The organism is Salinibacterium sp. NG253, from assembly GCF_015864945.1.
Classification (GTDB): Bacteria; Actinomycetota; Actinomycetes; order Actinomycetales; family Microbacteriaceae; genus Rhodoglobus.
This window is the reverse complement of the sequence record NZ_JADYWF010000003.1, coordinates 1-115,343: the sequence shown is the minus strand read 5'-3', so window position 1 is coordinate 115,343 and position 115,343 is coordinate 1. Positions and strand designations below refer to the sequence as shown.

The following is a 115,343-nucleotide window of genomic DNA, read 5'->3' as shown; positions in this document are numbered from 1 at the left end:
CGCTAGCGGTCAACGCTGGGAGTGAGCGAAACTGTTCCCCATCATGAAGACTGCGGTGCCCACACGCGCTTTGGCGGCGATAACGTAGGAGAGTGAATTCCCCCTCGGCCTCCCCCGCAACCGCTCTCACCGTCAACGACACCGTTCAGCTTGCTGTCCTTGAACGCTCGGGGATGATCGAGTCACGCCACTTGGGTGCCGCGGTAGTGCTCTCCCCCGACGGCACTGAGCTACGCCGCCTCGGCAACCCCGACGCTCTCATCTATCCGCGTTCGACGCTCAAGCCGATGCAGGCGATCACTGTGCTTCGTGCGGGAGTCACTCTCACCGACGAACAGCTCGTGCTCGCGAGCGCCAGCCACACCGGCACCCAACGTCACCAAGATGTCGTGGCTTCGACCCTGGCCGCGTACGGCCTCGCCGAAGACGACCTCCGCTGCCCGCCCGACTGGCCAGCCGACTCCGAAACCCGACGCGCCTCCGACGCTCCTCGTCGCCTCGCCATGAACTGTTCAGGCAAGCACGCGAGCTTCTTGGCGGCCTGCGTCGTGAATGAGTGGCCGCTGGAAAGTTACCTCGAGCACGGGCATCCGCTGCAGGAACGCATCCGACAGACCGTAGTCGAGTTCACGGGCGCACCGCTTGCTCATGAGGGAACGGATGGATGCGGGGCTCCCGTCTTTGCCATGAGCCTTGTCTCACTCGCCACCGCCATTCAGCGCGTGGTTACCGCTACGGAAGAAACCGATCCTCACGCCGCTGCCCTCGTAAACGCTATTCGGGCCAACGCGTGGGGACTCGACATGCCCCAAGTGGCCGAAGCAATGGACACGCTCGGGATTATCGCGAAGCGAGGGGCGGAGGGGGTGCTCATTGCGACAGCCCCCGACGGCACCACGGTGACCCTCAAGATTCTTGACGGATCGATCCGCCCGCTGCTTCCCGTCGGGCTCTCGCTGTTGGCCGAAGCTGGCGCGCTCGATGCGAAGGCCGTCGCTGGTGTACTGGAAGCCACGACCGAGCAGGTGCTGGGCCGTGGACTCCCCGTCGGCGAACTCCGTTTCGAGCTCGCCTAAAGTTCTCCGCGAACTCGCGCGCTAGCCCTTGCCTGTTATGCGGCGGAACTCAGCGTTGAATGACTGATCGTCGGTAGTGCTGAGCGTGCGGAAAGTGCGCGCTCGCGACATTGCCGTCGCGTTCGGGAAAGTGAACTGATTCGACGCAAGCTTGGGGAAGTTCTCAATGGCGAACTCAAGGGTTCCGTCGACGGGACTCACGCAGTGGATCCACTCCACAACTTCGGTCGCCACCGCAGGGTCGTAGTAGAAGTTCATGAGCTTTTCGGCGCTCGCTTTGTGTTGCGCACCGGCAGGAATCACAAGCGAGTCAGTGAAGAATGTTCCGCCTGAGCCTGGGAGCAAGAACTTGAATTTCTCGTAGCCAGCTTGTGCGTTAAGAACGACAACGTCTCCAGCACGAGCGAACCCAGCGATGGCTTCGCCCGACTTGAGCTTGTCTAGGTAATCACTACCGTAAACACCAAGAATGTGCTTCGACGTCAAGTGCTCTTCGAGCACGGCGCTTGCCTTCTTGTATTCCTCGATACCCCAGTCTTCCTCGGCAATATCGATGCCCTGAGCAAGCAGCAGCATGCCCATGGTGTGGCGCATTTCTGCGAGAACGACAACTTTGCCCTTGAGCTCCTCGTTCCAGAGTTGATCGACCGAGAGCACTCCGCGAGGGTATTCTTCAGCGTTCCACGCCAGTCCGATAAAACCACTTTGCCAGGGCAGCGAGTAGCTGCGATCGGGGTCAAAGTCTGGACTCGCAAGCGACTCGGTGAGATTGGCTTTGTTGGGGATGTTGGCGGCATCCATTTCTTGGGCGTACCCGAAACGGATGAGTCGTGCGGCCATCCAGTCGCTGACACAGATAATGTCTACGCCCGTCGGCTCGCCCAACGAGAGCTGATCTTTCATCGTGAGGTAGAAACCAACGTTGTCTTCAATGACAGCCTTGTACTCGACCTCGACCCCGGACTCCTCATAGAACGCTTTGAGCGTGGGAGAGCGTCCGCTGAGGTCTTCGTCGATGTACGACGGCCAGCTTGCCCAGACAAGCTTGTTGTCGCTGTCGGAAATATCATTCGCATCTGAACCATCCGGCGCAGCACATGCTGCGAGAGCGAGCGCGGACGCACCAAGCCCCGCTCCTTGCAGCAGTCGCCTGCGGCTGAGTTGAGATTGCTTCGCCTGCAGCATTAGCTGCTGGATCGCAGGATCCTGCGGAAGTGGTCTCGTCACTGTTTCTCCTTCGCCCCCACCAATTACCCCGATGGTAGTGAGCGCGGTCTTCTTTGTTGTAGCCCCAGTTAGGAGGGGCCTCGTGGGTCCGTTGCAATAATTCCATGTTTCCGCAGTAATTTCGCCCAATAATTGTGCCCAATTCGGGTACCGCCGGGTTTCGTGCACGCCCGCAAGAATTGCTGTTTCCGTTGAGGTCGAGAACCCGTGCCTGCGGCGTCTCAGCAAGTGGCCTAGCACTGTGGGGCCCCACCGTCGCTGTGGGCGCTGTGGGGCAGCCGCACGCGCTGCGCTGGCCCCGTGTCGGTGAGACACCAGTATTCGCCTGAGCCGGCCGTCAGTGGCGGCGGGAGTTCGCGAGTGCGGGCGAGCTGGCGGTAGTCGCTGAGGCTGCAGCCATCGAGCACGATCGTGGCGTGATGCCGCAACGCCGCCAGCGCGCCCCAGCGTGATTGCCACTCATCAACGGATCCGATCAAAGCAATGGGAGAACGTGACCCTGCCGGGCGGGCTAAGAGCTCCCGTTCGCTCCCTGGCGACCCCTCGACATAGCGAGTCTCCCATCCAGCGGCCGCGTATGCAGTCGCGGTGGCCGACGGGCGACTGCTCGCGACGACGATGTGGTCGCTGCGCGAGAGGGTCGTTGACGAGCTTTGTTCTGCAACGGGAAGGTACTGGCCGCTCTGCGCGACTTGGACTCTCTTTCCTCGCCAGAGACCTCCTCCTGCTGGCAAGGTGGGGAGGTATTCATCAGTAGTGCCGCCCGAGAGGATGAACTCTTGCCGACTGCTGAATCGGAGACGAAGAACGCTCGGCATGAGTTGTGACAGTGACTGCAACGGCGATGTGATTCGTTGGGCACTAGCAATAACCCAGATGCCGTTCGCAGGTCCCTCCCGCAGCACACGCGTGAGCCGTTCAACGACGACCGCGCGGTATTCATCATCGAAGCGAGCCAGCACAGCATCGATGTCGTCGATCACGACGTGGGTCGGGGATGACTGATGCGCTGCTTCAGCGCTGTAGTCGAGCCGACCGTATAATCCGGCGAGGGTATCCCAGAAGGCTGCGGGCTCAGCACTCATCACGACCACGGCTGCCGTGCTGACATGGGCAAGGGTGGTGAGCGCCGTTGTCTTTCCGCTACCAGATGCCCCTAACAGGAGCAGGGGTCCGTCTGTTTGGGGAACCCAACCAGCCCGGCCGTGGCGTTGAAGCTCAGGCAGGTCGGTCAGCCCAAAGTGAAGAGAGTCGGAGTCTGCCTCACCCGGCGACTCATGGGGCTCTTTCTCCGCCGACGTCTGCAGAACTGCAGCGAGAGGGATGTGCTCGCTCAGTGGTTCACACCAGGGCCGTCTGGGTGGAGCGGCGATCGGCCAGCGCTCCGCTACCTCGTGAATATCGCGGGGCGAGACGAGCGCAAACTGAACCAGCTCCGCTGAGGACGAGCCATGCGCCACCCACGCGCGACCCTTTGCTTCGGCGGGCAGTTCTGCGGCGCGATCGCTGCCGATGACGGCAGAACTGTCGGCACCGTTGTTGACGCGGAGAGAAATCCGCAAATCCGCATTGGCGAGAAGCGCATCGCGTACGACTCCGGATGGTCGTTGCGTGCACAGGATGAGGTGCACTCCCAGCGAACGTCCGCGCGCCGCAATGTCGCTGAAGAGCACATGAAGTTGGGGGTACTCGGCCATCATGGCCGCAAACTCGTCAACCACGATGACGAGGCGCGGCACGCTCGCAAGTTCTGAAATATCACGCACGCCCGCCTGGGCGAGAGCACGCTCTCGGTACCGTAGCTCGGCGCTCAGGCTAGAGAACGCCCGTGCGGCAGCGGTCTCGTCGAGATCGGTAATTATCCCCACGGTGTGGGGCAGTGCTGTCAGCGCTGTGAAGGCGGAGCCACCCTTGAAATCGACGAGCAAAAAAGTGACGTCTTCTGGAGATACTTCGGCGGCCATCGCAAGAACCCAAGCAATGAGCAATTCGCTCTTTCCACTGCCGGTGGTGCCGCCCACGATGGCGTGGGGGCCGTTGACGACAAGATCGATGGTGAGCTCCCCCGACGCCGCGACAGCGGGGCGAGCGGCTAGCGATCGACGACTGTCGGGGCGCGAGGCGAGCATCGAAACGGGACGTTTTTCGAGTTCGGCAAAGGCAACGGAATCGGGAAGGGCGTCATGCCCCGAAGCCAGTCCATCGCGGGCCGCGATATCGTGCGCCGCTCGCACCCAGACCAACGCTTGCTCTCTGCCGAGGAACGACGGCTCGAAGTCGCGGCGTTGATGGCGGTCAGGATGCCGCACCACGGCCACACTCGCAGCGTTCGTGCGGATCACAATGCGATGCCCGCTCGGCACCTGTTTTTCTTCCGAGACGATCGTGATGGAGACACGGGGGCTGGGATCGCCAAGTGCTCCCCACTGCACGCTCGCGATCTCACCGCTCGCACTGGCCGCATCCACAGCCCGCCCCGGTGCCCCGCTCGATCGCAGCAGGCGGTGGGGCAGGCGTTCTCCCCAAATTTCTGTCGCGAACACGCCTGTGAGCCGCACCCAGCTTGAGGTGGGCGCGAGCGTGCGAGCGAGTTGAATCGCCAGTGAGCGCGCGAGTGACAAAGCCATGAGGTTGTTACCGAATAGTGCGATGCCGAGACGGGCATTAACCGCGATGGGCGCCCGACTCAAATGTTCCGCTTGCTCGGTCAGGCTGCGGTAAGTCTCTTCGACATCCTGCGATACAGAATCGTGCGAGGCTGTGCGATCGATTGAGATGCTGCTGCGGACGCTGCCGTAGCCGAGATGGACAGGAAGAACATTGTCGGGTTCGCGCATCCACTTCGACGCGTCGGTGAGAACGTCATTGACCAACATGATGGACGAGGGAGTTTTCTCCGCCAGTTCAACGAGTTCGCGGCGATGGTAGGCCTGAATCTCCTTCGTCGTTGTCGCGGCATCCGCCGCGAAGCGCGACCGCTCGGCGCGCACCGTTTTGCGCGCGGTTACTCGCGAATCGATGTAGCTTCCGGTCGCGGCCAATGGCCCCAGAGCCGCAAAGATGAGTGCAAACATCGAGCCAGTAATCAACCAGATCGCCACCGAGGCGACCACCGGCACTGTGGCGGCGATAAGCGGAAATCGAAAAGGAGTTGGCGCTTGCGGCGGAGCGGGCAGGAAGATGCGTGCGTCGGGGGTTCGGGATTCGGTCACATCCCTACTCCAGCAGGGCTGGCTCGCGCTGCGTTGAGCGCGCTCACGTCCGTGGAGAGCGCCACTCAACGTGCGCTGTGTAGGGGCGGATGCGGCAATCACAACGCGCTGAACATCGGATGCCGCAGACCACTAGCTCACTATGAAGAACTGTTCCCCAATTTCAACTCGCGTTCCGCGGACGACGCGATACCTCTTCCCAGGCTCGCAGCGCTTGGGCTCGCCGCCTGGTTCGCGCACGATCGATCCGTTGCCGGAATACCGGTCGCTGATCCAGAACACTCCACTCATCTGCCCAAACTCCAAGTGAGTCTTGGACACTGATTTGCTGGGGTCAGTGATCGGTACGACGATGTCGAACTTTTCTGAGGGTTCCGGGATCGGGTTACGACCGACGAGGCCGTTTCCGGTCACGATCACGCTGTCCCCTGTGCTGAATTGGAGCACAAACCGGGTTCCAGTGACGCTGCGCTCCACGATGCGCGTATCTTCGATGTCTTCGTCATCAGCACCAATGGCTGCCAGTGGAACCGGCGGTGAGATGGGAAGTTCGACACGTTGGTGGGACTTCGGCGGCGGCGCAAGCACAGAGAATGGCTTCGAGCCTGTGGAGAGCGCGGCAGCGGCCTCACCAGCGTCGTCATGCTCGGCCTCAGGCTCAAGATCCGGCGCTGCTACCAGATCGCGCGCTGCTGAATACTGCGGCTCTGGTTCGAGCAACGGCTCCGGTTCGGTCATGATTTCGGGAGCGTCAGGCTCGACTGCTTCAGCGGAGAAGTGCTCATCGATAGCGACGACATGCTCAGCAACCGGGTCTTCTATCGACTCTGATGGCGCGGGTGATTCTGATGCGGCCGGTGTTGCTTCTTCGATCGCCGCAGGCATCTCCGACTCCATGTTCACGTCGTTCGGAGCTTCATCGTTCGCGGTGGATTCTGCCGACGATTCGACGGTGGAGATGATTGGAGCTTCATCGATTGCAGGGGCACCGTCGTCGATCGCATCTGACACCGCGGGTGTGCCTTCGTCGGCGGCAGAGGTTTCGTGCACGATGGCGGCGCGTGCGGGGGCTACGACGCGAGCACCCGGTCCTACGCCGTGGCGCACAAAGCCACAGGAACCGCAGAAGATATCGGATTCAGCCAACACTGTGCCGCACTGCTGGCACGTCTCGATGGCTGAGTCAGTTGGTTCGGCTGACTGCCCGGCTTCGTCACCCTTAAGTTGTGTTTCGACGGCCGCTACCACCGCAGCGACTTCACTACGCGGTTGGGTGCCATGATCGCCGGCGGCGTGGGGTTCTGTGCCCGACGCCGTTGCAGCTGATTCTTCCGGCGCCGCCATAACTGCGGGCGCTGGCTGGCCATCGACACGTTCGGAGGCGACTGGGGCGAAGGCGGATGCACGCAAGCGGTCCGCGGTCGTGAAGAGTGGTTCTTCTCCGAGTCGGCGCACGGGCTTCACCCGCAGTGGCGCTGGCTCCTCGTCGACGATATCTGGCCGTCCCAACTTGCTCAGATCGGGCTCGAAAGCCGACCGTGAGAGCGGCGCCGGTTCCACGAGCGGCTCGGGTTCTACAAGCGGCTCAGGCTCAGGCTCAGATTCGGGTTCGGGTTCCGGTTCCGGCTCCGGCTCCGGCTCGGGTTCCGGCTCCGGTTCCGGCTCCGTCTCCGTCTCCGTCTCCGTCTCCGTCTCCTGCTCAGGCTCAACTAGTGCCTCGACGTCTGACTCCGGCGCAGTTTCTGGCTCAGAATCGCCATTCATAACATCGACGTTCTCTACTTCAGAATCTGCGACAGTTTCAGGCTCTTCGAACTCGGGCGCGACATTGGGGGTCTTTGCTGTCGTCACGTCATCAGCATCAGCATCAGCATCAGCATCAGCATCAGCATCAGCATCAGCATCAGGCTGAGACTCCAGGTGGGCCGGGGACTCGTCCGTGGCTTCGGCGAGAGCTTCGTCGGTCTGTTCGGATTCGAGCTCAACTGGTGTCGCAGTCGCAAGCTCGACGGGAGCTTCGGGCTCGTCAACGGCCGCATTAGCATCAGACTCGTGAGCGTCGATGGCGGAGTTAGTATCCCCAGCATCCGCATCTACATTCGGCTCAACGACTTCGCGCACTGCTACCGCTGGCGCGTTCACAATCTCGACCTCATCAACTGCGAGCGAGAAGAACTCCGCACCGTTCGAAAGCGGAATGGATTCTTCTAGGGTCGGTGCTGGCATACCCCGCCAGCTCTCGTTCGTTTCGCCAAGCGACTCTTCGGTCGCGGCATCGGCGCCTGCAACACCTTCACCGTCAGCGCTGAGCGTGACCGCGGGCTCGGGCTCGTCCGCAGCGGCGACGGGCTCAACCTCGTCGGCTACCGCAAGCTCAGGTTCGTCGGCTGCCGCAAGCTCAGGCTCGGGCTCGGGCTCAGGCTCAGGCTCAGGCTCCGTTGCAGGCTCAGCTTCCGCTTCGAAGGCCGGGGCGATCTCCGGCCCAGGGGCCGACACAACCAGAAGGTTCTGGTCGAAAGTGAGAAGCGCGGGATTCGCGACCTCGTCGTAGGGACCATCTTCGTCAAATGGAAGCACCTCGTCGTACGGGCCATCTTCGTCAAACGGAAGAGGGCGATCCTGTTCCCCAGCATCGACAGTCGACGCCGCATCGCTGGGGATCTCAGAAGCAGCGATGTCAGCGACGCCCGATTCCTCCGTCTCCGCCTCGCTCGCAGCCTCAGAATCGGCACGAACTACATCAGCGGCAGCTGACAACACAAGCGGTTCACCCAACCGCAGCGTTCGGGCGCCATCTGCCAGCACATCCGGTGCCGACTCGAGGGCGTCACGAAGTGCTGCAGGAAGCTCCGCATCATCCGTGTGAATCTCAGCAACGGGCGCGGCCTCGAGAAGACTCTCGGCACGCTCAGGATCCCGCCCCGTGGTCGTGGAAGCAGGAGCATCCACAACGTCGGATGTCGCGACCGGGTTCTGCACAGCCGCCACCTCTTCAGCATGCTCGTGAGCGGTTGTCGTTACGGCCGGAGCGGACCCACTCGCAGTCGTAGCCGCGGCAGAGCCACGATTGCGGCGGCGACGCAGATTGTCCGGTGCTTCGTCGTTGACGCGGTCTGAACGCTCAGTGACGACGGCAGCAGCAGGAGCTGCACCATTTACGGCAGCACCCCTGCGGGCGCGACGAGACATCGCAGGCCGTCCACACTCAGCACAGTAGACGGCATCGGCGGGCAGTTGCGTCGCGCAGAAAGAGCAATTCACGGGTAGTCCTCTATCGCTTAAACAGACTTGTGACACTATAACCACCGAGCGATCGCAGCGATATTTTGGTCTTGAACCGCGCCCAGCGCGACAGTCCAGTATTGAGTTGAGTTTCCAGTTCCGTCACGTTCGTCCAGAACGCATCGGCTTCAACAGTTTCCGGTTCAGCACCGGAGAAAATGGCACGGTCAGCGTGCTCAGCGAGTGTGCGAGCATCCGGAGTCGCCATTACAGCAGCAACTTCTGTTCGCGTTCCCGAAAGAGGCGGTGAATAGCCGTGGTCGATCAGCGAATCTTCGAATTCCTGCCATCCACCACTGATCTGTTCCACCGTCGAGTCGGCGCGCTTTCGCAGCTGTCGACGCCGCACCTTGGCAGCAATAATGAGCAGGAATGGCGCCGCGAGTACCACGAGCACCAGCAGCGACCAGCCCGCAACGCGCAACACGGCAAGAACCGCCTGGAGTACGGGGTCGAGGTCAGGCTGCAGCGCTTGCTCACTGTCAGGATTCGACTGACGGTTGGTCGTGTCCGACTCGATTTCGGGCGGCTGAACCACAGTTTGGGGTCGCGCAACCTGCGCGATATCGTCGGGATTCTCTTCCGGGATTTCCCGCAGCGGCGGGTTGGGGTCGATCGTCACCCATCCATACTCTGCGGTGTTTACTTCGATCCACGCAGAGACATCGTCGCCTCGAATTTGAGGATCTGAGGTGATGAATCCGAGAACCACGCGGGTCGGGAAGCCCAGTTCATTCGCCATCATGGACGCCGCAACCGCATACTGCTCGCCATCGCCAATCATGCGGGGCGCTGTGAACAGTTCTGCGATGCGATCAGCAGAGTGGCCGGACCGGCTGGCGGGCTCGTCAACGCCAACCCCGTGGCTGATGTAGCCGTCGGCGGCGAGCCCATCGAGCATCGCCGCGAGGCGCTCCCCCGGCGTCGTGACGCCGCGAACGTATTGGTCGAGTCGCTCAGTGAGCTCCTCTGGGGAGTCTTGAACGGGCGGAACCTCTGCGAGACCGGGAGTGAGAGCACTGAGCTCTTCGGCACTCGGCTGCACAGGAATAACGCCCTCAAAGGTGTAGGTGTCGCCACTTTCGAGACCGCCAACGACGGCGGCTGTCCCGGAGATTTTGTTGTAGTAGAAAGAATCGCGAAGATCCGCCGCGCGCGACCCCGAAAAGTCGACTTGCTCGAACAGTCCGACAGTGGGGAGCCAGACACCCTCATAGCCGGCAATCGTGATGGTCAGGTCGACTTGATCACCGTCAACTTCAGACTGGTCAAAACGAGATGGCACACGAGAGAACGAACCTGATGCGCTCGACACGCGTCCGCTACCGACCGCATACACAACACCGTTGTAGCTATCGAGTGTCGCGAGTCTCACTCGGGTACCCAGTGGAACGCCTGAAACTTCAAATAACACAGAGTTCGCGGTGCTCGGCTGCCAGTAGCGACGGAATCCGGAAAGCGGGCTCACATAGTCGCGGGGATCGAATGGTTCCACAATCGCCGTCCGCAGCACTGCTCGATTGTTGGTCGGTGGCGCGAGGTTCACCGCCACCAGCGCGACTCCCGAGGCAATAGCCAAAATGACCACAGCACTGATCATGGTGCGCACACCCGCGAACCCAAACTCGCGTTTGCGTCGCGCAACTCCGGGCGCGTCCATTGCCGCTTCAAGCGCATTGACGGTGTCTCGACGCCGGCGCCACCGGAACCACACCATGGCGAGCGCAATCACAATCAGAAGGGCGAGAGCGAGAGGAACGGGCTGGTCGGGGTAGGTCGGGCCCAACGCGATCGCCATGACAAAAATGATGATCGACGGCACGACAGACAACTCTGCGACCGCCGTGCGGAATGCGATGCTCAGCGAAATCACAGTGCCGAAGAAGACGAGGACGAGAGCAGGAACGAGAAGAGCTTGATAGTTTCCGACCGGCAGCGAGATGGTCAGCAACTGTTTCCAGCCGAGCGCAACGCCAAGCACAAGGTCGCTCAGACCTTCCAGCGTCGGAACTACTCCCCATTGCGTCTCCGATGGGACAGCCACAGGAACGCCGATGACCACGAACATGATTACTGCGACTATCGACGTTGTCAGGAATGACCAGCGGCGCCAGAGCGAAGCAAGCGCGACTATTGAGCCTGCGAGGACTCCGGCAACGATCAATATGGTGAGATCTGTCGTGCGATAGATCGGCCAGAGCGCTGCCGAAGCCAGCGCGACTGTAAGCCAGAGCAGAGCTCCGGAGACGACAACGAAAGATCGAGTAACGGGGGCGGTCATGCACCCGCCGATCTCGCGAGGGCTCTCTTCAGCTCTTCAAGGTACCCAATGGTGAGCACGCTGAGGCCAGAAACCCGCCGGAGCCCCGGGACCGCTTCTGGGTCGCACACGATCGCTACCACTTCGACATTCGTCGCAAACTTGGTAGACGCCGCCCGCAACTGCTGCGAAGTCACAGTCGACCCACAAATCAAGAACGCAACAGAAACTCCACTGGTCTGTTCGGAGGTGACGCGCGCGACATCGATGAGGCGCAGTGCCGTGTCGGCACGCTGAACGCGCGTGAGGTCATCCAGCAAACGGGTTCCGGTGAGCGTCGATAGCGCCCGCACTGCAAAAATCTTTCGCTTCGCAAACTGGGGTGTTTGCTCACTCGCCACGACTGTTACCGTGCGGGCATCACGGATCGCCTGAGCACCGAGCGAACCGGCAACACTCACCGCCATTTCGAACTCGTAATCATTCGCATAGTCGGTGGTAGCCAAGCTCAACGCAATCACGAGGTGGCTTCGTCGAGTCTCTTCAAACTGGCGCACCATGTAGCGGCCGGTGCGAGCAGTAGTTTTCCAATGGATGTTGCGTCGCTCGTCACCACGCACGTACTCCCGCAGCGCGTGAAACGAAATGTCGTTGTTCGCGAGGTCTTTGGTGGGGTTGCCTTCCAAGTCGCGAATAAGCCCCGTGCTCACACTCGGGATGCTGATGGTGCGCGGGTGTACGAAAACTTCGGCAGATTCAGTCCACACCAACTCGCGGCGCACGAGTCCCACCGGGTCAGCACGCACGGTGCGCACGGGCCCGACTGTGATTACTCCACGTCGATGAGTGGGGATCGGAAATTCGTGTGTCGCCGCAGCGCCAGGACGCAGACTCGGCAACACCGCTTCAGCATAGGTCGCTGCGATAGGAATCTCAGCAACAACACCGAGGCTCCGACGCTTGCCCTCGTTCTCGCCTCGCACCTCACCACTTGCGTTCTCTCCAACGACAACGCGATGGTGCCCGACATGCAGACTGATCGTCAGCTGGCTGCGCCCAAAGAGATAAATCGCGGCCATCAGCGCAATCGCAGCGAGGGCGAACCCCACGACGACTAACTCTTGCCATGCGATCGTGTACCCCACAGTGAGCGTGACCGGCACGAGCAGAAGAACTACCCAGCCGACCGGGGTGACCACGGCCGTGATGCGCTTGGCGTACCGGGAGAAAGTAGCTCGCGCGAGCACCGCAAACCGTACAAGCCCGACAATCAGGTCAGCAAGAAACCCCGTACGGTAGCCAACAATTCGTGTTCGCGCGTTGTCTAGACCGCGAATAGCGGTGGGAAAGTCCGCATCCGAGCGCGACTTTTCACCGCTCGGACTCGATTGTTCCGGCGCGGTGAATTGTGGCTGCCCTTTCGCCGAGCGGTTGAGAATTGAACTCACACGGCTTGCCGTTCTGTGGGCGGAGGGTTCTCGATCAAGATCTGAGCGATCACGCTTGAGGCAGTGACTCCCTCGAATTCGGCCTCGGCATCGATCACGAGACGATGAGCGAGAACTGATTCGGCAAGAGCCTTGACGTCATCCGGCACGACGTAGTGACGACCATTGGATGCTGCGAGCGTCTTAGCTGCCCGGATCAGCGCCAACGCACCGCGCACACTCACACCGAGTCGCACTTCGGCAGCACTTCGGGTCGCTTCGACCAGACGGCTTACGTAGTCGTTGATGGTTGGATCAACGTGCACGGTGCGCGCGAGTTGCGCCATTTCGACAACAAGTTCCGCGCTCACGACGGGCTCGATCGCGGTCGAGTGTGCAGCAACGCCGGCGCCATCCAAGATGCGCAGTGTGGACGCACGGTCGGGGTAGCCGATGGAAGCCTTCATCAAGAAACGGTCAAGCTGAGCTTCGGGCAAGCGGTATGTTCCTGCCTGCTCGATGGGGTTCTGGGTGGCGATCACCATGAACGGGGCGCCTACAGGGTGCGTGACTCCGTCGACGGTGACTTGCCCCTCTTCCATCACTTCGAGAAGGGCTGCTTGAGTTTTGGGGCTCGCCCGGTTGATCTCATCCGCGAGAACGATATTGGAAAAAATGGGTCCAGCATGAAACTCGAACTCGTTATCGCGCTGATCAAAAATGCTGACACCGGTGATGTCACCCGGCAGAAGGTCGGGCGTGAACTGGATGCGGTTTGTCGTTCCCGAAACACTCTGTGCGATGGCGCGAGCAAAGGAGGTCTTTCCCGTTCCCGGGTAGTCCTCAAGGAGTAGGTGTCCTTCGCTCAGTAGGGCGGTGAAGCCGAGTCGCACTACAAACGTCTTTCCGAGGAGAACTTGTTCGACGTTCGTGACGAGTCGGTTGAAGCTTTCCGCGAACCATGCGGCTTCGTCGGGAGTCATGGTCATAGCGCACCTCTAGTCATAGTCATATCCGTTATAAGTTCTCTCGTAGATCTGCCCACCGTTGGCAACCACACGAACGACGAGGGTCGGGTTTGCCAGCAGAAGCACCACGTCAGCGTGACAGCTTCCCCCCGGAACGGTGGTGTCTGCCGTCTGCCATGATCCCAGGGTGAGTCCACCGCAGCGGTAGCGCACGCTCTCGTAGGTTCCGCTTGGCCAGTCGAGCCAAGCGAAGGTCCCACTGTCGTTCAGCACGTCATTGTCTGAGGTAAAGGTCAAGCCTGCTACTGACGGGTTCACCGGAACCCCGAGAGCGAAGGGTGCCGACCACTCGGGCTGGCAGATGGGTCCTGAACCGTAGCTACGGCATGCGCGCACCTCAACGGAGATATCTTGACCGTACTGCTGGCCACCATCCGCGGTGAGGAAGGAGCCGAGAGCTACTGGCCCATAGATGGTTCCAGGAACGCTGCCACCGCTGAGCCGGTAGTACAGGGTGTAGTCGCTGTTGAGCGTGTCAGAGCCCATCGCTCCCCCGTTGACGGTGAAGTCGAAGCGGTTTCCGTTAGCCACCGGACCGGCGGTGCTGAGCGCTGTGACGACTGCCGGCGGGGTATGAGCAACGACGGTGGGCGATGCCGCGCAACCCTGACCGTTGTAGGCGAATACCACCATCGTGTAGGTGCGGTTAGGTGTGAGCCCGTTGAACGTCGCTGACGTGCTCGAGCCAACCGACGCTAGCTTTGCACCGTTGCCAGTGATCGATCCGTTCGCTGAACAGGTTGGCTCGGTGCCGGTGTAGGCAGCTGCTGTGTAGGCGGTTACCGGGCGCCCATTCTCGTTGAACGCACCGGGCCACGTGAGTCCGGCGGTCGTGTCGTTGACAACAGTGGCGACAGGCGCAGCGAGAGCGATAGGCGGGCCAGCGGGAATGGCGCTACGCGGTTCGCTCGTGTTCCACACTGAGAGCGCTGTGTAAGCGGCATTTCGAGGGCTCACGGTGTACGTCACGGCTACGCCGTTATCGAGAACCCACGATGATGGAGTCTCCCAGGTGCAGGTCGTGTCGTCGCACTGAGCTAGGCCGAGCGTGGTTTCGAAGCCACCGACGGCAATGCGATAGCGGTCAACAGCGGAACCACCGGCCGGTGTGGGCACCGCATTCCATGTCAACCGAAGCCCGTGATCACGTGGCGATGCGCTGAGCGATGTTGGCGCTACGGGGATGATGTCCGACCAGACCGAGTCAGCGAGAGTGACGGGCTCCGATTCGCCAATGGCGTTGATCGCCACGACAGTGACCTTGACCGAGTTGGTCGGGCCGTTTCCGGTCGTCGGAATCGCGCACGTAGTTCCGGCACAGTCGGTCGTGTTGACCAGGACACCAGCGGACTTCGTCGTCACCCGATACGAGGTAATGGCGGAGTTGTTCGCTGGCCCGGCGTTCCAACGCATCATGATGGTCTTGTCACCAAAGCCACTCGGCCCGAGGTTGGATACCGGGTCTGGTGTGTCCTGAACCGAGATAACAACGGTGCCCCAGACATACCGCGTCTCATCGTTGGTGGCATCCGCGACGCGATATTGAAGGTTCACGTCACCAGGCGCTGCTTCGCTGGACACGGTGACGGTGAGTGTGCTGTTGTCATTGCTCGGGACGATCGATATACCTGCAGGAATAGCTCCCCCGCCAAGTCCACGGATATCGACCACTCGCAGCGGTGCCCCCGGGAACGGGTTCGTCGACGCATCGTTTGCAAGCACATCAACGACAGTGGTCTCGCCACGTTTCACGATGGCGAGGTCCGCGGCCGGGCTCGCGAGCGGGCGCGTCGACGGCACGACGTTCAGCTCGATCCGGCCAGATTTACCTTCAGAGAGATCATCGCGAACACCGAGGGAAATCGAGGTTCGTGTGCCCTTGAACGCACTGTTGTTGGCCCGAAGCATCAACGTTGTGCCTTCGAGCGAATACGTGAAGCCTTCCGGCAACGGGCTCAACACCGAGTAAGCGAGCTCGTCGAGGTCGTCAGGGTATGGGTAGGTGGTCAGCTTGAGGAGATCGATCTCCTTCTCTTGACCGGGTTCGAAATCGATGACAGCACCACCGAACACGGGAGCCTGGTTGTCGCGTGGGAGCACATCAATAGGCAGCACCAAAATAGCGGTACGGCCCTCAGGATCGGATACCGAACTGCCATCCGTTACTTCGAAAGATATGGATGCGGGCCCAAAATACTTCTCTGCCGACGTGAAGACGAGAGTGTCCTCGTCGCGCACGAGATCTGTGCCATCGCTGTGAGTGGCGAGCACGGTGCTGGAGTCGGTAAGGCGCACAGGCTTATCGCCTACCGCGATGATGTAGTCGTTGAGGTCGATCACGAGCGTGCTCTCGCTATTGATACTGAGCTTTGGAGCTCGACGATCAATTTGCGGGAGAGCATCGTTGTATCCCGGCACTTTGATGAACGCGTAGCTAAAGACGGTGGGGTCGGCCGGGTTCGTGACGCGGAAGGGGATGATTTGCCCCACATCCCCCACAGAAACTTCGATCTGCTTATCTGAGGTCACGCGGGCCGCGTTGCCATAGCCCGGGTAGATTGCCAGCGTGAGAGTTCCGGGGTCGCCGTCGGCGAAGAACACTCCAGAAAGAACATCGACTGTGACACGGTTGCGATCCAGCACATCCGAAAGAGTCAAGACGCTGTCGGTCGCAATCGGATAGGCCGGTTTAGCTTCAGGATCTACCGTGACGCGGATAAAGTTTTGGCTCGAGCCGCCCGTCTCGTTTTCGATGACGTAGATGATGCCATAATCGCCCGGTTCTTCGGGCGGAGTGACCTTCACCACGTCCCCGTCGATCTCCGCGACGGTATTGGGGTCATTGGGCTCAACGGACACCACCGAGAGTGGGCTGCCGTCGGGGTCAGAATCGTTCACGAGCACCTGCACCGAGACAGTGATTCCGGGCTTGACCGTCACTTCGTCGATGATCGCGACCGGGTTGCGGGCGCCATCGAGGCGTGGGCTAATTCCTATGTTGATCTCGCCGTTTGCACGCGCACCAAGCGAGTCGATCAGCGTGTAGCTGAAGGTGTCAGTTCCGGCCGAGTACTCACCGGCTTGGTAGACGAAGGTATTGGATTCCACATCGATGACGGCACCCTTGCTCGGGTTTGTCGCCTGGCCGAGCAACTGCACCGAGTCGCCATCGGGGTCGGCCGATGTCAACGGAATCTGCACCCGCACGGTGTCACCGGCCAGCACTCGGGCCGTCACGGTCGGTGGCACGGGAGGGTTATTGCTGGAGGCGTCGAGTTCACGCACGGCGATACGCACGATTGCGGTTGCGGATTGCCCATCGGGGCCTGCAACTTGATACGCGGCCGTGAAGTTTCCCGTGCGATCAGGGGCGAGGTAGCGCAGCACATCGCCGGAGGCAAAGAGCAGTCCCGAATCGTCGGGGAGATCTTGCGCCAGCTTCGGCACCAGAGACAGTTCAAGCCCGTCAGGGTGTTCATCGTTGTCGAGAACACGGATGTCGACGGCTTGCCCCACGCGAACGGTTACGGAATCGTCGTTAGCGATGGGGGCTTGAAGTCGGGACGGCGCCGCAATTTCGACGACGGTAATAACGCCAATGGCATCCGCGAGCCCGTTGCTAATGCGGTAGTTGAAACTCACGGGCCCATCATCGAGCGGGGCTTCCAAGCTCACACGAACGAGTCGTTGTTCCAATATTTCCGCGCGCACGCCTGAGCTCACGGGGAGGTTCATGATTTCGGTGACGAGGAGCACACCACCGGCCGGATCGACGTCAGTTCCGGCAACATCGATTCGTTCGTTCTGAAGGGTTTGCACGAAGACAGTCTTGGGAACGGTGATCGGCGAGGTGTTGGCATCGGGCGGGGACACCACATCAATTCGCACGATTGCCGTGTAGGTGAGATTGCCATCTGTAACGACGTATTCGAGGTTGTGGCTGCGAATCTCATCGCTTTGGAACCGGAAGGTTCCCGTCTCATAACTGGGCAGGATTTGAGCGCCGGTCTTAGCGGGAACGCTATTAAGGCGGATGTTGCCGTTGCCGCCGCGCACATGGCTCAGCGGCGAAACGGTGATTTCCTTGCCGGCATACGCAAGCACAACGAAGGGGTCTGCCTCAATGGGGACTTCGCCCGCCGGTTTCACTGAGACGGAGACACCGCCCGAACTTTCGCTTGTGCCATCCGACACGACGAGGGTGACAACTTTGAGTTCTCCGCCAGCACCGGAGTCCGAGAAGACGAGGTCTCCCCCCGGCTTGTAGCTGACAGCATCAGGAGCCGCAACGGAGGCACTCGTCAGGTAAAAGGGATCGCCATCGGGGTCAACCCAATCGCCCAAGATCTGGTTAGATACACGGCCGCCAGCTTGCACCGTCAACTTCGTCGACCGCACTTGTTCTGGCGGCGAGTTCTCGGAGTCCGCGCGAATATCAACCGTCACGGTCGCACTGGCGGTACCACCGCGACCATCGCTCACGGTGTAGTTGAAGCTCACTTGACCGCTGGCCCCGGCTTCGAGGGTGATTTGAATCTGTTGGCGCTCGTTGATTCGATCGATTCGCCCGATGCTGGCATTGATGGTCGGCAGCTCCTCGACAACAAGCACATCGCCATTGGGATCGTAGTCGTTGAGCAGAATGGGCAATACGGTCGCACGCCCAGGGCGAGCCCCAAAGCTGTCGTCTACTGCAACCGGGGGCTGCTGCACGCTGTCGACTTCAGGCTCGACATCGAGAAGGTTCTGCTCGACCTCAGGCTCTTCATCTTCTGCGGTGATGAGTTGGTTCCAGTTGTCAATCAACTCGCCGGAGCTTTGCACCGCCCACGTGCGGCCGGTTAGGCGGTCGTTGAGCACGGCACGCGATCCGTTGACCGAGTAGGAGAGCTGAGCGTTCGCTTCCATCTCACTCAGTTGCAGCATGACGCCTTCACCGGCATCACTCGGGCAGCGACGCCAATTCTCACCACTTGTCCACGCTGCGAACTCGCAATCGCCCAAGCGCAGTGGAGCTGCCGCAACACCGGACTGGCCTGTGGCCAGGCCGACTGCTGCAGCGCCGCTGAGCGGAACGCTAATAACGCCTTGGCTGTAACCGATGAGCACGCGCTCACCGCCGACAGACGGAAGCTGCACGACGGTGCCGTTTCCCCCGTCGACGAGACCGGTGAGGTCAACTGTGCGGCCGTCCATGTACAGCAATTCGGCATCCGAATCGAGAACGGCCCACTGGCCAGCCACCGAAGTAATGCTGAGCTCCGCATTGGGGTCAAGTTCAAGACTTACGCTCGACTCAGCGGTATCGGAAATTGCCGCATTCACGCGAAAAAGTTGGCTTGTCGACGGCGAATACGCGAAAAGCAACCCGTCGTCGTCAACGCTGACAATTGCGTCAGCACCCAGGCTCAAGGATGCCGGTGATTCCGCGTCGAAATTGAGGAAGTCCTCGTAGGACCTAATCCAGAGTTCGCCCGTGCCATGCTCGAGAACAACAACGTTGTCGCCGGCGAAGTACACCTCGGGCTGGTTGGGCGGAAGAGCGACGCTCTCTTCGATCTCCGACACCGCCGGATCGACTACATCGATTGCACTTTCTGAGCGATCGAACAGCAACACGCTATCGCCATGTTGAACGACTTCGAGGTCAGCACTTTGTGCACTCACGACAGAGTTGATCTCGAGAACTTCCGTGCTCGCGCGCCCGATTGCCTGCTCTTGATTGTTCGCGACCCAGACGGCACCGTCTGCCAAGTCGACTTGTTGGGCGGTATAGCCGGTCGAAACAATGGCGACCGTGGCAACTAGGGCCACGATCGCAGAGACACTCACCGCGCCGATCACTGTCGAACGACGCGCCTTACCCCAGCGCTTAATCACGGCTACCCATCATTACGGCAACACCGCACATTTCTGCGCGCTCGCTGCACCAGATTTGCCGTCGCGAGTTACCGTTACCGAGATACAGACGTTCTCTCCCGACTCCGCATCGACCACGAAGCTGGGCTCTCGCTGCTGCAAAGGAGGCTGATTGTCTGTCGTAGTGATTTGGTACGAGTCGCCCGGTTCAAGACCGGGGTCGAGCCACGAGAACTCCACGACATCAGTCGAAACCGTAGCGCTGATATCGCTCACGGTCGGGATGTCGGTCGAGCCCGACTGCAATTGGACAAGCGTGACGGTGGCACCGAGAACGACCACGAGAGCTGCAACCGCGACACCGATCCAGGCGATCGTCTGCATGCCGCGAGTACGGGGAATCGGGCTCATCCCCGTCTTGCGACGCGACATCTTGCCTTCAGCCGCTTCGCTCTCGAACGACCCAAAGCTGTCGTCGACGGCGGCAGGACGTCGGCGCTTGCGACGCTGTGACGATGTCATCGGCGCGGCCTGCCCCGGACGCACTCGCGTGCGGTCCTCAAGCTCAGCGACAGTCGCGAGCGCCCAGTCATCCATGGCAACTTCGATGGCAGTCTGAGAGAGGCCCAGTTCGGACTCCACCGCCTGCAGTTCATGCACGAGCTCTAGCACGCTGCCCTGACGTGCTTCAGGCTTGCGAGACATGGCACGGTTGAGCGCACGCTCAAGGCTCTCAGGAACGTCGCTGCGTCCGGTCGCGCGTGGCTTTGCTCGGTTGATTCGAGAAATGAGGTCAGTCGATTTGTTCGACTCCCCCGGAACTTCGAAGGGTGAACGCCCGGCCAAGAGCGAGTACACGGTCGCGGCATAGGACCACAGCTCGGACTCAATCGTGCCGGCCGTCTCATCCATCAACACTTCTGGAGCAGACCACGGGATCGACATACCAACGGCTTCAAGATTTTCAGACTCGCTCAGCGTTGCGGCAATACCAAAGTCAGACAGCACCGGATGCCCATAAGCGGTCGTCAAAATATTGGACGGCTTAATGTCTCGGTGCAATACGCCCGCACGGTGGGCCGTCTCGATCGCGCTGCCGATCTTGATCGCGATTCGCAGCACTTCGGGCACCGGAAGTCGCTCCATGCGGTAGCGCTGGCTGAGGGTGGAAGAACACAGTTCCATCACCAAATAGGGGCGACCATCAGACGAGACACTCGCCTGGTACACCGTGAGGATTGAGGGGTGCGAACTGAGCTGTGCCATAAGGTTCGCTTCAGCCTGAAACATGAGGCGAACCTGGTCGTTGACGACCTCGCTGAGCATAACCTTGACGGCGACTTGGCGACGCGGCATATTCTGCTCATACAAGAACACATCGGCGAATCCACCGGAGCCCAAAACGTGCACATGTGAGAACCCGGGCAGGGCAGGCGGATCTGAGGGCAGTCTTCGAGCCACAGAAACACCCCTTACATGTCGTCGAGTTCGATCATTCTAAGTGAGGAAAGCACTCACAAATCGGATTCTGCCCCTTGTCTGGGGTCAGATTGTCTGTCCCCAGTATGGAGGACTAGACGACTATGTCGCTGTAGGTACTTCTAACACGTCGATCACAATGGCCGTGATGTTGTCGCGACCGCCGCTGTCGAGTGCGGAATCAATGAGTTCTGACACAGTTTCCTCCGCCGAACTATGCTTTGCGAAAATCCGTGAAATCTCGACGTCTGAAACCTCGCGGGTGAGGCCGTCCGAGCAGATCAAGAGCCGCTGACCGCGCTGAATCGGAAGTATCCAGAAGTCGGGCGACGGGGTCGCGTTGAAGCCCACCGCGCGAGTGATGATGTTGGCATCAGGATGATCTTCCGCTTCTTCGCGGGAAATCACCCCGGCATCCACAAGATCTTGAACAACCGAGTGGTCTCGCGTGACCTGTACCAGTCGATCGTTCTCGTAGTCGTATACGCGGCTGTCACCGACGTTGAAGACAGCGAAGCTTGCCGATTCGTGGTGCTCTGTGATCACGACGCCGGTGACCGTCGTGCCAACCCCCAACTCGCTGTCTTGAGCGATGAGGCTGATGTAGTCGGTCGCCCGCTCGAGAGCGCGTTCCACGGCGCGAGCAGGCAAAAAATCACCCGTAATCGCGTCGTCGAGCCGCTCCACGACCGCAGCGCTCGCCAAATCACCGGCGGAGTGACCGCCCATGCCATCGGCCACAGCGAACATGGGAGAACGCGCGACGTAGCTGTCCTCGTTTGCGGCGCGCCGATGGCCCGTATGAGTTCCCGCAGCCCACGCAAACGTAAACGTTTGTTGTTCTCGCCCTGGTAGAGCGATGGTGTGCTTCGGGTTGTTGCCGCCGATTTCGGTCACGGCTACCTTCCTGCCCGTTTTACTCCAGACGCCGCCGAGGCAGAATCCGAATAATGTTTCCGTCCCCAATATCCACTAGCGTGCCGGTCGAAACGACCACCGACTCACCCTGACGGAGTTTTCGTGCAGCATTGCCTGGCACTTGAACGATGGAACCGTTCGTTGATCGCAGATCAGTCACGATCACCGAAGCTCCCAATTGTCGCACTTCGACGTGCGTCTCAGAGACTTCGCGCAGCGGCGATTGCACCGCAACCAAGCGTGGCCCAACACCCTTGACGATGCGCGGCGGTCGTGGATCACGACCGAATACGCACGCGTGCTCAAGCGAATGAGCCTGCCCCGTGCCGTCGAGTTGCACTCGGTAGTACATCGCAGATGACTCGGATGCCGCCGGCGGCGAAGTCTGCTGAGGAGGCTTCACTTGAGCTGCGGCGCGCGCTCGCAATCGTGCCGCCTCCTGAGCGGTGGTGGCTGACGCCTGCTTCGCGTGGGCCTCCACCGGACGCTCGTACGGCTGCACGGTAACCGGTCGACGTCGAGAACTGAGAATAACTGTGTCATCGAGGTCAGGAACGTTCGACCACACTGTGGGCCGCTGGCCCGCCGTTATCGTGTCATCAAAGTCTTGCCTCACGCCGCAATCTTAGACACGCTTGACGTTTTCTCGTGGGAGCGCGTCACGCTTGTCCGATAAAACTCATCACGTGTTTGATTCGCGTGTAGTCCTCGAAGCCGTAGCTCGAGAGATCTTTGCCGTATCCGGAGTGCTTGAAACCGCCGTGGGGCATTTCGGCGACAATCGGAATGTGGGTGTTGATCCACACGCAACCGAAGTCGAGGTGCTTTGCGAATCGCATCGCACGACCGTGATCGCGAGTCCACACGCTCGAAGCCAAACCGTAGTTGACGTCGTTGGCCCACTCCAACGCTTGGTTCTCATCCGTGAATTTCTGGACGGTGATGACGGGGCCGAAGATTTCATTCTGCACGGCGGAGTCGTGTTGCTGCAGCCCAGAAACGATCGTGGCTTCGTAGAAGTAGCCCTGGCTGCCTTGGCGCGTGCCGCCGAGCTCGACGTGAGCGTGCGAAGGCAACTCCTCGATCACGCGTGACACTTGAGCGAGTTGGTTCGCGTTGTTGACGGCACCGAAATAGACGTCTTCGTTTGGCGCGCCCGTTGTCGCGTTGTCACGCGTCCAAGCTACGAGGGCTGCCACGAATTCGTCATGTACCTGCTCGTGCACGATCACTCGGGTGGCCGCGGTGCAGTCTTGGCCCGCGTTGAAATAGCCTGCGGCCCCAATTCCGGCGACGGCGGACTCGATGTCGGCATCGTCAAAGACAATGACCGGAGCCTTGCCGCCCAGTTCCAGGTGCACACGCTTGAGATCAACGGATGCGGCCTTAGCGACTTCCATTCCCGCCCGCACCGATCCCGTAATCGACACCATCTGTGGCGTCTTGTGGTCGATCATGAGACCGCCAGTGGTGCGGTCGCCCGTCAGAACGTTGAAGACGCCGGCTGGCAGGAACTCGGAGGCGACCTCGGCGAACAGCAGGGTGGCCGAGGGTGTCGTGTCGCTGGGCTTCAGCACCGTCGTGTTGCCTGCGGCGATTGCCGGGGCAACTTTCCAGACGGCCATGTTGAGTGGGTAGTTCCACGGCGCTACTTGACCAATTACGCCGATCGGCTCGCGGCGAATCGATGACGTGTGGTCCTTCATATACTCGGCAGAGGCCATGCCCGAGAGGTGTCGAGACTCTCCCGCAAAGAATCGGATCTGGTCAACGGAGAGCATGATCTCGTCCGCGACGAGACTGGCGCGAGGCTTGCCGGTGTCTTTCGATTCAAGGTCGGCGAATTCGTCGGCGCGTGCTTCCATGGCATCGGCGATGCGGAACAGGGCGAGTTGGCGCTCCGATGGGGTCGTTTCGCCCCAGGTCTCGAAGGCGGTGGATGCGGCAGCGTAGGCAGCGTCGACGTCGGCCGCTGACGAAACAGGCGACTCCGCGTAGCTGTGCTCAGTCGCGGGGTCGATCACGTCGAAACTGGACTCGGTGCGCGCGGCTACATACTCGCCGTTGATGAAGTTCTTGATTTCTGAAGCGCTCATGCGTCAACGATAGCGAGGGTGTCCTCCGGAATCTACCCGCAGACTGACGGTTTCCGCAGCAAAATCACTATTTTGATTCGGAATCGCTTGCAGAAGCGGGTTTGAACTGACAAAATCGAGGCATGACCACCCCGTCGCGTAGTTCCGCAAACAAGCCTGTGCATCTTGACGACGTTTCAAAGGCCATCATCGAGCAGCTTCAGAACGATGGCCGACGCTCCTACGCTGAGATCGGTAAGGCAGTTGGCCTCAGTGAAGCCGCCGTTCGTCAGCGCGTGCAGAAGCTGACAGACTCCGGCGTCATGCAGGTCGTCGCGGTTACCGACCCCATGCAGCTTGGCTTCTTCCGCCAAGCCATGATCGGCATCCAAGTCTCGGGAGATACAACCGTCGTTGCCGAAACGATTGGAAAATTGCCCGCTGTCGACTATGTCGTTCTCACCGCTGGCAGCTTCGACATCCTCGCCGAAGTGGTCTGCGAAAACGACGACGACTTGATCGACCTTCTCAACCGCGACATTCGCGGGATTGACGGCGTGCGTTCGACGGAAACCTTCGTTTATCTGCGCCTCCACAAGCAGTTCTACAACTGGGGAACGCGCTAAGCGTTCCTCTACAACCCTCAAGAAAGCGTCAGCCATGTCAGAGTACGACGAAGCCGATCTTCAACAAAAAGCCAAAGACCACCTGTGGATGCACTTCTCTCGCCAATCGGTGATGGAAGACGGTGCCGGGGTTCCCATCATCGTGCGCGGCGAAGGCCACCACATTTATGACAGCAAAGGCAACAAGTACTTCGACGGCTTGAGCGGACTTTTCGTGGTCAATGCTGGCCACGGCCGCAAGCGCCTCGCCGAGGTTGCCGCCAAGCAGGCCGAAGAGCTCGCGTTCTTCCCGATCTGGTCCTACGCGCACCCCAACGCCATCGAATTGGCCGATCGTCTGGCTGGCTACGCGCCCGGCGACCTCAACCGTGTGTTCTTCTCCACCGGCGGCGGCGAAGCCGTTGAGACTGCATTCAAGCTGGCTAAGCAGTACTGGAAGCTGCAGGGCCGTCACACTAAGCACAAAGTAATTTCCCGCGCGGTTGCCTACCACGGCACCCCTCAGGGCGCTCTGGCCATCACCGGCATCCCCGGAATGAAGGAGATGTTTGAGCCTCTCGTTCCTGGTGGCTTCCGCGTGCCGAACACCAACTATTACCGCGCAGAGGAAATGGGCTTCCACGGCACCGAAGAAGAATTCGGACTGTGGGCGGCCAACCGCATCGAAGAAATGATCCTCTTCGAAGGCCCTGAGACTGTTGCAGCCGTATTCCTCGAGCCCGTGCAAAACTCGGGTGGATGCTTCCCGCCTCCCCCCGGCTACTTCCAACGTGTTCGCGAGATCTGTGACGAGTACGACGTACTGCTGGTCAGCGACGAAGTCATTTGTGCCTTCGGTCGCCTTGGCCACATGTTCGCGTGCGACGCCTACGACTACGTTCCCGACATGATCACGTGTGCCAAGGGAATGACGAGTGGCTACTCGCCTATCGGCGCCACAATCGTGTCTGACCGCATCTACGAGCCCTTCAAGCACGGCGCTACAACGTTCTACCACGGCTACACCTTCGGCGGACATCCGGTTTCCGCCGCGGTTGCCTTGGAGAACCTCGACATTTTCGAAGAAGAGAAGATCAACGAGCACGTTCGCGAGAACTCGCCGAAGTTCCGGGCTGCCCTTGAGCGCCTGCTCGACCTTCCTATCGTCGGCGATGTGCGTGGCGATGGATACTTCTTTGGCATCGAGCTTGTGAAAGATAAGGCGACAAAAGAAACCTTCAATGAGGACGAATCCGAGCGTCTGCTCCGCGGGTTCTTGTCGAAGGCGCTCTACGAAGCCGGCTTGTATTGCCGAGCGGATGACCGTGGCGACCCTGTGATTCAGCTGGCACCACCGCTCACGATCGGACCTGCCGAGTTTGACGAGATAGAATCAATCCTGCGCTCGGTCTTGACCGAAGCATGGAGCCGTCTCTAGAACTCACCAGGTTCGCCCCTCCCTCTGACCCCACGGCTCAGATAGAGTTCTTTTCGTGAGCATTGAGGATAAATCGCTAACGCAGCGTCCCCACGAAAGCGATGCGCGCATTACCGTTGCGCGCGTCATCGCCATCGTGCTCGCTGTCGCGCTCAATCTCGTGGTCATTGCGGGTGGTGTCTGGGCGCTCACCAACCAGCAGCGCATTTCGGATCAGTTCGCGGTGTGGGATTTTGAGCCATCGGCGACGGTAAAAGCGTATGTAACTACCGCTGCCATGTCCGAAGAGGGCCAGTTCCTGTTCTACGCCAGCCATCCCAAGATTGAAACGAACCCGGTTTTCAACACCACGTGCTCCAACGTGGAAGAGAATTTCGGCGTGCTCGGGTGCTACTTTCCGAGCAGCAAGTCGATCTTTCTCTATGACGTAACGGATGAGCGACTCGACGGCATCGAAGAAGTCGTCGCTGCCCACGAAATGTTGCACGCCGCGTGGGATCGCATGTCGAGTGAAGAGCAAGACGCTCTGACTCCCCTGCTTGAGGCAGCAGCCGAGAGCATGAAGGATGATCCCGAGTTTGCGACGACCCTTGAGTTCTACGCGAAGACGGAGCCTGGCGAGCGCGCAAACGAACTGCATTCGATCATCGGTACCGAGTTTGCTGATCTCACTCCGGAACTTGAGGCTCACTACGCGATATACTTCACCGACCGTGCCACCGTTGTAGCGCTTCACGAGACGTCGAACGCTGTCTTCACCGAACAGTTGGAGGCCAGCGCGAAACTCGTCGAGCAGCTGGACACTCTTCGCGCGAGCATCGATGACGACTACGCGACCTACAACTCTGGCTATGACCAGCTCAACGACGACATCGATAGCTTCAATTCACGCGCCGATGAGGGCGATTTCAACACCCTCGATCAGTTCAACAGCGAACGCAACGAACTCATAAGTCGTCAGGATTTCCTCAACACTCTCTATGATTCCATCGAAGCGGACGTCGATACCTACGACGACCTGGTGAAGCAGCTTGAGGCGCTCAACACGACGATTAGCGAACTCAACCAGAGCATCAACATCGAGCCGCGCAACGAAGACGGCATCTAACGCCTCTCCTCACCAGCATCCCAATTCCTCCCGGAATTGCAATGTCCGAAAATAGCCAGCGGCCCAGAAACAGCACAGCGTACGCTCGACACATGCACACGATCACATCCCCCTCCACAGAGGTCGCGTACCTACTCAGGGTGCCGTCGCCTATCGGCCGTATCGAGCTTACGAGCGACGGCGAGCACGTCACTGGCCTCGCCATTGAAAGCTCGGGCGCGCTCCCTCACGATCAGCAGCCTGAAGCTTCATGCGCGGTGCTCGCGCAGGCTGCTCAGCAGCTCGGCGAGTATTTCGCGGGCACGCGTCGATCCTTCGACCTCCCGCTATCCACGATCGGCACCGAGTTTCAGCGTTCGGTGTGGCTCCAGCTCGGTCAGCTCCCCTTCGGTGCTGCGGTGTCATATGCCGACATCGGGCGCGCTACCGGGCGACCGAGTGCGGGCAGAGCCGTTGGCGGCGCTGTCGGAGCCAATCCCATCCCGATCATCGTCCCGTGCCACCGCGTACTGGCTTCAAACCAGCGCATCACCGGCTATAGCGGTGGCGAAGGCGTTCCCACCAAGGTGTGGCTGCTCAAGCACGAGGGGATCGCTCACAAGTGAGCGATCGTGAAGCACTGATTGTCGGCCCCGATGGCCGAGCTCGGTGCAGCTGGGTGGGCGACGACGAGCTGTATCGCAAGTACCACGATGACGAGTGGGGCAATCCGCTGCGCGGCGATCACCGCCTATTCGAGAAGATCATGCTCGAAGCATTCCAAGCAGGGTTGTCGTGGATCACGATCCTGCGTCGGCGCGAGGGAATCCGCGAAGCCTTCGATCAGTTTGATGCGTCAACGATCGCGGACTACGGAGATGACGATGTGGCACGGCTCCTCGACGATCCGCGCATCATTCGCAATCGTTTGAAAGTTTCCGCCGCCATCACCAACGCGAAGGCAACACTCGCGCTGACGGAGAACGCCCCGGGCGCCCTCGACGCCCTTCTCTGGAGCTTCGCTCCCCCCGCTCGCCATGAACGGCTGCGCACTTTTACTGAAGTACCGGCCATCACCCCCGAGTCCACCGCCATGAGCAAAGCGCTCAAGGCACACGGCTTCCGCTTTGTCGGACCGACGACGATGTACGCGCTCATGCAGTCTGCCGGCATGGTCGACGACCATCTCGAAGGCTGCTGGAGCGTGGCGTAGTCGCAGCGCAGCGTGAGCTACGCGTTCTCCACGACGAGGTCTAGCTCGCCAGGGGCACCATGCTCAAGACGGAAGCCTGCGCCGTTCGCCCAAGTAAGGAGCGAATCGATCGAGGTATGGTCGATTCCCGCTCTGATGAGAGCACGAGCAAAGAGCCCTTTGGACTTCTTGTTGAAGTGACTGAGCGCGACCCGTTTGCCATCAGCGCCTTCGGTCACCACCCGGAGGTAAATGCTGTCGGCGGATGCAGCACCCAGTTGGGCGTAGGCCTCCGACCGAAAGTCGAGTTGGAGCCCCTCAACCGAGGCAAGCGCCGCAGATGCTGGTACACGCCAGTACCGCTTCAACGGGAGGCCTGGCACCTTTGAATTGTGGGAAAGGCGATAGGCCGGGATGGGATCTCCCGCACCGATCGGACCAAACAATGCGGAGTGCACGACCACACTTTTTTCAGCGAAGGCCCATTCTTCCGGGGTGAGCGACGCGGCATCTAGTCCATCGAAAAGAACACCTGTGTAGCGCTTGAGGGCGGGCATCACTGGTGAAGCTGCGAGTGTGCGGTTACGTTCAACCTCGAACAGCTGCTTCGCGCTGATTCCTAAAGCCCGTTGCGCTGCGTCAGCGTCGCCCGCCAGCTCAATGAGGGCGTGCGACACAGCTTTTCGTTCCTCAGTAAGTTGAGGGAACGAGAGCTGAGTTAAGTCGAGGGCGGCGTTATCGTCTCCCCCGTCACGCTTTGTTTCAGAGGGTGGGAGAAGAATGATCACGCGTCGAGGAACGCGGATGCCCGTTCGACGTTCACGCCGATAGGGCCTGCCGAGTCGAGAGTGATGCGCGCGACAGCGCCGCTCACTCCACCCCACGGGGAGTACTCTTCAACGCTCTGCTCTACTGCGTCACGATCGGGTGCGCCAGCGAGAGCACGCTTCGCAGCGCGTTCCACGAGCCGTTCTTCGTGCACAGCTTCGTCCGAGCACACCACTTCGATGAAGCGGATGCCAGAGCCGGTGCGTTCCGCGAGACTGACCCATTGTTCACGGGCCGGATCTACCGCGTTGACGGCATCGATGATGATGTCGTCGTCGTTCAGCAAGACTGATTCTGCTAGCGCCTCAGCCACCAGATAGGCAGCAAGTCCGATGGGTTGTCCGGCACTGATGCCGGCCTTCAGAATTGCTGTCTCGATCTGGTCGACGGAGAGCACGGTGGTCTTGCGCCGGGCGCCCACGACCTCAGCGATCGTGGTTTTTCCTGCGCCCGGCAACCCGGCCATCGCTATAAGCATGATTAGAAAACTAGACGAGTTCAGCGGTGCTTGCCACCACTGTTACGGTGTTGTGCTCAACCGAGAGGAAGCCGTTGTCCGCGGTAGCGGTCACGTTCTTGCCATCTGCGGTGGTCACACGAACTTCTCCCTGAGCCAGAATCGCGAGAAGCGGTTCGTGGCCGGGAAGGATACCGATCTCACCTTCAGTGGTGCGAGCGACGAGCTGGCTCGCCTCCCCCGACCAGATTTCCTGGTCGGCGGAGACGACGCTCACTGTCAGAACTGCCATTGTTAGGAGTTCTCTTTCTGAATCTTGGCCCACTGCTCTTCGACATCGTTGATGCCACCGACGTTGAAGAACGCCTGCTCAGCAACGTGGTCGAACTCGCCCTTGACGATCGCGTCGAACGACTCGATGGTCTCCTTGAGCGGAACAGTCGATCCCTCAACACCGGTGAACTTCTTAGCCATGTAGGTGTTCTGCGAGAGGAACTGCTGGATGCGACGTGCGCGCGATACGGTGATCTTGTCTTCTTCAGAAAGCTCGTCAACACCGAGGATCGCGATGATCTCCTGGAGTTCCTTGTTCTTCTGCAGAATCTGCTTCACGTTGGTCGCGACACGGTAGTGGTCGGCACCTAGGTAACGGGGGTCGAGGATACGACTCGTCGAGGTGAGCGGGTCAACGGCGGGGTAAAGACCCTTCGATGCGATTTCACGGCTGAGCTCAGTCGTGGCGTCGAGGTGGGCGAAGGTGGTTGCCGGAGCCGGGTCGGTGTAGTCATCGGCAGGAACGTAAATTGCCTGCAGCGACGTAATCGAGTGACCACGCGTCGAGGTGATGCGCTCTTGGAGGATACCCATCTCGTCGGCGAGGTTCGGCTGGTAACCAACAGCTGAAGGCATGCGGCCCAGAAGGGTCGATACTTCAGAACCGGCCTGGGTGAAGCGGAAGATGTTGTCGATGAAGAGCAACACGTCTTGCTTCTGAACGTCACGGAAGTACTCAGCCATGGTGAGAGCCGAGAGCGCAACGCGAAGACGCGTTCCTGGCGGCTCATCCATCTGGCCGAAGACTAGAGCGGTCTTCTCGAAGACGCCCGCTTCATCCATTTCAGCGATGAGGTCGTTACCTTCACGGGTACGCTCACCAACACCGGCGAATACGGAAACTCCACCGTGGTCCTGAGCCACACGCTGGATCATTTCTTGGATAAGAACGGTCTTACCGACACCGGCACCACCGAACAGACCAATCTTTCCACCCTGGACGTACGGGGTGAGAAGGTCGATGACCTTGATACCAGTCTCGAAGAGTTCAGTCTTCGACTCAAGCTGGTCGAATGCCGGGGGCTTGCGGTGGATGGGCCAGCGCTCGGTGATCTCAACGGTCTCGCCATTGACCTTGCCGTCTTCATCCGCGTTGAGGATGTCACCAGTGACGTTGAAGACCTTGCCCTTGGTAACGTCACCAACGGGAACGGTGATCTGCTCGCCGGAGTCGCGAACTTCCTGGCCACGAACGAGTCCGTCAGTCGGCTTGAGCGCAATGGCCCGTACGACGTCGTCGCCGAGGTGCTGTGCAACCTCAAGTGTGATCTCGGTAGTTTGGCCGCCGATCGTGACGTTGGTCTTGAGGGCGTTGTAGATTCCCGGGATCGAATCGTGGGGGAACTCTACATCTACGACCGGACCGGTTACGCGCGAGATGCGGCCGATACCGGCAACAGTCGCAGCAGCAACCGTCTTAGCTGCTGCCTTCTTGGCAGGAGCCTTCTTGGCTGGTGCCTTTGCAGCTGCTGCCTTTGTGGTTGCTGCCTTTGCAGCGGGGGCCTTTTTGGCCGGGGCTTTTTCAGTCATGGCTTCCCTATCTATGGTTCTTACTTAGCCGAGCTGAGGGCGTCCGCGCCGCCCACGATCTCGGAAATCTGCTGGGTGATCTCCGACTGACGCGCGTTGTTGGCCAAGCGCGTGTAGTCGTTGATGAGCTTGTCTGCGTTGTCGCTTGCAGACTTCATTGCCTTCTGCGTTGCCGCGTGCTTTGCAGCAGCGGACTGGAGCATGGCGTTGAAGATACGGCTCTCGATGTACACCGGAAGCAAGGCGTCGAGCACCTTGTCTACCTCTGGTTCGAACTCGTAGAGCGGAAGAATCTCCGACTCCTCGGGCGCCTCAACACCTTCAACGATCTCCAGTGGGAGAAGACGAACGACCTCAGGAACCTGCAAAAGCATGCTGACGAGGCGGTTGTAGACGATGTGAATCTCGTCCACTCCACCTTCGCTTGCCGGCTGCAAGAACTTGCTGACGACTGCATCGCCGATTTCTTTAGCGATTTCGAACTCTGGTGAGTCCGTTCCGCCAGTCCAAATCTGCTCTGCGTCACGCTTGCGGAAAGCAAAGTAAGCGGCGGCCTTGCGGCCCACGAGGTAGTACACAACCTCTTTGCCTTCAGCTTCGAGTCGAGCAGCTAGCTCGCCAGCTTCGCGAAGAACGTTCGAGTTGAACGCTCCCGCGAGTCCGCGGTCACTCGAGAAGATGAGGACCGCTGCGCGGTCGATCGACTCTGGTTCGGTTGTCAGGACGTGATCGACATTCGAGAAAGTCGCCACCGCCGAGACGGCGCGAGTGACCGCACGTGAGTACGGACCCGATGCAGCAACCCGCTGCTTCGCCTTTTGAATGCGCGACGCGGAGATCAGCTCCATCGCGCGTGTGATCTTCTTGGTCGTCTTGGCAGAACTAATTTTCTGCCGGTAGACCCGAAGTTGCGCTCCCATGGCTTTCTAACTTTCTATGTCGTGTTGGTCGATGATCACTGGTGCAGAGCTCAGCGCTTCTGCTTGACGATCTTCTCTTGAGCGATGTCCTCTTCAGCGATCTCTTCGAACTGCTCAGAACCAACGGAGTTGAGGGACTTGCCCTCACCCGTCTGGAAGCCAAGCTTGAATGCTTCAACTCCGGCATCCATGTCGGCGATCAGCTGGTCATCGAGGGCGTTCTTCTCGCGAAGGGTGTCGAGAACCTTGGTGTTGCGGGCGAGGTAGTCGTGAAGCTCGCTCTCAAAACGCAGGATGTCTTCGACGGGAACCTCATCGAGCTTGCCGTTGGTGCCGGCCCAGATCGAAACGACCTGCTTCTCGACGGGGAACGGCGAGTACTGCGGCTGGCGAAGCAGCTCGGTGAGGCGAGCGCCTCGAGCAAGCTGGCGACGGCTCGTGGGGTCGAGGTCGGATGCGAACATCGCGAATGCTTCGAGCGAGCGGTACTGAGCGAGCTCGAGCTTCAGCGTTCCCGAAACCTTCTTGATCGACTTGACCTGAGCGTCTCCACCCACACGCGAAACCGAGATTCCCACGTCGACTGCTGGACGCTGGTTGGCGTTGAACAGGTCGGACTGGAGGAAGATCTGGCCGTCGGTGATCGAGATCACGTTGGTCGGGATGTAGGCCGCGACGTCGTTTGCCTTGGTCTCGATGATGGGCAGACCCGTCATCGATCCGGCACCGAGCTCGTCGGAGAGCTTGGCACAACGCTCGAGCAGACGGGAGTGCAGGTAGAACACGTCACCGGGGTAAGCCTCACGCCCTGGCGGACGACGCAGGAGCAGCGATACTGCACGGTAAGCCTCAGCCTGCTTGGAGAGGTCATCGAAGATGATCAGTACGTGCTTGCCGCCGTACATCCAGTGCTGGCCGATGGCCGAACCGGTGTAAGGAGCGAGGTACTTGAATCCTGCGGGGTCGGAGGCGGGAGCGGCCACGATGGTGGTGTACTCCATGGCGCCAGCTTCTTCGAGTGCGCCCTTGACGGCAGCAATCGTCGAACCCTTTTGACCGATAGCAACGTAGATGCAGCGAACCTGCTTGTTCTCGTCACCGGACTCCCAGTTTTGCTTCTGGTTGATGATGGTGTCGATCGCGATGGCCGTCTTACCGGTCTGGCGGTCACCAATGATGAGCTGACGCTGGCCACGGCCGATCGGGATCATGGCGTCAATTGCCTTGATTCCGGTCTGCATGGGCTCGTGGACGCTCTTGCGGTCCATGACGCCGGGCGCCTGAAGCTCGAGTGCACGACGGCCCTCTGCCTTGATCTCGCCGAGACCGTCGATCGGGGCGCCAAGGGGGTCAACCACGCGACCGAGGAACGCGTCGCCGACGGGAGCGGAAAGTACTTCGCCGGTGCGAGTAACTTCCATGCCTTCGACGATTCCGGTGAACTCACCGAGGATGACGACACCGATCTCGTCTTCGTCGAGGTTTTGAGCGAGGCCCAGGGTGCCATCGGCGAAGCGAATGAGTTCGTTGGCCATGACGCCGGGGAGGCCGTCAACGTGGGCGATACCGTCGGCAGCGTCTACGACGGTGCCCGTCTCGGTCGTCGCAGCCTTGCCAGGCTCGTAAGCCTTGACGAAGTCCTTGAGCGCGTCGCGGATGTCGTCCGGACTAATGCTGAGTTCTGCCATTGTGTTTTCCTATTCCGTGGAAAGGTCTGCTAACTCGCTAGCCCGCGAGTTGGATCCTGAGGTCATTGAGCTTGGTGGAAACGCTGCCGTCGATGACTTCGTCACCGATTTGAACGCGTACCCCACCGATGAGCGAGGGGTCGATACGAACGTTGAGCTTGAGATCGCGTCCGTAGTTCTTGGTAAGGCCGGCGCGCAGACGATCGAGCTGTGCGGCCTTCAACGGCGCGGCAGTCGTAATTGTTGCGACTGACTTGCCCGCTTGGTCAGCCACGATGTCAGCGGCTGTTGCGACGAGCTCGCCGATACGGCGGCCACGCGGCTGCTGCACGAGCTGGTCGATGATGGCGATTGACTGATCGGAGGCTTTGCCTGCGAGCAGTTCGCGAACCAACGACGACTTCGATGCAGCGGAACCAAGTTTGCTTCCGACAGCGAGTTCTAACTCAGCATCGGATGACACGGTGTCGCCGAAGGCGAACAGTTCGTCATCTATGGAGAGCTTCGCCGGAGCGGACTTCGCAATTGCGCGAATGCCGATCTCTTCGATTCCTGCGAGCAGGTCATCGGCATCCGACCAACGAACACTCACGATGGCTGAAAGTACGGTGCGCGCTGACGCGCTCAGCGACGAGAAAACCGAACCGACAATGGCGGCCTTGTCTTTCGCAGCGGCGGCAGGATCGGCCAAAGCGGAGCGCAATTGAGCGGAATCGCCCACGACACGCCCTGCTTCAAACAGCTCTGCGCCAGTGGCCAGAGAGTTCTTGACAGTGACGGATGACAGAGCATCCTTCGCTGCTACAAGCGCTTCTCTCGTAGCTGATCCCATTACTTCTTCGCCTTCGCCTTCTCTGAAGCCTCAAGGTCAGCCAGGAACTGGTCGACGAGTGCGGAGGACTTCTTGTCGTCCGTCAAGCTCTGCCCGATAACGCCCGATGCGAGGTCGATGGCCATTGAGCCAACTTCGCTGCGGAGCGAAACGAGAGCTGCTTGGCGCTCTGCTTCGATCGTGGCTTGCGCGTTCGCAGTGATGCGAGCGGCCTCAACCGTTGCCTGCTCTTTGAGCTCGTTGACGATCTCGGTGCCCTCAAGTCGTGCCTGTTCGCGAATCTTCGCGGCCTCGGCACGCCCCTCGGCGAGTTGCGTCTTGTACTGCTCAAGAGCCTCAGCGGCTTCAGCCTGAGCAATCTCAGCCTTCTTGATGCCACCTTCGATGGCCTCAGCACGAGCATCCAGCGTCTTCGTCAGTGCAGGAAGGAACTTCTTCCAGAAGAAGAACAAGATGATCGCGAAGCAAACCAACGACCAAATGATGTCGTAATCTGCGGGAAGAAGCGGGTTGATTACATCAGCCTCAGTGTCTTCTGCAGCAGCCAGTAGTGCGCTAAGCATCCCAGCCTCCTCAATCAGTTGTTAGTAATTAGCCGGGGAAAGGGATGAATGCAACTGCGATCGCGATGAACGCGAGCGCCTCGGTGAATGCAATACCGAGGAACATGAGGCCCGTGAGGCGACCCTGAAGTTCTGGTTGGCGGGCAACAGACTCAACGGTCTTGCCCACAACGATGCCTACACCGATTGCGGGTCCGATGGTTGCAACACCGAATGCGAGGGGTGCAATGTTTCCAGTCAGCTCTGCGACGTTCATTTGTGTTTCCTTCCGTGGTTTTCTAATCCAGGCGAGTGCCGGGATCGGTCTAGTGCTCTTCGACCAGCGCGAGCTGGATGTATACGGCGGTCAGGAATGTAAAGACATAAGCCTGAAGTACCGCAACAAGGAGTTCGAAGATTGTGAAGATGAAGCCAAAGGCGAGGGTGCCAATGCTGAAGAGACCGAAGAGGCCACCAGCAGTGAACAAGAAGAAGTGCGTTGCCGAGAAGCACAGCACGAGAAGCATGTGACCGGCGATCATGTTCATCAGGAGTCGCAGAGCGAGAGTTACCGGACGAAGGATGAAGGTGGAAACGAACTCAATCGGAGTAACGATGAAGTAGAGCGGCCACGGCACACCGGCGGGGAAGAGCGACGCCTTGAAGAACGTGATGCCCTGCTTTTTGATACCGGCGTAAATGAAAACAACGTACGCGACAAGAGCGAGAACCAGTGGAACACCGATTACTGCTGTACCGGCGACATTGAGCCCAGGGACAATACCCGTGAGGTTCATCGCTAGCACCATGAAGAACATCGTGGCGAGCAACGGCATGAACCGCTTGCCGTCTACCTTGCCCAGCGCGCCATCCGCGATATTCGACTGGACGAAACCAACAGCCATCTCAAGGATGCTCTGGCCGCGACCCGGAATCATCCGCATGCGGCGCGTGCCAACCCAGAACAGCAGGATCAGAACGGCGACGGCGATGAAGCGGACCAACATGAGTCTGTTGATCTCGAAGGGGGTGTCTACGAAAAGAAACCCGGGCGGGACAAACTCAATAAGCGAGGGGCCATGAAAGCCCCCATCGCCTGATCCGTCATCGGTGGCAAAGGGCGCTAAGAGCGCGAGAGCGTTATATAACAGCGCTGTCTCCAGAATCGGGGCGTGTAACTACGCGGCGATGAAAATTGGGGGGTTGTAACAGGAACTAACTCTATCAAGAGAATTACGCTCACGACGAATCTGCGGGCGAATCCGCCAGATTAGTTTGACGTCGAGGTATCTTCACCTGGCAACTGCACTCCGGGCACGTAACTTTCCCGCGCACGAACGAACGCCAGCACGTCGACGATGAGGCTACCGAGCACCGCCGCGAGGATCGAGAAGAAGAATACGACAGGCTCCAGGAACGGCTGGCCGCGCAGCACAACCAAGATGGCGATGAACAAGACGAACTTGATCAGCCACGCGCCCAGAACGATCGCGAAGAAAATGGTGCTCGATGAATCGCCCCCGGTTGCCCGCGACGCGACAACGATACTGCCGGCAGTAAGCGCCATAAAGAGGGCCGTGAGCCCAGCGCCGATCAAGGCACTGATCAGCCCGGAGGTGTCTGCGACGAGGTACCCCACGATGGAGCCGACCACAGCGATGCTGACGGTCAAGATTGCCCCGTAGGCGATCGCGCGGCCGAGAATTGCGGAGGACTTCATTCGGTGGGTTCCTTTGTGTTGTGCTGGGTCGAACTGTCGTTAGATGCGGCATCCAGACCGTCATATCGTGCATCGTCGAGAGACTCTTGCTCCGCCGCGAGGCGCTGCGCAGCAGCCTCACGCGACTTGCGACGACTAAGAGGTGCGAGCGTGAGAGCTGCACAGCCAGCGAGACCGACGACGAACATGAGCGCCGCCCACCGCCACGGCACGAAGGTGAAGGCGAGAACGCCGACCGAGGCCACAAACGTCCAGCTGTACAGGATGAGAACAGCGTGCAGGTGGGAGTGGCCCATGTCGAGCAGGCGGTGATGCAAATGTTTGCGGTCTGCAGTGAAGGGCGATTTACCTGCCCGGAGCCGTCGCAAGATGGCAAGCCCAAAATCTAACAACGGGATCACTAAGACTGCAACCGGGAGAAGGATCGGGATGAAGGCCGGCAAGAAACTGAGCGTGAATTGGTCAGGCTGAGCCAATTCTGTGTTGTCCACTTGGCCCGTGACGGAGATTGCAGACGCCGCCATCACGAGTCCGACAAGTAGAGCACCGGAGTCGCCCATGAACATCTTGGCAGGATGGAAGTTAACGGGAAGCAGCCCGACGCAGGCACCGATCAAAATCGCTGTCGCGAGGGACGCCAAGTTGAAGTATTCCGTTTGCGCTTGCCCCTGCAATAGATAGGCATACACAAAGAAAACACTGCTCGCGATGATCGCGACGCCCGCAACAAGGCCGTCGAGACCGTCGATGAAGTTCACCGCGTTCATCACGAGAACTATCGCGAAAATAGTAATGATGATCGAGATATGGGGCGACACGATCGTCTTGCCCCCGATAGGGAGCGTAGAAAGCTGCACGCCGGGCCACGCGACGACAAAAGCCGCGATGATCTGGCCAGCCAACTTGGTGAGCCAATCGAGATCCCAAATATCGTCAGCAACGCCAATCACCACGACAATGAGAGCTCCACCGAGCAAACCAAACACTTTGCTTGGCTCGTCGAAAATCAAAGAAAAGTTGTCGAAGCTCGACGCCACCGCGAAAGCGACGACAATTCCGAAGAACATCGCCACACCACCGAGTCGTGGTGTCGGAGTCGTGTGCACATCACGCTGGCGAACCTGCGGATACAGCTTGTACTTGAGGCTCATTTTGAGCACAACTAGCGACAAGGCATAGGTGACCATTGCGGCGATACCCGCAATGAGGAAGTAAAAAACTATTCGCACCGATCGGCCCCGATCAGATCGCGAATGGCGTCGGCCGAAATGACGCCCTCACGCACGATGCGCAGCTTGCCGCCGTCGACAAGCAAACCCGTAGCATCCACGATCGTTGAAGCGAGCTCGCCGCCCTCGCCATCGTCGAGGTAGACCGAAACCGACTCCCCCAGCATCTCCTTTGCCGCGGCCGCCGAGCGTGCCGCCGGCAGACCCGTGCTGTTAGCGCTCGAGACCGCAAGCGGACCCGTCTCTGACAACAGTTCGAGAGCAATACGGCTCGACGGCATCCGCAACGCCACTGTGCCCTGAGTTTCGCCGAGATCCCAGATCAGCGAAGGCTGCGCTGGAAGAATGATCGTGAGGCCACCGGGCCAAAACTCGGCAACCAGTTCGCGAACCTCGTCAGGGACCTGGGCGGCAAGCGCATCAAGGGTGGGGATGCCCGGGATCAACACCGGCGGAGGAGACTGCCTCGTGCGCCCCTTGGCATCAATCAGCTTCTGCACCGCCTCGGGCTGGAAAGCATCAGCAGCCACCCCGTAAACAGTGTCAGTAGGGATCACAACGAGATCGCCGCGGCCAATAGCCACGCGAGCGAGTCGCATGCCGGTCAAGAGCTGCGCTTCGTCGGCACAATCAAAAAGGTCATCCATGTCCCCAACATGGTACCGGGCGAAACAGTGAAAGACTGATCACGACTAACAGATAGCGATGGCCAACAATGACGCTGCTTTTCATCTTTGACATGGATGACGTGCTCTATGAGTACGACTGGCGTGCACGAATGGCCGCTCTCAGCGAGCTAACCGGCCGCAGTTTTCTCGAATTGCGACGCCTCTGGTGGCACGACGATGGCGAATTTGGTGCCGAAGCAGGGCTGTATCCGACCGGCGAAGAGTACCTCGCGGCCTTTGAAGAAGCGATCGGCCACAGCGTGGATGTCGAGCGCTGGCTAGAGATTCGATCCAATGCGATGACAGCGTGGCCCGATTCGCTCGCCGCTGCCCGACACGCGTCAGAACTGGGCCAAGCGACCCTGCTCACCAACAACGGATCACTGCTCGGAGATAACCTTCCCGTGGTCGCTCCCGAGCTTGTCGATATTTTCGGCACCCACTTGCGCACATCGAGTTTCTACGGCGCCCGGAAGCCAGATCCGATCGTGTTCGAGCGCACGTTGGAGGCGTACGGCGTGGAAGCCCACGACGCGTTCTTCGCTGACGATTTAGCCGAGAACGTGGCGGGCGCCGAATCCCTCGGCATCACCGGCCACCACTTTCGCAGCGGAGCAGAACTGCACCGGGCGATTGAAGAGTTTGCGGCTGCTCGGGCCTAGAGCGCCTCTGCACTCGCGCTGCGGGCACTAGACCCGGCGAAACCCCGTCGTTACAGCAGCGCTGTAGTGGCGCGGTCGCGGCCGAGGAGGTCTTTGTGGTGAGCTACGGCGTTCCAGCCGTCCGCCGTGAGCAGCGCGGCCAATGCCGGAGCTTGCTCCTCGCCGTGCTCGAGCACGAGAGTGCCACCCTGGTGTAACAGACGGCGAGCCGTCGTTGAGACGCGGCGTACGACATCCATGCCGTCTTCTCCGCCGTAGAGCGCCAGAGCGGGGTCGTGGAGTTGCACTTCGATATCGCGCGGGATTGCGGCCGCCGGGATGTACGGCGGGTTCGAAATGACCACGTCAACGGTGCCGTTGAGCTCGGGAAAAGCGTCCCCCAGATCGGCGTTGATGAGCGTCGCGTTATCGGCGCCATAGCGACGAAAGTTCTCGCTTGTGTACGGCATCGCGTCCGGTGACAACTCGACCGCATAAATACGAGCGCGCGGCACCTCGGTGGCCATCGAGAGTGCAATCGCGCCACTTCCGGTGCCAAGATCGACACCGATCGGCTCAGGAGTTGCGCTGAGAGTGAGGGCATCGATCGCGAACTGCACGACAGTTTCTGTTTCGGGCCGCGGCACAAAGACGCCGGGGCCAACACGCAATTCAAGATTGCGGAACGGCGCGATACCAGTGATGTGCTGCAACGGTTCGCGGGCAGCACGGCGGGCAAAGAGTTCGCGAACGGTAGCTTCTGCCGCAGGGGGCACCAGCGCACCGGTGACCACGCGAACCCGCAATTCGCCGCGGCTCAACTCGAGCACGTGAGCGACCAGCAGTTCCGCATCGACCGTCGGAGACGGAACTCCCGCAGCACCCAACAATTCAGTGCCGCTGCCTACAAGGTCAGCGACACTGATGTTGTGCTCGACAGTCATTGCCTCGCTCAGGAGTCGTTTCCCACTGCAGCCAAACGAGCCTCTTCATCGGCCATGATGCACGACTGAATGACAGGCTCGAGAGCGCCGTTGATCGCCTGGTCAAGGTTGTAGGCCTTGTACCCGGTGCGATGATCCGCAATACGATTCTCGGGGAAGTTATACGTGCGAATGCGCTCCGAGCGATCCATCGTGCGGATCTGGCTCTTGCGGTACTCACTCGCCTCGGCATCCGCTTCTTCTTGGTAGCGAGCCAAGATGCGGGCACGCAGCACTCGCATACCGGCTTCGCGGTTTTGCAGTTGCGATTTCTCGTTCTGCATAGCCACGACGATGCCGGTCGGAAGGTGAGTAATACGAACAGCGGAGTCAGTGGTGTTCACCGACTGACCACCGGGACCCGAGGAACGGTAGACGTCGATCTTGAGATCGTTCTGGCTGATCTCAACCTCTTCAGGTTCGTCGACCTCCGGGAACACGAGCACACCAGCAGCAGAGGTGTGGATGCGACCTTGAGACTCGGTGGCGGGCACACGCTGAACGCGGTGCACTCCCCCCTCGTACTTCAAGTGTGCCCAGACGCCCTCAGCGGGATCGCTCGAGTTGCCCTTGACAGCCAACTGCACATCTTTGATGCCACCGAGGTCGCTCGAGGTCTGCTCGATGATCTCGGTCTTCCATTTCTTGGACTCTGCATAGTGCAAGTACATGCGCAGCAGGTCGCCAGCGAAGAGCGCCGATTCGGCGCCGCCCTCCCCCATTTTGATTTCCATGATCACGTCACGGGAATCGTTGGGGTCACGCGGAATCAGAATGCGACGAAGCTTCTCTTGAGCAGCCTCGAGAGTCTCGGTGAGCCCGGGGATCTCTGCAGCGAATGACTCATCTTCGTCAGCCATTTCGGTGGCTGCCGCAAGGTCATCCGTCAACTGACGCCAGTTATGGTACGCCGCAACAATGCGCGACAACTCGGCGTAACGTCGGTTGACTTTCTTCGAGCGGACCGGGTCTGAGTGGAGCTCGGGGTCAGCTAGCTGACCTTCGAGCTCCCCATGCTCGGTCAGCAGCGACTGTACTGACTCGAACATAGTTAGTCCTCTTTTGTGCCGTTAGTGGAAGGAAGTGACTTCTGGATCTGCATGAGGAACTCAACGTTCGACTGCGTCTCCTTCAGCTTATTCAACACGATCTCGAGCGCAGCCTGCTGGTCGAGACCAGCAAGGGCACGACGCAAGTTCCAGGTGACCTTGACTTCGTCGGCACCGAGAAGCATCTCTTCGCGACGTGTTCCGGATGCATTGAAGTCGACCGCGGGGAAGATGCGCTTGTCAGCCAGCTGGCGCGACAGACGCAGTTCCATGTTGCCAGTGCCCTTGAACTCTTCGAAGATAACCTCGTCCATCTTCGAACCGGTCTCGACGAGCGCGGTAGCGATGATGGTGAGCGAGCCGCCCTCTTCAACGTTGCGAGCCGCACCGAAGAAACGCTTCGGCGGGTACAGCGCTGCGGAGTCGACGCCACCGGAAAGAACGCGACCCGAGGCCGGTGCAGTCAGGTTGTAGGCACGGCCGAGGCGCGTGATCGAGTCGAGCAGTACGACTACGTCGTGACCCAGTTCGACGAGACGCTTAGCGCGCTCGATAGCCAATTCGGCAACGGTGGTGTGGTCTTCAGCGGGGCGGTCGAAGGTCGAGGCAATAACTTCGCCCTTGACGGTGCGCTGCATGTCTGTAACTTCTTCCGGGCGTTCGTCAACGAGAACAACCATGAGGTGAACCTCGGGGTTGTTCTTGGAGATCGCGTTCGCGATGGCCTGAAGAATCTGCGTCTTGCCTGCCTTGGGCGGCGAGACGATCAGTCCGCGCTGGCCCTTGCCGATCGGAGCAGCGAGGTCGATGATGCGAGTCGACAACATGGTCGGCTCGGTCTCGAGACGCAAACGCTCCTGCGGGTACAGCGGCGTGAGCTTGCCGAATTCAACGCGGTTCGCAGCCTCTTCAACGGGAAGACCGTTGATCGAGTCGATGCGCACAATCGCGTTGTACTTCTGGCGGCCCTGGCTGTTATCACCCTCACGCGGCTGGCGAATAGCGCCAACAACGGCGTCACCCTTGCGGAGGTTGTATTTCTTGACCTGGCCAAGTGACACGTACACGTCGCTGTTACCGGGAAGGTAACCAGTGGTGCGGACGAAAGCGTAGTTGTCGAGAACGTCGAGGATGCCGGCAACCGGGATCAGTACGTCATCGTCGGTGATCTCGGGCTCGAAGTCGTCGCCCATGTTTCCACGGCCACGCTTGCGGTCACGGTAACGACCGCGTCCACCGCGCTCGGAGTCAACGTCACCGCCGCGCGAGTCATCGTTGTTGCGGTTGTTTCCGCCGTTGTTGTTGCCGTTGCGGTTGCCCTCAGCGTTGCTGCCATCGCTGTTGTTGTTCTGGCGGCGGTTGTTGTTCTGGCGACCAGACCCTTCACCGTTTTGGCTGCTGCCATTGCGGCTGCGGTTGCGGTTGCGGCCACGGCCCGAACCCGACTCGTTGTCGGAATCGTTGTCGTCGTTGCTGTCAGAACCGCTGTTCTTGTCAGAACCGCTGTTCTTGTCGTCGGAGTTCTTGTCAGAGTTATCGGCGTTGTTGCTGCCCTTGTCACTCTTGTTGTTGTTGCGGTTGTCGTTCTTGTTGCCGCCCTTGGCAGCCTTGCCGTCGTTGTCGGTCGACTTCACATCGGTCGACTTCACGTCGGCCGACTTCACGTCGGCCGAAGCGGCGGTCTCGTCGCTCGATGCGTCCGCAGGTGCAGCGCTACGGCTGGAGCTGCGACGGTTGCGCTTGGGGGCTGCGTCGGCTGCGGGAGCATCGGTGGATGCTGCTGCGCTGCTGGATGCGGTGGTGCTTGCTGCGGCATCCGACTCGGGAGCAACTGCAGCGTCAGTCTTCTTCTTGCGAGGAGCCGTCTTCGGCTTGTCTGCTGCACCGTCGGCGGCAGGTGCCAGAGCAGCTGATTCCTTCGACGATGAAGCGCTCTTGTCTACCTGAGGAGCGCCAGCGGGGCTCTCGGTGCCAGCGATGGCGGCACCGTCAGTGCTCGTGACACGGCGCGAAGCGCGCTTGCGTGCAGGAGCTGCTGCAGCCTCGGTGGGTGGGGTTGATGCGGTGTTGCTGTTGTTCTTCTCGTTAATTGCGTCCACGAGATCTCCTTTGCGAAGTTTGGAAGTACCGGTGATGCCGCGTTCGGCCGCCATAGCTTGAAGCTCGGGCAGTCGCAACGCGCTCAGCGCGGCACGGGAATCCACGCTTGATGCGTGGTTGTTGACGTCAGTCACTACTTGGGGTTCCTTTCCCCAGCCAAGATTGATTTCCTTGGTGGAGAGCTAGTCGCTCACCGATGTCTGCGCGGATGCGCAGGAATCTAAATTCGGGGATACGACGGGTGAAGTGCGACCGGGAGGCTACGACTACGCCGTAGCTTCTACCTGGTGCTCATTCACTGTAGCACCTTTGAAGTCCACGGCTAAGAGGAGGCTCTCCCACGGCGTTGCGGCGTGCTCCTGCACGAGAGCCGCGGCCTCGAGACGCCTCGCGGGGTCATCAGCCAGCACCAGAACCGAGGGCCCGGCACCGGAAACAACCGCAGCATGGCCGTGCGAGCGCAGCATCCGGATCAGCTCTGTGGTCTGCGGCATCGCTGCAGCACGGTAGTCCTGATGCAGGCGATCGCCGGTGGCTTCGAGCAACACTTCAGGGCTCTGCGTCAGTGCCGCGATGAGGAGCGCAGCCCGCGAAACGTTGTAGACAGCGTCGGCGTAGGGCACGGCATCCGGTTGCAAACTGCGCGCATGCGCCGTCGAAACCCGGAAGTCGGGCACAAGAACAAGCGGTGACACTCCACGGTGCACCATCAGCTTCTTGGCCTGCGGCCCCGAGTCGGTGGTCCACGCGATCGTGAGGCCACCCAAAAGGGCAGGCGCGACGTTATCGGGGTGCCCCTCAAGTTCTGTTGCGAGCACGAGGAGGATTGCGGCATCCATCTCGACGATGCCCTCAAGCAACCCCTTGGCCGCCATGACGCCCGAAACGATTGCCGCAGCAGACGAACCAAGTCCCCCACCGTGCGGGATGACATTGGTCGCCGACACGTGCAGTGCCGGCATGGTCTGCCCGAAGTGTGTAAAGCAGTGCTGAATCGCCTGAATCACGAGGTTTGACTCATCGGTCGCGACAATTCCGGCGCCAACACCCGCGACATCAATCGTGACGCCAGAGCCCTCGACCGCAGTGACGATCAACTCGTCATAGTGCGAGAGCGCGAGCCCCAGCGTGTCGAACCCCGGGCCAAGGTTGGCCGAAGTCGCCGGCACACGCACGACGACACTGCGACCGACGAGCGAGGTCATGCCTTCGCCATCGTCATCGTCATACCGAGACGGTCGGCGTGCTCGTGAAGAAGACTTTCCCGCTGCCGGTTGCTGATTTCACTGTCCATTGGCTACAGTCCTTCGACTCTCAAAACGGACACAACATCGCGCACCACCGAGTTCTCGGTCAGTGCTGCCACCGTGGCGGCTAGCGATTCATCGGTCGCTTCGTGCGTGACCGTAATAAGGGTAGCGCTCGGCACGCCCTCAGTTACCGCGCCAACGGTCTGACTGACCGCCTCAACAGAGACGCCATTATCGCTAAAGACGGCAGCGATCTTGGCGAGCACACCAGGCTCATCAACGACCGTCAAGGTGATCTGGTAGCGCGTCGTAACGCGAGAGATCGGCAAGATGGGCAGGTTAGCGTGCGTCGACTCTGCAACGCCAGGACCACCAATGACATGGCGGCGAGCAGCGGATACGACATCACCGAGAACAGCGGATGCTGTTTCGATTCCGCCAGCACCAGCGCCATAGAACATGAGGCTGCCTGCGGCTTCGGCCTCAACAAACACAGCGTTGTTCGCGCCGTGCACCGCAGCGAGCGGGTGAGTCAGCGGAACGAGTGCGGGATGCACGCGAGAGCTGACTCCAGCGGTGGTGCCGTCAGCGTTGAGGATGCGTTCGCAAATGGCGAGTAGCTTGACGACATAGCCAGCCTTGCGGGCCGCAATAACCTGCTCGGCGGTGACGCCCGTGATTCCCTCACGGTGGACCGATTCCAGCGGAACGCGAGTGTGGAACGCGAGGCTCGAGAGCAGGGATGCCTTCTGGGCGGCGTCATAGCCTTCGATGTCTGCGGTGGGGTCAGCTTCGGCATACCCGAGGCGAGTCGCCTCGGCGAGGGCATCGTCGAAACTGTCGCCCGTGGCATCCATGCGGTCAAGAATGTAGTTCGTGGTGCCGTTGACGATGCCGAGGATGCGCTTGACGCGGTCGCCAGCGAGGCTGTCGCGCAACGGGCGAATGATGGGGATCGCGCCAGCAACAGCAGCTTCGTAGTAGAGCTGCGCGCCGACTTGGGCTGCCTCTTCGAAGAGTTCAGCGCCGTGGTGAGCCAGCAGAGCCTTGTTGGCGGTGATGACGTCAGCGCCTGAATGCAGAGCCTTGAGAATCCAGGTGCGAGCGGGCTCGAGGCCACCAATGAGTTCGATGACGATGTCGGCTCCGACGATGAGCGACTCTGCATCGGTCGTCAGGAGTTCTTGGGGGATGTTGGTGTCGCGAGGAGCATCGAGGTCGCGCACGGCAACGCCGACGACTTCAAGTCCGGCTCCGGCACGGGCGGCGAGTTCGTCAGCGTGTTCAAGCAACAGTGCGGTGACCTGCGATCCGACACTCCCTCCGCCCAAAACTGCGACGCGAAGGTTGCGGTATTCGATCATTCAGAGTCTCCCGATGGTGTAATTCCCGCGTCGCGGCTGAGTAGGTCGTCTTCGGTTTCGCCGCGCACAATGATGCGGGCGTGGCCATCGCGCACCGCAACGACGGGCGGGCGCGCAAGATAGTTGTAGTTGTTGGACATCGCCCAACCGTAGGCACCAGTGGCAGGCACGGCGATCACGTCGTCAATCTCGACGTCACCAGGCAAGTACTCGGCGCGCACGACGATGTCGCCCGCCTCGCAGTGCTTGCCCACAATGCGTGCAAGCTCAGGGGCGGCATCCGAAATCCGATTCGCGATGCGTGCCGAATAGTCGGCCTCATACAGAGCGGGGCGAATGTTGTCGCTCATGCCGCCATCAACGCTGACGTACTTGCGCACGGCGACACCATCAACGAGCACATCCTTGATCGTGCCGACCGTGTAGAGCGTGGTTGTCGACGGGCCAATGATCGACCGGCCGGGCTCAATCGCAATGATTGGTACCGGAATCTCGAGCCGCGCGCACTCGGCCTCAACGATGGTAGCCAGCGACGCGGCAAGCTCAGCAACCGGCAACGCCTGATCAACCGAGGTATACGCGATGCCAAAACCGCCACCCAAATTAAGCTCGGGCACCGGAGCAACCACCGACAAACGTGCATGCAACTCAAGCAAACGACGTGCCGCCTCAGCGAAGCCCGCGGTGTCAAAAATCTGCGAACCAATATGCGAATGGATGCCCACGAAATCCAACGAAGGATGCGAGCGGATCTGCGCCACGAGAGTTTCAGCCTCCGCAAGCGGGACACCAAACTTCTGGTCCTCCCGCGCCGTCGCCAAGTACTCGTGGGTTGATGCGTGAACCCCGCTATTGATGCGCAAGCGCACCCGCTGGGTTCGACCGTGCCGTGTGGCGGCTTCAGCAACCCGACCGATTTCGACGACGCTGTCGATAACGATGGGGCCGATGCCCGCGCGCACGGCACGGTCGATCTCGGAAAGACTCTTATTGTTGCCGTGGAAACCCAAACGCGACGCATCCGTGCCAGCCGCGAGCGCAACCGCCATCTCGCCAGCCGAGGCGACATCGATGTTCAGGCCAGCGGCCGTCATCCACCGAACGACCTCCGTGCAGAGGAACGCCTTGCCCGCGTAGTACACCTTGACTCCGGAGCCGATGCGAGCGAACTCGGAATCGAACGCCGCCTTGATTTCGGTGGCACGAGCAATGGCATCCGCTTCGTCCACAACGTAGACCGGAGTGCCGAAGGCAGAAACGAGCTCGCTCGCTGTGACCCCCGCAATCGTCAGTTCACCGTTCTCGGCGCGCGCTGACGTGCGTGACCAGACGGTCGATGGCAAAGAATTTGCTTCGGCGGGAGTTTCAAGCCACTCGGGCGCCAGCGGGTTCGCGAACACAGTCGCACCTCACAGAGATGTAGACGGAAAACGGCGGATTGTGTCCGCACAGGCGTTGGGGATGCTGACCACTCTAACGGCTGGCGCGGCTAGCGCTGAATCGAGCTACGGCGCTGGACACGTGCCGTATTGTTGCCAGGCCGCATCGTCGAGCGCAATGCCGTCAGCACTGAGTTGGATGACGAGGTTGTCGTTCGCCACCGCAACCGCATCGATCGTCAAGGCGGTCGGTAATGATGACGCGACACAGAACTCTTGAGAGCTCAATAGGCTGCCAGCCAGCCCCGAGACGAGCGGGTTCTCGCGCAGGTCAGCAACTGAGATCTGTTGATCGCCGAGAATGACCGACTCCGGCTCAAACGCAACGGCGTCTCCGGCAGCAACCGGCACCAAATCAAGGGCGACCGGGATCTCAAAGAACAAGAGCGTGAAGACAGTCGACACTCGGATGGCGCTGCCTTCGAGTTCGATCGAATCGAGCCCGGTGCCGCTCAACGTTGTCGCAAGCTTGGACACTTCGCTGCCCGCAATAGAGACATCCATCGAGAGAGTGCCGACAGGCTGTGACGTCATTATCGGGACGCCTGTCGCCACAACACTGACGGAAGACTCAAGGCCGTTCACTTCGAAGCTATCGACGTCGATCGTGACGACATCGAGGCCGCCCGTGAGAGCTTGTACGATGAGCGAACCGGAGCCGAGATCAACAGCAACACCCTCGGTCGTTTCGAGGTTGAGCGACGAGGCAATCTCATCCCGCACCAGATTCGTCGCGAAAGTACGACCGATTGTTTCCACGAGAATGACGCCCGTGATCAGGATGATCGCCACGACCGCAAGAACGACCCACCAGATCCAACGACGGCGTCGCCGCCAGGGTTTCGCTGCGGGCGCAGCCGTCTCAGCGAGGCGCAACTCGACGGTGGACTGAACGCCCAAATCGAGCGTCGGCGCCGTGCCATCCTCGGAGCCGGCAAGCTCTTCGTCGTGACTGGGCCGTTCGTCTGAAGTCACGAAGGCTACATCCGCTCGGGTGCACTGACCCCGAGCATCCAGAGGCTGTTGCGCAGTACCTGACCGACAGCGTCGTTGACCCAGAGTCGGGTGCGGTGAACGTCGGTGACCTCTTCATCGTTCAAGGGAGTGACCCGGCACTGGTCGTACCACCGGTGATAGCTGCCCGCGAGCTCTTCCGCGAAGCGCGCGATGCGGTGTGGTTCGCGCAACTCCGCCGCCTGAGCGACGATACGCGGGAACTCAGCAAGCACGCCAAGCAGGATGCTCTCAGATTCGTTCGTGAGAAGCGAAGCATCGAACACGCTGCGATCCACTCCCGACTCCCCCGCGTTGCGAGCAACGCTGTGAGTGCGCGCGTGAGCGTACTGAACGTAGAAGACCGGGTTGTCGTTCGTGCGCTTTTGCAGAATCTCGGGGTCGAGGCTGAGCGGCGAATCGGAGGGGTAGCGACCGAGCGAGTAGCGCAGCGCATCTGTTCCGAGCCATTCACGCAGGTCATCGAGCTCGATGATGTTGCCCGCACGCTTCGACAGGCGAGCACCATTGATGCTCACGAGTTGCCCGATGAGCACCTCGATATCTTTTTCGGGGTCGTCACCAGCAGCTCCGGCGAGCGCCTTGAGACGGTGAACGTAACCGTGGTGGTCGGCACCGAGCAAGTAGATCTTGTGGGCGAAGCCACGGTCGCCCTTACTCAAGTAGTAGGCCGCATCGGCTGCAAAATAGGTATAAATGCCGTTGCCGCGCTTGATGACGCGGTCCTTGTCATCGCCGAAGTCGGTGGTCTTGACCCACACGGCATCGTCGATGTCGGCGACATGGCCCTGGGCACGCAAACGCTCGACGGCAGCATCGATCGCACTCTTGCCGTCGGCGTTGACAGCATGAAGTTCGCGCTCACTAAACCAGACGTCGAAGTGCACGTTGAACGCGGCGAGCGACTTCTTGATTTCGCCGAGCTGAAGCTCATAGCCCCGCTCGCGCGCAACAGCGATCGCCTCGTCGTGGTCTAGTTCGAGAATTTCAGGGTTCGAGGCAAGCACACGCTGAGCGAGCTCGGCAACGTAAGCGCCCGGGTAGCCGTTCTCCGGAGTGGGCTCACCCTTCGCCGACGCCAGAATTGACGCCCCAAAGTTGTCCATCTGGTTTCCGGCGTCATTGATGTAGAACTCGCTCACCAGCTCAGCACCGGCAGCTTTCAGGATGCGGGCAAGCGAATCCCCGAGAGCCGCCCACCGCGTGTGGCCGATGTGCAGCGGACCCGTGGGGTTGGCCGAAACGAACTCCAAGTTGATGGTCTGACCCGCGAGGGAATCATTGCGACCGTAGGCCTCGCCCTGCTCAACGATTGTCTTCGCGAGCGCACCAGCGGCAGCGGCATCCAGGGTGATGTTGATGAAGCCGGGGCCTGCAACATCCACCGAAGCAATTCCGTCAATAGCGCGCGCCTGCTCAGCGATTTCTGTCGCAAGTTCACGAGGGTTCGCCCCCAACGGCTTCGCCAGCTTCATAGCGATATTGGATGCCCAGTCGCCATGATCGCGGTTGCGCGGACGCTCCAGCACCAGATCGTTCACCGTCAGCCCCAAATCGGGCGTGCCGCGGTCAGCCGCAATGCGAGAGACGACAGAGAGCAAGGTGGCAGAAAGGTCAGCAGGATTCACCTCTTAAGAGTACTGGGTGACGACTGCGGATCTGGCGCAGTTCGCGACAATGCCGGGTCACTGCACTTCGTCAGCGCTGCGGGTCAGCAGAATGGAACTATGGCTTCTCGACTTCGCACTATTCCTGCAGTGATCGCACTGAGCGCATCCGTTCTTCTCTTGAGCGCATGTGTTCCGACCGAATCAGTGCCGAGCGCCTCCCCCACTAGTACCGTGCCGTCGAGCGCCGCAACGCCAACCGCTACATCGACGAGTGGCTCAGACTCCACAAGCGCCCCAACGAACCCGGCTGAACCAACTTCGGCACCCGCTCCTGAAGCCACCCCTGTAGACATTGCCTGCTCAGCGCTCATCACGCCTCAGGAAATGTACGACTTCAACCCCAACTATGTGTTGCTGAACAACTTCACTCCCGCCGCCGGGTCAACCGCAGCAGCGGCAGTTGATTTGCAGGGCACAGCCTGCCGCTGGGAGAACGGAACCAGCGGAACCACAATCGATGTCTCAGTCGCGCAACCAGCCCCCAGCGCGATCAGTACGCTCAAGGCAAACGCAGGCGCGAGCACCGATAGCTACGCTGGCTACTTTTCATCCCAAGGCGGCACAGGAACAGCTCAAGTCTTCACAGGCCCGTATTGGGTGACCATCAGCTCGCCGCTGTTCTCGCGCGCCAGCAATGCGACCGCTCTGGTTGCGGATGTCACTGCCGCACTGAAGTAACACCCGCCGGTTCGCCGCACAGCGCTCGGCGGCGACGCAGGCAGTTGCTGCAGCCAAAAGGCACGGCCAGTTAGGGAAGCTGCACCGGCGACCGATGATCGTCGGAGGGCAGCGTATCTGCCGTCACCGTGATCGAAAGATTCTGCAAGAACAGGTCAGCCCAGTGGTTGGTGAGGAAGGCCGTATCGGCTGCATCCCGGCCCGTAGCGATGCGCACAAGAGACTGACGCGGAGCAAGCCCGGTGGAATCAACGATCCACCACGCGCCGTCGACATACGCCTCGGCGACGGCATGGAAGTCCATGGGGCTTAGCCCGGGCGCGTACACCGAGGTATACCGCGCCGGCACATCTTTGGCACGCAGCATCGAAATCGTGAGGTGCGCGTAGTCGCGGCAAACACCCTGGCGCGCCAACATCGAATGGGCTGCCCCATCGGTCGCCAAAGAGATGCCTGGCGTGTACCGCATATTCGCGCCGACCCAATCACGCACTGCCTGAAGCAACTCGTGACCGGTCTGGCTCGGGAACAACGAACGAGCGCTCGGAAGCAGAACATCGGACTCGCAATAGCGACTCGGTCGCAAATACTCGATCAGATCGATGTCGTTGACCGGTGCAGGTTCGGGGGTTTCCTCAACGGTGGCGGCGTAATCCACCACAAGCCGCCCCGGCCCCGCGACGAGCGAATGCAGACGGGTTCCGCGCGCATCGACCAACTCTGTTGGCTGCTGGGGCTCACCATCCAACACAAAGTCGATGGACTCGGATGCCGTAGGCCAGTAAGCGGAGACCGCAATACTGAAGACCATTTCGGTGCGACCGCGAAGGTCGAGTTCTTGGTGGGACGACACAGTGCGCAGCATCCTCCGATACTGTCACGAGAAGCTGAACTGGTCATCCCCACAGCGTGCTAATAGTGGGTGGCAATTGCTTGCTAAGATGGAGCCCTTGCCTTCGTAGCTCAGGGGATAGAGCGCCGGTTTCCGGTACCGTAGGTCGGGGGTTCGATTCCCTCCGGGGGCACTGTTATTTTCACCCGCACGCTGATTGCTCCGCGCCGCTATGACACGACGCAGCAGGCCTTGGCGCCGGCATCGGTGCTCGTCGCAACAGATGCGAGCATCTTGACGGGCTCGGCGAATGCTTCGCAGCACAGTTCGTAGACGTTGGAACGACCGCGCGGCGTGACCGTGACGAGGCCGTTCTCGCGCAGGGGCGCCAAGTGGTGACTCACCAATGTTTGGCTCAGGCCCGTGGCATCCGTGAGTTCACGCACTGTGTGAGGACGTTCAGTGAGCAGGAGCACGAGCTGGAGCCGGTTGGGATCGCCGAGGGCGCGCAACAGTGGCGCTAGGCTCTGGGCCCGCTCGGCCGAGGCAGACCAAGTGGGCTTCTGAATAGTCAGAAGATCGACGCGTTCGCTCATAGCTACGATCGTACACGTTTTCTTTGTTATCAACAGTAATTGCTGTTATCGTGAGCGAGCGCTAGCAGTTCTGCTGGCGGACACACCGAGGAGAGCAATGACCGTCGTACCTTCCCCCTCCAACCCGCTACCTGTCGTGGTTATCGGGGCCGGCCCCATCGGGATCGCCGCCGCCGCCAACCTCAACAAACGCGGCATCGACACCATCGTGTTCGAAGCGGGAGAACGTGCCGGAGATGCCATCCGCCAGTGGGGTCACGTCTCGCTTTTCTCGCCCTGGAGCAACACCATCGACCCCGTCGGCCGCGAACTTCTCGAAAAAACCGACTGGGTCTCCCCTGACCCCGAAGCGGTACCCACCGGTGCCGAACTCGTTCACGACTACCTCCTCCCGCTCGCCGCCACCGCCGAGCTTGCCCCGCTCATCCGCTACAACAGCCGCGTGATCGGTACGTCGCGCCAAGGCATCGACACCACCAAAACCATTGGCCGCGAGCGCCACCCGCTGCTGGTTCGCGTTGACTCCGCCGATGGCGTGTACGACATCCTCGCGTCGGCGATTATCGACGCCTCGGGAACGTGGGGTCACAGCAACCCCATCGGTGCTTCTGGCCTCCCCGCGACTGGTGAGGCCGAAAGCAACGAGTGGCTCACCGGCCCCCTCCCCGACGTCCGCGGCACCGATCGTGCGCGTTTCGCCGGCAAGCACACCCTTGTGATCGGCATGGGTCACTCGGCCGCCAATACGCTGCTTGCTCTCGCAGAACTGCGCGAGAGCGAACCGGGCACAGAAATAACGTGGGCTATTCGCGGCCGCTCAGCTCGCCGCATGTACAACGGAACTGCCGACAAACTTCCGGACCGCGACTCCCTCGGAACACGCCTCAAGGCTGCGGTCGAATCGGGTGCCGTTACCCTGCTGACAGATTTCACCATCACCGAGCTTTCGCCTCAGCCCGATGGCCGACTGCGCGTGATCAGCAGTAACCCCGATGGCGAACAATCCGTGACCGTGGATGCTCTCGCCGCCGCCACCGGATTCCGCCCCGACCTCGACATCTTGCGTGAACTGCACCTCAGCTTCGACCCCGTGCTTGAGGCTCCCGTTGCTCTCGCGCCGCTCATCGACCCCAATGTGCACACGTGTGGCACTGTCGAGCCACACGGAGCTAGCGTGCTCGCGCATCCCGAGAACAATGTCTACGTGGTCGGGATGAAGAGCTATGGCCGGGCGCCAACATTCCTTATGGCTACCGGGTACGAGCAAGTGCGCTCCGTGGCCGCCGCAATCGCCGGCGATACTGCGAGCGCTGGTCGCGTGAACCTGATGCTTCCCGAGACCGACGTGTGCTGCGGCTCGGGCGGCGGAGGCTGCTGAGCCGGCTCCACGATTCAGCAGGGGCGTTCGTTGCGGTATTCCGCCGGGCGCCCCTTATTCTTCGAGCACGATGCCCAAGTGGGCGGCAAGCATGGGTGCGAACTCGGCCAGTTGATAAGAATTGATCGTTGCACCCCTGAGATATTCGACTCCAGTGACGTGGCGTAACTCGAGGGCACGCAAGTCAAAATTCGTCAGTGTGGCACGGGTGAGATCGAGCGCATTTACCTGCGTGTTCGTAAACGAAACTCGGTTGGCCGTGGCCGCGCCAAGGTCAAGTTCATCGATTAGGCAGTCATCGAACAGTAGATCCTGAAGGTGGGCGCCACGCAGATTCAGGTAGCCAATGCGGCAATGGGTAAAACGAACCGACTTCCACGTGGACTCATAGAACTCAGCGGAGCCCAGACGAGAGCCTTCGATGCTCACATCGCGAAGGCGTGAGCGCGGCGCGGTGAAGATGGGGGCGTTGAGTTTCTCGAAGCGCGTCTCGACAAAGGTCGCCGCCCGAAAGTCTGCCCCGTTGGCCTCCAGGTCGGAGAACTCGCACTCAGAAAACGAGACACCCGAGAGATCCTGATCGCTGAGATCGGATGTCTCAAACCGTTGACCGTCATAGCTTTCGTGGGCCCGCAGCAGCGTGGCCTCGCCCTCAGCGAGGTTCTCAAGCTGCAGAGCATCGATGAGCGGTGCAGCGGTTGCCGTTTTCTTAGCCATGCAATCAATTGCTCCCTCAAGTAGCCGGTGTCGTGCCGAACCGAAGTTACCCCACGCGACCGACGCCGCCCACTAATCTGTTGCCATGACGCCTCCCGCAACGGCCGCTGACCGAGTCGCCCACTTTTCACGCAAGCTTGACTTCGAAACCGATCCCTCGGATGTCGGAGCTGCCCTCGAGACACAGGAACGTTTCGTATTGATCGATTCCCGAGGCGATACGGCGTGGAACCAGGGCCACGCCGTCGGAGCCGTGCATATGCCGACTGCAGACATCCGCGAGCGGGCCAGCGGCGAGATCGCCCTCGATATGCCCGTTGTTGTATATTGCTGGGGCCCTGGCTGCAACGGCGGCACGAAAGCTGCCCTCGAGTTCGCACGACTCGGCTACGAGGTGCGCGAAATGATCGGCGGCTTCGAATACTGGGCGCGCGAAGGCTACCCCGTCGCTGACAGCAACGGACCAGTCATCCGCGAAAAGGATCCGCTCACGGCTCCCGTTTCAGCGATTTCCTGCGACTGCTAACCGCGAGATGATCCGGCCACGCGATACGCCGTTACCGCGCGTCGCTCGCGTGCAACTCCAAGAATTCGTAGAGCTCGCGATCATCCACTCCCGGGAAGGTTCCCGAGGGCAGCGGCGAGAGAATGTGGGCGTGAAGTTTGGCGCTCGACCAGGCGTTACCTGACCAGCGATCGCGCAACTCGTCTTCGGGTTTGCGACAGCAGCTCTCATCAGGGCAGGTTGACGACTTGCGAACGTCGGTCGCGCGGCCGCGGAACCATTTGGAGTGCGCAAAGGGCACCCCGATGGTGATGGAGAACTCTTCGGCATCCGTCGTTCCCGTTTGGGTTGACTCGAAGAAGCTGCCCTCTGGGGTGTCGGTGTATTGGTAGAACTCTGTCGTGCGGTTGGTGCGCGTGAACGCTGTTCGCGCGCTCCAATTGCGGCACACAAATTGGCCCTCCGCTGAACCGGTGACGTCAACGGGCAGCCGCAGACCATCATTTTCGTAAGCCTTGTAGACAGCCCCATCGTCGCCGACGCGCAAGAAGTGCGTTTCGAGATCGAGGTGCGAGGTTGCCAAGTTGGTGAAGCGAAGCGCTGCTGCTTCATGGGTGACGCCGAAGGCATCCCGAAAGTCTTCCACAGCGATATTGCGATTCGTCTTGGCTTCACTCAAGAATGCAACGGACTGCTTGAGGGGCATGAGCACTGCCGCCGCAAAGTAGTTAATTTCGAGACGCTGGTGCAAGAACTCGGCGTAGCTGGTGGGTTCGGTGTGTCCAAGAACGCGGTGCGCCATCGCTTGAAGCGCCATGGAGCGCAAGCCGTGACCGCCAGGAATGGATGCCGGAGGCAAGTAGATGCGCCCGTGCTTGAGGTCAGTAACCGAGCGTGCTGAATGCGGCAGGTCGTGCACATGCACGAGCTCGAAGCCGAGCGATTCCGCCATGAGGCTCACGGCCCGGTGAGTCAGGGCGCCCGAGGTGTGATTTCCGGCAATCGTCAACTTTTCGGCTTCTTTTTCAAGCTCAGGCAAGTAGTTGTCGAGGGCCCGCATGCGGATCCGCAACTCGGTGTTGGCACGACGGGCCTCTTCAGGCGTAGCAATTGCTTTGCGCGACCGCGTCGAAAGTTCGTGGTGGAGGCCAACGATGGCTTCAAGCGTCTCATCGGGAATGCCCTTTGATGGGCGAATCTTGGGCAACCCCAGCGAGGCGTAGATAGTGCTGCGTTGCAAGCGATCCAGCTCAATTTCGAGGGCAGCGCGCTTGGTGGGCGGCGACTCCTCCAAGAGATCAGCAAGTTGGATGTCCGTGGCGGCCGCAATCGCCGACAGAAGAGTGAGTCGGGGTTCTCGTCGCCCGTTCTCCATCAGCGAGAGTTGGCTACCGGCCACACCGACCTTGTCTCCCAACTGATCGAGGGTCATGCCGGCGGTCGTGCGGAAATGTCGGATGCGTTGCCCGAGAGTCACAAGATCATTCACACGTTCACTATAACTAAAGAACAGTGATTCTTTCCACTCCGTTCGCCAACATCACAAGTAAAACTGCGTCATCATCGAATAACAACAGTTTTTTCAGCACTACAACTCTTCAGCGGAAGGTAGAAATGAGCATCGCCGAGATGACAAGAACGCACTTCTCCGCACCCGACGGAACAAACCAGAGTGTTATCACGTGGGTGGAACAGATCGCCGCCCTCACACAGCCCGACGATATTGTCTGGTGCAACGGCAGCGCAGAGGAAGCAGACGAGCTCGCAACCGAAATGGTTGCTGCCGGAACGCTCACCCGTCTCAACGACGAGTACCGCCCCCACAGCTACCTCGCCCGCAGCGACCCGAGCGATGTCGCCCGCGTCGAAGCGCGAACCTTCATTTGCTCTGCCGACGAAGCAGATGCTGGCCCCTCCAATAACTGGGCAGAGCCTGCAGAAATGCGCAACACGCTTGACGGCCTCTTCGCCGGTAGCATGCGCGGTCGTCGGATGTACGTTGTTCCGTTCTCGATGGGCCCGCTCGGTTCCCCGCTCGCCAAGATCGGCGTGCAGGTAACGGACTCCCCCTACGTCGTCATGAGCATGGGCATCATGACGCGAATGGGAACCGCCGTGCTCAATGCCATCGATGACTCCACTGAATGGGTGCGCGCCATCCACTCGGTCGGTGCACCGCTGGAAGCCGGTCAGGCTGACGTGCCGTGGCCCTGTAACCAGACCAAGTACATCAGCCACTTCCCCGAGACTCGCGAAATCTGGTCGTTCGGTTCCGCTTACGGTGGCAACGCGATTCTCGCGAAAAAGTCATTCGCCCTGCGCATCGCTTCGGTTATCGCTCGCGAAGAGGGCTGGCTTGCTGAGCACATGTTGCTCCTCAAGCTCACCAACCCCCGCGGTCGCGTTTTCCACATCGCGGCAGCATTTCCCAGCGCCTGTGGCAAGACCAACTTGGCCATGCTCAAGCCGACCATCCCCGGCTGGAAGGCCGAGACGATCGGCGACGACATCGCGTGGCTCGGCAAGGGAGCTGACGGCCGCCTGCGCGCCATCAACCCTGAAGCTGGCTTCTTTGGAGTGGCACCGGGCACCGGCTACGCCACAAACGAGACCGCGATGGACACCATCTGGGGCAACACTGTTTTCACCAACGTCGGTTTGAAAGACAACGGCGACGTGTGGTGGGAAGGCATGAGCGATGAGGTGCCCGAGCACCTAATCGATTGGCAGGGTAACGACTGGACGCCAGAATCTGGCACCCCGTCGGCTCACCCGAACTCACGTTTTACTGTGGCAGCAGCACAATGTCCCAGCATCGCAGATGACTGGGAATCGCCACAGGGCGTCGTTATTGACGCCATAATCTTCGGCGGTCGCCGCGCGACCAACGTGCCGCTAGTGGTGGAGGCACGAGATTGGGAGCATGGCGTCTACCTGGGCGCCACTATCTCATCTGAGCGGACGGCGGCTGCCGAAGGCACCATTGGCGAACTACGGAGAGATCCGTTCGCCATGATGCCGTTCTGTGGATACAACATGGCAGACCATTGGGCCCACTGGCTCTCGGTCGGCCAGGATCTCCGCGGATCCGGCACGGTGCCGCGCATTTTCCAAGTCAACTGGTTCCGCAAGGGTGCCGACGGCTCCTTCTTGTGGCCAGGGTTTGGCGAAAACTCGCGCGTGCTCGAATGGATTCTCAACCGTGTTGACGGCACGGTTGCCGCCCGCGAAAGCGCTCTCGGGTTGATGCCGCGTGAAGGCGACCTCAACATCGATGGTCTTGAACTCGCCGATGACACCATGGAACAGCTATTCGCGATCGATAACGACTCGTGGATGGCCGAAGCCGAAGCCACCGAAGAATTCTTTGCAACCTTCGACGGCCGTGTTCCTGCCGCAGTTTCTCGCCAACTTGAGCACCTGAAAACACGTCTCCAGAGCTAACCAACGAAACCGCCTCGCCGTTCGTCTTTACTAGTGTGACCACAATTGCGCTAACTATTGGCCATTCCTCGGCCATGATAGAGACGACGGCGAGGAGGGGCTCAGTGACTGAGACCGAAAACACCCCTGCCCGCTGGGAAGACGTAGTTACACAACTCGTCGAAGAGCGCGGCGAAGCACTAGCGCGCTACGCGTACCTGATTTCGGGAAACCGTGACGACGCCTCCGACCTCGTGCACGATGCCCTCGTGAAAACATTCGGTCGCCTGCGCAACGGATTCGGCATCGCCAGCGCCGAAGCCTATGTGCGTCGAGCGATTCTGAACACCTACCTTGACCGCGGTCGAAAGATCAGCCGCTGGCGCAAGATTGCCCACCTCACGGTGGAGCCCGACATCCACGAATCTGCGGATGCCGACACCGAGGCTCGCTTAGATTTGCAGTCTCAGCTGATGAAGTTGCGCCCCCGCGAGCGCGCCTGCATCGTGCTGCGCTATTACGAAGACCTCAAGGTGGATGACATCGCTGCGACGCTGGATATCAGCTCAGGCGCTGTGAAACGTTACTTGAGCGATGCCCTCGGCCGCATGGCTGTGAGCCTTGATCACGATGCTGCCGACACCGTAGGAGGCCACCGTGGTTGATGAAAACGAGCTTCGCGCACACCTGACGTCGGGCGAACCGCCCGCAATTGCGATTGACACTGCTGCCATTATCTCGCGCAGCAAGTCGCGCCGTCGTCCGCGCCAGTGGGCAGTCGGCTTGGTGAGCGCACTCGCGGTGAGTTCACTGATCTTTACGGGAGCCAGCGTTATTCCGCTGTTCTCGAGCAGTGATACGGCGGTGAGTATGTTGGCGGACGATTCTGCTCCGGAGTCGGCCGCGGATTCGTCGGACGCAGGAGCAGCGCAGGCCGCTCCCGATGATTCCCGCGCTTTTGGCCTGTGTGGTGAGACGATTCCGGTGGAGTCCGCGTCGCCCTTCGGCTTGACGCTCGAGCTCGAACTACCGGCAGAAGTCGTGGCGTCGGGCAGCGCCTTCGGAACGGTACGACTGACCAATGACTCGGATGCCCCCGTGCAGGGGACAACCGCGTCGGTGCCTGACGTGAATCTCCTCGACGATTCCATCGTTATTTCCCACAGCCCCGACGCACAGATTCTGTCGGTGATGCCGGTGAATTTGCAGCCTGGCCAAAGCATCGAATTCTCCGTGGCTATCGCCATCTACGACTGCACCACCATCGACACGGGCGGAATGGTTGCCCCTGGCACGTATGCGGTCAGCAGCACACTCGCGTTCGTGCCCACCGACCCAGCCGACGGCGCCGCCGCTGAGGTACGCAGCGAACAGATGCCGATCGTTCTGCAATAACCCAAGGTTCCTGTCGTTAGACTCGCCGTGTCACTTTTGTCGACGAAGGAGCATCCCGTGAAGGCACGATTGGGCACCGTTTTTGCCCTCGCTGCGGCGCTAGCTTTGCTAACCGCAAGCCCCGCCCTGGCCGACGACCCAGTGAGCCTCGATGGTGCCTATGTCATCGACACCGCTGGGGTGCTTGCGGGCGATAGCGGCGACGTCACCGATGCGCTGGATTCGTTGTATGACCGGGCCGGCATCCAACTCTTTGTTGTCTATGTCGACGAGTTCACCAACCCCTCCGCTCCCATCGATTGGGCGGATGCCACGGCAGAAGCTAACGGGCTAGGTGACGACGATCTCCTGCTTGCGGTTGCCGTCTCGCAGCGCCAGTACGCGCTGTCGGTTGCCGCCGACGCTCCCGTCACCGATGCCCAGTTGGATGCAGCGGAAGCCGCCATTGAGTCGCAACTGCGCGACGACAATTGGGGACAGGCTGCGATCGCTGGCGCAGACTCGCTCGCGGGCGATGGTGCTGCGGGCACTGGCGCTGGCACGGAATCCGGCACGACCGAGTCGTCGAGTGGCGGCATTTCGGTGTTGCCGATCGTGGGCGGCGCGGCTGTGGTTGGTGTTGGCGCTTACGTGTTTTACCGTGTTCGCCGCCGCGGCAACACAGGTGCAGCTGCTGGCTCCCCTGTCGAGAGCGTGTCGCAAGAGGAACTCGACCGCCGGGCCGGCAGTGCGCTGGTCGAGCTGGATGACGCTCTCAAGACAAGCGAGCAAGAGCTCGGTTTTGCTGAGGCCCAGTTTGGCGCGGCAGCCACGACTAACTTCGCAGCATCGCTGAAAGAGGCGAGCGCTGCGGTGGCGCAGGCGTTCCGCATCCGTCAGAAGCTCGATGACAGTGAGCCCGAGACTGCTGAGCAGAAGCGGGCGATGACGATCGAGATCATCGAGCTGTGTGAGCGGGCAGACGATTTGCTTGATGCTCAAGCGGCCGCGTTCGATGAGCTGCGCAAGCTCGAAACGAATGCCCCCGCAGCCCTCGCCGAGACGTCCACGCTAATCGCGAAGGCGTCGGAGCGATTGCCCGCAACCGAGAGCGCCCTCGAAGCGCTCCGAGGTCGCTATGCGCCGGTTGCTATCGAAGCCGTGACTGACAATGGTGAACGCGCTCGCGCCTTGCTCGCCTCGGCCGTTGCCGATTCCACCGCCGCCAGCGCTGCCATCGAGGCCCAGAAGTCGAGCGAGGCCGCTGTCGGTGTTCGCACGGCTCAGGCAGAACTCGGCCAGGCCATCCAACTCATGGATGCCGTTGATTCCTTGGCGACAGAGCTCCAGTCTGCCGAGACGCAGCTTGCAGCCACGATCACTGACACCACTGGCGATATTGCGGCTGCTCGCGCGCTGCCGAACGATGCCACTGCCGGAGCGTTGCAGCCGGCGATCGCGGCTGCCGGAGCGGCTCTCGCGACGGCGCAGTCCGCGACGAATAACCCGGTGGCGAGCCTCAGCACTCTGGGCGATGCCAACGCTGCACTCGAGACAGTTTTTGTAGGGGTGCGCGATCAGCAGGCTGCCTTCGCCCACGCCGCGACACAGCTGTCGGCGGCTTTGGCCGCAGCGCAGTCCCGTATTACGACCACAGCGCAGTTCATCACCACCCGCCGTGGCGGTGTGGGGGCGACGGCACGAACGAGAATCAGCGAAGCAGACCGTCAGTTCAAGCAGGCGTTGGCTTTGCAGACGTCCGACCCTGTGACGGCGTTGACGCATGCGCGCCAGGCTGACCAGTTGGCGGCAAGCGCCTATGACCTCGCTCAGCGTGAGGTGTCGCAGTTCTCTACGGGCAGCAATTCCGGTTCGGGAATGCTTGGCGGCCTGGGTGGCGCGGTTGGCGGCAGCGGCGGTGGCGACCTCTTGGGCGGCATCATCGGTGGTTTGATCGGTGGCAGCCTCGGATCGCGGTCGTCACGACCGTCCAGTGGCGGTTCGTGGGGCGGGGGCTCTCGCTCGGGCGGATTCTCGGGTGGCGGCGGTAGACGTTCCAGTGGAAGTTCTGGACGCGGTGGTGGCGGTCGCAGTCGCGGCGGTAGATTCTAAGTACGGTTTCTTCGAAAACTCACGAAAGGCACTTCGCATGGCAAAGCAGTCGATTCTCGGTCGTATTTCACAAATGGTGAAGGCGAACATCAATTCAATCCTCGATCAGGCTGAGGACCCGCAGCTCATGCTCGACCAGCTGGTTCGTGACTACACCAATTCCATTGCGGATGCGGAGAGCGCTGTCGCTCAGACCATCGGCAACTTGCGCCTCATGGAGCAGGACCACGCCGAAGACCGCGAGGCTGCATCAGATTGGGGCCGTAAGGCTCTTGCCGCCAGCGTCAAGGGAGACGAACTTCGCGCCGCCGGCAATGCCGCTGATGCCGACAAGTTCGACAACCTCGCCAAGATAGCTATCGGGCGTCAGGTTTCTGCCGAGAACGAAGCTCGCGCTGCTGCCCCCACGATCGCTGCACAGACGCAAGTCGTTGACCAGCTCAAGAGCGGCCTCGACGGAATGCGCGCCAAGCTGAGCGAACTCACGTCGAAGCGCGATGAGCTCGTTGCCCGCTCCAAGACGGTTGAAGCCCAGTCGCAGGTGCACGACGCCCTCAAGTCGATCGACCTCCTCGACCCCACGAGTGACCTCGGTCGTTTCGAAGACAAGATCCGTCGCGAAGAAGCCAAGGTTCTCGGTCAGCAGGAGCTCGCCGCATCTAGCCTCGATGCTCAGTTCGAAGGTCTCGAAGACCTCGGCAAGGTCACCGAAGTTGAAGCACGACTCGCTGCTCTCAAGGCTGGCGGCGCTCAGGCACTCACCGCCGGCGAATAGTTCGCCCGCACGAAAGTTCACACCATGGCACTCACTTATGTTGTCGTGCCCCAGTGGCAGGGTTCGGGTTCTTCTCGAGCCATGCAACTGGTCGACGGAGCCGAGTCGATTCGGGGAGATCTTCCCTCCGCAGCGACTCGCTCCGTCGATGTCCCGCTTGAGGCGGGCGACCACCAGGGCACGGGCATCCACCGCTACAGTTCGCTGCTGCTCGTGCGTGACCGCACCCGCAACGCTCTCGCTGCCGATGACACACCCCACCTCACGATTGGGGGTGACTGTGGCGTTGAACTCGCCGCGATCGAGCATGTGAGTGCTCAGCAACCGGCCGTGGTGTGGTTTGACGCGCACCCCGATCTGCACACTGCGGCTTCCAGCCCGTCTGGCGCCTTCACCGGCATGGTGTTGCGCACCCTGCTGGGTGACGGGCCGGCTGAACTTGTTCCCGAGCATCCGGTGCGCGCTGATCGGGTCATTCTCGCCGGAGTGCGCTCGATCGATACTGCTGAAGATGAATACATCACGCAGTCCGACATCCGGATGCTCGGCCCTGCCACCTTCTCAACCGAAGCGTTGCTCGAGGCCATTACCGCCACCGGTGCGGACAGCGTCTATCTGCATATCGATCTCGACGTGCTCGATCCTGCCGCCTTGGCCGGGCTCGGCTCCCCCGTGCCGTTCGGGCTCGAAGCGTCCGCGCTCACCGAGGCCATTCGCGCGGTGCTCGCGAAGTTCCCGCTTGCGGGAGCGGGCATCACGGAGTTTGCGCCGTCATCCGCAGCCCATGCCGTGGATGATCTGCCGACCATTTTGCGATTGATTGGCGCCCTCAGCAGCGCCAACACTCATTCGCGTGGTTCTTCAGAGACCTCGACAGAAACCGAGTAGTTCGCGCCGTCGACATCACTGAGTGTGACACGGCTGTCGAAGTCTTCACCGAGCGTGGTGTCGGTGAGCACGCAATCGAGCTTGGTGCCGTTCTTGAGCGGGATGCTGTCGTCACCGCAGTCCATTTCGGGCAGTTCTCCCGTGGTCTGTTCAAGCGCGCCTGCTGCCGTGGCAGCGATCTCACTCGCGGGGACTTCTACCGGAGGCTCACTCGAGCAGCCGGCGATGAGCGCCGTCGACGCGAGAGTAAGTACGAGGATTGCGGAACGCAACACAGGAGCCTCCGAAAAGTTGGTGTGGGTATGAGCTTATCGCCAGCATCCGGCGACAGAACAGTCGGTGAGTCGTAGTCTGAAGACATGACTGACGCCAACACCAGCACGCCCAAAATCACTGTGGAGCGAGACGGTCACGTCTTGCTCATCGGACTCAATCGCACCGACAAGCGCAATGCCGCCGACATGGAGATGTTGCAGCAGCTGGCGCTTGCGTACGGCGAGCTCGAGCGCGACCCCGAGCTGCGGGCAGGTTTCGTTTTTGCTCACGGCGACCACTTCACTGGCGGCCTCGACCTTGCCGACATCGGCCCGCGCATCGGAGCGGATGGGCTCGATATGGTTCCCGAGGGTGGCATCAACCCGTGGCAGGTCTCGGGCGAGAAACTCTCGAAGCCCGTCGTGATTGCGGTGCAGGGCACGTGCCTCACGCTCGGTATCGAGCTGCTGCTGGCGAGCGACATTGCGGTTGCCGCCGACTCGACCGTCTTCGGTCAGGTTGAAGTATCGCGTGGCATCCTGCCCTTTGGCGGAGCCACCATTCGCTTTCCCCGCCAGGTCGGCTGGTCAAATGCGATGCGCTGGATTCTCACCGGCGACAGCTTCGATGCTGCCGAGGCGTACCGAATCGGGATGGTGCAAGAGGTTGTTCCGCACGGTGAGCAGTACGCGCGCGGGCTTGAACTGGCGCACCGCGTCGCAGCCCAGGCTCCCCTCGCGGTTCAGGCAGCGCTCGCCAACGCCAATCTTGCGATTCGCGAGGGCGATGCCGCCGCTGAGGCTGGCCTTCAGCCCGCGCTCGTAGCCGTTGCCCAGAGTAAAGATGCCAGAATTGGCATGGAAGCCTTTATGACCCGCACGACCGCCGAGTTCATCGGCAAGTAGGATCGCCGGCGCAACCAACCCCGGCAACACGCGCACCACCACCGCGAAGGAGTTCGAAATGACCGAGAACAACTGGGATGTCATTGTCATTGGAGCAGGAGCGGTTGGTGAAAACATTGCCGATCGCGCCGTTCAGGGCGGGCTCAGCGTCGTACTGATCGAGAGCGAACTCGTGGGCGGTGAGTGCTCGTACTGGGCCTGCATGCCATCGAAGGCCCTCATCCGCAGCGGTCTCGCACTTCGTGCTGTCGAGAAGCTACCGGGCGCCGCCGAAGCCGTCACCGGTGGCATCAACGTCGAAGCTCTCCTCGCGCGCCGCAACAGCTTCACCAGCAATTGGGATGACGCTGGTCAAGTGAAGTGGGTGAAGAAAGCGGGAATCGGGCTCGAGCGTGGTCACGCTCGCCTCGACGGAGAGAAGAAGGTCACCGTTACGGCTGACGACGGAACTGTCACGACCCTCACGGCGAATCATGCCGTCGTCGTCGCGACCGGCTCCGACCCGAAGCTCCCCAACATTCCCGGCTTGATCGACGCGAAGCCGTGGACCCCGCGTGAAGCGACCTCGGTGAAAGTTGTTCCCGAATCATTCGCCATCATCGGCGGCGGCGTTGTGGGCGTCGAGATGGCCACTGCCTACCTCGACCTCGGTGCCGAAGTCACTTTGTTTGCCCGCAGCGGACTCCTCCACGGTCAAGAAGACTTCGCCGGCGAAATGGTAGCGAAGGCGCTCAAGGAGCGCGGCGTCACGATCGTTGCGGCCTCCCCCACGAGCGTGGAACGCACCGCTGACGGCGTCGTGATCACTACCGACGATGCCACTTTTACGGCATCCGAAGTTCTCATTGCTACTGGTCGCGCCGCGCGCACGAACGACATTGGGCTTGAGAGCGTTGGCCTCACTCCGGGCGACTGGCTCTCGGTTGACGACACGATGCTCGTGCACGACACTGACTGGCTGTACGCCGTGGGTGACGTTAACCACCGCGCGCTGCTCACTCATCAGGGCAAGTACCAGGCCCGTGCTGCCGGTGATGTGATTGCCGCGCGCGCCAACGGCAAACCTGTAGATGACGCCCCGTGGGGTGCGCATGTTGCGACAGCCGACCACGGCGCTGTTCCGCAAGTCACGTTCAGCGACCCAGAAGTCGCTTCGGTCGGTGTGATGTCGCAGGATGCCGAGAAGCAAGGCATCGACGCGCAGGTCGTTGACTACAACATTGGTTGGGTTGCCGGCGCGAGCCTGCAGGCCGACGGCTACGAAGGCCACGCGCGACTCGTGATTGACCGCGAACGTCAGGTCATCATCGGCGCGACTTTTGTGGGTCAGGATGTCGCGGAACTGCTGCACTCGGCCACCATCGCTATCGTCGGCGAGGTTCCCATCGCGCGGCTCTGGCACGCGGTCCCCTCGTACCCCACGATCAGTGAGGTCTGGCTGCGACTGCTCGAAACCATCGGGCGCCCGTGAGCCGAGCGATAACGCTGGGCACGCGGCTCGGGCACGCTCTCGCGCGCGCCGAACACAATCCGCGCGCTCAGCGAGTGCTGCTGCACCCCGTGGTCACGCGACCCGGCTACTGGTTTGCTACGGCATCCGGGCTGCTGTGGGGTGGCGTGTTGAGCGGTTTGCGGGTGCGTTCTCAGGGCGGCGTTATCGTTGCCGAGCATGTTCCTCGCTGGGCCTTCGGTCGTGGCGGAACCACGATTGGCGCCGTGTATCTGACCTGCGACAACGCGAGCGATAACGTGCTCGCGCATGAGGCTGTGCACCGCGAGCAGTGGCGCAAGTATGGGCTGTGGTTTATTCCGCTGTATCTGCTGGCCGGGCAGAACCCGCTGACGAACCGCTTTGAGGTGGAGGCGGGGCTGGAGTTGGGTGGCTACGTGCGCGCAAAATCAACGCGTGCGCCGAAAGGCAGCCCGAAGAGTTAGCGGGCGGATGCTGGGCGCGAGCTAGTTGGAGCTGAGCAGGCGTGCGGGGCCCTGATGGGCAACCCAGGCGTAGACGGTGCTCTCGCCGAAGGCACTAACGGGCAGCATTTCGCTGAGCCATGCATCGACCGAGCGGGCAACGCTTTGGCCGCGTTCGCGCAGCAACCAGCACACGCTGAAACGGCCAGGAGCCGATAGCGGCTGGATGTCGTCTGCCGAATCGACCTCGATGAACACCTGGCCGCGTGAACGGGCCGGCAATGTCGCGAGAATCATCGAGATTGCGTCGATCGAGGTCTCGTCTCCCGCGAGCAGCACGCGGTCAGCCGACTGGGGATTCCAGGCGATCTGCGGGGTGAAGAGTTCGGGAAACATTGATCCCAGTATAGGCATGCCTTACCTAAATTACGAAGCCCTCTCGGCGGACTCCAAGCCACGAATTTCGGCGGTCCATCTGGACGCCCTCGGGTGGCGAAAGCCGCAAGCTGCGGCGCCAACTCCCCTCACCCTGCCGCTTTTAATTGTGAGAATTCATCTTGTTCATACGAGGTTCGGAACGTACGCTGGCTCCATGAAGCGAGCAACAATCGGCGCATTTTGGGGCTTGGGGATTAGCCTTGCGCTGTATCTCGGCATCCTCGGATTCACTTCGGTCGCACGCGAGCAAGGACACGACTGGAGCAAAACACTGACTGAATGGATGTCCACAATCTGGTACTGGTCGATCTGGCTCATGGCCGCCAGCGCACTTCTGATCGTGGTTCTGATCGCTGCGCAGATTGTGTGGGCTTACCTGCCACGATCGTCGTCGCGCAGCTGAATCGCACGCTATCGGCCCCGCGGATTCGTCACCGGGCACATGCCCATAACCCGAGGCAGGCGGCCGCGGCGCGAAAACGAGTCTGGACTAAGCCCCAAACACCGCCGGGTGCCGCGAGCCCCATTGGAAGCGGCGCTCGAGTTGCGCACCAATCGCGAGCAGCACGTCTTCGCGACCGGGGCGGCCAATGAGCTGCACGCCCATCGGCAGGCCTTCCGCGGTTTCGTGCACGGGGAGGCTGATCGCGGGCAGGCCCGAGACGTTGACGAAGCTTGTCCAGGGCGTGTATTGCACTTGCTTCGCAAAGTTTTCGAAGGCATCCTCGGCATGAAACCAGCCGAGCGGGCGCGGCGTCATGGCCATCGCGGGGGTCAGCACAGCATCGTAGGTCGAGAACTGGCGGATGACGCTGCGCTCGAACCGAGACAGCGTCGCGATGGCGACGCCCACGTCGCGCGCGCTCATCCGACGTCCGCTTTCGATGAGCCATTTCGTGAGGGGTTCCACGAGTTCGAGTTGTTCGCCATCGAGCGGGATTCCGGCGGCTCCTGCTTGCCACAGCACCGTGAAGGCTTCGGCGTATTCGGGTGAGGGGTCGAGCGCGAAGTCTTCACTGCCGTGGCCGAGCTGGTCGAGCGCGGTGCGGGCGAGAGCGAGAGCATCCTGAGCTTCGGGCGAGACGCTGATCTCGTAGGTGTCGTCCCACGGCGAGGTCGTCATGACGCCGATGTTGAAGGTGCCTTCGCCGCGGATTGCGGCGTTGAGGAAGGCACCGCCATCCCACGTGGGCGGGCCAACCGAGAACGGTGAAGGGCCGGCGATGCCGTCGAGGAGTAACGCAGCATCGGCTACCGTGCGAGCGAGGGGCCCGGTCACCGGAAGCTGGCCGAGGCTGCCGAAACCGCTGCCCGCGGGCACACGACCGCGCGACGGCTTGAGGCCGACGAGTCCGGTCGCGGCGGCGGGGATGCGAATCGAGCCACCGCCATCCGAGCCCGGCGCGAAAGGCAAGAGACCGGCAGAAACAGCGACGGCCGCTCCCCCGCTGCTGCCGCCGGAGCCCAGCGAGGTGTCCCAGGGGTTCACGGCCGGGGCATCCGAGAGCGGTTCGGTGTAGGCGGGGAGGCCGAATTCAGGAGTCGCTGTTTTGCCGAGGCTGATCGCGCCAGCGGCATCGAGAACGTCGGCGATCTCATCCGATACCTCGGGTACGAAGTCGGCGAAGGCGCGCGATCCGTAGGCGGTGCGCACTCCGGCGCGGGCCCACAAGTCCTTTTCGCCCGAGGGCAGACCCCAGAGGGCGGAGGCGCGGGAGCCAGAGGCCTCGAGCTCCGCAGCACGCTGGCGCGCAGCATCCGGAGTCACGACCGTAAAGGCGCCCAACTCAGGGTTAAGGCGTTCGATGCGATCGAGGTAGCACTCCACGAGTTCGCTGGGTTTCAGCTCGCCCGATCGCACGAGATGGAGCTGCTCAAGGGCGGTGAGGCGATGAAGTTCTGACACGGATTCAGCCTAAGGGGGTTGACAACAACCCGCGATGCTGGTTGGTTAGTTACATCACCAACTAACCAACTAGCCGCCGCACTGTTTCCGCAACACTGCGGCACCGCTAGATCACCACCCGCACTCAGAAAGGAGGCTCACATGGATGACTCTCGCCCCATCTTCGCGCAGGTCGCCGAGAACATTGAGAACGACATCATCTCCGGCGCACTGCCCGAAGAAGGCCAGGCTCCCTCGATCAACGAGTTCGCAGCCTTCTATCGCATCAACCCCGCGACCGCCCTCAAAGGCGTGAACGTGCTCGTCGATGCAGGAATTCTCTATAAGAAACGAGGAATCGGAATGTTCGTCGCCGCTGGCGCTCAAGAACAACTCAAAGGTGCCCGCCGCGACAGCTTCAGCAGCGAGTACGTTCGCCCCCTCTTGGCCGAAGCAGAAAAGCTCGGCATCGACTCTGCCCAACTCACCCAGATGATCGCCAAGGAGGCGAACAACTCATGACCCCCACCATCGAGGTCACTAACCTCAGTAAGCACTTCGGCAAAGTAAATGCCGTCAACGACGTGAGCTTCACCGTCGAAGAGAACAAGATCTACGGCCTCCTCGGTCGCAACGGTGCCGGCAAGACCACGCTCATGCAGCTGCTCACCGGCCAAGAGTTCGCCTCCAGCGGCACCATCTCACTGTTCGGCCAACCCCCGGTCGAGAACGCCAAGGTTCTGCAGAACACCTGCTTCATCAAAGAGAGCCAGCGCTACCCCGAAGACTTCCGCCCCAAAGACGTCTTCAAAACTGCCCCCTGGTTCTTCGCCAATTGGGATCAAGAATTTGCCGATCGCCTCATCGCCGACTTCCGCCTCCCCCTCGACCGCCGCATCAAGAAACTCTCGCGCGGCCAGCTCTCCTCCATCGGCGTCATCGTCGGCCTCGCCTCACGCGCACCGCTCACCTTCTTCGATGAGCCCTACCTGGGGTTGGACGCCGTGGCTCGCCAAATCTTCTACGACCGCCTTCTGGAGGACTACGCCACCCACCCGCGCACCGTGATTCTCTCCACTCACCTCATTGACGAGGTGAGCAACCTGCTCGAACACGTTCTCGTGATCGACGACGGCAAGCTCCTCATCAACGAGGATGCCGAAACTCTCCGCAACCGCGCCACCAACGTTGTCGGTATGAAGACCGCCGTCGAGGCGTTCATCGGCAACCGCGAAGTGTTGCACCGCGACGGCATCGGCGGGCTCAGCTCCGTGACCGTCGCCGGGCTCAGCGAAAGCGAGCGCCGCGACGCGCACGCTGCCGGGCTGGAACTGTCACCGGTGTCGCTGCAGCAGCTCATCATCGAACTCACCCGCACCGAGACCAAGGAATTCGAGGCCAGCGCATGACCACCACAACGACGGCTCTCGCCCAGCCGGCAAGCCCCCTGAAGCGCATCACGCGTGTCACCAAACTGCACTTCGCCAACCCCTGGACGACCCTCGGCTTGCCGTGGATCATTCTCGGAGTGATCTTTGCCGGATCGCTCACGATCTGGTGGCTGATCTACTCGGCACTCTCTCCCGAGCAAAGAGAAGGCGCACTCGAGGGAACAGAATTTGGTGGATCCAGCTTCTTCATCTTCATTTACATGATGGTGGTGGCAATTCAAGCGATCAGCATCACGTTCCCGTTTGCACTCGGCTATGGCGTCACTCGTCGTGACTACTACCTCGGCAGCGCTCTCGCCTTCATCGCTCTTGCCGTGATCTACACAACAGGTCTCACCGTGCTCGGAGCAATCGAAAAGGCAACCAACGGCTGGGGCATGGGCGGAACGATGTTCGCACCGATTTACTTCGGTGAATCTGCGCCTGAACGCATCTTCGTTACGTTCGTGCTGTTCCTGTTCTTCCTCTTCTTCGGTTCCGCGATTGCTGCGGTCTGGGTGCGGTGGAAGGCAACCGGCGTCACGATGTTCTTCATCATCGTCGGGGCGCTCCTCGTCGGCCTGATCGCGCTGACCACCTTTACCGACTCGTGGGCTGCCGTGGGTTCCACGCTGGTCGACCTCGGCGTACTCGGCGTCGCCGCCTGGAGCCTCGTGCTCACGGCGATCAGCGGCTTCGCTGGCTTCGTGCTGTTGCGGCGGGCAACTCCGCGCAACGCGGCGTAGCTCGAAGGCTGCGGTCGCTAGAACAACTCAGAGACGCGGATGCCCGGTTCTCCCCTCGCGGGAGGCCGGGCATCCGTGCGTTCGTGAAGTTTTTGTTCGTGGGCGAAGCGCTACGCGTCGAGCGATTTCTGCAGCAGGTAGGTGCCGACCCAGCGGTCGAACTTGAAGCCAACGCGCGTGAGGTGCCCGATGGATTCGAAACCCAGTTTCTGGTGAAGGTGCACGGACGCTTCGGTGCCCTCATCCGAGATCACGGCAATGACTTCGCGGATGCCGATCTGCCGTCCACGATCGAGCAGTTCGGTGAGCAGTGCGCCGCCCACGCCCTGACCGGTGGCGGCCGGCGACAAATAGATCGACCCTTCGACGGTGTGCTTGTAGGCAGCCTTGGGGCGCCAAGGGAACATGGCGGCATAGCCAAGCACTCGCTCATTGTCGTCGACCGCAACGATGAACGGCAGCCCTGACTCTTCGACGCCGATTCGCTTGGCAGTCATGATCTCGGGAGTGACCTCCACGATGTCGAAGGTGACGACGGTCGTGCTCACGTAGTGACCATAGATGTCGGCGAGCGCCGCGTCATCCGCTGCGATGGCGTCTCTAAAGTGGTGTGCCATGGCTGCTCCCGAGGTGTCGTGACAAAAAAGGTGTGTGGTGAAAACTGTCTCGCCCCGAGGGCGACGAGACTCTCATTTTATGGGGCTGGTGACGGGTCAATTCGCCAATCAATTGACGCTGCCCCCTGTGCCTCGAGCGCAGCGTTCACTCGGCTGAAAGGCTTCGAGCCGAAGAATCCACGGCTCGCAGACAGCGGGCTCGGGTGCGCGCTAATAACGACTGGCGTATCTCCAAGCAACGGCGCAACGGATGCCGCATCCTTGCCCCACAACACGGCAACGAGTGGTTGCGGCCTCGCCGCGAGCGCCCGAATCGCGTGGGCCGTAATCTCTTCCCAGCCGTGACGACGATGGGAGCCCGTCTGGCCCGCCTGCACCGTCAGCACCCTGTTAAGCAACAGCACGCCTTGGCGTTGCCACGCGCTCAGATCGGGGTGCGCTGCGGGCGGGATGCCGAGGTCGTCGTTCAGTTCCTTGTAGATGTTGGCGAGGCTCCGCGGTAGCGGTCGCACCGCCCGGTCGGCCGAGAACGCGAGCCCCACGGCGTGCCCGGGCGTCGGATACGGGTCTTGGCCGACGATGAGCACCCGCACGTCATCGAAGGGCGCTTCGAAGGCGCGCAGTACGACATCCGGTTGGGGAAGCCACGGCCGCCCGGCAGCAGTTTCAGCGTCAAGGAACGTCGTGATCGCCTTCAGTTGACCCTCTAACGGGTGTAATTCGCGAGACCACCCGGGGTCGACACTGCTCAAGTCCATGTCACTACGCTAATGCGCGCCCTGTCTACCGATAGCATCCGTTCATGTCATTCCTGCGCGGAAAATCCGGGGCCATCACGATGGGCCTCATCGGCTACCTCTTCTTTGTCGAGCTGGTGAGCGGAATTATTCAGGGGTATTACATCCCGCTGATCCCGGACATTGTCGATCACCTCGGCATCCGCGATGCTGACTTCAACTGGTTCGAAGCTGCGCAGCTGCTGCTGAGCGCCATTGTGGTGCCCATTTTGGCGAAGCTCGGCGACATGCACGGGCACAAGCGCATCCTGCTCATTTCGACCGTTCTGACCGCCGGCGCAACCTGGTGGCTGGCATTCACGGGTGACTTCACGAGCTTCTTGATTGCGTGGGCTCTGCAAGGTTTCTACGTTGTCTGGCTCCCGCTCGAAGTCGCGCTGATCTTTGACCGCGGACGCGTGACTGGCATGGGTGCATCACAGACCCGTCGGGCCGCAGGATTCCTCGTGGTTGCTCTCGAAGCCGGTGCCATCATGGGCGCCCTCGGTGGCGGCCGCATCTTCAAGGCTTTCGGCGAGAACGTGCAGCAGACACTGATGGTCCCGGCCATCGCAGTGACCATCGTCTTCTTCGTGATCCTGTTCGGTGTCCCCGAATCGAAACCACTGCCGGGCCGCACTCTCGATTTCTGGGGCTTTGTGATCCTCACGATCGGCCTGCTGCTCATCACGTCGGGGCTCACATTCTTGCGCATCAATGGGCCCGAGGCGTGGTGGGTTTACCTCGTCATGCTCGCCGGTGTCGCGACCTTCATCCCGTGGGGTCGTTACGAACTGCGCCAGAAAGACCCCGCGATCGATCTTCGGATGCTGCGCGACCCGAGCATGTGGCCCATTCAGCTCACGGCGGGACTCGTCGGCATTAGCTTGCTCGGCGCTCAGGCACCGCTCGCGACCTTCGCCGGCACCGACCCGATCAACGGGTATGGCCTCGGCATGGAATCGGATGAGATTTCGTACATCATCGGCGCCTACCTCGTTTCGATGATTGTGGGAGCGCTTCTCTTCCCGATTCTGTCGAAGTGGAAGAGTCCGCGCGTCGCGCTCATCGTGGCCACCTTCTTTGTGGCAGCTGGCTATTTGATGTTCTTGCCGTTCCACGCGACAGCACTGAGTGTCTTCCTCAACATGAGCATCGCGGGTCTTGGCTCGGGTGCGCTTGTCGGCGCCCTACCCGCTGCGGCCGCAGCCGCTGCTCCGCGAGGCCAGACCGGCATCGCAACCGCTCTCACCAACACGACCAAGACGATTGGTGGCTCGTTCGCCTCGGCGATCTTCGCGATCGTTCTGCTGGCGGGAGCGGCATCCGCTGTCACGGAGACCGCCTCAAGCCTGTTCGGCTACCTCACGGTCTTCACGATCTGTGGTGCCGGCGCGCTCGTCGCCGCCGTGCTGCTGTTCTTGGTGCCGAAGCTGGCGTTCGCCGATGTCGTGGACGAGATCGACGAGCTCGTTCCAGTAGCAGCGGCCGGAGCGGACGACACTGCGACCGAGAGCGCCGAACCTGCGGCAGCCCCCGGAAACAGCAACGACTAACGAACCTTCAGCTCACCGCGGATCATTTTGAAGGGTGCCGCCTGAGCGACCGGCTTAATCGTGACGAGGTCAAGGTTGACGAACGGCGGCAGCTCGAGAGCGTGCACGATCGCTTCGGCAATGTCATCGGCGACCAGCGGGTCGGGCACATTGTCATAGACGGTGTCGGCCTTGGCTGCATCGCCGCCGAAACGAACGAGCGCAAATTCTTCTGTCTTCACCATGCCGGGAGCAACCTCGATCACCCGGATCGGCTCCCCCGCGAGCTCTAGCCGCAACACAGCGGTGAGGGCGTGCTGAGCAAACTTAGCGGCGTTATACCCGCTGCCACCCTCGTACGGCACTGAGGCTGCGATTGACGTGATCATAAGGATGCTCGCCGTGTCGCCCTCAACGATTGCTTCGCGCAACAGCGGCAAGAGTGCGCTGGTTACGCGCTTGGTTCCCACGACGTTGACGTCGAACATCCGGATCCAGTCATCCGCGTCGCTCTCTTCAACACTGGCGACACCGAGCGCGCCACCGGCATTGTTGACGAGCGCATGGATGGGGCCAAGCTCACGCAGGTAGGCGGCGAGCGCCTCGACGTCATCCTGTTTCGTCACGTCTGCAACGAAGGTGTCGACGCCGGTGTCGGCCGCGAGCGCCGCAAGCCGTTCCTCCCGTCGGGCGACAGCAACCACCTGCCAGCCATGTTTCACAAAACGACGTGCAGTCGCTTCGCCGATTCCTGAACTTGCGCCGGTAACTACTACTCGCTTGATCGCCATGCTTTAACGGTAGTGGCTTCGGGCAGTCGCCAGCCACCGGATGCCGCGCTCGCTCACGCCGAGAGCTCGCTAGCGTTCGTTCGCGATCAGATATTCGGCGGAGGCCAGGATGGCGTCGGTGGAGGAAATGTAAGTGAACCCAAGGTCGCGCGGAGCATCAGAACCATCAACATCGAGGTTGCGTTGAATGGAGCCGGCCAGCGCCCGCACCGCGGGATTAAAGGGAGCCACAATCTTTACGAGCCAGTTGGGCAGTTGCCGGGTAGTGATCTTGCGCTGCGGATAAGCGTTTTTGAGCACGGTGCTGGCTTCGGTGATCATCATCTCACCCGCGTTCGCCGGGTACCGTTTGCCGATTGCTACCGCGCTGTCGATTGCTGCAACGTGCATGCGGGCAACATCGCGCACATCCACAATCGGGAGATTCGACTTGGGGTAGGCCGGATCGACACCTCCCAGAAAGCGCTCCACGTACGCCAAAGAAGTGCCGTAGTGCTCATCCATCGGCGGGCCAAAGACCGCGCCGGGGTTGATCGTGGTGAGCTGCATTTCAGGATGCTCGGCCACGAACTGCCACGCCGCTCGCTCTGCCAAGGTCTTCGATGCTTCATAAGCGGTGGTGTCGGGATGCGTCGGGTCCGTCCAATTCGCGGGCGTCGAGACATCCATTCGCGGCTTAGCCGAATCTTTGTAGATTGCGGCACAACTTGAGGTGAGAATGACGCGGTGCACCCCCGCAGCCTGAGCGGCGACGAGCGCCCGCTGGGTGCCCTCCACCGCCGGACGAATCAGCTCCTGAGGATCTTTAGGCTCATCCACCGGGAAGGGTGACGCGGTGTGAAGAAGCACATCCACCCCAGCCATCGCCTCGGCCCACCCCTCGTCGGAGAGCAGGTCGAGGGAAACAAAGCTCAGGTCGGCACCGGGAAACAAAGCCTCGACTTGAGCCTGTCGCGTTCCGGAGCGCACGGCGGCTTTCACCGAGTAGTTACTCGCCAGCAGTTCGCGAACAATGTGTTTGGCGATGAAGCCTGAGGCGCCAGTAACGAGCACGGTGGTCATATGTCTCCTGAGGGGTTTTCTGCAGCGAACTGTCGGTTCAATCTAGTTCCCACAACCCGGGAAAAGCCACACGAAGCTCACGGCGATGCCGATTACACTTCAACGAATGACCGGAGCTTCTCTCACCACTTCGCCGCCTGCGCGCGCCCCCAAAGTACGACTCCCCCACTGGGACAACGCCCGCTTTCTCGCCGTCACCCTCGTGGTGATTGGCCACGGCATCCAGCGGCTCACGTACGACTCCAACAACGCCTTAGCGCTGTACCTCTTTATTTACGCGTTCCACATGCCCGCCTTCGCGATCATCAGTGGGTATTTTTCGAAGCCCGGACCGCCATCGGCGCTTCAGATGCGTCGGGTTCTCACCGACATTTTGCTGCCGTATTTCATCATGGAAGCCATCTGGTCAATCGTGAAGTTCTTCGCGGAGGGCACGACAGATCTCAACCCGTCGAAGCCCAGTTGGACGCTCTGGTTCCTTCTCGCCCTCGGTATCTTCCGCCTGGTCCTTCCGTACCTCGCACTATTGCGCTGGCCGCTGCTGTGGGCAATCATCGGCTCCGTCGGGGTCGGGTACTTCGACAACGTAGACAGCACCTTCTCGCTCTCTCGCGCCATCGGCATCCTGCCCTTCTTCGTGCTGGGGTGGAAACTCAATGAGTGGAAGCTCATGGAGCGCTGGAAGGTCGCCGAACGCTCGGTCTTGCTCATTCGGGCACTCGCGGTCACGATCTTCTTCGGGTGGATCGCCATCATCCTCAGCAACATCGAACTGTGGCGCACCATCAATCTGCGTTTCTGGTTCTTTTACGACGACTCCTACCAGGGCCTTGGTGAAGACCAATGGTGGGCTGGTGCGGTCCGGCTCGGCCTCATCGCTCTCGCCATCCTGTTGAGCGCAGCGTTCTTCGCTCTGGTCCCTCGCCGCCACACGTGGATTGCGGATGCCGGTCAAGCCACGATGTACGTGTACCTCCTGCACAGCTTCATCCTCTATCCGCTCCGCGAAAGCGGACTGCTGTTGGATGAACGGTCGTCGGCCATGTGGCTCGTGAGCATGGTGCTCGGCTCAATCGGTATCGCTCTCGTGCTGTCGACCCCGTTGATCAAGAAGATTTTCCGACCGATAATCGAGCCCAAACCGAACTGGGTTTTTGTGCCCTTGCCCAAAGAGACAGATCTGTCTACTAAAAAACGTTGAGTTACGACATATTTCACGAGTGATTGACCGCCCCACGGGGCCTGCTTAGGCTCACAGTGTGGCGGACATCCCGATCCACCAACCGACCTAGGAGGCCGCCGTGAGCGACTGGAACTTTGAAACCAAGCAGATCCACTCGGGCGCGCAGCCTGACCCCACGACTAACTCGCGGGCGACACCGATCTACAAGACCACCGCGTACGTCTTCAACAACGCGGATCACGCCAAGAACCTCTTCGCGCTGGCCGAATTCGGCAACATCTACACCCGCATCCAGAATCCAACCCAGGATGTTGTCGAGCAGCGCGTAGCCGCTCTCGAAGGCGGAACCGCAGCACTGTTGCTCGCTTCCGGCCAGTCGGCAACGACCTTCGCCGTGCTCAACATTGCACAGGCCGGTGACCACATCGTCTCGTCGTCGTCTGTGTACGGCGGAACCTACAACCTCTTCAAGTACACCCTCGCGAAGCTCGGCATCGAGACCACCTTCGTTGAGAACCAGGATGACGCTGCCGAGTGGGCAGCTGCTATCCGCCCCAACACCAAACTCCTCTTCGCGGAGACCATCGGTAACCCGCGCATCAACGTTCTCGACATCGAGCTCGTTGCCGACGTCGCCCACGCTGCTGGTGTTCCCCTCATCGTCGACAACACCATCGCGACGCCGTACCTGATTCGTCCGTTCGAGCACGGCGCCGACATCATCGTTCACTCGGCCACCAAGTTCTTGGGCGGTCACGGCACGGTTCTGGGTGGAGTCATTGTCGATGGCGGCAAGTTCGAGTGGTCGAAGAACGTTGACAAGTTCCCCGGTCTCACCGAGCCTGACCCGTCGTACCACGGCGCCAGCTACACTGGCGTTCTTGGCGATGGCATCGCGTACATCATCAAGGCCCGCGTTCAGTTGCTGCGCGACCTTGGTTCGGCCATCTCCCCCGACAGTGCTTTCTCGCTCATCCAGGGCATCGAAACACTCAGCCTGCGCATTGAGCGTCACGTGCAAAACGCTCAGGCAATCGCCGAGTGGCTCGACGGCCACGACGATGTTGACACGGTTTACTACGCCGGACTCCCCTCGAGCCCGTGGTACGCGAACGCCAACAAATACGCGCCCAAGGGTGTCGGTGGAGTTCTCTCCTTCGAGCTCAAGGGCGGAGTGGATGCTGGCCGCTCGTTCGTGAACAGCGTCGAGCTCTTCAGCCACGTGGCCAACATCGGTGACGTGCGCAGCCTCATCATTCACCCTGCATCGACGACCCACTCGCAGCTCTCCCCCGAGCAGCAGTTGACCGCCGGAGTCACACCAGGACTGGTGCGTCTTTCGGTGGGCCTCGAGAACATCGAGGACATCAAGGCCGACCTGCAAACCGGTTTCGATGCCGCCCGCGCGACAGCCGCAGAGGCTCGCGCCCGCGTCTAAGACTGCTGGCTTCACCAGTGGCGGCAGTGCTCTTCGGAGTGCTCCCGCCACTGCCTCGTTAACGCGGTCGGCAGCCACCAGCTTCGTAATAATTCCGTGCCACACAGAATAGTTCGCGATACTTAAGGCGACATGGACTGGCAGACACCTGAAGACACTGTTCCTTCGGCATTCATCACTGACGCAAACGTGCGTTCACTCCTCGGCAAGCCCCCGGCGACGGGCGCGTGGCGCGAGGGCGATCCAGTAGGTCAACGCCAGTTCGTCACCATCACCGATCTCGCTTTAGAGTTCAGCCGCCGCCTTCCCTCAGCGCGTATCGCTTACGAAACGCACGGCACTCTCAACGACGACGCGTCGAACGCGATTCTCGTCGCCCACGCCCTCACCGGTGATAGCCACATTGTCGGCAACCCCGGAAACGGGCACGCCACCGCCGGATGGTGGAACGATCTTGTCGGCCCAGGCAAAGCCATCGACACAGACCGCTGGTTCGTCGTGTCTCCCAATATCTTGGGTGGCTGTCAGGGCAGCACCGGTCCGGCATCTCACGCGCCCGACGGAGCCGAGTTCGGCGCCCGCTTTCCCTTCATCACGATCCGCGATCAGGTAGCCGCGCAGGTCGCCCTGAGCGATGCCCTCGGCATCGACAAGTGGGCCGCGGTGATCGGCGGCTCGATGGGGGGCATGCACGCTCTGGAATGGGCGGTCGCGCATCCTGATCGCGTCGAGAAGGTAGCCGTTTTGGCCGCACCGCCCGTCTCCACAGCCGACCAGATCGCTCACAACTCGGTTCAGGTCGAGTCGTTGCGCACCGATCCTGCCTTCGCGGATGGCGCGTACTACGACGCCGCCGATGGCGACGGACCCCACCGCGGGCTCGCTCTCGCACGTCGCCTCGCACTGCTCAACTACCGCTCTTCCGACGAGCTCAATGAACGCTTCGCCCGCACGTGGCAAAGCGAAGTGAGCCCGTGGGGCAAGGGCGGCCGCTATGCCGTCGAAAGCTACCTCGACTTTCACGGCAACAAGTTTGCGCGCCGCTTTGATGCCAACAGCTACGTCACTCTCGTCGAAGCAATGAGCTCCCACGACATTGCCCGCGGTCGCGGCACCGTCGCTCAAGCACTGGCACGCGCCACGATGCCCGCGCTCGTGCTTGGCATCGACAGCGATCGACTCTTCCCCGTGTCCGGCCAAGAGATCATTGCCGAGCACCTGCCTGGCAACATCGACGGCGCGCTGCCACACGTCATCCATTCCCCATTCGGCCACGACGGTTTCTTGATTGAGGATGCGCTCGTGAGCGCCCAGTTGGAACGCCTACTCGCTCTCTAAATTTGCTGAGAATCGTCCGTCACCGAGCGTGTTGGGCGAAAAAATGTCGCTTTCTCATGACAATCGGCGGTGCGTCACCCCCGAGAGAGGTACGAAATGTGCAAACATTGCCACAAATGGACCTCACTACGAAAGAACGAGATCGCCTACTTCAGCGCACTGCGCGAGTAGCGAGTCTTAGTTTTCTGATCGTTTCGGTCGTATGCCTGAGCATCCCGGGGGCAGTGTCGACAACGACGCTGCTGCTGTGCCTCCCGCTCTATGCGGTCATGGCTGTGTTGCAGTTCCAAACGGGAAACAGCCGCTCGATCGGCTGGGTCATTCCCTCGTTCGTGGTGGGCATCATCGCAATCCTTCTTATCGCGGGCACACCGGGCGGGCCGAGCCAAGCAGGGCTTTCTGCCGTGGCCCAACTCTCGTCAGCATCCCTCGCCTGTCTTGCCATCGTTTTGACGACCACGCTGCTGCGCCGCATCGTATTGCTCCTCAGTTTTCTCGCCGTAGCGAGCGTCACCATTATTTCGCTCGCACCGTTCCAGCCGCCCGTGCGCACTCTCGCCCTCGCGATCTTCGGCTGGATCCTTGCCGCCCTCATCGGCTTCTGGATTAGCTCGGGCGTTCCACAAGCCGTGCGCCGCATCGCCAGCATTGGTCGTGCCCACCGCGCAGAACGCCAAGCCAGCGAGACCGAAGCCCAGCGTCGTCAGGGTGCTCGCCTGCTTCACGACACGGTTCTGGCCACTCTCACGCTGCTCGCCCACTCCGGTGTCGGCGTTTCAGCAGAGGCCATGCGCCAGCAGGCCGGCGACGATGCTCGACTTCTGCGTCAACTTCGCCTCGGTGCCACCCCCACGCCGCAAGCATCCGGCGACTATAACCTGAGCGCCCCCGTAAGTGAGACAGTGCTCGGCACGACGCTCGAGTCAGTCAAGCAGCGATTCGGCCGCATGGGACTCGAAGTCAGTTGGCACGGTACCGGCCAGGTTCTGCTTCCCAGCGACGTCCTCGACGCCTTCCTGCTCGCCCTCGCTGAGTGTCTCGAAAACGTTCGCCGCCACTCCGGCGTTACCGAAGCTCACGTCACGATCACCGAAGACAACACGACCGTTCGCGCCATGATCACCGACTCCGGTGTCGGCTTCATCCTCGACGATGTCGATTCGGCGAGCCTCGGCTTCAAAGAGTCCGTCGTGGCACGGTTGAAAGAAGTCGGCGGACAAGCTCGACTGTTCTCCACTCCCGGCTCCGGAACCACCGTCGTCTTGGAGGTTCCCCGATGACCTACGCTCCTCCCGAAGAAAACACTCTCGGCGTCATCGTCGGCGGCAAACCACGCCACGCTAAGAGCGCAGCGGTTCGACGTCTCGCGGGCGACGACACTCCCCGACTCATCGGCCTCGGAACCGGCTTCGTCGGCATCGGAGCGGCCATTCTGGTGAGCCTTCGCGCGATCTACGGTCTCGTGTGGCTCGTGATCCAATGGGACATCTACCCCAATCCTGTTGCGGCAGCTATTGCATGGGTGCTCCTGATCGTCATCATCATTGGCACCATCACGGTGGTGCAGCTCACCAGCGGCCAACTTCCGCTCTGGATGTTCGTGCTCTTCCTTGTCGGCCTCGCCGCCGTCATGGCGCTCGACATCTTCGCCATCTGGGATCTACACAACATCGGCGGCCACGCGACCTCCGCGGTTGCGGCCGGAATGGCGTTACTTCTTGTGCTGACGGTTCGCCCCAGCGCCGACATCATCATCGCTGTCTCTGCGGTCGGCGCAGGCTTAGCCGCCGCCATCGTGGTGAACGTGCCCCTGACTGAAGACAATATTGCTCCGCAGATCACCACCGTGGCGTTCGCCGTGCTCCCCACCGTGATTGGTCTCTCCCTCATCGTCAACTTCCGCCAACTCGTGCAGGTCGAGCTCGACCGCGTGCTCGTTCAGAGCACCCTCACCGCACCACGTTTTGCCGTCGGCATGATGGCATCCGAAGAACTGGCCCGCCTCGACCTCGCCGCAGAAAAGCTGCTCGACTCGGTGGCAAACGGTTCAACCAAGCTGCCTCTGCAACCCAAAATTGCCTCGACGGCGGCATCCCTCGCCACCGAATTGCGACTGCACCTCATTGAGGGCCGCCGCGAAACCTGGCTCTATCATGCGATCACCGAGTCTGACCTGCTCGGCAAATCGGTAACACTTACCGACAAGGGAAGCCTCGCCGGTTTGCTCGACTCCACCCAGCGCGACGGCTTGCTCTCGACTGCGTGGCTCTTTGTGACTGACACCACCAAACGCGGGGCCAAAAACTCCGTCCACATCACGATCGCGCCATCAACTACCGTTTTGGCATCCGGTTTCGAAGACAAAGTGGCAGTCGGAATCTCGATCACCTCGACCGGAGTGGCACGAAATCGTGTTGACGCTTCCACCTGGGAAGCGGTCGCGAAGGTCGGAACGTATACCGACTCCATAGAGAACTCCAGCGTGCGCCTCGACATTGAATGCCTTGTCGAAAACCCCGCTGACCAATAATTTTCGTAAGATAAGACGAACGACCAGAGGACCTAATCGTGACTGAACCAACAAAGCGCATCCGGCTCGCACTCGTTGACGACCACCGAATGTTGCTCGGTGCGCTCACCGAGTGGATTCGTCAGGCCGCAGCCGACATCGACATGGTTGTTGCCGTGCCGACGTGGCCCGAACTGACGATCCACCCCGAGTTCCCTGTCGACGTTGTGCTGCTCGACCTTGACCTCAAAGACAACATCCCGGTCTCGCTCAAGATCAACACTCTCAAGTCGATGAACGTTCGCGTTGTTCTCATGAGCACCTATTCCGAGCCCAACGTGGTTCGCGAAGCTCTCGCCGCTGGTGCCCTCGGCTACCTCGTCAAGAGCGAAGACGCCGACATGATCGTGGAAGCAATTCGGGCAGCATCCAAGGGTGAATCATTCATTTCCGCCGAGCTCGACTTGGCAATCAACGCCGACGAAATCGGTGGAGCCCCCAAGCTCAGTGCTCAAGAACGTCGCGTCATGGCGCTCTACGGCGGCGGCGAGCCCGTCAAGTCGGTCGCCTACCAACTCAGCATCTCTGAAGAGACCGCCAAGAGCTACCTCAAGCGCATTCGCGAGAAGTACCGCGTCGCGGGCTTCGATGTCGGCACCAAGGTAGCGCTGCGCAAGCGCGCTCTCGAAGACGGCATCCTCATCGAGACCGACACGATGCACCACCTCTAAGCCTTACCGCGCAGTTCTGGCCGCAACAACAAACCGCACTGACTCCGCTTCACGCGGATCCAGTGCGGTTTGTTCGTTAAGAGCAGGTGCTGTCATCCAACGGCACGCCGACGACCGTTAGCTGTCGGCGCGAAGGAGTGCTTCTTCGAGGCGCTCGAGCTTGCCGGTCATCTCTCCGGTGCGACCGGGGCGGATGTCCGCCTTCAGCACGAGCGAAACCCGCGAACCAAATTGCCCGACAGCTTCTGTCGCGGCTTTCACCACCGCAAAAACCTCGTCCCAGTCCCCCTCAATCGTCGTAAACATCGAGTCGGTCTGGTTCGGTAGCCCTGATTCGCGCACCACTTTCACCGCGGCGGCCACGGCATCGTGGACAGAATCGGTTCCGTCGGAACCACCACTGGGTGCGATTGAGAATGCGACGATCATGCTGACTCCTTTGCCGAGGGGCGTTCGAGGGATGGGCTGTATGGGGTTGAGAAGAACGGCTGCGGCGTCTGTTCCCCGCTCGCAGACGGGCGAGAACCGAGCCGTACGAGCTGCCCGATCGCCCACACCAGAAGGGCGAGAACGAGCACGTTTCGCACCGTCAGGATGGTAACCATGATGGGGTTGGCAGCCAAGAGCTGGTCATAAAAGTAGGGATACACCAGTTGGGTAAGGGCGGCAATGACGAGGGCGAGCGCCGCGGGCATCCGGAACCGAAGCGACCCCTCGGCGCGAGCGGTGAGCAGCCCAAGAACGATCGGTACCGCGAGCCAGCCAATAAACTGAGGCGAGCCGACCTTATTGACCACGATGAGCGCGGTCACGAGGGCGAGACTCAACATCGAAAGAACGCCAAGAGTTGAGGAGCCCGCGCGCGTTGCTCTCACGCCCAGCACAGCAATAACAAGAATGACCACTCCCAGCAGCGGTGTCATGAGGGCCGCCGCGAGTTGCACTCCGGCTCCGGTCACTTGAAAAGTGAGAATCGAGGCGTCGTAGTAGATAAAAGTGTCGGGCACGCCCGCCACAGCCTGCCAAAGCCAGAACCCGGCAATCGGAGACTCAATTTGGATGCCGCGCCCTGTCTGCTCACTCACAAAGCTGAACACGTTCATCCCTGAGCCTGCCAGCAGCGCGAATACGACCACGGTGGCTGTTGTTCCCGCGGCGGCAATCGCGATAGCCCAACGATGACGCAACGTGATGAACGCCGCGAGCAGGAGCGCTGCAGGCCACACCTTGATCCAGGTGGCGCACGCCAAAACGACGCCTGCCGCTCGGGGGTGCCTGCTCAGCAGCCGCACTCCGACAAGCGCGACCGCCACCGTCACCGCGTCAATGCGACCGAGCGCAATCGGTCCGAGGGCCAGCAAGAAGACCAGCCACCACCATCCGATAATCACACCGGCGCGGGAGCGACCCCAGCGGGTGAGAAACCCGAGCGCGACGAGGTTGAGGAGCATGACGAGCGCGAGCCACGTCGCGCCGATGTGGCCGATGCCAAAAGTGACTGATGCCAGAATCGGCACGATCGCGAGCAGCGGATACACCCACGGCATATCAACGCCCACCACAATTCCTGAGGCATAGGCCTGCTGCGCCCAGCCTGCGTACACGATGGTGACATCGCCAAAGGGGTTTCCGGGGCCCTGAAGATTGAGCAAGCCCAGCACGAGGTGCACCGCGATAAAGAGAAGCCAGAGCGCGAAGGCGCTGACCGTGTGGCGGTTCAGCACGCTGGCGCGGGAGCAGGCGCACTATCACCAGCGACCGCGACAAGCTCCGCGACGATGTGAGGCACGTGAGCACACAGGTCAAGGATGGTGAGTGGTCCTCCAGCGCTAGCGAGCTGCGCTGCACGACCATGAATGTAAGACGCGGTGGCAGCGAGCCCCACGAGTTGTGCCGGATCAACAAGCACCGCGTCACTGTGCGTTGCGACCAGTGCCCCGAGGATGCCGCCAAGCGCGTCTCCAGCGCCAGCGGTAGCCAACCATGCTGGTGCTGCCGCCACCGCGACCGTCGTTGCTCCGTCGGTGATGTACGTCGTGTGACCCTTGAGCAGCACGGTGCAGCCGAGTCGGGTGGCGGCGGATTCCGCCCAGTCCCGGGGGGCCGCAGCGATCTCGTCGACAGGCTCGTCAAGCAGCCGGGAAAGTTCACGATAGTGCGGGGTGATTACGGTTGGGGTGCTCACGCGGTGAACCACGTCAAGGGCTCCCCCGTCGAGCACGAGGGGAACGTTCTGGCTCAGGGCGGCAGTGATGTGTTTTTCGGAAGCGGGCTCGCGATTGGCATGATCCATACCCGAGCCGATGAGCCAGGCCTGCACGCGACCGTCAGCCATCACCGCTTCGGGGCGACGCTGCAGGATCAGGTTTTCGGCACGCTCAGCACCGAGGTAGCGGATCATTCCGACTCCGGTTCGAGCAGCGGCTTCGACACCGATAACCGCGGCTCCCGGATACTGCGCCGACCCTGTAATCAGCCCAAGCACCCCGCGGGAATACTTGTCATCGGAGTCCTGGGGCAGAGCGATGTGACGTGCCGCCTCAGCAGCACCCCACATCGACTCAGTATCCATGGATGTCAACGATAGTTGAGAACGCTGTTAGCGACGCCGGGTGGCGTCTTGAACTTCGCCCACGAGCACTTCGATGATGTCTTCGAGGAACAGCACACCGGTGGTTTCACCGGTCGCGTCGAAGCTGCGAGCAACGTGCACTCCTGAACGACGCATTGTCGCCAGCGCATCTTCAAGGTCGGTCTCGCAGTACATCGAGATGAGCTGACGAATCCGCTTGGGCGGCACCGGCTCCGAGAATTCGCTCTCGTCGAGGTCGATGACGTCCTTCAAATGCAGATAACCCGTGGGTTCTCCCGCGTCATTGAGCAGGATGTAGCGCGAGAATCCGCGCTGAGCGACCGCCTTTTCGAGATCGGCAGGGGTGGCATCCTCGGGCAGCGTGACGAGCCCCGACATCGGGATAGCGACATCGCGAACCTTTTTGGAGGTGAACTCGAACGCGCCGGTGAGGGTGCCACCGGCATCCATCAGCACACCTTCTCGCTTCGACTGCGCCACAATCGTGGCCACTTCGTCGAGCGTGAAGACACTGTTCGCTTCGTTCTTAGGCACGACATTGAAGAGTCGCAGGATGCCATTCGCTGTCGCGTTGAGGGCGACGATGATCGGGCGGAAGACTGTCGCGATGAACACGAGCGGCGGCGCCAAAATCAGCACCGCACGATCGGGAATCGAGAACGACAGGTTCTTCGGCACCATTTCGCCGAGCACAACGTGCAAGAACGACACAATGATCAGCGCAAGAATAAACGCGATCGTGCTGATCAGTTCTTCGCTGAGGCCAGTCAGCGCCAACGGCACCTCAAGCAAGTGGTGAATGGCCGGTTCTGACACATTCAGAATCAGCAGCGAACACACTGTGATGCCCAATTGGCACGCCGCGAGCATGAGCGTCGCGTGTTCCATCGCCCATAGCGCGGTCTTTGCCGAGCGTGAACCGGATGCCGCAAGCGGCTCAATCTGTGAGCGTCGTGCCGAAATGACGGCAAACTCTGCCCCCACGAAGAAGGCGTTGATGATCAGTAGAACGAAAAGCCAGATGATTCCCCAGACGTCCATTAGCGCACCACCTCAGCATCGCTCGTGGTGTCAATGGGATCGGGGGTAAACCTCACGCGGTCGATGCGTCGACCTTCCAGTCGTTCAATGCGGAACACTCCGCCAGCGGCGGTAATGGTGTCGCCGGTGCGTGGCACTCGGCCGAGTTCGCTCATGAGCCAACCCGCGACCGTCTCGTACGGTCCCTCTTCGGGAACCTCAACGCCGGTGCGCTCGAGAAGCTCATCGGGGCGCAGAATTGCGGGGAAGGTGAACCAGTCACGCGAGCGCACCACATCTGCTTTCGAACGGTCGTGCTCGTCGGAAACTTCGCCGACGAGTTCTTCCACGAGGTCTTCGAGCGTGGCGACTCCGGCAGTTCCGCCGTATTCGTCAACGACAACAGCCATTTGGTAGCCACGTCCGCGAAGTTCGGCGAGGAGGGCATCCAGTCGCATCGTTTCTGGCACCCGAAGCGCTTCGGTTTGCAGTGCAGAAACGGGCACGTCGGCACGCTTCTTGTGCGGCACCGCAACAGCCTGCTTGATGTGCACAAAGCCCACAACATCGTCGATGCTGTCGTCGATTACGGGGAAGCGAGAGAAGCCGGTGCGCTTAGCGAGATCAATGACGTCTTGCGCACTGTCGGTGCGGTCGATGCTGTCGACCCGCGGCCTGGGCGTCATCACGTCTTGCGCCGTGTGATCGGCAAAGGCGAGGGTGCGCGCGAGCAGGGTAGCCGTGTCCGCTTCGAGGCTTCCTTGGCTAGCCGAACGGCGAACGAGCGATGTTAGTTCCTCTGCCGTGCGTGCACCCGAAAGTTCTTCTTTCGGTTCGATTCCCACAGAGCGGAGGATCGCATTTGCGGTGTTGTTGAGCAGGCTCACAGCCGGCTTGAACACCGTCGTGAAGAGAATTTGGAACGGCACAACAAATTTTGCGGTGGCGCGTGGCAACGCGAGAGCGAAGTTCTTGGGAACCAGCTCGCCCACGATCATGGAGAGCAGCGTGGCGAACGTGATGGCCAGCACGCTAGCGAGCACGACCACGACGCCGTCAGGCAGCACTTCGCCGAGCGGAATCGATAGCCAAATACTGAATGCAGGTTCGAGGGTGTAACCCGCGAGAAGAGTCGTGAGGGTGATGCCCAGTTGCGCGCTCGAAAGATGAGTCGAGGTGTGCTTGAGCGCCGCGATTATGGGGGAAAGTCGCTTTTCGCCACGCTCTTGTCGTGACTCAAGATCGGAACGATCGAGGTTGACGAGAGCAAATTCAGAGGCGACGAAGAAGCCAGTGCCAACAGTCAGCACGAGGCCAGCGGCGAGGAGAAGCCATTCATTCATGACAGTTCACCTCCAGCCGCGGAGGTAGGTAGAGAACGGGCGAGAAACAGGTGATGGTCGCACGGAGAAGGGCCCCGGCGACAACTAGAGGGAGGGTCGTCCATTATGGGCTCGATTATAGGACAGATTCCTCAGTAACCACCGATCTACTACCAGCTCACGGGCAGCGCCTTTCCCTCTTCATACCCGGCAGCGGACTGGATTCCCACCAACGCCCGCTCGCGGAACTCCCTCAGAGTGGCCGCGCCGGCATAGGTGCACGAGCTGCGCACCCCCGAGGTGATCATGTCCACGAGGTCGTCGATAGACGGTCGAGCCGGGTCAAGATAAATCTTGGAGCCGGAAATTCCCTCGGCGAAGAGTTCCTTGCGAGCGAGATCGTAGGCATCAAGGCCACCAAAACGGGCCCGCACTGCCTTGGTTGACGCCATCCCCCAGCTGGTTTTGTAGAGCGCACCGGCATCGTCGTGACGCAGTTCGCCCGGGGCTTCGATCGTGCCGGCAAACCACGAACCGATCATGACGGATGTCGCCCCAGCGGCGAGCGCGAGCGCAACGTCGCGCGGGTAGCGCACCCCGCCGTCAGCCCACACGTGGGCGCCAAGTTCGCGCGCGGTTGCCGCCGTCTCAAGCACTGCGGAGAACTGCGGACGACCGACCGCGGTCATCATGCGCGTGGTGCACATGGCGCCGGGGCCAACCCCGACCTTGATGATGGTTGCTCCTGCTCCGACAAGGTCACGCACAGCGGCGCTCGTCACCACGTTGCCTGCAACCAGCGGTACGCCGAGGTCAAGGGCGGCGACCGTTTCGATCGCCCGCACCATGCCTTCTTGGTGTCCGTGCGCGGTGTCGAGAACAAGAGCGCACGCGCCGGCGGCGACGAGAGCACTGGCGCGGGCACCAACATCACCGTTGATTCCGAGGGCGGCGGCGACCGCGAGTTTGTCGTCGCCGTCGAGGGCTGGAGTGTAGAGGGTGGAACGGAGCGCGCTGGTCTTACTGGTCGTTCCTGCGACCGTAGTGCCCTCAACGACCGGGGCGAAGCCGAGGCCTCGCTCGACGAGAAGGTCGAAGAGTTCGCGAGCGCTGCCGAACTCCGTGCGGTCAATCGCGTGGGCGTCGGCGCGGGCGATGTCGCCCAGAGCGGCACCGGGCATTGCCGTGGCCAGCTGTTCGGCATCCACCACACCGACGAGTTCGCCGTCGTTCTGGAGCACAACCCCGTGGCCGGGCAGCGGAGGCACCAGCAGCAGCGCTTTCTCTACTGTGTCGTTCGGGCTCAAAAAGACGGCGGAGTCGAGATCGACGGGTTGGTTTCGAACCCACGCGAGAGCCTCAGCCATCTCGTCGTCGCTGAGATCTTGCGGGAGCACGCCGAGTCCTCCGCGTCGCGCCAGGCTGGCGGCCAGGCGAGGGCCGGTCACCGAGTTCATGTTGGATGCCACGAGCGGAATGGTCGCGGGCGTTCCGTCACCGGGCGCCAGCGAGACGGCCATCCGGCTGCCTACCGAGGAGTGGCTGGGCACCAAAAACACGTCGGAATAGGTCAAGTCGTGCATGGGCGTGGTCTCGTAGAAATCCATAGTGACGAGCCTAATTGTCACTAGAGGAAAACAATCTGCAGAAAAGTCAGGAAAATAAGGGAGATCGCCGCCTCACGGCCAGCAGACGCACAACAAAGCGATTAACATTGTCAGGGATGTCTGGCGCGCAGACCGCGCGCCGTTTTTGTGATCACCAGAACTGAAAGTAGGCGGTTTGACGTGTCAGGCCAAGTAACCGGAACCGCAGCGGACGGAGACTCCTCGGGCGACTTCGGGGCCAACGAATGGTTGGTCGACGAGATGTACGAAAAGTACCTCGAAGACAAAAATCTAGTAGCGGAATCTTGGTGGCCCTTTTTGGAGAGCTATACGCCATCGGCAGACTTGACTCCTTCAAGTGCCGTTCCCACGTCAACAACTCCGGATGCTCCGGCCGCAGCCCCGGCGACGACGCCGACTGCACGGCAGCCCACTGCCGCAGCTCCTGCAGCTCCCGCGGCTCCCGCGGCCCCCGCTGCAGCGCCTGCCGCCGCCGAGGCCAAGCCCTTCGTCGACGAGGCTAACCCCAGCACGGGCAGCCAGCCCATCGCTCGCACTACGTCAATTGAGCCGAAGCCCCAGCCGATCCCGGCTGAAGCGCCGTCGACGGTTCCGATTGAAACGCTCAAGGCTGAGGCCGCAGCTAAGCCCAAAACGGAGAACGTCGTTGCTCCCCTCCGTGGCGCTGCAAAGGCACTCGCATCGAACATGGACTCAAGCCTCACGGTCCCTACCGCTACGAGTGTTCGCACGATCCCGGCGAAGCTCATGATTGACAACCGCATTGTCATCAACAACCACCTCAAGCGTGCTCGCGGTGGCAAGGTGTCGTTCACGCACCTCATCGCGTGGGCCATTATCGAGACTCTCAAAGAGTTCCCCAGCCAGAACGTCTTCTACGACGAGCCAAATGGCAAACCGTCTGTTGTTACTCCGGCGCACATCAACCTCGGCATCGCGATCGACATGCCCAAGCCTGATGGCACGCGTGCGCTCGTTGTTCCCGGCATCAAGAACGCCGAGACCATGGGCTTCGCCGAGTTCCTCGCCGCCTACGAAGATGTTGTGTCTCGCGCCCGCGCGAACAAGCTGACCGGGCCCGACTACATGGGCAATACAATTTCGCTCACCAACCCTGGCGGAATCGGCACCGAGCATTCCGTTCCCCGCCTCATGCGCGGTTCGGGAACGATCGTCGGCGCCGGAGCGCTTGAATACCCGGCCGAGTTCCAGGGTGCGAGCCTTCGCACTCTCACGGAGTTGGGTATCGGCAAGACGGTTACCCTCACGAGCACCTATGACCACCGCGTCATTCAGGGTGCCGGCTCGGGTGAGTTCCTCAAGAAGATCCACGAGCGACTCATCGGTGCCAACAACTTCTACGAAGACATCTTCGCGGCGTTGCGCATCCCCTACGACCCCATTCACTGGGCCAACGACATCAACGTCGACCTCGCCGACAACATCAACAAGACGTCGCGCGTTCAGGAGCTGATTAACTCGTTCCGCGTTCGTGGTCACCTCATGGCTGACACCGACCCGCTCGAGTACCGTCAGCGTTCACACCCCGACCTCGACATTTCGAGCCACGGCCTTACCTTCTGGGATCTCGACCGTGAGTTTGTCACTGGCGGTTTCGGCGGCAAGCGTCAAGCCCTACTGCGCGAGATTCTTGGCACACTGCGTGATGCTTACTGCCGCACCGTTGGCATTGAGTACATGCACATTCAGAACCCGGAGCAGCGCCGCTGGATCCAGGATCACGTCGAGAAGCCCTATAGCAAGCCCGGCCACGACGAGCAGATGCGCATCCTCGGCAAGCTCAACGAGGCCGAAGCCTTTGAGACCTTCCTGCAGACCAAGTACGTCGGCCAGAAGCGCTTCAGCCTTGAGGGTGGAGAGTCAACGATCGCGCTGCTGGATGCCGTCATCCAGAAAGCCGCCGAGGCCAACCTCGAAGAGGTTGCCATCGGTATGGCCCACCGTGGCCGCCTGAGCGTGCTCACGAACATCGCCGGAAAGACCTACGGTCAAATCTTCCGCGAGTTCGAGGGAACCCAAGACCCGCGCACCGTTCAGGGTTCGGGTGACGTGAAGTACCACCTCGGCACCGAGGGCACCTTCACTGCTGCCGATGGTCGCCAGATTCCTGTCTACCTTGCCGCTAACCCGTCACACCTCGAAGCGGTAGATGGCGTGCTCGAGGGAATCGTTCGCGCTAAGCAAGACCGTCGCCCCATTGGTTCCTACGCCGTTCTGCCCGTCATGGTTCACGGAGACGCGGCGATGGCCGGTCAGGGAATCGTTGTTGAAATCTTGCAGATGTCGCAGCTGCGGGCATACCGCACGGGTGGCACCATCCACGTGAACATCAACAACCAGGTTGGTTTCACGACGCCGCCGAGCGAGGGCCGCACGTCGCAGTACTCGACAGATGTTGCCAAGACGGTCCAGGCACCGATCTTCCACGTGAACGGTGACGACCCCGAAGCTGTTGTTCGGGTTGCCGAGCTCGCCTTCGCTTACCGCCAGAAGTTCCACCGCGATGTTGTGATCGACCTCATCTGTTACCGCCGCCGTGGCCACAACGAGGGCGACGACCCCTCGATGACGCAGCCGCTCATGTACAACTTGATCGAAGCGAAGCGGTCCGTTCGAACCCTCTACACCGAGGGTCTCGTTGGTCGTGGCGACATCACTCAGGAAGAGTACGAAGCCAGCCACCAGGACTTCCAAGACCGCCTCGAGCGCGCTTTTGCCGAAACACATGCCGCTCAGACCGGTTCGATGCCGATCCTCACGAAGGATGGCAACGGAGTTTCTGACCTCGAGCGTCCCGGCTCGCAGCGCGACGATGCCATCGGAGAGCCCATCACGACGGGCATCGACGAGAGCGTTGTTCAGCTCATTGGCGACGCGCACGCTAACCCACCGGCAAACTTCACCGTGCACAAGAAGTTGCAGGCCCTGCTGAAGAAGCGCACCGACATGAGCCGCAAGGGCGGCATCGACTGGGCTTTCGCCGAGTTGCTCGCTATCGGTTCTGTGCTTCTCGAAGGCACCCCGGTGCGTATGGCCGGTCAGGATGCTCGCCGCGGCACGTTTGTTCAGCGTCACGCTGTGCTCCACGACCGCGAAAACGGTCAAGAGTGGTTGCCGCTGCAAAACCTTTCCGAGAACCAGTCACGCTTCTGGATCTACGATTCGCTGCTCAGCGAGTACGCCGCGCTCGGCTTCGAGTACGGCTACTCGGTCGAGCGTGCCGACGCTCTCGTCATGTGGGAAGCCCAGTTCGGTGACTTCGCCAACGGCGCTCAGATTGTCGTAGACGAGTTCATTTCGAGCGCCGAGCAGAAGTGGGCGCAACGTTCGAGCGTCGTCATGCTGCTGCCGCACGGCTATGAGGGCCAGGGCCCTGATCACTCCTCCGCCCGCATCGAGCGCTACTTGCAGATGTGTGCCGAGAACAACATGATCGTGGCACGCCCGTCAACGCCGGCATCGTATTTCCACTTGCTGCGCCGCCAGGCCTACTCGCGTCCGCGCCGTCCTCTGATCGTGTTCACCCCGAAGGCGATGCTTCGCCTGCGCGGTGCCACCAGTGATGTTGCCGACTTCACGAGTGGTCGCTTCGAGCCCGTTCTCGACGATGTTCGTCTCGACGACAAGTCGGCCGTCACTCGCGTCATCGTGACGTCGGGCAAGACCTACTACGACATCATTGCCGAACTCGACAAGCGCGAGATCAAGCACATCGCCGTGGTGCGCATGGAGCAGTTCTACCCGCTCCCCGTTGCCGACATGAATGTGGTTCTCAGCCAGTACCCGAACGCAGACATCGTGTGGACTCAGGATGAGCCCGAGAACCAGGGTGCTTGGCCGTTCATTAGCTTGGAACTGCAGCGCCACCTTGAGTCGCGCGAGATCAAGCTCGCCTCGCGTCCGGCATCCGCCTCACCGGCGACCGGTTCGTCGAAGCGCAGCGCGCTCGAGCAGGCCGAACTGATCGACCACGCGATTACCCAGCCGTAACCGCACCCGCGTTAATGACAAAAGCGGGCATCCTCTTCGGAGGATGCCCGCTTTTGCGTTAGCACGTGAGCAGCTGTAGGCGCTCAGCGCTAGAGAGTGTTTAGGCGCCCGCCAGCTTCGACAAGATCGCGCTGCGCAGATCATCCGGTGCCGTCTCACGGCAGGCCTGCTTGACCTTGAGCTTCAACGCGAGTGCCACAAGATGTTCGCTCGAGCAGGATTCGCAGTTGTCGAGATGGTTTGAGACATCCTGAAAGTCGGCCTCGTTGAGTTCGCGGTCGAGGTATTCCTCGAGTTCAGCTTTTGCTTTTTCGCAACCGCAGTCGGTCATTTGGTGCTCCTTGATGCTGCTGGCGTGACGGGGGTGCGGTCACGCGCGTAGTCGGCCAGTAGTTCGCGCAACATACGACGGCCACGGTGCAGTCGGCTCATTACGGTACCTACGGGGGTTTTCATGATGTCGGCAATCTCCTGATAGGAGAAGCCCTCAACGTCGGCGAAGTAGACCGCGAGGCGGAAGTCTTCGGGAATCGACTGCAGGGCATCCTTCACCGCGCTGTCGGGCAGGTGATCAATCGCTTCAGCCTCGGCAGACCGGGTCGACACCGACTGGGTGACAGATTCTGCGCCACCCAATTGCCAGTCTTCGAGCTCATCGATCGTGCCCTGATAAGGATTGCGCTGGTTCTTGCGATAAATGTTGATGAAGGTGTTGGTCTGGATGCGGTACAACCAGGCCTTCAGATTGGTGCCCTGCTGGTATTGCCCGAATGCTTGGAACGCTTTTACGAAGGTCTCTTGAACGAGATCTGCAGCGTCGGTGGGGTTGCGGGTCATACGCATGGCAGCGCCAAAAAGCTGGTCCATAAAGGGCAGCGCTTGCTCTTCAAACTGTCGTCGCTTCTCGTCAGCGGCAGCATCGGTAGCGCTGGGCTCAACTCTGTCGGTAGTCATTAGCGACAATTCTAGTTCGCTGATGACGGCATCCTGCTGAGTGTTCAGTACTGCGGTCATACGGGCGCCTCCTCCGTGGGGTCTTAAACGCCGATACTCTTAGTAACTGATGTTCGTATCTAAGTATTCCAACCCAGAATTCAGCCCGTATGACGACGAGACGGTGCCAGACACCACGGTGCCCGGAAACTGGGCTGCGCCCACCGTTTCGCATGCGCTCGCAGCGTCACTGAGTTTGCCGGGCAGCAAGAGTCTCACGAACCGCGAACTGGTCTTGGCGGCCCTCGCTGATGGCCCCTCTCGTTTGCACTCGCCCCTTCATTCGCGCGATAGCGCTCTCATGATTCAGGCTCTCCGCGCGCTCGGCGTGGGAATTGACGAGATCGCAACGGGGAACGCTTTTGGTCCCGACCTGCAGATCACCCCGGGTGAACTCGAAGGTGGCACCTCAATCGATTGTGGTCTCGCGGGAACGGTCATGCGTTTCCTCCCGCCCGTTGCGGCGCTCGCCCTCGGGCCGGTCGCTTTCGACGGCGACGAAGCAGCCCTTCGTCGTCCCATGCGCACCACGATTGACTCGCTGCGAGCGCTCGGCGTGGATGTCTCCGACGACGGTCGCGGAACCCTCCCCTTCAGCCTGTATGGCATGGGCACGGTTGCCGGCGGCGACGTCAGCATCGATGCCTCGGCATCCAGCCAATTCGTTTCTGGTCTTCTTCTTGCGGCAGCACGCTTCGAGAACGGACTCACTCTGCGTCACACCGGCGACAAGCTGCCGAGCATGCCGCACATTGAAATGACGATTGCGTGTCTTGCTGCTCGCGGGGTCACGGTCGAGAGCCCGGAACCCGGGGTGTGGGTTGTTCCTGCTAGCCCGATCCACGCGATCGACGTGGCGCTCGAGCCCGACCTCTCCAACGCAGCGCCGTTCTTGGCTGCCGCGATCGTGGCTGGCGGAACGGTCACGATCGAAGGCTGGCCAGAGTCGACCACTCAGGTCGGTGCTGACCTTGAGCAGCTACTTCCGCTTTTCGGTGCGACGGTCACGCGCAAAGATGGTGCGCTCACTGTCGATGGCGGCGTAGGCGTGGTGGGCGGTCACCGTTACCCCGGAATTGAGCTCGACCTCTCTACCGGTGGCGAGCTCGCTCCCGCAATCGTGGCGATCGCAGCACTCGCGTCGTCCGCGAGCACAATCACGGGAATCGGCCACTTGCGCGGCCACGAAACCGACCGTCTCGCAGCCTTACGCACCGAGATCAACTCGCTCGGCGGATCCGTCACCGAACTCGACGACGGTCTCCACATTGAGCCAGCCGAACTGCACAGTGGCGTGTGGCATAGCTACGAAGACCACCGGATGTCCACGGCCGGCGCCATCATTGGCCTTGCCATTGAAGGCGTGGAGATCGAGGGTATCGACGCGACCGCCAAGACGCTCCCCCAGTTCCCTGAGCTGTGGCGCACGCTCGTCGGCGATGCGCCGCTGACCACTGACACTCTCGGATTGCTCTAACGATGAGTTGGCTCACGGGCGATGACGACGATGATGACCGCAAGTACAGCGAATACGACGAGAGTTCGATTCGCATGCGACCGAACCCCAAGGCCAATAAGCCACGGAGCAAGATTCGCCCCGACCACGCCGACGCCATTGAGGGGCGCGTCTTTAGCGTCGATCGCGGGCGTTATGGAGTCTGGGTAGACGAGGGAACGCCAGACGAACGCCAAATCATTGCCGCTCGTGCGCGTGAACTCGGCCGCAACCAACAGGGCAAAGTGTCGGTCGTCACCGGTGACTGGGTCGATCTCGTCGGCGATACAACCGGCACCGAAGGCACTCTCGCGCGCATCGTGCGCATCCGAGAGCGCACCACACTGCTTCGCCGCAGCGCCGACGACACGGATGCCGTCGAACGCATCATTGTCGCCAACGCCGACCAGATGCTCATCGTTGTTGCCGCCGCCGACCCGGAGCCGCGACCGCGACTCGTCGACCGCTATCTCGTGGCGGCCTTTGATGCGGGGATTGATCCCATCCTGTGCATCACCAAGACTGACCTGCAAGATCCGGCGCCGTTTTTGGAGAACTTTGCCGGTCTCGATCTGACAGTGATCGAGAGCCGTTCAGACGAGGTTCCCCTCGACGAGCTGCGCGCGCTCCTGGAAGGCCACACTACGGTTGCGGTTGGCCACTCGGGAGTGGGCAAATCGACGCTCGTCAATGCTCTTGTGCCCGACGCTAATCGCGCGGTCGGCCATGTCAACGCAGTCACGGGGCGCGGGCGTCACACGTCGTCGTCGACCATTTCGTATCGCGTGGGCACCGGCTGGGTCGTCGATACTCCCGGAGTTCGATCCTTTGGCCTCGGTCACATCGACCCGAGCAAGATCTTGTCGTCGTTTACCGACTTGGCCGAGCTTGCCGAAGAATGTCCGCGCGGCTGCACTCACTTGCCCGATGCCCCCGACTGCGCGATCGCTGAAGCGGTCGCAGCCGGAGCGCTCGGCGAGGTCGGCAAGTTGCGCCTCGACTCGTTCCAGCGGCTCATCACGACACTCGGTTCCGCTAGCGTGTAGTCGTGACCGAATACACTCTCGCCGACGATCTTTCCCTCGCGCTCGCCCTTGCCGGCGATGCCGACCTCATCTCGCTCGACCGCTTCACCGCCCTCGACCTCGAAGTCACGACTAAGCCCGACCGCACGCCGGTCACGGATGCCGACAAAGCTGTTGAGCGCAGCATCCGTGCCGGAATTGCTGCTGCCCGCCCCGGAGACTCGATTCTCGGAGAAGAGTATGGCGAGGCCGGAGACTCGAACCGCCAGTGGATTATCGATCCCATCGATGGCACCTCCAACTTTTTGCGCGGCGTCCCCATCTGGGGAACGCTTATCTCGCTCGTCATCGATGGTGTGCCCCAGGTTGGCGTGGTCAGTTCCCCCGCACTGGGTAAGCGGTGGTGGGCGGCAACCGGTCACGGCGCTTTCGCTCAGGCCCGCGATGGCGAGCCCGAACAGATCTCAGTGAGCAAGGTGTCTTCGCTTGAGGCGGCATCCATCAGCTACAACAGCCTGCCGGGCTGGGATGAAGCTGGTCGCCTCGATGCAGTTGTTGCGTTGACTCGTGCCACGTGGCGTTCGCGCGCAATCGGCGATATGTGGGCGTACATGCTGCTCGCCGAAGGTGCGCTCGATGTCGTGGGCGAATTCGATCTGAAGCCTTACGATATGGCGGCTCTGATCCCCATTGTGTTGGAAGCCGGCGGTCGTTTCACTTCTGTTGAAGGCGTTCCCGGACCGTGGGAAGGTAACGCTCTGGCAACAAATGGCGTGCTCCACGACGAAGTTCTAGGGTTTTTGGGCTCTCATTAGCGTTTTTCCCGCTTCTTCCACCTGTGAATGTGCTGAATTTCACTAAGCTTGAGAAGAACGAAGCGTGACCACCTCAGACGAAAGAGACCCACTTCTATGACGACAGATAACATCTGGCGCCGGACGCTCGCCATCGCCACCATTGCTGTTGCAGCCGTGGCGCTCAGTGGCTGCAGCATCATCGATCAAGTTACGAACGAAATTTCGGATGCCGTCGACCCCGGAGCCGGCACCACTCAAGATATCTTCAGCCTCGTTATTGGTGACTGCGAAGTCGGCAACCAAGATGGCGGCGAAGTTTCCAGCACCAAGACCATCGACTGCGCCGAGCCGCACGATGCAGAGGTTTACGCGGCGTCCTACATGGCCGACGGCGACTTCCCCGGTGACTCCGCAATCGAAGATCAGGCAACGGCTGACTGCTACGCAGAGTTCGGAACCTTTATCGGCGCAGAGTACGAAGACTCGGTCTACGACTTCTCCTGGTACTACCCCACCGAGGGCAGCTGGTCAGAGGGCGACCGCGAGATCTTGTGTCTCGTCTACGACCCCTCCGGCGACCAGATCAGCGGTTCGCTTGCAGGTGCCGCGGAGTAATTTTCTTTTCAGAACGGCTGGCGAAGACACCGTCTTTGCCAGCCGTTCTGGCGTTAACGGGAAGAACTGAGAGCATGGGGGCGTTGCATCCGGTATCCGGATAAGAAACGCTGGAGCAAGTCGACACGAAAGCGGTAACGGACAATGAAGATCGAATTCCCCGGCTCCAACGGCTCCATGCTGGCGGCCCGCCTCGACCTCCCCGAAGGCACCCCTTCCGCCTACGCGCTCTTCGCTCACTGCTTCACGTGTTCGAAGGACTCATTCGCTGCCTCACGTATTTCGAAAGCACTCGTCGACTACGGCATCGCCGTCTTGCGCTTCGACTTCACTGGCTTGGGCGGCTCCGACGGTGATTTTTCTAACACCAACTTCAGCTCAAACATCGATGATGTTGTGGCCGCCACCGAATATCTCGGCACCAACTACCGCGCCCCCACGATCCTCATTGGACACTCCCTGGGCGGAGCCGCCGTGCTCGCTGCAGCCCATCGCGTGCCCTCGACGCGTGCTGTCGTCACACTCGGCAGCCCAAGCGACCCTGCCCACATCACGAACCTGTTCGCCCACGCGAGCGAGGAAATTGTGACTGCGGGAGAAGCAATGGTTCAGCTGGGCGGCCGCGAGTTCCGCATCCGCAAACAACTCCTCGACGACATTGCCGCACAGCCTCAGTCGGTTCGACTGCGCGATCTGAATGCCGCACTTTTGGTCATGCACTCCCCCATCGATCAGACCGTGGGCATCGACAACGCGCGGGAGATTTTCGAAACAGCGAAGCACCCCAAGTCGTTCGTGGCTCTCGATGGTGCGGATCATCTCCTGAGCAATCGTGATGATGCTGCTTTCGCGGCCAGCATGATCGCGGCCTGGTCGGCTCGCTATGCTTTCGACCACACCGCAGCCCCAGAACCGCGGGCGAGCAGTGCTGGACCGAAGACTTCACCGGTCGTCGACAACCCGAGCGCCTCGATCACCGCCGATGGCAGTTCGGTGATCGTCACCGAGAGCGGCCCTGCGCGCTACGAACAGCGCGTCTTTGCTTCGGGTCACGAGCTCATCTCTGATGAGCCTGCACCGCTGAGCGAAAATCATGGCCCAGCACCCTATGACCTTGTCTTGGCCGGGCTTGGAAGCTGCACTTCCATCACCATCAGGATGTACGCCGACCGCAAGAAGATGCCGTTGAAGTCGGTCAGCGTTCGGCTGAGTCGCGAGCGTATCGACGCGGCCGCGTGCGAGCACTGCACCTCGACCGAAGGAATGGTCGAGCATTTCACACGCGAGCTCACGTTCGAGGGCGACCTCACCGCCGAGCAACGTGCTTCGCTTCTCGTCATTGCCGACAAGTGCCCCGTGCATCGCTCGCTCAAGGGCGAAATCTCCATCACGACGACAGAAACCACGCCGTCGCTCTAGCTCTCCCCGCACGCGAGGGTTACAGTAGTTAGGTAAGCCTAACTTTTATCGAAATGAGCTGGCGCCCGCGCCCATCGCCTATGACAATTGAACGTGACTCCGTCAAGCATCCCCTCGTCATCCGCCACCTGACAGTGAGCGCCGTCAGCCACCCGGCGCCGTCGATTGCGCGCATCACCCTCAGCGGTGATGAACTCGCCGGATTTGTCAGCAGTGGCCCCACCGACCACGTCAAAGTATTCTTTCCCGATCCCGCAACCGGCGTGCTCACTGCACCCACGATGACCGCCGATGGAATCAAGAAGCCCAAGGGCGAGGGCAAGGTTATCTCGCGTGACTACACCCCGCTCGGCTTCCGCAGCGATGCTGGTCGTCACGAGCTCGACATCGACTTCGTCGTCCACGGAGACGAGGGGCCCGCCTCCGCCTGGGCCGGAAAAGCCGCCGCTGGCGACAGCCTCGTGATCGCCGGTCCGCGGGGATCACGACTGCTGCCCGTTGGCGCAACCCACGTCATCCTGATCGCGGACGAAACGGCGTTCCCGGCAGCCTCGCGCTGGATCGACATGCTCCCCACCTCGGTAAACATCACCGCCCTATTCGATGTCGCCGACGAAAGCCTTGAGAGCTACTTCAGCGACGAGCTGAAGGCACGCATGGATGCCGGTTGGTTCTATCGCCGAGACGGCCTCGGTCAGCTGGAAGCCGCGTTGCGCGCGCTCGGCGAAATCGGCGAGTCGACCTTCGTGTTCCTTGCGGGAGAAGCGACAACTCTGGTTCCGCTCCGCCGCTACCTGCGTCGTGAGCTAGGCCTCCCCAAGCAGCAAGTAACAGCCGACGGTTACTGGCGCCGTGGAGTGACAAACGCTGACCACCACGAGCCGATCGATCCCTCAGACCCCGAGGACTAAGCGGTCTTTACGAGCGCGCGTTTCGCAGCGCTGAGGGGCGGAACGCTCGCTCGACTGAGCACCAGTCCGGCGCGAGATTGACGGGTCTGCGAGGCAGGCTCAAGTGTATGCTGATGGCACAAGTGAACAGCCGTCATTCCGCTGCGGGAGAGTCCTTCCGATCGATGGTTGGCGCCGTAGGAGCAAACCCTCTCCGGGAATCTCTCAGGCCCCAGTACCGCAGTGGATAGGCAACTCTGAAAAGTAGTCGGCCCTGTCCGACTCGCCGACGGGGCAACGCAACGCCACAAGCGTGCGGAAACTCTCAGGCCCAATACAGAGCGGAGAGGACTCAACGACGCCCGCACGACGCAGTGTGGTGAAGAAACGGAGTCACCGTGGCCATTCGCAATCTGACCCCCCGAACTGAAGTACCAACGCCCTCGCTCGAAGAGGTGCCCCTCAGCAGCTTCGATCTGTTCACTGTTGGCATCGGCCCGTCCAGTTCACACACGGTCGGCCCCATGCGCGCGGCTGCGTCCTTCGCCGCTGATCTTTCCGACCACGGGATGCTCGACTCTGTCGCCACTCTCAGCGTTCGCCTCTACGGTTCTCTCGCCGCAACCGGTGCTGGCCACGGCACGATGAGCGCGGTACTGATTGGTTTGGAAGGCAAGTTGCCCGACCGCGTGCTCCCCGCGGAGATGGAACAGATTCTGGCCCGCATCGAAGAATCCGGGTTGTTGCGCTTGGGCGCGAGTCACGATGTGCCGTTCCGCGAGTCCGACATCGCCCTGCACCCGCTCACCGTTCTCGATGGGCATCCGAACGGCATGCGCTTTGCGGCATACAATGCGGATGGCACCGCAATTCTCGAGGCAACCTACTTCTCGATCGGTGGCGGTTTCATCTATCGCGAGGGCGACAACCGTGATGGCAGCTCCTCTAGCGGCCCAGCCGCCGTGGCGGATCCGCTGCCGTTTCGCACTGCAGCGCAATTGCTCGCGCACTGTCGCGCCGAGGGGCTCAGCTTCAGCGGCGTGATGTTGCGCAACGAGTTGGCGCGCCGTCCCGAGTCTGAGGTGGTTGCTGGGCTCCTGCACATCCGCGATGTTATGGATGAGTGCAAGAACAACAGCCTTGAGCGCACCGGCAACCTGCCCGGCAATTTGAAGGTGCGGCGCCGGGCTCCCGAATGGCACCGACGCCTGCGTGAAGAAGACCCCAACCGCGATCCGAACTTTTGGCAGGAATGGGTCAACCTCGTTGCCCTCGCCGTCAACGAAGAAAATGCCTCGGGTGGCCGGGTCGTCACTGCCCCCACCAACGGTGCTGCCGGCATCATCCCGGCCGTGCTGTTCTACGCGACCCACTACGCACCAGGCATGAAAGACGCCGACCAGGCGACGAAGGATGACGCTACCGTGCGCTTCTTGCTGGCCAGCGCGGCCGTGGGCGTGCTCTACAAGCGCATGGCTTCCATCTCGGGAGCCGAGGTCGGGTGTCAGGGCGAGGTCGGCTCAGCCTCTTCCATGGCGGCCGCGGGACTCGCAGAGATTCTCGGCGGAACCCCCGCGCAGGTCGAGAATGCGGCCGAGATTGCGATGGAACACAACCTCGGACTCACGTGCGATCCCATTGGTGGACTCGTGCAAATTCCGTGCATTGAACGCAACGCGATTGCTGCCTCGAAGGCGATCAATGCCGCGAAGATGGCGTTGTGGGGCGATGGCGAGCACCGCGTCTCGCTCGATGAGGTCATCATCACCATGGCCGAGACCGGCAAGGATATGAGTTCGCGCTACAAGGAAACGTCGATGGGCGGTCTCGCCGTCAACGTCGTCGAGTGCTAGCGCGCGCGTATCGCAACGACAACGCGCTAGCGAGCGGCGCGGAGGTAGCGCAGCAGTAGCGTGCCATCGGGCGCGGACAGCGCGTGCGCGAGCGACATGTTTTGCGGTGTCGCATCCGCCGCGTCCACAATGCGTCGCGCCGAGCCGCCTTCAAGCCGCGGGCTCACGGTGAGGCAAAGCTCGTCGACAACGCCTTGGGCAATCATGGTCGCGAAGAGTGTCGGACCGCCTTCGCTATGCTGCTGAACTAGCCCGCGTTCCGCCAGAAGGTGTTTCATCTCGACGGTATCTACGGCAGCATCCCCCGCAATGATCACGTCAGCAACCTCTTCGATTCGTTTACGGCTCTCCGCGGGTGCGCTCTCGGTGGTCACCACGAGGGGGCGCGTCGCGTAGCTGCCCAGGTCTCCCGGCTCCAGCCGCAGGGATGCCGTCACTATGGCAAACGGTGGCTGAGCGGCGAGTCCTTGCGCAGTCCGCCACTCTGCAGACTCCTCGTCGAGAGCGAGATTGCGGTAGCCCTCCTGCCGCACCGTTCCCGCACCAACGACGATAACATCCGCAAGCCGTCGAAGCAGCCCGAAGACACGACCGTCTGAGTCCGTGCCAAGCCCACCAGACACACCCTCGTGGGTGGCAGCGCCATCGATGCTCGACACAAAGTTCGCGCGCAACCACGGCACTGATCGATCAGCCACCGCGTAGCTCGCGAGAAGTTGCTCGTCGGTGAGCGGCGCCCCAGCGCTGAGGGAATGGATGTCGGATGCGTCGGCCACGGTGCCTACCTTTCGTTGATGTCGGACATGTTGTGCTTCAGCAGCGCCGGCTCGCGGAGCCCCAGGATCGCTTCCGTCATGCGCACGGCAGCTACCGTTTCAGCGACCTCGTGCACCCGCACCACCCTCGCGCCATTGAGGATGGCTGCCACGGCGGCTGCGAGCGAACCTTCTAACCGTTCACGCTTCGGCTTATCAAGCACTTCGCCGATGAAGTCTTTATTGGAGAGCGCGACGAGGGTCGGCAACCCGAGTTCGGTGATTACGTCGAGGCGGCGCGTGAGCTCGAGGCTGTGCAGCGTGTTCTTGTTCAGGTCGTGCCCCGGATCGATGAAGAGCCGATCGTCGGCAACTCCAGAATCCACAGCTTGCTCGACTCGGCTCTGCAGAAAGTCCCGCACCTCTGCCGCAACATCGTCGTACTGCGGCCGAGCGAACTGGGTGCGTGGCTGCGCCCGCGAGTGAACAAGAATGAGCGATGCATCGCTGGCAGCGACAACGCCGGCGAGGTCAGGATCGCTCAAGCCTGTCGTGTCATTAATCACCGTGGCTCCGGCCGCGATGCTGCGGCGTGCAACCTCAGCGTGGAAGGTGTCGACGGAGATCACGACGTCGGATGCTTCGCGAAGCGCCTGCACCACAGGAACGACGCGCTGGCACTCCTCCTCCACGCTCAGAGGGTCGCCCGGAGCGAACGGAACGCCACCAATATCGATCCAATCGGCTCCCTGCTCGACAGCCCGCAGCGACGCGGCAACAGCATTCTCAAGCGCGTAGTTGGTTCCCGCATCGTAAAAGGAATCGGGCGTGCGATTCACGATCGCCATCACCGCAACCTGGCGCGAGAAATCAAAGGTTCGATCGCCAATAGTCCGTCGTGGATTCCGCAGCGGCGGGAGCTCAAAACTCATACTCCCCATACTGGGCGACGATGCTGACAAGCGCATCTCAGCCTCACCGGGCCGCGCAGTGCGGAGGGCTAGTCTCGCCGCGATTAATTGCGCGGGCTAGCGCCTAAGCTCATGAGCGCAGCGAATGGCGACGCTCACGTTTGCCGCCCCTCAGGACAGCGCTGACCGCGCCGGAGCAATCACGGAGTCGACGATCGCTTCGATAGCGAATTCCGATGCTCGGCCGAGGTCGACGGTCTTGGGGTCGAGGAGCCACTGCACTTGCAGCCCGTCCATCACCGCCAAAATGCTGGCGGATGCGAGGTCGATCTTTTCTTTCGACGTGATTCCGTGCTCGGCGCACACAATCTCAAAGGCGTCGGAGACCGCACCGCGCAGCACTTCATACCGCTTTTCGAAGAAGTCGCGCCCGGGGTGATCGTCTGTCACCGACTCCGCAGACAGCACAGCATAGGCCTGAACGATACCCGGGCGGCCCTCATTGATAAACGCCGTGCGAACTAGGTGGCGGAAAAGTGCGATCCCGTCCGGGATATGTTGCTCTTCGAGATCAGCAACGTCTGTCTCATCGCGGAGGGCGAGCACTTCGAGAAGAAGTTTGTCCTTTGAACCAAAGTGATGAAGGATTCCGGCGTGAGTCATGCCCACTTCGTCGGCAATCTCTTGCAGCGTTCCGCCGGTAAAGCCTTTGTTGCCAAAGATTTCGACCGCGGCGTCGAGGATGTCACGGCGCCGAGCGAGCGTCTCAGGCCGGGAACGGGGTGGCCGCCGATTACCTGCCATGGTTCGCCTCCCCCTTTAGCTGCTTTCCGGATGAAAGTATATCCGCGCACGAGCATCGAGATCGACTAAACGGATGCTTGCTTAACTTACTTACTTGATTGTAAGGTAAACCCGCACTCAGTTCGACACCGTCGTCGTCCTTCGGACACGCCCGGCGTCATACACTCACACGCACAGGGTCGTGCGCCCACACGAAGGAGAATAGCAATGAGGCTAAGAACATCGATCGGTGCCATCGGCATCGCGGCGGCGCTGGCGCTGACCGGCTGCGCCACGAGCGGCGGCGATAGCGGTAGCGGTAGCGGCGCGGCACTCACAATCGCAAAACCAGATGGCGCGATTACCACTGAATCGCACAACCCCTATTTGGGCGACTCGTCAGCGTCGAAGTATGGCTATGCCAAAGTCATTTTCGAAACTCTGGCTCTCGTCAATCCGACAGGCGACCTCAGCACTACCCCGTGGCTCGCGGAGTCCGTGGAGTGGAACGACGACTACACCGAGCTGACTGTCGTGCCCCGCAGCGGCGTGACCTGGAGTGACGGCACCGCCTTTACGGGCGACGATATCGTGTTCACGTTTGACCAGTTCCTCAACGGTACGCTCGCCGACACCAGCGGCCTCAACTACGAGGGTGCGACTGTCGACGGAGACGCCATCACGCTCACGTTCGGCGACTCGAAGTATGTCGCGCAGGCTCGCGTTCTGCACACCCCCATAGTGCCCAAGCACATTTGGGAGAACATCGAAGACCCCAACACTGACCCACTCACCGCAGAAGGTCTCGCTGTCGGCACCGGTCCCTACGTTCTCGACAACTGGTCGACGGAATCTGTCACTCTCACGGCGAACCCGAACTACTGGGGCGGCGACCTGGCGGTGCCGGAACTGCACTACGTTTCGTACGGCGACAACGCAGCCCTCACCACCGCGCTCGTCTCTGGCGAAGCCGACTGGGCGCAGGCGTTCATCCCACAAATTGAGGCGAGCTACCTAGCCGCGGATGAGGCGAATCATTTCCTCGTGTCGCCCACCGCGGGAGCAGGCACCCTGTTCATGAACCTTCAGACGAAGCCGTTCAATGACCCGGCTCTCCGCGAAGCGTTGGCATGGACTATCGATCGTCAGGCCTATGTCGACATCGCGCGTGAAGGAGCGAGCGAGGCGATTTGGAGCGTGACCGGGCTGAGCGATCTTCTCGAGAATGAAATCCTGCCCGAGTACAGCGGCCAGAATTACAAGGTTGACATCGATAAAGCGAAGCAAATCCTTACGGACGCTGGCTACACCTGGCAAAACGAGAGCCTGATTGACCCCGATGGCGAGACCGTCTCGTTCTCGATCTCGGTTCCTGCTGGCTGGAGTGACTGGAACACTGAGCAGGCTCTGCTCGCTGAAGAACTGAGCGAAGGCCTCGGCATCGATGTCAACGTTGACCAGCCTGACTGGGGCGGCTGGGACGCCGCGCGTCAAGAAGGAACGTTCCAGGCGATCATCCACTGGCTCGAAGACACGGGCAATGCATATGGCCTGTACACCTCGACCATGGACACCAAGTGGATCGTCGATGATCGCGCTCAGTTCAACTTCGGACGATTCGACGACTCCGCGGTCACTGAAGCGTTGAACACCTACGCGAACACCGCTTCCGACGATGAGCGAACGGCTGCTCTCGAGGTTATCCAGACAGCCTTCGTAGACAACGTTCCCGCGATTCCGCTTGGGGCGCACCCGCTCCTCGGCGAATACAACACCCGGAACTACGTTGGGTTCCCCACCGAGGACGATCAATACGCGTCAGCGGATCCGACTCAACCGGGAATTGTGCAGATCCTTGCGAAGCTGACACCAGCTAGTTAGCTAACGGGCTAACAACTCCACCTCTGGCGGGGCAGTGCGTCTATCGCACTCGCCCCGCCAGCCAGTCAGCCAGCCAGTCAGCCATCAGGAATAAGTCGTCAGGCGCTAGACACCAAGCGCTAGGCACCAAGAAAGCGAGCATGAACCAATGGGAGAATCCCTGCTCTCCGTCAGAGACTTCTCGGTCGTCTACGACGTCGATCCGCCCGTGGAGGCCGTTACCAACGTCAACATTGACCTTCGTCGCGGCGAGATCCTCGGGCTGGCCGGCGAGAGCGGATGCGGCAAGACCACCCTTGCCTACGGAGTCCAGCGACTTCTCAAAGCCCCCGCGGTAATTACCAGCGGGTCCGTCGTCTTCCACGACTCGTCGGGCGAGGACATTGAGATCAACGCGCTAGACCCCGAAGACATGCGCCGGTTTCGTTGGGACAAGATCTCTATGGTGTTCCAGGGCGCCATGAACTCTCTCAACCCCGTAGCGACAATCGGATCTCAGCTCGAAGACGTTTTCGAGGTCCACCGGCCGACACACACCAAAGCGCAGCGACGCACCGCGGTTGGTGAACTTCTTGAGATCGTCAAAGTTGGCGCGCAGCGGTACCGCTCCTTTCCCCACGAGCTGTCCGGCGGTATGCGCCAGCGCGTAATGATCGCTATGGCACTCGCCCTCCGTCCGCAGCTGATGGTGATGGATGAGCCAACCACAGCGCTCGATGTGCTCGTTCAGCGCGAAATCCTGCGTCAAATTTCTGCCCTGCGCCATGAATTCGGCTTCTCTGTCATCTTCATCACACATGACCTCCCCCTTCTGCTCGAAATCAGCGATCGCATCGCGATCATGCGGGACGGCGAGATCGTTGAGCTCGACACGGCAGAGCAAATCTGGACTAATCCGCAAGACGATTACACAAAGTCACTACTGGCATCCTTCCCGCGCCTCACCGGTGAGAAAGGCCTGGTTTCGCGATGAGCCTTCTCGAATTCGATGCTGTCACCAAGATTTACTCCGTACGGGGCGCCGGCCAGATTAAGGCGCTGGATGATGTGAGCTTTACGCTCAAGTCCGGCCACACAACCGGGCTTGTCGGTCAGTCAGGAAGCGGCAAGTCGACAATCGCGAAGATTCTCACTCAACTCGAAACGCCAACGACCGGCGAGGTGCGTTTGGGGGGAAAGCCGATCCCCCGTCGCGGGAAGGGTCTTCGCTCCTACCGCCAGCAGCTGCGTATGGTCTTCCAAGATCCGTTCGCCTCGCTCAACCCGTACCACTCGATCGGCTACCACATCCAGCGTCCGCTTCAGCTCGACAATGTCGTGCCGAAGGAACAGCTCGACGACGAAGTGCGACGCCTTCTCGGCCGCGTCCACCTCGAGCCAAACACCGTCATCGACCGACGACCGCACGAACTTTCGGGAGGCCAGCGGCAGCGGGTTGCCATTGCCCGCGCGCTTGCTTCTCGGCCACAGTTCCTCGTCGCCGATGAACCGGTCTCGATGCTCGATGTGTCAATCCGTCTCGGGGTGCTGAACTTACTCGCCGATCTGCAACGCGAAGAGGGCCTCGGCGTGCTGTATATCACCCACGATCTGGCGACCGCTCGCCACTTCAGCGACGAGATTATCGTTCTCAACCAGGGTCGGGTGGTCGAACGCGGAGCCGCCGATGACGTCATACTTCGCCCGCAAAACCCATACACACAGAGGCTTCGTGCGGCATCCCCCGATCCCGATAGGCACTTCGGGTCGGCAACCGGCATTCTCGGAGGAACCCAGTGACCGCTATCCAGCCTCAGCCTTTCACCGACGATTCTGACAGCGTCGACGCTGACACCACCCCCACGAACGCCGTTAAAGGACACTCGCGTATCCCCTGGAGGTTCCTCGGCGGCCGCGCGCTGTTCTACCTCTTCACGCTCTGGGCCGCGATCACGATCAACTTTTTCCTGCCCCGCATGATGAAGGGCGATGCGGTCACCCAATACCTCGCCCGGAACCGCAACGTCACTCCCGAGGCCGCCGAGGCGCTGCGCTCGCTCCTCGGCCTCGACACCGATAAAACACTTCTGCAGCAGTATGTGGAGTACCTAGGTCTTCTGCTTCGCGGAGATCTCGGAGTCTCACTGCTGCACGGCCTGCGCCCTGTCACCGAAGTCATCAGTCAATCCCTCCCCTGGACTCTGGGTCTCGTAGGCTTCGCGACCCTCATCTCTTTCGCGATCGGAACCATCGGCGGCGCGATCGTCGGATGGCGACGCGGGAGCAAGCTCGATGCCCTCATTCCCATCACAACATTCCTGAGCACCATCCCTTACTTCTGGCTTGGCCTACTCGCAATCGCCCTCTTCTCGGTGAACCTCGGCTGGTTCCCGATCGGCAAGGCATACGGCGTGGGCATTTCGCCGGAGCTGTCGTTCGAGTTCATCGGCCAGGTGATCCATCACGGAACCTTGCCAGCGCTTACCATCGTCATCGCGTCACTGGGCGGATGGATGCTCGGCATGCGCAACATGATGCTCACCGTGCTTGATGAGGACTATGTCATGGTCGCGCAGGCCAAAGGAATGCCCAACAATCGGGTGCTCTGGCGGTATGCAGCGCGCAATGCCGTGCTCCCCCAGATCCAGAGTTTCGCCTTGTCCATTGGATTCATAGTCGGCGGCACGATCGTGATGGAGGTGGTGTTCAGCTACCCGGGGCTTGGCAAACTGCTCCTCGATGCCACCAATGCGAAGGACTACGCGCTCATGCAGGGTGTCTTCCTCGTGATCACTCTCTCAGTGTTGCTGGCGAATGTGCTCGCAGACATTGCCTACGCATTCCTTGACCCGCGCACACGCCAGACGGAGGACTGAGCCATGAAAACAAGTGTGAACGATACCTCGACCAGCCGCCCGGCGTGGACTCCAGAAACTGCGCTTATCAATACACTCCACAAGCGCCGCGGTGGCTACGGTCCCGAGAAACCAACGTTCTGGACGAAGCTGGGTTCAGCCTTTGCGATGTTCCGTAACGGCAAATCGATCGCGGGACTGTCGATCCTCGGCTTTTTCGTACTCGTGGCAATATTCGCTGATGTGCTGGCGCCATATTCGCCCACAGCCATCGACAACACCGCTCGTTTTCAACCCCCGTCCGCGGCGCACTGGTTGGGCACCACCCACATCGGCGAGGATGTGTTGAGTCAAGTAATCCACGGCACCCGTGGTGTCATCGTTGTGGGCTTTCTTGCTGCAATCATCGCCACCACGATCGCGATTATCGTCGGAGTTATCTCTGGCTACGTACGAGGCTGGCGCAGCGAGGGACTCTCTGCTCTCACGAATGTCTTCCTTGTGATCCCGGGGTTGCCGCTCATCATCATCGTTGCATCGATGTTTGATGATCCACCTTTGATCCTGATCGCTGCGGTACTTGGTGTCATCGGATGGGCGTGGGGCGCGCGGGTGTTGCGCGCCCAGACGATGTCTCTACGCAATCGCGATTTCATTCAAGCAGCGCGCGCCAACGGTGAGCCCCTCCATCGAATCATCTTGGTCGAAATGCTGCCCAACCTCATGGCGCTTATCGCTGCGAGTTTCGTAGGAACCGTGACCGCCGCGATCCTCGGGCTTACAACGCTCTCGTACATCGGGGTTATTCCGGTCACAACCTACAACTGGGGCACGATTCTCAATTGGGCAGGCGCCCAAGGCGCGTTTCGCCAAGATCAGTGGTGGTGGTACATGCCTCCGGGACTCTGCATCGCGGCCATCGGCGTCGCTCTGTCGCTGATCAATTTCGGCATCGACGAGTACGTCAACCCACGATTGAGGTCTGCCGGAGAACGGGCACGGGCAATGAAGAAGAAGGGCCTGAACGTCAACGACACTGTGACAGCCGTTCGGCCAGCGACTACAGCATCAGCATCAGCATCACTAACGACGGAGAACTCGTGACCGGCACCAACACCACCGCCCCCCTCTACCGCGACCCGACAAGTACCGTCGACGACAGAGCCCTCGACCTCCTCTCGCGAATGACCGTGGAGGAGAAGGTCGGGCAGATGATGCAGCTCGACGCGCGCGAGGACCTGCCAGAACAAGTACTGCGTCAACACGTGGGGTCGATCTTGCACGCGTCGCCCGAACGCCTTGCAATCGCGCACGAGCTTGTAGCCCAAACCCGGCTTCAGATCCCGCTCATCGTCGGCGAGGACTGCATCCATGGCCACTCGTTTTTCGAAGGTGCCACCATTTTCCCGACTCAACTCGGAATGGCTGCGTCGTGGGATCCCGACCTGCTCGAGCGTGTCGCGCGGGCTACCGCTAAAGAAGTCGCTGCCACCGGGGTGCACTGGACCTTTTCGCCTGTGTTGTGTATCGCTCGCGACCTGCGCTGGGGGCGTATCAACGAGACGTTTGGCGAGGACCCCTTCCTCATCGGAGAACTCGCTTCGGCTATGGTGCGGGGGTATCAAGGCGATGGTCCCAACGACACCACAGCCATCCTCGCGACCGCCAAACACTTTGCCGGATACTCCGAAACTCAAGGTGGGCGCGACGCCAGCGAAGCTGACATTTCACGGCGCAAGCTCCGCTCCTGGTTCCTTCCGCCATTCGAACGAGTGGCGAAGGAAGGCTGCCGCACTTTCATGCTGGGGTATCAGACGACCGACGGCGTGCCAATTACAATCAACGATTGGCTTCTCAACGATGTACTGCGCGGCGAATGGGGCTACACCGGAACCCTCATCACCGACTGGGACAACGTCGGGCGCATGGTCTGGGAACAGCAGGTTCAACCGGATTACGCACACGCCGCAGCCGCAGCCGTCAAGGCCGGCAATGACATGGTCATGACAACTCCCGGGTTCTTCCACGGTGCTCTCGAGGCCATCGAACGAGGTCTGCTCGTTGAGGAAGATCTCGACCCTGCGGTCTCACGCATCTTGCGCCTGAAATTCGAGTTCGGGCTTTTCGAGAATCCACGACACCCCGATGCCAGCCGGATCGACACGGTTCTCGCAAGCGAACCGCACCGTACCCTCAATCGTGAGGCTGCCCGTCGCTCGCTCGTTCTCCTGCGCAACGACGGCACACTCCCCCTCCTCAATGCGCCGGATGAGGATGCCCCCGCCCTTTCAGAGGCAACGCCGCGCCGAGTGGCGGTAGTGGGACCTCTCGCTGACGATGCGCAAACGCAGCTCGGCGACTGGGCTGGCTCATCGGGGCAGGCAGACTGGCTGCCGAACGGACACCCCCGCGACATGATCACGACCACTCTCGATGGTCTACGCCTCGCTTGCCCCGCTGATTGGACCATCGACTACGCAGAGGGTGCCAACATACTGACGCTCGACGATGATCCTGAAGGTGCGTTTTTCCCTGATGGTCAGCCACGCCCACCGTTAGTGGTGCCCTGCCCGCCAGATGAAAAGATGATCGCCGCCGCGGTGTCCGCGGCACGCCAGAGCGACGTCGCCGTTGTGGTCGTCGGAGACAGAATCGAACTAGTCGGCGAAGGCCGCTCGACCGCGACCCTTGAACTCATTGGTGGCCAGAACGCGCTCATCGATGCGATCGCGGAAACAGGGACGCCCTTTGTTCTCGTTCTTCTCGCCTCAAAACCCCTCGTGCTACCACCGTCGGCTGAGCGCGCGGCCGCTCTGCTGTGGGCCGCAAACCCCGGCATGGAGGGTGGTCAGGCAATCGCCGAAGTGCTCCTCGGGATCGTCGAGCCGAGCGGACGCCTTCCGATTTCTTTCGCGCGTCACGCCGGGCAACAGCCCACCTACTACAACCAGATTCGCGGCCAACATGGAAACCGTTACGCTGACCTCACCCAGAGCCCCGCGTATGCATTCGGAGAGGGACTCTCCTATACGACGGTCGAATACGACAACCTTCGGATCATCGGGGACGAATACGGCCTCGACGGCACCGTTCAGGCAGAGGTGACAGTGACAAATACCGGTACCCGACCGACACGCGAGGTTGTTCAGGTATACATCCGCGATCAAGTCACATCCGTGAGTTGGGCAGACAAGGAGCTCAAGACTTACCGCCTCGTCGAGCTCAACCCAGGCGAGTCCCAGCTGGTTTCGATCGAACTCGACGTTGCCGACTGCACGCTTGTAGATGCCAACGCGACGCGTCGCGTCGAGCCGGGAACCTTTGAATTGCTCGTCGGGCCCTCGTCGCGCAACGAAGTGCTCCTCGCGGCGCCGTTCTCCGTCCTCGCATCCGGATAGGAACCGGTGACGACCCCCTGACTCTGGGGATACGGCGAACCAGAAGGGATTCCTCGACTTCGGCCGCTAATTGCGCGCTCCGTTCCCCCAAGGAAAACTGACCTTGTAGCCCACTATCCCTATACTGGGCGACACAACCGACCTCCCCAGCGGGATCCGCGTAGACAAGGTTCTAACCCGTGACCACATTCACGATTGCTCGAATATATGGCGTACAAGAGAATGCCGACGCCTACAGAATTCTCGTCGACAGACTCTGGCCGCGCGGCATTACACAGACAGACGCTGCGCTCGACGAATGGTGCAAAGACCTGGCGCCTACTTCGGAACTACGAAAGTGGTGGAACCACGATCCGGAATCCCTGAACGAATTCGCCGACCGCTATCGTGCGGAGCTCGACGACAACGTCCTGCTCCCCGACATCCTGAGTCGACTAACCACGCATGCGCACGTCACACTGCTCTATGGGGCTAAAGATCCTCACGTAAACCACGCTGTGATTCTCCGCGACTACCTTGCCGAGCACTCCTGAGCGGTTCTGGGCCCGTGCACGGTTCTGCGCTCGGCACCCCGAAACGACGGATCTCTGCGACATCATCGCCGGACCCGCACGACAAACTACTGCGGGAGGAGAAACGCCCCGCAACAATGGACGCAGCGGCTAGTGCCACAGCGATCGCCTAGAGAAGCCAGCAGCTAGCAGCTAGAGCGGCGATAGTTAGCCACGCAGCAGCAGAAGCATGCCGGCAAGCACGGATGCCGCAGCAATCGCCAATGCGATACCGAGCAGCACAGCGTGCACACGGTAGAACGCGGTGGTGTTTCCCGCTGTGTCGCGCGCCCGCGGGTCAGCGCTGACGCGCTTGAAGAATCGCGGCCACGCGATGACATTGAACAGCGCACTGATAAACAGAATGATTGCGGCAAACAGCTCCATGATGTTCTCAGCCTACGCCGCGCTCGTGAGCCCTTGCGCCACCATCTGGATGCGAGTGCGAGACAATAGATGGATGCTCGAGTACACGTTACGCGGAGGCCCCGACGCCGGCGCCGAAGCCGAACTCGAAGTCAAACGCTCACGCTTCCTCTGCCGCATAGTCCGAGTCGACACCGAAGCGGATGCCCGAGACGTCATCGAACAGGCGCGTAAAACTCATTGGGATGCGCGGCACCACTGCTCTGCGTTTGTCCTCGGCTCTTCAACTGAGCCAGATCAGGTCCGCCGATCAAACGATGATGGTGAGCCGTCAGGGACCGCCGGACGCCCCATTCTCGACGTGATCACTGGCCGCAGTCTCATTGATTGCGTTGCGGTGGTTACACGCTATTTCGGCGGCACCCTCTTGGGCACCGGCGGCCTCATCCGTGCCTACTCGGATGCCACGGCACTTGCCATCGACGGCTTGCGGGCCCAGAAGCGTCTTGTTCTGCGATCACGGCGTGAGCTGTTTCAGTTAGCACTCCCCCATTCGGATGCCGGCCGGGTTGAGTCTGAGCTGCGCCAACACGGCGTCACGGTAGTCGGCACCGAGTACGGCAGCGCAGCGGTGATGACGTTGGCGGCGGACCCTGGCGACGAATCAGCTCTGGCCGAGCGGGTTGCTGGCATCACGTCGGGCGCGCGGTCACTCATGAGCGTCGGCTCCGAGTGGGTGGACGCGGAGCTCCGTTAGCCCTGCGCTGCAGGTCTGTCCGCTCGTCGCCGAGCTTCGATCGAAAGAAAACTTCACCCGGCGGTGGACAGCGATTGTCTGGTGGTTAAAGCAAAATAGCCACACCCCGAAGGGTGTGGCTATTTTACAATTGAAGTCCGGCGGTGTCCTACTCTCCCACAAGGTCCCCCTTGCAGTACCATCGGCGCAGAGA

At 61.0% G+C, this 115,343-nt stretch carries 101 protein-coding genes, 1 tRNA gene and 1 riboswitch; of the genes, 47 read left to right on the top strand and 55 right to left on the bottom strand.

Features of this window, described 5'->3' with window-relative positions; genetic code table 11:
- The first annotated feature begins 92 nt into the window (after positions 1–92).
- A complete protein-coding gene (locus I6E52_RS13385; RefSeq protein ID WP_197158220.1) occupies positions 93–1,076 on the top strand; it encodes an asparaginase in 984 nt (327 codons plus the stop codon).
- A 21-nt stretch (positions 1,077–1,097) separates the two neighbouring features.
- On the opposite strand, the gene I6E52_RS13380 is transcribed toward I6E52_RS13385, so the two are convergent.
- The 11 genes from I6E52_RS13380 to I6E52_RS13330 form a co-directional block, all read right to left on the bottom strand.
- Entirely contained in the window at positions 1,098–2,303 is a 1,206-nt protein-coding gene (locus I6E52_RS13380; protein ID WP_197158218.1) for a PotD/PotF family extracellular solute-binding protein, read from the bottom strand.
- 233 nt (positions 2,304–2,536) lie between these two features.
- Positions 2,537–5,515: an FtsK/SpoIIIE domain-containing protein gene (locus I6E52_RS13375; RefSeq protein ID WP_197158216.1), complete on the bottom strand. Its 2,979-nt coding sequence runs from the start codon at positions 5,513–5,515 to the stop codon at positions 2,537–2,539.
- Between the two features lie 132 nt (positions 5,516–5,647).
- Positions 5,648–8,704, bottom strand: coding sequence for an FHA domain-containing protein (locus I6E52_RS13370; protein ID WP_197158213.1), 3,057 nt, complete (start codon positions 8,702–8,704; stop codon positions 5,648–5,650).
- Positions 8,705–8,786: 82 nt separating this feature from the next.
- A complete protein-coding gene (locus I6E52_RS13365; protein ID WP_197158211.1) occupies positions 8,787–11,078 on the bottom strand; it encodes a transglutaminase domain-containing protein in 2,292 nt (763 codons plus the stop codon).
- Entirely contained in the window at positions 11,075–12,505 is a 1,431-nt protein-coding gene (locus tag I6E52_RS13360) for a DUF58 domain-containing protein (protein WP_307842546.1), read from the bottom strand. Before I6E52_RS13360 ends, I6E52_RS13365 begins: the two co-directional genes overlap by 4 nt.
- Positions 12,502–13,473, bottom strand: coding sequence for a MoxR family ATPase (locus I6E52_RS13355; RefSeq protein ID WP_197126618.1), 972 nt, complete (start codon positions 13,471–13,473; stop codon positions 12,502–12,504). Before I6E52_RS13355 ends, I6E52_RS13360 begins: the two co-directional genes overlap by 4 nt.
- 9 nt (positions 13,474–13,482) lie before the next feature.
- Complete coding sequence (locus I6E52_RS13350; protein WP_197158209.1) at positions 13,483–19,392, bottom strand: Ig-like domain-containing protein; 5,910 nt, start codon at positions 19,390–19,392, stop codon at positions 13,483–13,485.
- Between the two features lie 12 nt (positions 19,393–19,404).
- The gene (locus tag I6E52_RS13345; protein ID WP_197158207.1) at positions 19,405–20,832 is read right to left on the bottom strand and encodes a serine/threonine-protein kinase; all 1,428 of its coding nucleotides are present in this window, start codon (positions 20,830–20,832) and stop codon (positions 19,405–19,407) included.
- Between the two features lie 120 nt (positions 20,833–20,952).
- Positions 20,953–21,747, bottom strand: coding sequence for a PP2C family serine/threonine-protein phosphatase (locus I6E52_RS13340; protein ID WP_197158205.1), 795 nt, complete (start codon positions 21,745–21,747; stop codon positions 20,953–20,955).
- Between the two features lie 19 nt (positions 21,748–21,766).
- Positions 21,767–22,384: an FHA domain-containing protein gene (locus tag I6E52_RS14605; RefSeq protein ID WP_197158202.1), complete on the bottom strand. Its 618-nt coding sequence runs from the start codon at positions 22,382–22,384 to the stop codon at positions 21,767–21,769.
- Positions 22,385–22,427: 43 nt separating this feature from the next.
- Complete coding sequence (locus I6E52_RS13330; protein ID WP_197158200.1) at positions 22,428–23,864, bottom strand: aminobutyraldehyde dehydrogenase; 1,437 nt, start codon at positions 23,862–23,864, stop codon at positions 22,428–22,430.
- 122 nt (positions 23,865–23,986) lie between these two features.
- On the opposite strand from I6E52_RS13330, the gene I6E52_RS13325 reads away from it, so the two are divergent.
- The 5 genes from I6E52_RS13325 (at position 23,987) to I6E52_RS13305 (ending at position 28,186) form a co-directional block, all read left to right on the top strand.
- Entirely contained in the window at positions 23,987–24,469 is a 483-nt protein-coding gene (locus I6E52_RS13325; RefSeq protein WP_197108937.1) for an Lrp/AsnC family transcriptional regulator, read from the top strand.
- 34 nt (positions 24,470–24,503) lie between these two features.
- Complete coding sequence (locus I6E52_RS13320) at positions 24,504–25,886, top strand: aspartate aminotransferase family protein (RefSeq protein ID WP_197139140.1); 1,383 nt, start codon at positions 24,504–24,506, stop codon at positions 25,884–25,886.
- A 55-nt stretch (positions 25,887–25,941) separates the two neighbouring features.
- Positions 25,942–26,994 carry a hypothetical protein gene (locus I6E52_RS13315; protein ID WP_231602207.1) on the top strand — a complete coding sequence of 351 codons (1,053 nt, stop codon included), beginning with the start codon at positions 25,942–25,944 and terminating at the stop codon, positions 26,992–26,994.
- A gap of 92 nt (positions 26,995–27,086) precedes the next feature.
- Complete coding sequence (locus tag I6E52_RS13310; RefSeq protein ID WP_197158198.1) at positions 27,087–27,599, top strand: methylated-DNA--[protein]-cysteine S-methyltransferase; 513 nt, start codon at positions 27,087–27,089, stop codon at positions 27,597–27,599.
- On the top strand, positions 27,596–28,186 hold the full coding sequence (locus I6E52_RS13305; protein ID WP_197158196.1) for a DNA-3-methyladenine glycosylase I: 591 nt from the start codon (positions 27,596–27,598) through the stop codon (positions 28,184–28,186). The genes I6E52_RS13310 and I6E52_RS13305 overlap by 4 nt, the downstream gene beginning before the upstream one ends.
- A gap of 17 nt (positions 28,187–28,203) precedes the next feature.
- Here I6E52_RS13305 and I6E52_RS13300 read toward each other — a convergent pair whose 3' ends face one another.
- The 13 genes from I6E52_RS13300 to I6E52_RS13240 form a co-directional block, all read right to left on the bottom strand.
- Positions 28,204–28,953: a YaaA family protein gene (locus tag I6E52_RS13300; protein ID WP_197158194.1), complete on the bottom strand. Its 750-nt coding sequence runs from the start codon at positions 28,951–28,953 to the stop codon at positions 28,204–28,206.
- Positions 28,950–29,471, bottom strand: coding sequence for an ATP-binding protein (locus tag I6E52_RS13295; RefSeq protein WP_197126589.1), 522 nt, complete (start codon positions 29,469–29,471; stop codon positions 28,950–28,952). Before I6E52_RS13295 ends, I6E52_RS13300 begins: the two co-directional genes overlap by 4 nt.
- Positions 29,472–29,481: 10 nt before the next feature.
- On the bottom strand, positions 29,482–29,742 hold the full coding sequence (locus I6E52_RS13290) for a F0F1 ATP synthase subunit epsilon (protein WP_197126587.1): 261 nt from the start codon (positions 29,740–29,742) through the stop codon (positions 29,482–29,484).
- 2 nt (positions 29,743–29,744) lie between these two features.
- Complete coding sequence (gene atpD, locus I6E52_RS13285) at positions 29,745–31,313, bottom strand: F0F1 ATP synthase subunit beta (protein ID WP_231602205.1); 1,569 nt, start codon at positions 31,311–31,313, stop codon at positions 29,745–29,747.
- Positions 31,314–31,333: 20 nt separating this feature from the next.
- Positions 31,334–32,233: a F0F1 ATP synthase subunit gamma gene (locus I6E52_RS13280; RefSeq protein ID WP_197126585.1), complete on the bottom strand. Its 900-nt coding sequence runs from the start codon at positions 32,231–32,233 to the stop codon at positions 31,334–31,336.
- A 50-nt stretch (positions 32,234–32,283) separates the two neighbouring features.
- Positions 32,284–33,921, bottom strand: a complete 1,638-nt coding sequence (gene atpA, locus I6E52_RS13275; protein WP_197108943.1) for a F0F1 ATP synthase subunit alpha — start codon at positions 33,919–33,921, stop codon at positions 32,284–32,286.
- Positions 33,922–33,958: 37 nt separating this feature from the next.
- Positions 33,959–34,753: a F0F1 ATP synthase subunit delta gene (locus tag I6E52_RS13270; protein ID WP_197158192.1), complete on the bottom strand. Its 795-nt coding sequence runs from the start codon at positions 34,751–34,753 to the stop codon at positions 33,959–33,961.
- The gene (locus I6E52_RS13265) at positions 34,753–35,316 is read right to left on the bottom strand and encodes a F0F1 ATP synthase subunit B (protein ID WP_197126579.1); all 564 of its coding nucleotides are present in this window, start codon (positions 35,314–35,316) and stop codon (positions 34,753–34,755) included. Before I6E52_RS13265 ends, I6E52_RS13270 begins: the two co-directional genes overlap by 1 nt.
- Before the next feature lie 28 nt (positions 35,317–35,344).
- On the bottom strand, positions 35,345–35,572 hold the full coding sequence (atpE, locus tag I6E52_RS13260) for an ATP synthase F0 subunit C (protein WP_197108946.1): 228 nt from the start codon (positions 35,570–35,572) through the stop codon (positions 35,345–35,347).
- A 49-nt stretch (positions 35,573–35,621) separates the two neighbouring features.
- A complete protein-coding gene (atpB, locus tag I6E52_RS13255; RefSeq protein WP_197126757.1) occupies positions 35,622–36,446 on the bottom strand; it encodes a F0F1 ATP synthase subunit A in 825 nt (274 codons plus the stop codon).
- Positions 36,447–36,565: 119 nt separating this feature from the next.
- Positions 36,566–37,015: a hypothetical protein gene (locus I6E52_RS13250; protein ID WP_197126577.1), complete on the bottom strand. Its 450-nt coding sequence runs from the start codon at positions 37,013–37,015 to the stop codon at positions 36,566–36,568.
- The gene (locus I6E52_RS13245) at positions 37,012–38,238 is read right to left on the bottom strand and encodes an MraY family glycosyltransferase (RefSeq protein WP_307842554.1); all 1,227 of its coding nucleotides are present in this window, start codon (positions 38,236–38,238) and stop codon (positions 37,012–37,014) included. The genes I6E52_RS13250 and I6E52_RS13245 overlap by 4 nt, the downstream gene beginning before the upstream one ends.
- On the bottom strand, positions 38,235–38,891 hold the full coding sequence (locus I6E52_RS13240; RefSeq protein ID WP_197126575.1) for an L-threonylcarbamoyladenylate synthase: 657 nt from the start codon (positions 38,889–38,891) through the stop codon (positions 38,235–38,237). The genes I6E52_RS13245 and I6E52_RS13240 overlap by 4 nt, the downstream gene beginning before the upstream one ends.
- A gap of 68 nt (positions 38,892–38,959) precedes the next feature.
- Here I6E52_RS13240 and I6E52_RS13235 point away from each other — a divergent pair, with 68 nt between their 5' ends.
- Entirely contained in the window at positions 38,960–39,574 is a 615-nt protein-coding gene (locus I6E52_RS13235) for an HAD family hydrolase (protein WP_197158190.1), read from the top strand.
- Positions 39,575–39,624: 50 nt separating this feature from the next.
- Here I6E52_RS13235 and prmC read toward each other — a convergent pair whose 3' ends face one another.
- From prmC to argS, 8 genes are all read right to left on the bottom strand, one after another.
- The gene (gene prmC / locus I6E52_RS13230; protein WP_197158188.1) at positions 39,625–40,497 is read right to left on the bottom strand and encodes a peptide chain release factor N(5)-glutamine methyltransferase; all 873 of its coding nucleotides are present in this window, start codon (positions 40,495–40,497) and stop codon (positions 39,625–39,627) included.
- 8 nt (positions 40,498–40,505) lie between these two features.
- Positions 40,506–41,585, bottom strand: a complete 1,080-nt coding sequence (gene prfA / locus I6E52_RS13225) for a peptide chain release factor 1 (protein WP_197108951.1) — start codon at positions 41,583–41,585, stop codon at positions 40,506–40,508.
- 2 nt (positions 41,586–41,587) lie between these two features.
- On the bottom strand, positions 41,588–43,819 hold the full coding sequence (gene rho / locus I6E52_RS13220) for a transcription termination factor Rho (RefSeq protein WP_197158186.1): 2,232 nt from the start codon (positions 43,817–43,819) through the stop codon (positions 41,588–41,590).
- Positions 43,820–43,951: 132 nt separating this feature from the next.
- Positions 43,952–44,890, bottom strand: coding sequence for a homoserine kinase (gene thrB, locus I6E52_RS13215; protein WP_197158184.1), 939 nt, complete (start codon positions 44,888–44,890; stop codon positions 43,952–43,954).
- A gap of 92 nt (positions 44,891–44,982) precedes the next feature.
- Complete coding sequence (locus I6E52_RS13210) at positions 44,983–46,299, bottom strand: homoserine dehydrogenase (RefSeq protein WP_197158181.1); 1,317 nt, start codon at positions 46,297–46,299, stop codon at positions 44,983–44,985.
- Positions 46,296–47,699, bottom strand: a complete 1,404-nt coding sequence (lysA, locus tag I6E52_RS13205) for a diaminopimelate decarboxylase (protein ID WP_197158179.1) — start codon at positions 47,697–47,699, stop codon at positions 46,296–46,298. The genes I6E52_RS13210 and lysA overlap by 4 nt, the downstream gene beginning before the upstream one ends.
- A gap of 105 nt (positions 47,700–47,804) precedes the next feature.
- On the bottom strand, positions 47,805–48,713 hold the full coding sequence (locus tag I6E52_RS13200) for an LmeA family phospholipid-binding protein (RefSeq protein WP_197158177.1): 909 nt from the start codon (positions 48,711–48,713) through the stop codon (positions 47,805–47,807).
- Positions 48,714–48,718: 5 nt separating this feature from the next.
- The gene (argS, locus tag I6E52_RS13195; RefSeq protein WP_197158175.1) at positions 48,719–50,380 is read right to left on the bottom strand and encodes an arginine--tRNA ligase; all 1,662 of its coding nucleotides are present in this window, start codon (positions 50,378–50,380) and stop codon (positions 48,719–48,721) included.
- 99 nt (positions 50,381–50,479) lie between these two features.
- Between argS and I6E52_RS13190 the strand changes: the two genes are divergently transcribed.
- On the top strand, positions 50,480–51,100 hold the full coding sequence (locus tag I6E52_RS13190; RefSeq protein WP_197158173.1) for an arginyl-tRNA synthetase: 621 nt from the start codon (positions 50,480–50,482) through the stop codon (positions 51,098–51,100).
- A gap of 70 nt (positions 51,101–51,170) precedes the next feature.
- On the opposite strand, the gene I6E52_RS13185 is transcribed toward I6E52_RS13190, so the two are convergent.
- Complete coding sequence (locus I6E52_RS13185) at positions 51,171–51,965, bottom strand: transglutaminase family protein (RefSeq protein ID WP_197158171.1); 795 nt, start codon at positions 51,963–51,965, stop codon at positions 51,171–51,173.
- Positions 51,966–52,052: 87 nt separating this feature from the next.
- Between I6E52_RS13185 and I6E52_RS13180 the strand changes: the two genes are divergently transcribed.
- A tRNA-Arg gene (locus I6E52_RS13180) sits at positions 52,053–52,125 on the top strand.
- Between the two features lie 37 nt (positions 52,126–52,162).
- On the opposite strand, the gene I6E52_RS13175 is transcribed toward I6E52_RS13180, so the two are convergent.
- The gene (locus I6E52_RS13175) at positions 52,163–52,528 is read right to left on the bottom strand and encodes a helix-turn-helix transcriptional regulator (protein ID WP_197158169.1); all 366 of its coding nucleotides are present in this window, start codon (positions 52,526–52,528) and stop codon (positions 52,163–52,165) included.
- Positions 52,529–52,625: 97 nt separating this feature from the next.
- Here I6E52_RS13175 and I6E52_RS13170 point away from each other — a divergent pair, with 97 nt between their 5' ends.
- Positions 52,626–53,906, top strand: a complete 1,281-nt coding sequence (locus I6E52_RS13170) for an NAD(P)-binding protein (protein ID WP_197158167.1) — start codon at positions 52,626–52,628, stop codon at positions 53,904–53,906.
- A gap of 54 nt (positions 53,907–53,960) precedes the next feature.
- On the opposite strand, the gene I6E52_RS13165 is transcribed toward I6E52_RS13170, so the two are convergent.
- Complete coding sequence (locus I6E52_RS13165) at positions 53,961–54,623, bottom strand: pentapeptide repeat-containing protein (RefSeq protein ID WP_197158165.1); 663 nt, start codon at positions 54,621–54,623, stop codon at positions 53,961–53,963.
- 85 nt (positions 54,624–54,708) lie between these two features.
- Between I6E52_RS13165 and I6E52_RS13160 the strand changes: the two genes are divergently transcribed.
- The gene (locus tag I6E52_RS13160) at positions 54,709–55,149 is read left to right on the top strand and encodes a rhodanese-like domain-containing protein (protein ID WP_197158163.1); all 441 of its coding nucleotides are present in this window, start codon (positions 54,709–54,711) and stop codon (positions 55,147–55,149) included.
- Positions 55,150–55,180: 31 nt separating this feature from the next.
- Here the strand turns inward: I6E52_RS13160 and I6E52_RS13155 are convergent, their stop codons facing one another.
- Positions 55,181–56,617: a helix-turn-helix domain-containing protein gene (locus I6E52_RS13155; RefSeq protein WP_197158161.1), complete on the bottom strand. Its 1,437-nt coding sequence runs from the start codon at positions 56,615–56,617 to the stop codon at positions 55,181–55,183.
- 125 nt (positions 56,618–56,742) lie between these two features.
- Here I6E52_RS13155 and I6E52_RS13150 point away from each other — a divergent pair, with 125 nt between their 5' ends.
- From I6E52_RS13150 to I6E52_RS13125, 6 genes are all read left to right on the top strand, one after another.
- Complete coding sequence (locus tag I6E52_RS13150) at positions 56,743–58,572, top strand: phosphoenolpyruvate carboxykinase (GTP) (protein WP_197158159.1); 1,830 nt, start codon at positions 56,743–56,745, stop codon at positions 58,570–58,572.
- Between the two features lie 104 nt (positions 58,573–58,676).
- Positions 58,677–59,216, top strand: a complete 540-nt coding sequence (locus tag I6E52_RS13145; protein ID WP_197158157.1) for a sigma-70 family RNA polymerase sigma factor — start codon at positions 58,677–58,679, stop codon at positions 59,214–59,216.
- On the top strand, positions 59,209–59,946 hold the full coding sequence (locus tag I6E52_RS13140; protein ID WP_197158155.1) for a hypothetical protein: 738 nt from the start codon (positions 59,209–59,211) through the stop codon (positions 59,944–59,946). Before I6E52_RS13145 ends, I6E52_RS13140 begins: the two co-directional genes overlap by 8 nt.
- A 57-nt stretch (positions 59,947–60,003) precedes the next feature.
- Positions 60,004–62,037, top strand: a complete 2,034-nt coding sequence (locus tag I6E52_RS14495) for a TPM domain-containing protein (RefSeq protein ID WP_197158153.1) — start codon at positions 60,004–60,006, stop codon at positions 62,035–62,037.
- Positions 62,038–62,074: 37 nt separating this feature from the next.
- Positions 62,075–62,812 (top strand): PspA/IM30 family protein, encoded by a 738-nt coding sequence (locus I6E52_RS13130; RefSeq protein ID WP_197126522.1) that lies wholly within the window; start codon positions 62,075–62,077, stop codon positions 62,810–62,812.
- Between the two features lie 24 nt (positions 62,813–62,836).
- Complete coding sequence (locus tag I6E52_RS13125; RefSeq protein ID WP_197108970.1) at positions 62,837–63,700, top strand: arginase family protein; 864 nt, start codon at positions 62,837–62,839, stop codon at positions 63,698–63,700.
- Here I6E52_RS13125 and I6E52_RS13120 read toward each other — a convergent pair.
- A complete protein-coding gene (locus I6E52_RS13120) occupies positions 63,658–63,975 on the bottom strand; it encodes a DUF4333 domain-containing protein (RefSeq protein WP_197158151.1) in 318 nt (105 codons plus the stop codon). The two genes, I6E52_RS13125 and I6E52_RS13120, sit on opposite strands and share 43 nt — an antisense overlap.
- An 84-nt stretch (positions 63,976–64,059) precedes the next feature.
- Here I6E52_RS13120 and I6E52_RS13115 point away from each other — a divergent pair, with 84 nt between their 5' ends.
- The 3 genes from I6E52_RS13115 to I6E52_RS13105 are packed head-to-tail and all read left to right on the top strand — an operon-like array spanning position 64,060 to position 66,795.
- Complete coding sequence (locus I6E52_RS13115; RefSeq protein ID WP_197158149.1) at positions 64,060–64,860, top strand: crotonase/enoyl-CoA hydratase family protein; 801 nt, start codon at positions 64,060–64,062, stop codon at positions 64,858–64,860.
- A 58-nt stretch (positions 64,861–64,918) separates the two neighbouring features.
- Positions 64,919–66,331 (top strand): NAD(P)/FAD-dependent oxidoreductase, encoded by a 1,413-nt coding sequence (locus I6E52_RS13110; protein ID WP_197158147.1) that lies wholly within the window; start codon positions 64,919–64,921, stop codon positions 66,329–66,331.
- On the top strand, positions 66,328–66,795 hold the full coding sequence (locus I6E52_RS13105; RefSeq protein ID WP_307842544.1) for a hypothetical protein: 468 nt from the start codon (positions 66,328–66,330) through the stop codon (positions 66,793–66,795). Before I6E52_RS13110 ends, I6E52_RS13105 begins: the two co-directional genes overlap by 4 nt.
- A gap of 21 nt (positions 66,796–66,816) precedes the next feature.
- Here the strand turns inward: I6E52_RS13105 and I6E52_RS13100 are convergent, their stop codons facing one another.
- Complete coding sequence (locus I6E52_RS13100; protein WP_010205043.1) at positions 66,817–67,170, bottom strand: siderophore-interacting protein; 354 nt, start codon at positions 67,168–67,170, stop codon at positions 66,817–66,819.
- Between the two features lie 196 nt (positions 67,171–67,366).
- On the opposite strand from I6E52_RS13100, the gene I6E52_RS13095 reads away from it, so the two are divergent.
- On the top strand, positions 67,367–67,615 hold the full coding sequence (locus tag I6E52_RS13095) for a hypothetical protein (RefSeq protein ID WP_197158145.1): 249 nt from the start codon (positions 67,367–67,369) through the stop codon (positions 67,613–67,615).
- Between the two features lie 87 nt (positions 67,616–67,702).
- Here the strand turns inward: I6E52_RS13095 and I6E52_RS13090 are convergent, their stop codons facing one another.
- Positions 67,703–69,118 carry an amidase gene (locus I6E52_RS13090; RefSeq protein ID WP_197158143.1) on the bottom strand — a complete coding sequence of 472 codons (1,416 nt, stop codon included), beginning with the start codon at positions 69,116–69,118 and terminating at the stop codon, positions 67,703–67,705.
- A gap of 141 nt (positions 69,119–69,259) precedes the next feature.
- On the opposite strand from I6E52_RS13090, the gene I6E52_RS13085 reads away from it, so the two are divergent.
- From I6E52_RS13085 to I6E52_RS13075, 3 genes are read left to right on the top strand one after another with little or no spacing between them, the layout of a single operon-like run.
- Positions 69,260–69,619, top strand: a complete 360-nt coding sequence (locus I6E52_RS13085; RefSeq protein WP_010205039.1) for a GntR family transcriptional regulator — start codon at positions 69,260–69,262, stop codon at positions 69,617–69,619.
- Positions 69,616–70,506 (top strand): ABC transporter ATP-binding protein, encoded by an 891-nt coding sequence (locus I6E52_RS13080; protein ID WP_197158141.1) that lies wholly within the window; start codon positions 69,616–69,618, stop codon positions 70,504–70,506. The genes I6E52_RS13085 and I6E52_RS13080 overlap by 4 nt, the downstream gene beginning before the upstream one ends.
- Positions 70,503–71,273 carry an ABC transporter permease gene (locus tag I6E52_RS13075; protein WP_197158139.1) on the top strand — a complete coding sequence of 257 codons (771 nt, stop codon included), beginning with the start codon at positions 70,503–70,505 and terminating at the stop codon, positions 71,271–71,273. Before I6E52_RS13080 ends, I6E52_RS13075 begins: the two co-directional genes overlap by 4 nt.
- A gap of 110 nt (positions 71,274–71,383) precedes the next feature.
- Here I6E52_RS13075 and I6E52_RS13070 read toward each other — a convergent pair whose 3' ends face one another.
- Positions 71,384–71,890: a GNAT family N-acetyltransferase gene (locus tag I6E52_RS13070; protein ID WP_197158136.1), complete on the bottom strand. Its 507-nt coding sequence runs from the start codon at positions 71,888–71,890 to the stop codon at positions 71,384–71,386.
- Between the two features lie 77 nt (positions 71,891–71,967).
- Complete coding sequence (locus I6E52_RS13065; protein ID WP_197158134.1) at positions 71,968–72,648, bottom strand: uracil-DNA glycosylase; 681 nt, start codon at positions 72,646–72,648, stop codon at positions 71,968–71,970.
- Positions 72,649–72,692: 44 nt separating this feature from the next.
- Here I6E52_RS13065 and I6E52_RS13060 point away from each other — a divergent pair, with 44 nt between their 5' ends.
- The gene (locus I6E52_RS13060; RefSeq protein ID WP_231602201.1) at positions 72,693–74,222 is read left to right on the top strand and encodes an MFS transporter; all 1,530 of its coding nucleotides are present in this window, start codon (positions 72,693–72,695) and stop codon (positions 74,220–74,222) included.
- Here I6E52_RS13060 and I6E52_RS13055 read toward each other — a convergent pair.
- Both I6E52_RS13055 and I6E52_RS13050 read right to left on the bottom strand, forming a co-directional pair.
- On the bottom strand, positions 74,219–74,992 hold the full coding sequence (locus I6E52_RS13055) for an SDR family oxidoreductase (protein ID WP_197139095.1): 774 nt from the start codon (positions 74,990–74,992) through the stop codon (positions 74,219–74,221). The two genes, I6E52_RS13060 and I6E52_RS13055, sit on opposite strands and share 4 nt — an antisense overlap.
- A 69-nt stretch (positions 74,993–75,061) precedes the next feature.
- Entirely contained in the window at positions 75,062–76,054 is a 993-nt protein-coding gene (locus I6E52_RS13050) for an NAD-dependent epimerase/dehydratase family protein (RefSeq protein WP_197158132.1), read from the bottom strand.
- A gap of 106 nt (positions 76,055–76,160) precedes the next feature.
- Here I6E52_RS13050 and I6E52_RS13045 point away from each other — a divergent pair, with 106 nt between their 5' ends.
- The 6 genes from I6E52_RS13045 (at position 76,161) to I6E52_RS13020 (ending at position 83,253) form a co-directional block, all read left to right on the top strand.
- A complete protein-coding gene (locus I6E52_RS13045; RefSeq protein ID WP_197158130.1) occupies positions 76,161–77,255 on the top strand; it encodes an acyltransferase family protein in 1,095 nt (364 codons plus the stop codon).
- Positions 77,256–77,355: 100 nt separating this feature from the next.
- Complete coding sequence (locus I6E52_RS13040; protein ID WP_197158128.1) at positions 77,356–78,675, top strand: bifunctional o-acetylhomoserine/o-acetylserine sulfhydrylase; 1,320 nt, start codon at positions 77,356–77,358, stop codon at positions 78,673–78,675.
- Positions 78,676–78,807: 132 nt separating this feature from the next.
- Positions 78,808–80,013: a homoserine O-acetyltransferase gene (locus I6E52_RS13035; RefSeq protein ID WP_197126479.1), complete on the top strand. Its 1,206-nt coding sequence runs from the start codon at positions 78,808–78,810 to the stop codon at positions 80,011–80,013.
- Positions 80,014–80,129: 116 nt separating this feature from the next.
- A complete protein-coding gene (locus I6E52_RS13030; protein WP_197126477.1) occupies positions 80,130–81,293 on the top strand; it encodes a sensor histidine kinase in 1,164 nt (387 codons plus the stop codon).
- Positions 81,290–82,543, top strand: a complete 1,254-nt coding sequence (locus I6E52_RS13025; protein ID WP_197158126.1) for a hypothetical protein — start codon at positions 81,290–81,292, stop codon at positions 82,541–82,543. The genes I6E52_RS13030 and I6E52_RS13025 overlap by 4 nt, the downstream gene beginning before the upstream one ends.
- A gap of 38 nt (positions 82,544–82,581) precedes the next feature.
- Entirely contained in the window at positions 82,582–83,253 is a 672-nt protein-coding gene (locus I6E52_RS13020; RefSeq protein ID WP_197126473.1) for a response regulator transcription factor, read from the top strand.
- A gap of 117 nt (positions 83,254–83,370) precedes the next feature.
- Here the strand turns inward: I6E52_RS13020 and I6E52_RS13015 are convergent, their stop codons facing one another.
- The 6 genes from I6E52_RS13015 to I6E52_RS12990 all read right to left on the bottom strand — a co-directional run bounded on the left by I6E52_RS13015 (position 83,371) and on the right by I6E52_RS12990 (position 89,795).
- Positions 83,371–83,682 (bottom strand): MTH1187 family thiamine-binding protein, encoded by a 312-nt coding sequence (locus I6E52_RS13015; protein ID WP_197126471.1) that lies wholly within the window; start codon positions 83,680–83,682, stop codon positions 83,371–83,373.
- Positions 83,679–84,977, bottom strand: coding sequence for a glycosyltransferase 87 family protein (locus I6E52_RS13010; protein WP_197158124.1), 1,299 nt, complete (start codon positions 84,975–84,977; stop codon positions 83,679–83,681). The genes I6E52_RS13015 and I6E52_RS13010 overlap by 4 nt, the downstream gene beginning before the upstream one ends.
- On the bottom strand, positions 84,971–85,825 hold the full coding sequence (locus I6E52_RS13005; protein ID WP_197158122.1) for an ADP/ATP-dependent (S)-NAD(P)H-hydrate dehydratase: 855 nt from the start codon (positions 85,823–85,825) through the stop codon (positions 84,971–84,973). The genes I6E52_RS13010 and I6E52_RS13005 overlap by 7 nt, the downstream gene beginning before the upstream one ends.
- A 27-nt stretch (positions 85,826–85,852) precedes the next feature.
- The gene (locus I6E52_RS13000) at positions 85,853–86,887 is read right to left on the bottom strand and encodes a hemolysin family protein (protein WP_197126465.1); all 1,035 of its coding nucleotides are present in this window, start codon (positions 86,885–86,887) and stop codon (positions 85,853–85,855) included.
- On the bottom strand, positions 86,887–88,209 hold the full coding sequence (locus tag I6E52_RS12995) for a hemolysin family protein (protein WP_197158120.1): 1,323 nt from the start codon (positions 88,207–88,209) through the stop codon (positions 86,887–86,889). Before I6E52_RS12995 ends, I6E52_RS13000 begins: the two co-directional genes overlap by 1 nt.
- Positions 88,210–88,358: 149 nt before the next feature.
- A complete protein-coding gene (locus I6E52_RS12990; protein WP_197158117.1) occupies positions 88,359–89,795 on the bottom strand; it encodes a GuaB1 family IMP dehydrogenase-related protein in 1,437 nt (478 codons plus the stop codon).
- Between the two features lie 180 nt (positions 89,796–89,975).
- Here I6E52_RS12990 and I6E52_RS12985 point away from each other — a divergent pair, with 180 nt between their 5' ends.
- On the top strand, positions 89,976–93,827 hold the full coding sequence (locus I6E52_RS12985) for a multifunctional oxoglutarate decarboxylase/oxoglutarate dehydrogenase thiamine pyrophosphate-binding subunit/dihydrolipoyllysine-residue succinyltransferase subunit (RefSeq protein WP_197158115.1): 3,852 nt from the start codon (positions 89,976–89,978) through the stop codon (positions 93,825–93,827).
- A 100-nt stretch (positions 93,828–93,927) separates the two neighbouring features.
- Here the strand turns inward: I6E52_RS12985 and I6E52_RS12980 are convergent, their stop codons facing one another.
- Together I6E52_RS12980 and I6E52_RS12975 are read right to left on the bottom strand one after the other, a co-directional pair.
- Entirely contained in the window at positions 93,928–94,158 is a 231-nt protein-coding gene (locus I6E52_RS12980; RefSeq protein WP_197108994.1) for an anti-sigma factor, read from the bottom strand.
- Positions 94,155–94,781: a sigma-70 family RNA polymerase sigma factor gene (locus tag I6E52_RS12975; protein ID WP_231600170.1), complete on the bottom strand. Its 627-nt coding sequence runs from the start codon at positions 94,779–94,781 to the stop codon at positions 94,155–94,157. Before I6E52_RS12975 ends, I6E52_RS12980 begins: the two co-directional genes overlap by 4 nt.
- A gap of 109 nt (positions 94,782–94,890) precedes the next feature.
- Here I6E52_RS12975 and aroA point away from each other — a divergent pair, with 109 nt between their 5' ends.
- From aroA to I6E52_RS12940, 7 genes are all read left to right on the top strand, one after another.
- Positions 94,891–96,297 carry a 3-phosphoshikimate 1-carboxyvinyltransferase gene (gene aroA / locus I6E52_RS12970; protein WP_197158113.1) on the top strand — a complete coding sequence of 469 codons (1,407 nt, stop codon included), beginning with the start codon at positions 94,891–94,893 and terminating at the stop codon, positions 96,295–96,297.
- A 2-nt stretch (positions 96,298–96,299) separates the two neighbouring features.
- Positions 96,300–97,361, top strand: a complete 1,062-nt coding sequence (gene rsgA / locus I6E52_RS12965; protein ID WP_197158111.1) for a ribosome small subunit-dependent GTPase A — start codon at positions 96,300–96,302, stop codon at positions 97,359–97,361.
- Between the two features lie 2 nt (positions 97,362–97,363).
- The gene (locus I6E52_RS12960; RefSeq protein WP_197126450.1) at positions 97,364–98,155 is read left to right on the top strand and encodes an inositol monophosphatase family protein; all 792 of its coding nucleotides are present in this window, start codon (positions 97,364–97,366) and stop codon (positions 98,153–98,155) included.
- A 96-nt stretch (positions 98,156–98,251) separates the two neighbouring features.
- A complete protein-coding gene (locus tag I6E52_RS12955) occupies positions 98,252–98,752 on the top strand; it encodes a septum formation family protein (RefSeq protein ID WP_197126448.1) in 501 nt (166 codons plus the stop codon).
- Positions 98,753–98,896: 144 nt separating this feature from the next.
- On the top strand, positions 98,897–100,171 hold the full coding sequence (locus I6E52_RS12950) for a bifunctional alpha/beta hydrolase/OsmC family protein (RefSeq protein WP_197158109.1): 1,275 nt from the start codon (positions 98,897–98,899) through the stop codon (positions 100,169–100,171).
- 80 nt (positions 100,172–100,251) lie between these two features.
- Entirely contained in the window at positions 100,252–101,082 is an 831-nt protein-coding gene (locus tag I6E52_RS12945) for a siderophore-interacting protein (protein ID WP_197158107.1), read from the top strand.
- Positions 101,083–101,216: 134 nt separating this feature from the next.
- Positions 101,217–101,312, top strand: a riboswitch (glycine riboswitch).
- A 147-nt stretch (positions 101,313–101,459) separates the two neighbouring features.
- Positions 101,460–102,914, top strand: a complete 1,455-nt coding sequence (locus tag I6E52_RS12940) for an L-serine ammonia-lyase (RefSeq protein WP_374059117.1) — start codon at positions 101,460–101,462, stop codon at positions 102,912–102,914.
- Between the two features lie 26 nt (positions 102,915–102,940).
- Here I6E52_RS12940 and I6E52_RS12935 read toward each other — a convergent pair whose 3' ends face one another.
- The 3 genes from I6E52_RS12935 to I6E52_RS12925 all read right to left on the bottom strand — a co-directional run bounded on the left by I6E52_RS12935 (position 102,941) and on the right by I6E52_RS12925 (position 105,384).
- A complete protein-coding gene (locus I6E52_RS12935) occupies positions 102,941–103,690 on the bottom strand; it encodes a pyrimidine reductase family protein (RefSeq protein ID WP_197158105.1) in 750 nt (249 codons plus the stop codon).
- A gap of 5 nt (positions 103,691–103,695) precedes the next feature.
- A complete protein-coding gene (folP, locus tag I6E52_RS12930) occupies positions 103,696–104,601 on the bottom strand; it encodes a dihydropteroate synthase (protein ID WP_197158103.1) in 906 nt (301 codons plus the stop codon).
- Positions 104,602–104,751: 150 nt separating this feature from the next.
- Positions 104,752–105,384 (bottom strand): TetR/AcrR family transcriptional regulator, encoded by a 633-nt coding sequence (locus tag I6E52_RS12925; protein ID WP_197158101.1) that lies wholly within the window; start codon positions 105,382–105,384, stop codon positions 104,752–104,754.
- A gap of 207 nt (positions 105,385–105,591) precedes the next feature.
- Between I6E52_RS12925 and I6E52_RS12920 the strand changes: the two genes are divergently transcribed.
- The 7 genes from I6E52_RS12920 (at position 105,592) to I6E52_RS12890 (ending at position 114,009) form a co-directional block, all read left to right on the top strand.
- The gene (locus tag I6E52_RS12920; RefSeq protein WP_197158098.1) at positions 105,592–107,244 is read left to right on the top strand and encodes an ABC transporter substrate-binding protein; all 1,653 of its coding nucleotides are present in this window, start codon (positions 105,592–105,594) and stop codon (positions 107,242–107,244) included.
- Positions 107,245–107,392: 148 nt separating this feature from the next.
- The gene (locus I6E52_RS12915) at positions 107,393–108,217 is read left to right on the top strand and encodes an ABC transporter ATP-binding protein (RefSeq protein ID WP_197158096.1); all 825 of its coding nucleotides are present in this window, start codon (positions 107,393–107,395) and stop codon (positions 108,215–108,217) included.
- A complete protein-coding gene (locus tag I6E52_RS12910; protein ID WP_197158094.1) occupies positions 108,214–109,023 on the top strand; it encodes an ABC transporter ATP-binding protein in 810 nt (269 codons plus the stop codon). The genes I6E52_RS12915 and I6E52_RS12910 overlap by 4 nt, the downstream gene beginning before the upstream one ends.
- A complete protein-coding gene (locus I6E52_RS12905) occupies positions 109,020–110,099 on the top strand; it encodes an ABC transporter permease (RefSeq protein WP_197158092.1) in 1,080 nt (359 codons plus the stop codon). Before I6E52_RS12910 ends, I6E52_RS12905 begins: the two co-directional genes overlap by 4 nt.
- 3 nt (positions 110,100–110,102) lie before the next feature.
- A complete protein-coding gene (locus tag I6E52_RS12900) occupies positions 110,103–111,182 on the top strand; it encodes an ABC transporter permease (RefSeq protein ID WP_374059115.1) in 1,080 nt (359 codons plus the stop codon).
- Positions 111,179–113,476 carry a glycoside hydrolase family 3 N-terminal domain-containing protein gene (locus I6E52_RS12895; RefSeq protein WP_307842541.1) on the top strand — a complete coding sequence of 766 codons (2,298 nt, stop codon included), beginning with the start codon at positions 111,179–111,181 and terminating at the stop codon, positions 113,474–113,476. The genes I6E52_RS12900 and I6E52_RS12895 overlap by 4 nt, the downstream gene beginning before the upstream one ends.
- A gap of 179 nt (positions 113,477–113,655) precedes the next feature.
- A complete protein-coding gene (locus tag I6E52_RS12890; RefSeq protein ID WP_197158090.1) occupies positions 113,656–114,009 on the top strand; it encodes a DUF488 domain-containing protein in 354 nt (117 codons plus the stop codon).
- Between the two features lie 186 nt (positions 114,010–114,195).
- On the opposite strand, the gene I6E52_RS12885 is transcribed toward I6E52_RS12890, so the two are convergent.
- On the bottom strand, positions 114,196–114,414 hold the full coding sequence (locus I6E52_RS12885) for an SCO4848 family membrane protein (RefSeq protein ID WP_197158088.1): 219 nt from the start codon (positions 114,412–114,414) through the stop codon (positions 114,196–114,198).
- A 73-nt stretch (positions 114,415–114,487) separates the two neighbouring features.
- On the opposite strand from I6E52_RS12885, the gene I6E52_RS12880 reads away from it, so the two are divergent.
- Positions 114,488–115,150, top strand: coding sequence for a YigZ family protein (locus I6E52_RS12880; RefSeq protein ID WP_197158086.1), 663 nt, complete (start codon positions 114,488–114,490; stop codon positions 115,148–115,150).
- The last annotated feature ends 193 nt before the right edge of the window (positions 115,151–115,343 follow it).

Bases quoted from the DNA above. Each gene is read 5' to 3' on its own strand.
- I6E52_RS13370 (WP_197158213.1), bottom strand. From the start codon at position 8,704: ATGTCTCGTCGCGCCCGCAGGGGTGCTGCCGTAAATGGTGCAGCTCCT.
- I6E52_RS13365 (WP_197158211.1), bottom strand. From the start codon at position 11,078: ATGACCGCCCCCGTTACTCGATCTTTCGTTGTCGTCTCCGGAGCTCTG.
- I6E52_RS13355 (WP_197126618.1), bottom strand. From the start codon at position 13,473: ATGACCATGACTCCCGACGAAGCCGCATGGTTCGCGGAAAGCTTCAAC.
- I6E52_RS13330 (WP_197158200.1), bottom strand. From the start codon at position 23,864: ATGAGCGCTTCAGAAATCAAGAACTTCATCAACGGCGAGTATGTAGCC.
- I6E52_RS13325 (WP_197108937.1), top strand. From the start codon at position 23,987: ATGACCACCCCGTCGCGTAGTTCCGCAAACAAGCCTGTGCATCTTGAC.
- I6E52_RS13320 (WP_197139140.1), top strand. From the start codon at position 24,504: ATGTCAGAGTACGACGAAGCCGATCTTCAACAAAAAGCCAAAGACCAC.
- I6E52_RS13310 (WP_197158198.1), top strand. From the start codon at position 27,087: ATGCACACGATCACATCCCCCTCCACAGAGGTCGCGTACCTACTCAGG.
- I6E52_RS13295 (WP_197126589.1), bottom strand. From the start codon at position 29,471: ATGCTTATAGCGATGGCCGGGTTGCCGGGCGCAGGAAAAACCACGATC.
- I6E52_RS13290 (WP_197126587.1), bottom strand. From the start codon at position 29,742: ATGGCAGTTCTGACAGTGAGCGTCGTCTCCGCCGACCAGGAAATCTGG.
- atpD (WP_231602205.1), bottom strand. From the start codon at position 31,313: ATGACTGAAAAAGCCCCGGCCAAAAAGGCCCCCGCTGCAAAGGCAGCA.
- I6E52_RS13280 (WP_197126585.1), bottom strand. From the start codon at position 32,233: ATGGGAGCGCAACTTCGGGTCTACCGGCAGAAAATTAGTTCTGCCAAG.
- atpA (WP_197108943.1), bottom strand. From the start codon at position 33,921: ATGGCAGAACTCAGCATTAGTCCGGACGACATCCGCGACGCGCTCAAG.
- I6E52_RS13270 (WP_197158192.1), bottom strand. From the start codon at position 34,753: ATGGGATCAGCTACGAGAGAAGCGCTTGTAGCAGCGAAGGATGCTCTG.
- I6E52_RS13265 (WP_197126579.1), bottom strand. From the start codon at position 35,316: ATGCTTAGCGCACTACTGGCTGCTGCAGAAGACACTGAGGCTGATGTA.
- atpE (WP_197108946.1), bottom strand. From the start codon at position 35,572: ATGAACGTCGCAGAGCTGACTGGAAACATTGCACCCCTCGCATTCGGT.
- I6E52_RS13250 (WP_197126577.1), bottom strand. From the start codon at position 37,015: ATGAAGTCCTCCGCAATTCTCGGCCGCGCGATCGCCTACGGGGCAATC.
- I6E52_RS13240 (WP_197126575.1), bottom strand. From the start codon at position 38,891: ATGGATGACCTTTTTGATTGTGCCGACGAAGCGCAGCTCTTGACCGGC.
- I6E52_RS13235 (WP_197158190.1), top strand. From the start codon at position 38,960: ATGACGCTGCTTTTCATCTTTGACATGGATGACGTGCTCTATGAGTAC.
- prmC (WP_197158188.1), bottom strand. From the start codon at position 40,497: ATGACTGTCGAGCACAACATCAGTGTCGCTGACCTTGTAGGCAGCGGC.
- prfA (WP_197108951.1), bottom strand. From the start codon at position 41,585: ATGTTCGAGTCAGTACAGTCGCTGCTGACCGAGCATGGGGAGCTCGAA.
- thrB (WP_197158184.1), bottom strand. From the start codon at position 44,890: ATGACCTCGCTCGTCGGTCGCAGTGTCGTCGTGCGTGTGCCGGCGACT.
- I6E52_RS13210 (WP_197158181.1), bottom strand. From the start codon at position 46,299: ATGATCGAATACCGCAACCTTCGCGTCGCAGTTTTGGGCGGAGGGAGT.
- I6E52_RS13190 (WP_197158173.1), top strand. From the start codon at position 50,480: ATGGCTTCTCGACTTCGCACTATTCCTGCAGTGATCGCACTGAGCGCA.
- I6E52_RS13185 (WP_197158171.1), bottom strand. From the start codon at position 51,965: ATGCTGCGCACTGTGTCGTCCCACCAAGAACTCGACCTTCGCGGTCGC.
- I6E52_RS13175 (WP_197158169.1), bottom strand. From the start codon at position 52,528: ATGAGCGAACGCGTCGATCTTCTGACTATTCAGAAGCCCACTTGGTCT.
- I6E52_RS13170 (WP_197158167.1), top strand. From the start codon at position 52,626: ATGACCGTCGTACCTTCCCCCTCCAACCCGCTACCTGTCGTGGTTATC.
- I6E52_RS13165 (WP_197158165.1), bottom strand. From the start codon at position 54,623: ATGGCTAAGAAAACGGCAACCGCTGCACCGCTCATCGATGCTCTGCAG.
- I6E52_RS13160 (WP_197158163.1), top strand. From the start codon at position 54,709: ATGACGCCTCCCGCAACGGCCGCTGACCGAGTCGCCCACTTTTCACGC.
- I6E52_RS13150 (WP_197158159.1), top strand. From the start codon at position 56,743: ATGAGCATCGCCGAGATGACAAGAACGCACTTCTCCGCACCCGACGGA.
- I6E52_RS13130 (WP_197126522.1), top strand. From the start codon at position 62,075: ATGGCAAAGCAGTCGATTCTCGGTCGTATTTCACAAATGGTGAAGGCG.
- I6E52_RS13125 (WP_197108970.1), top strand. From the start codon at position 62,837: ATGGCACTCACTTATGTTGTCGTGCCCCAGTGGCAGGGTTCGGGTTCT.
- I6E52_RS13115 (WP_197158149.1), top strand. From the start codon at position 64,060: ATGACTGACGCCAACACCAGCACGCCCAAAATCACTGTGGAGCGAGAC.
- I6E52_RS13110 (WP_197158147.1), top strand. From the start codon at position 64,919: ATGACCGAGAACAACTGGGATGTCATTGTCATTGGAGCAGGAGCGGTT.
- I6E52_RS13100 (WP_010205043.1), bottom strand. From the start codon at position 67,170: ATGTTTCCCGAACTCTTCACCCCGCAGATCGCCTGGAATCCCCAGTCG.
- I6E52_RS13095 (WP_197158145.1), top strand. From the start codon at position 67,367: ATGAAGCGAGCAACAATCGGCGCATTTTGGGGCTTGGGGATTAGCCTT.
- I6E52_RS13085 (WP_010205039.1), top strand. From the start codon at position 69,260: ATGGATGACTCTCGCCCCATCTTCGCGCAGGTCGCCGAGAACATTGAG.
- I6E52_RS13080 (WP_197158141.1), top strand. From the start codon at position 69,616: ATGACCCCCACCATCGAGGTCACTAACCTCAGTAAGCACTTCGGCAAA.
- I6E52_RS13075 (WP_197158139.1), top strand. From the start codon at position 70,503: ATGACCACCACAACGACGGCTCTCGCCCAGCCGGCAAGCCCCCTGAAG.
- I6E52_RS13070 (WP_197158136.1), bottom strand. From the start codon at position 71,890: ATGGCACACCACTTTAGAGACGCCATCGCAGCGGATGACGCGGCGCTC.
- I6E52_RS13065 (WP_197158134.1), bottom strand. From the start codon at position 72,648: ATGGACTTGAGCAGTGTCGACCCCGGGTGGTCTCGCGAATTACACCCG.
- I6E52_RS13060 (WP_231602201.1), top strand. From the start codon at position 72,693: ATGTCATTCCTGCGCGGAAAATCCGGGGCCATCACGATGGGCCTCATC.
- I6E52_RS13055 (WP_197139095.1), bottom strand. From the start codon at position 74,992: ATGGCGATCAAGCGAGTAGTAGTTACCGGCGCAAGTTCAGGAATCGGC.
- I6E52_RS13050 (WP_197158132.1), bottom strand. From the start codon at position 76,054: ATGACCACCGTGCTCGTTACTGGCGCCTCAGGCTTCATCGCCAAACAC.
- I6E52_RS13045 (WP_197158130.1), top strand. From the start codon at position 76,161: ATGACCGGAGCTTCTCTCACCACTTCGCCGCCTGCGCGCGCCCCCAAA.
- I6E52_RS13035 (WP_197126479.1), top strand. From the start codon at position 78,808: ATGGACTGGCAGACACCTGAAGACACTGTTCCTTCGGCATTCATCACT.
- I6E52_RS13030 (WP_197126477.1), top strand. From the start codon at position 80,130: ATGGACCTCACTACGAAAGAACGAGATCGCCTACTTCAGCGCACTGCG.
- I6E52_RS13025 (WP_197158126.1), top strand. From the start codon at position 81,290: ATGACCTACGCTCCTCCCGAAGAAAACACTCTCGGCGTCATCGTCGGC.
- I6E52_RS13015 (WP_197126471.1), bottom strand. From the start codon at position 83,682: ATGATCGTCGCATTCTCAATCGCACCCAGTGGTGGTTCCGACGGAACC.
- I6E52_RS13005 (WP_197158122.1), bottom strand. From the start codon at position 85,825: ATGGATACTGAGTCGATGTGGGGTGCTGCTGAGGCGGCACGTCACATC.
- I6E52_RS13000 (WP_197126465.1), bottom strand. From the start codon at position 86,887: ATGGACGTCTGGGGAATCATCTGGCTTTTCGTTCTACTGATCATCAAC.
- I6E52_RS12995 (WP_197158120.1), bottom strand. From the start codon at position 88,209: ATGAATGAATGGCTTCTCCTCGCCGCTGGCCTCGTGCTGACTGTTGGC.
- I6E52_RS12990 (WP_197158117.1), bottom strand. From the start codon at position 89,795: ATGGATTTCTACGAGACCACGCCCATGCACGACTTGACCTATTCCGAC.
- I6E52_RS12980 (WP_197108994.1), bottom strand. From the start codon at position 94,158: ATGACCGACTGCGGTTGCGAAAAAGCAAAAGCTGAACTCGAGGAATAC.
- I6E52_RS12975 (WP_231600170.1), bottom strand. From the start codon at position 94,781: ATGACTACCGACAGAGTTGAGCCCAGCGCTACCGATGCTGCCGCTGAC.
- aroA (WP_197158113.1), top strand. From the start codon at position 94,891: ATGTTCGTATCTAAGTATTCCAACCCAGAATTCAGCCCGTATGACGAC.
- rsgA (WP_197158111.1), top strand. From the start codon at position 96,300: ATGAGTTGGCTCACGGGCGATGACGACGATGATGACCGCAAGTACAGC.
- I6E52_RS12955 (WP_197126448.1), top strand. From the start codon at position 98,252: ATGACGACAGATAACATCTGGCGCCGGACGCTCGCCATCGCCACCATT.
- I6E52_RS12950 (WP_197158109.1), top strand. From the start codon at position 98,897: ATGAAGATCGAATTCCCCGGCTCCAACGGCTCCATGCTGGCGGCCCGC.
- I6E52_RS12945 (WP_197158107.1), top strand. From the start codon at position 100,252: ATGACAATTGAACGTGACTCCGTCAAGCATCCCCTCGTCATCCGCCAC.
- folP (WP_197158103.1), bottom strand. From the start codon at position 104,601: ATGAGTTTTGAGCTCCCGCCGCTGCGGAATCCACGACGGACTATTGGC.
- I6E52_RS12925 (WP_197158101.1), bottom strand. From the start codon at position 105,384: ATGGCAGGTAATCGGCGGCCACCCCGTTCCCGGCCTGAGACGCTCGCT.
- I6E52_RS12920 (WP_197158098.1), top strand. From the start codon at position 105,592: ATGAGGCTAAGAACATCGATCGGTGCCATCGGCATCGCGGCGGCGCTG.
- I6E52_RS12915 (WP_197158096.1), top strand. From the start codon at position 107,393: ATGGGAGAATCCCTGCTCTCCGTCAGAGACTTCTCGGTCGTCTACGAC.
- I6E52_RS12910 (WP_197158094.1), top strand. From the start codon at position 108,214: ATGAGCCTTCTCGAATTCGATGCTGTCACCAAGATTTACTCCGTACGG.
- I6E52_RS12900 (WP_374059115.1), top strand. From the start codon at position 110,103: ATGAAAACAAGTGTGAACGATACCTCGACCAGCCGCCCGGCGTGGACT.
- I6E52_RS12885 (WP_197158088.1), bottom strand. From the start codon at position 114,414: ATGGAGCTGTTTGCCGCAATCATTCTGTTTATCAGTGCGCTGTTCAAT.
- I6E52_RS12880 (WP_197158086.1), top strand. From the start codon at position 114,488: ATGCTCGAGTACACGTTACGCGGAGGCCCCGACGCCGGCGCCGAAGCC.